The following is an 88449-nucleotide window of genomic DNA, read 5'->3' as shown; positions in this document are numbered from 1 at the left end:
GAATAGGGACGGGCATCCACCGACCCTATTCGCGCGCCCTCTACCTGGATTTTCACTGAGTGGAAGACGACGTGTTGTGTGCACCCCGCCGCCGGTATTGACTGGGGTGCATGCGAACCCAGGTCGCCATCGTCGGCGCGGGCCCGGCGGGTCTGCTGCTGTCCCACCTGCTCGCGGCCGATGGCGTGGAGTCGATCGTGGTCGAGACGCGCACCCGCGAGTACGTCGAGTCCCGCATCCGCGCGGGCATCCTGGAGCACTCGACGGTGGAGCTGCTCAGATCGGCCGGGCTCGGCGACCGGATCACGCTGGAGGGCGACGAGCACCGGGGGATCCACCTGCAGTGGCCCGGCGAGCGCCACCACCTCGACTTCCAGGACCTGGTCGGGCGCAGCGTGTGGGTGTACGGGCAGACCGAGGTGCAGAAGGACCTCGGCCGCGCCTGCGACGCGGCGGGCAGGCAGGTGGTCTACGACGTGCGGGACACCGAGGTGCACGACCCGGCCGACCCGTACGTCACCTTCACGGTCGACGGCGGGCCGGAGCGGGTGGACGCGGACGTGGTCGTCGGTTGCGACGGCTCGTTCGGCCCGACCCGCGACGCGGTGCCGGGGACCACGTGGCAACGCACGTACGACTACTCCTGGCTCGGGGTGCTCGCCGACGTTGCGCCGTCGACCGACGAGCTGATCTACGCATGGCACCCGGACGGTTTCGCACTCAACTCGATGCGCTCGCCCACGGTGACCCGGCTCTACCTGCAGGTTCCCGCCGACACCGACATCGGGGACTGGCCGGACGAGCGGATCTGGGACGCGTTGTCCGACCGGCTCGGGCACGGGCAGGACGGCTGGCGGCTCGAGCGCGGGCCGATCACCGAGAAGAGCGTGCTGCCGATGCGGAGCCTCGTGCAGGCCCCGATGCGCCGCGACAGGGTGTTCCTGGCAGGCGACGCCGCGCACATCGTGCCGCCGACCGGTGCGAAGGGGCTGAACCTGGCGGTCGCCGACGTGGCGCTGCTGGCTCCCGCGCTGGCGGCGTTGCTGCGGAACAGGGACTCCCGGCTCGCCGACGAGTACTCCGACACCGCGCTGCGCCGGGTGTGGCGCTGCACGCACTTCTCGTGGTGGATGACCACGATGCTGCACGCGACCGAGGACCCGTTCGACCGGCAGCTGCAGCTGTCACAGCTGCGGTGGGTGGCGTCGAGCGAGGCCGGTGCGCGGGGGCTGGCCGAGAACTACGCGGGCCTGCCGATCGGCTTCTGACCTCACACGAACGCGACCACGAGGAGGACGGCAACCACCAGCGCGGCAAGGACGAATCGCATAACCCCAGATATAACCCTCTTAGGGGTTACTGTGCAAGGGTCGTGCCCTTGCCGCCGCTACACTCCGCGCCGACAATTCCGGGAGGCGACGATGCCGGACAGTCCCGACGTGCCCGACGACGTCCTCGACCGGCTTCGCGTGGTGTGCATGGCTCTCCCCGATGTGTACGAGGAACAGGCCTGGGTCGGCACCCGGTGGATGGTCCGCAAGAAGACCTTCGCCCACGTCCTCGGCATCAGCGACGAGTACCCGCCCGCCTACGCCCGCGAGGCGCCCTACGTCGGCGACGCCACCGTACTGACCTTCCGCTCCTCCGGCGACGAGCTCGCCGCGCTGGTCGGCACCGGCCACCCGTTCTACAAACCGAGGTGGCACCCGCAGATCGTCGGCATGGTCGTCGAACCGGCCGCCGACTGGGACGAGGTCGCCGAGCTGCTCACCGAGAGCTACTGCCTGCGGGCGCCCCAGAAGCTGGTGACGCGGCTGCGCGTCGGCGGACCGCCCGAAATCGTGCCCGAAAAGACCGACTGAACCGAGCCACTGGGCGGTACGTGTATCCCTCGAGCGGGTTCTCGGCTCATTGTCGGCATACGTATTGGACAGGAGAAGGTCATGGCGCAGCGCGGTCCGCTGGTCACCGCCGTCGTCGTGGTGGCTGGTCTCGTCGGTCTCATGGCGGCCAACGCGTCGGGTGGTCTCGTCACCGCGGGCAACACGACGCCGGACCAGGAAAAGGTCGCGGCCACCGGTACCACGGAACCCACCACCACCGAGCCCGCGGCGCCACCGGTCACGACGACCGAGCCGCCGCCTCCGCCCGCGTCGTCGACCACCGAACCGCCGGCGCCACCGAACCCGGCCTTCCCGCCCGACGCGGTCTACGCGGGCCCGGCGGCCGAGGGTCCGCTGACGGTCGCGGTCGCGGTGCAGGGTGACGAGGCCGCCGCGTACCTGTGCGACGGCGCGAACGTCGAGTCGTGGCTGAAGGGCTCGGCCGTGGAGGGCACGGTCGACCTGAAGTCCAAGGACGGCGCCACGACGTTGACCGGCGAGCTGGTCGGCGAGACCCTCAACGGCACGATCACGATCGCCGGACAGCAGCAACAGTTCAGCGTCGCCGCCGCACCGGCACCGGCAGGGGTCTACCGCGGCAAGGGTGACGGCACCACGATCGGCTGGATCATCCTGCCGGACGGCACACAGGTCGGCGTCGCCCGTTCTGCGTCCGGCACCGCGCCCGCGCCGCCGCTCGACCCGGCGAAGGGCGCCGTCACGATCAACGGCAAGCGGGTCGGCGCCGAGAAGGTCTCCGGGGAGACCACGTTCGGCTGACCGGCCGGCTCCTGCCACCCGGTTCCGCGGGGGAACCGGGGATGCGAAAGAGGGTGCCGGGGCGTCGTGCTCCGGCAGCAACAAGGAGACTCCCATGACCATGCGACCGCCTGAGCCGCCGGACTTCGGGCCGATGGGTCCACCACTCGACTCCGACCTCACCCAGCCGGTGCCGCAGCACTGGCTCAACGAGACCACGACCAACGTCGCGCCGGTGGAGTTCGATGACGATGACTACCGGCGGGAGCCTGCCAACATCCGGGGTGTCGTGGCCGCGCTGGGGATCGGCGCGCTCGTCGCCGTCGCCATGGGGGTGTACGGCAGCGCGCACGAGCCCACCGGCGAGGCGCTGAACCTCGCGGGCTTCTCCGACGGCCTGCACGCCAAGGCGTGGCTGGGTTCCGTCGCGTTCGTGCTCGCCATCGTGCAGGTCCTGTCCGCCATGGCGATGTGGGGCAGGCTGCCCGGGTTCACCGCGGGCCACGGCACCGCGGTCCTGCACCGCTGGTCGGGCCGCGTCGCGGTGATCGTGTCGCTGCCGGTCGCCGCGCACTGCCTCTATGCCCTTGGCTTCCAGGCTTTCGACACCCGGGTGCTGCTGCACTCGTTGCTTGGCTGCTTCTTCTACGGCCTGTTCGTCTGCAAGATGGTCGTCCTCACCCGGTCCCGCACGCCCGGCTGGGCGGTGCCCGTCGTCGGCGCGGCCGTGTTCACCGCGCTCGTCGGCCTGTGGGTGACGTCCTCCCTCTGGTTCTTCTCCGAGTTCGGGGTGAGTCTCTGATGAGTCACGAGATCCCCCGCCGCGCCGCGGTGGGGTTCGCTGTCGTGGGCGCCGCCTGCGCGGCCTGCACCCGGTACGGCGCGCCTGCCGCGCAACCCGAGGCGAAGACGGCCCCCGACGCACCTCCCCAGGTGCTCGGCAAGGCCATCGACGTCCCCATCAACGGCGGGGTCGTGTACCGCGACAAGAAGATCGTGGTGACCCAGCCTGCCCAGGGTGAGTACAAGGGCTTCTCCGCCCTGTGCACGCACCAGGGCTGCGTCGTCAACGACGTCGCGGCGGGCACCATCAACTGTGACTGCCACGGCAGCAAGTTCGGGCTCGACGGCTCGGTCACCACCGGCCCCGCGACGCTCCCGTTGCCGCCGGTCGAGGTCAGCGTCAACGAGAGCGGTGACCTGGTGACCGGCGCGGCGGCCGCGCCGGAGACCACCGAACCGGCCACCACGGAGCCACCCGCGCCGCCGGAGAAGCCGGAGACCACCGCCGCGCCCAAGGGGATCGCGTCGACGGCCGACATCCCGGTCGGCGGTGGCGCGGTGCTCCAGGCCCAGCAGGTCGTGATCACCCAGCCGTCGCCGGGAGAGTTCCGCGCGTACTCGGCCGTGTGCACCCACCAGGGCTGCGTCGTCAACGACGTCGTCGGTGGCACCATCAACTGCAACTGCCACGGCAGCAAGTTCGGGCTCGACGGATCCGTGTCACAGGGACCCGCGTCCGCCCCCCTGCCATCGGTTGCCGTTAAGGTGACCGGAGATCAGATCTCGTTGGCATGAACCGAACTCGGTTCACAAACGTGTTCCAGTCGTGAGCGAAGTAGCATCCAGTACCCTGCTCATCGACCGGCCACTCGGGCAGGTGATGGCGGCCGTGGCAATGATCGGCAGACGTTCTCGGCGCACGCGCGCCTCGAACCCGGCCGAGGACCTCATCAAGTCCCTCTACGCCGAACACGGCCGAAGCCTGCTCGACTACGCGACCCGGCTGACCGGGGACCGCGCCGCGGCTGAGGACGTCGTGCAGGAGACGCTGCTGCGGGCATGGAAGCACGCCGACGCACTCCAGTCCGGGGTCGGCTCCGTGCGTGGCTGGCTCCTGACCGTGGCGCGCAACCTCGTCACCGACCGGGCCCGCGCTCGCGCCGCCCGGCCGACCGAGGTCAACCAGCCCATCGACGTGCCGGCCGCCCAGCGCGACCACGCCGACACCGTCGTCGACACGATGACCGTGATGGGTGCGCTGGAGGGTCTTTCGCCGGAGCACCGGGCGGTGCTCGTCGAGGTGTACTACCGCGGCCGGACGGTGAACGAGACCGCCGCCGTACTGGGGATCGCGCCGGGTACGGTGAAATCGAGGACATATCACGCGGTCCGCGCGCTGCGGGCGACGCTTGGGCATTCGGGGGAGGTGCGCCGGTGACGGGTCCCGTGCACGACCGGGCTCAGCTCGGCGCCTACGCACTCGGTGCGCTCGACCCCGTCGAGGCGCGCATGGTGCACGAGCACCTGGTGTCCTGCCAGGACTGCCAGCGCGAGGTCAACGAGCTGATGATGATCCGGCGCGCACTGGACCAGGTGCCCCCGGAGGCGTTCGTCGACGGCCCGCCAGAGGAGGGCGACCTCCTGCTGCGGCGCACCCTGCGCCAGGTCCGCACCGAGGCACCGGCACCACGCCGCATGTCGGCCGGGATCGCGGTCGCGGCCGCCGTCGCGGTGGCCGTCGCACTCGGCGGCGGCATCCTCGTCGGCCGCGAGACCGTGTCCACACCGGTCGCCGCCCCGCCGCCGACCACCCCCACTCTTCCCACGAACGCGCGCCTCGCGGAGGCCACCGACGCCGAGACCGGCACCTCGATGACCGTGGCGCTGGAGCCCAAGAAGGGCTGGGTCTGGGTCAACGCGACCGTGACGGGCCTGGCGTCGGGTCTGCGCTGCGAGATGTACGTGATCCCGAAGGACGGCGACGCGATCCTGGCAGGCGGCTGGCTCGTCTCCGACGAGGGCTCGGCGAAGGGCACCATCCTGGAGGGCACCGCCCTGCTGCCCCCGGACGAGGTGCGGGCCATCGAGATCCGGACCCAAGAGGGCGAGACGATGGTCTCGGTCCCGCTCTGACCCGAGACACTGTCAGCGGTCCCCACCCCTGATGATCATGGCGCGATCCGGCGCCCGGTCGTGCGCTGCTCCCGTCGGCGGGGGGCGCACACCCGTTTGGCGGCGGCCAGGTCGCGTACCGTCGCCGGCCTTCCCACGGCCGTCTGCCCCGCCGCGCCGCCCCAGCCCGATGGCCGCCTCGCTCGACCGCGCGGTCGTCCAGCGAGTATTCGCAGTTCACGCGCCTGCTTGACCGCGCTGACCGCCGCGTGTCCGGCAGCCGCAACGACGCAGGACCACCGCAGGGTTCGTCAATGTGACCCACGCCACACATCTCCATGTGGGTGAGCTGAACGTTGCCGCCGTTACCAAACGTATATACGGGTAGGACTTGCAACGAGGCGTGCCCGCAACAAAAACCTTGACGCGGCTTAATCGTTCTGATATCTACTGCAGAGGAGTTCATCCATGAGGATGCCGAGCTCTAGAGTTGCCGGACTAGCTGTACTGGCAACGATCTCCGCGCTCCTCCTCAGTGGCTGCCAACTGCGCGAAGGCGCGGGCAGCGAGTACGGCGACACCCAGGGTATGCCAAAAACAACCGGGCAACTCGAAATGGGAAATAACTGAGTCGCAGGTGAACAGAACCATGCGTCACAGAATTGTCCGTTGGTCCGTCGCCGCGTTCCTCGTGGTCATCGGTGCCGCCTGCCCAGCGGTGGGCGTCGCCATGGCGAGCGCGAGCCAGACTCAACCGGCAGCACAGCAGGCCCAGCAGGTGCTCGCACCCCTGGACCGCGAGTTCCTCACGGTGATCAACTTCGCGAACCTGTGGGAGGTCCCCATGGGCAAGCTCGCCGCCGAACGGGGCAACTCGCAGGCGGTCCGCGACACCGGCACCGTGCTGGCCCAGGACCACACCAAGCTCGACGTCGCCGTCAACAAGCTGGCGGACCAGTTCGGTGTGCGGCTGCCCGACAAGCCGTCGTCGTCCACACAGGGGTGGATGAACGAGATCTCGAGCAAGACCGGTGAGGAGTTCGACGACACCTTCGCCGACCGGCTCCGCGCCGCGCACGGCACGGTGTTCGGGCTGATCGCCGAGGTGCGGTCCGGTACCCGCAACCCGGTGATCCGCGACTTCGCCTCCCAGGCCAACGAGATCGTGATGAAGCACATGACCCTGCTCGAGGGCACCGGTCACGTCACCGTCGAGCACGGCATGTTCGCCGAGGCCGCGGCCCGCCAGACCACCTATCCGGAGAACACGTTGACACGTGGTGACCTACTGCTCGCCGGTCTCGTCGCCGTACTGATGGCGGCGGCCACGATCGGCATCGTGCGAACCTTCAGCGCACACGGGTCCGCCGAATGATCGCGATCGCACTGCCACAACACGACATCGGCATCCGCGAGGTCGCCGCCCTGTCGGCGAGGGCCTCCTACGTCTTCATGTGCCTGACCCTGTGCTGGGGCGTACTCACCGCGACCGGCTGGATCAAGAGGCTCACCGGGCATCAGGCCATCCGCTCCGCGCACATGATCCTCGCGATCTTCACGCTCGCGACGGGCATCACGCACGCGATCGTGTTCCTGCTGCTGCGGGAGCAGGGCCTGGACATCTTCGGTATCTCGGTGCCGTTCAGCGGCCGGTTCCGGCACGCGCTCGGCATCCTCGGCCTCGAGATCATGATCGCGATCACGATCACCACCGGCATGCGGCGGTTCATCCGCTACCGCAACTGGCTGCGGTTCCACCAGCTCGCGTACATCGCGCTCGGCCTGGTGGTCGTGCACTCGTGGTTCGGTGCCATCGCCAACGGCCACCTCGCACTGCTGTGGCTCGGCGGCATCACGGTGCTGACCCCGGCGGTGACACTGACAGCACTCCGGTTCCTCCCACCGAAGGTGCTGATCCGCGCCGGGCTGCTCGCGGCGGCGCCCGCCACCACCGGAACACAGCTGGCCGTCGTCGAACCTCCGCCACCCGGCCCGCGCGTCGGGCGGAAGGTGCAGGTCAGCGTCGACAACCAGCGCTGCAAGCGGTACGGCATCTGCCAGGCCGAGTCGCCGCAGCTGTTCCAGCTCATGGAGGACGGACGGCTGCGCTACGTCCGTGACCCCGACACCGACAGCCGTGCCCAAGCGCAGGCGGCGGCACGGTCCTGCCCCATGCAGGCCATCCAGTTGCAGGAGGTACGCACCCGATGAACCGGGACGAACGGATCGTCGTGGTCGGCGCCGGCCTGACCGGTCTGCGCACCGCGGAGCGGCTGCGCGAGCTCAAGTTCGAGGGCGAGATCATGCTCCTCGGCGACGAGAAACAGCCGCCGTATCACCGGCCCGCGCTGTCCAAGCAGCTGCTCATGGGTACGCTGCGGACGAGTGACCTCACGCTCCCCGCGTACGAGGACCTCAACGCGAAGTGGCGGTTCGGCACGCAGGTCCGGCAGCTGGTGCCGCACAACAAGGTCCTGCACCTGCCCGGCGGCGAGGAGCTGACCTACGACGGTCTCGTCATCGCGACCGGCGTGGAAGCCAAGCGCCCCAACGACCTGCCGTACTACGACCCGCGCGTGCTCGTGCTGCGCACCATGTCCGACGGCATGGACCTAGAACGCGTCATCGGCTCGACGAAGGGCCGCGTCGCGGTCGTCGGCGGCGGGTTCACCGGCTGCGAGCTCGCGGCGAGCCTGCGCCACCTTTCCCGCGAGGTGACGCTCATCGGCCGCCAGGACACCCTGCTCGGCAACGTCCTCGGCCCCGAGCTCGGCCAGTGGCTGACCAACCTCCACCGCGACCACGGCGTCGACCTGGCGCTGGGCAACTCCGTGCAGGAGTGGGCGCCGGGGCCGGAGGGCATCGGCCTGAAGCTGACCGACGGCACCACCCTGCTCGCGTCGTGCGTCCTGATCGCGGCTGGCACCGTGCCGCTGACCGGCTGGCTGCGTGGTTCCGGGTTGCCGCTGGACAACGGCGTGGTCTGCGAGCCGACCTGTCACGTCGTCGGCGCAGAGGACGTGGTCGCCGCCGGTGACGTGGCGCAGTGGCCCAACCTGCGGTTCGACAACGTGCCGAGGCGCGTCGAGCACTGGCTGAACGCGGTCGAGATGGGCCGGGCCGCTGCGGAGAGCCTGCTCGCCGGCCGCACCGCCGCGGAGCCGTTCACGCCGATGCCGCGGTTCTGGACCGAGCAGTACGGCATCCGCATCCAGGCCGCGGGCATGCCGAAGCTGGGCAAGGACATCATCACGCTCGGCACGCCGGACGAGGGCACCGGCACCGTGTACGGGTACTCCAACGAAGGCCGCCTGATGGGGGTGGTCGGCCTGGACTGCCCGTCGTCCGTGCTGGCATGGACCGACAGCGTGAGCAGGCAGAACCCCGCGCCACGGCCGCGTACGCCCGCCGAGCCGACACCCGCGGTGTCCGTTGGCGGCGCCGGTGCGGCGGCGAAGCGCGGCAAGGGCAGGCATCAGCTGCCCATCAAGGACAAGCAGCCGCAGCGCGAGGAGAAGCGCGACCACGAGATCGCGTACGTGGAGGAGCCACCGGGTCAGGTCGGCGTCGGTGCCGGTCAGGTGCCCGCCGGGCGGCCGAAGAACGTCGTGGACTCGTTCAGCCGCATGCTGCCGGTGAAGGTCCGTCCGCCACGCGGTGGCGCGGTCCCGCCGCCCGGTATGCCGATGAACGGTGTGCCTGTCCCGCCGCCACCGGGAATGCCGGTGCACGGCGCTCCCATCCTGCCGCCGCCGGGCATGCCGGTGAACAGTGCGCCCGTCCCGCCGCCACCGCCGGGCACGCCGGTGCACGGTGCGCCGGTCCTGCCGCCGCCAGGAACGCGGGCGAACGGCGCGCCGGTGCCGCCGCCGCCGGGAACGCCGCTGAATGGCCGTCCGGTGCCGCCCGTCGGAGCGCCGCAGAACGGCCGCCTCGCACTGGGGCCCGCGACGAGTGGCCGGTTCCCGGTGCCGTCGGAACCCGACCGGATCGCACCACCGCGGTTCCGCTCCGCCAATGGCGTCCCGGAGCCGCTGAGCGGCAGGCTGAACGCGCCAGACGACCTCGCGATCGACGTCACCGGTCAGATGGCGCTCCTCGACGCGAACGGGCACGTCCGGCCCCCGGAGTTCCACGACCCGCTGGCGGTCTCCGCCACGACCGTCGACGGCATCCCGCCGGTCAGCAACGGCCCGAGCAGTTCCTACAGCGCGATGCCGCCCGTCCGGCGCGGTCCGTCGGACTCGTTCGACTCCATGCCGCCGGTCCGGCGTGGCGCGTCGGACTCCTTCGGCGGGATGCCTCCCACCCGCCGCGGCGCGGAGGATTCGTTTGGTGGCATGCCGCCCGCGCGGCGTGGTTCTTCGGACTCGTTCGACTCCATGCCGCCGATCCGGCGACGTGCGGACGATGTGCGCCGTGCGCTGCCCCCGGCCCGGCGCGGCGCGGCGGACTCCTCCGGCGGGATGCCGCCGGTTCGTCGTGGTTCTTCGGACTCGTTCGACTCGATGCCGCCGGTTCGGCGTGGTGCGGACGATTCCTTCGGTGCGCTGCCGCCTGCCCGGCGTGGGGCCGATGCGCGGCCGTCCGCCGCGCGTGGTTCTTCGGACTCCTTCGGTGCCATGCCGCCTGTCCGCCGCGGTGCGGACTCCTCGCGTGGGCGGCGGCCTGCTCGTAGTGGCGACGGTGCCTTCGGACAGGCCACGGCACGCGGCTCAGAGGACCCGTTCGCGGCGATGGGTGGCGCCAGGGAGTCGCTCGACCCGGTGGCTCCGGTGCTGGGCAGCGCGGACGAGACCTCCATCGAGGGGATGCCACCGCGCCGGGCGGCCAGGCACAACACGGCCGGGCCGACCAACGGTGGCCGGGCCGCGCGGCGCCGGGCCGAGGAGCGGGTCTCCCAGAGCATGGATCCCGCGCTGAGCGGCATCCGGCTCACGCCGGCCCTGCCGAGCATGGACGACTCGTTCGACCGGCCTCCCAAGCACGGCAGGCCGGAGGACGACTACCTGGTCCGGCAGCGGTTCGGCCCAGAGGACTCCTATGACCAGATGCCCGCCGTGGAGCGGTCTGTCCGGGCTTCCGGAGGTCGGCGGCGCGCCTGACCTCCACCAACGCTGACCGACACAGTCCGCGTGCCGTCCCGTTTCGACGGGTGGCACGCGGACTGTCCTTTATAGACAATTATCCGCGAAAACGATCACTTGGTGTAGTCGGGCCGTCGTTGCGGGTAATTCTCGTCACCATTAAGGTGGTACCGCTCGGGTTATGACAGTGGCAAGGTTGTGCACCGCACACAACCTAAAGGGAGTCCGTGTTGATCTGTGACGAAATATCGGGGGGCCGTCCAGTGAGCATCGCGACCCGGACAACCAGCTATTTCACCACGCCGCAGCACGAAGAGCTGCGCGAACAGGTGCGGGAATTCGCCGAGGTGAAGGTCGCGCCGAGGGTCGGTGACATGGAGGCGGCGAAGTCCGTCCATGTCGAGATGTCCAGGCTGATCGCTCGACAGGGCTGGCTGGGCGTCACGATTGACCCCCGGTATGGGGGAATGGGCCTCGGTCACCTCGCGAAGACGATTGTCATCGAGGAGTTGTCGCGGGTCAGCGGCGCTATGGGCGCAATGGTCCAGGCCTCTCAGCTCGGTGTCGCGAAAATCGTCCACTTCGGCAATGAGCAGCAGAAACGGCGCTGGTTACCCCTGGTCGGCAACGGCCGTTGCATGCCGACGATCGCTGTGACGGAACCAGAATCCGGTGGGCACGTTCTCGGCATGTCCGCTACCGCCGAACGGGTGGGAAACGAATACGTCCTGAATGGCAGGAAGGTGTTCGTCGGCAACAGCCATGTCGGCGATCTGCACGGGGTGGTCGCCAGGACCGGACGGGGCTCCAGCGGGCTGTCCGCGTTCCTGGTGGAGTCGACGGCCCCGGGCCTGTCACTCGGCCAGCACCAGCCCACCATGGGGCTGCACGGGTTCAGCTTCGGTGAACTGATCTTCGAGAACTGTCGGGTACCGGCCGAAAACCTGCTCGGCTCCGAGGGGGACGGCCTCGCCGTCGCCTACTCGTCGAGCGTCCTCTACGGCCGTCCGAACCTGACCGCGGTGTCGCTCGGCATCCACCGCGCGATCGTGGAGCAGACCGTCGAGTTCGCGACGGCACAGCAGCGCTACGGCGCGCCCCTCGCCGAACTCCCCACCGTCAAACAGAAACTGGGGCAGATGCAGTCCCAGCTGATGACCGCGCGGCTTGCCGCGTACCACGCCGCGTACCTGCTCGACGAGGGCCTGCCCTGCGACGCGGAGCTGATCAGCGCCAAGCTGCTCAACGTCGAGTCCTCTTTGGACAGTGCACGCACCGCGATGGAGGTGCACGCGGCGTACGGACTGTACCCCGGCAGCAACATCGAGCGCTTCCTGCGCGATGCCAACCACATCTACGCACCCGCCGGCACGTCGGACGTGCAGCGGATCCGGCTGGCCGAGGTCGCGCTCGGCACCTACCGGGACCAGTGGTCGGCGCGGTTCTCCGACCAGCTCCGCGCGAGCAGCGGGCTGCTGAACAGGCCCCGCACCGCCGATGAACCCATGACCAACAATGACTCGCCCCGCTGGTGGCACCGGTAGGCGGCTCGTTGGTTCCCGCACGGCCCGGCGCCCGAGGACAGGCGTGATGCCCTGAGAGGCGCTTTTCGGGACGCTGAACGACCCGAAAGCGCCTCTCAGGGCATCGCACCGCGCCTGGCGGGCTAGCGCAGTCCCTGTTCGCGTCGGTGGATCAGGTCCATCACCTCGGCCGCCATGGACTTGATCATCTCCAGGCCCGGCCTGCCCCAGTTGCTCTCTTCCGTGTTCACCACGCAGATCGTGCCAAGTGCGGTGCCGGTGCGGTCGATCAGTGGCGCACCCATGTAGGCCCGCACGCCGATCGAGTTCACCACCGGGTTGACCGCGAACCTCGGGTACGCGCACACGTCGTCGAGCACCAAAGCCTTGCGGCGCACCACGACGTGCGGGCAGTAGCCGTGTTCGCGTGACATCGTGCGGCCCGGGGTCGCGCGGGACGCGGACGACGCCGCGTCCAGTGCGTCCGCCTTCGCGCTGTCCGGTCCGTACAGACCGGCGAAGTACTGCTCCTCGTCGCCCACGAAGTTGACCATCGCGTACGGCGCGTTCGCCGAGGTGGCCAGTCGTGCCGCGAACCTGTCGAACTCCGAGTCCGGCCGCTCACCGAGCCCGAGCTGTGCCAGCCGGGCCAGTCGCTGTGGGATGTCGGGGTCGTGCGGCGCCGTCAGCAGTCGAGGGTCGAGGATCTCGTAGTTCATGACTGGTGACTCCGAATCATCGTGGAATTGGCGGCACGGAACGTCGCCAGAACGGACTCGAGCAGGGTGATCAGCACCAGGTGCGCGGACTGGGCCTTGCGTGCGTCGCACCGGACGAGTGGCACGTGCGGTTTCAGCGCGAGCGCCCGCCGCACGTCCTCGTCCCGGTAGTGGTACCCGTCCTCGAACTCGTTGAGTGCCACCAGGAACTTGATGTCGCGCCGCTCGAAGAACTCGACCGCGCCGAAACAGTCGGCGAGCCTGCGGGTGTCCGCGAGCACCACCGCGCCGAGCGCACCCCGCGACAGCTCGTCCCACATGAACCAGAAGCGGTCCTGGCCGGGCGTGCCGAACAGGTACAGCACGAGGTTCTTGTCGGTGAAGGAAAGGCGGCCGAAGTCCATGGCGACCGTGGTGGTCGACTTGCTCTCGACCCCCGCGACGCTGTCGACCGCGACACTGGCCGCGGTCAGGGTCTCCTCTGTGGTCAGTGGCTCGATCTCGCTCACCGCGCCGACGAACGTCGTCTTGCCGACGCCGAAACCGCCCGCGACGAGGATCTTGACCTGAATGGGGAACAGCTGCTCAGACGAACCGTCGGAGGCCATCAATCACCGCCTCCAGAATGGCTGGGTCGTTGGAATAGGACTCGGTCGGTGCGAACTTCGCGATCACCACGCCGAGTTCGATGAGGTCGGACAGGACGACCTTGGTGACGGTCACCGGCCGGTGCAGCAGCGCCGCCACCTCGGCGACCGACGTCGGATACGCGCACAGCTCCAGTGCCTTGGAGTGCTCGACACCAAGCTGGCTCTTGCCGACCATGCCGTCGCCGGTCGCCCGCACCAGTGACATCAGGTCGAGCGGGGTGCTCGGCTGAGTCCTCCCGTTGGTCATGGCGTACGGGCGTACGCCGAACAAGCCGGGGTCCTCGGCAGCCGCCTCGTCCTGACCTCTCATCGTCAACGGGTTCCATTGCCCTGGTGCGCGACGTGGTGTCGCGACGGGGTCACGAGCACGGCGGGCACCTGCGTGCACAGCCGTTGCATCTCGTAGCTGAGGATGCCCGCGTCGACCTCGCGGGAGGCGAGCACCGCCAGCACACTGCCCGCGCTCGCCGCGGTCACGAACAGGATGATCTCGTTGAGCTCGGTGATCACCTGCCGGACGCCTGCGCCGGAAGGGTCGTCGCCGGAGAACTTCTTGCCGACCTGGTTGGCCAGCGAGCACATGCTGCTCGCGAGGGCCGCGAGCCGGTCCGCGCCGTCGGTGTCGAGGCCGTACCAGTACTTCGGGATGCCGTCGACCGAGAGCAACAGCGCGCTGTGCGTGTTGGGTACTGCCTCAACCAGCCGGCGGAGCAGCCAGTTCAGGTCGTCGGCCATGTTGTGGAGTCTCCCTTGTTCGTCGCGTCACGGTTCTGCTCGGAGAGCCAGTGATCCCGGCCCGCCTGGACGGTCTTCATGAGATTGGTGTTGTGGCCCGGCACCGGCTTGGTCGTCTGCGGCGGCTCGAGGAGCTCCTGCCGCAGATGGCTGCCCCTGCGCTGCGGCAGCGGCGGCGGCTGGTCGCCTGCGAGGGCGTTCGGATCGGTGAATGTGGCGGCGTCCTCGGGGGAGATCGCACCCATCCCACCGGCACGAAGGTCGTCGTAGGACCGGCCGGGTGCGCGCACGGGCAGCTTGGGCAGCCCTGGGTCGGCCGCCGCGGTGGCCTCTGCCGCCGTGTGACGGGCGGCCTGTGGTGGGCGGATGGGTCCCAGACCGGGGCTGGGGGCGCTCGCGACGGCCGCGGTGGGCACGGGCACCGGCGCGGGCACCGGGGTCGGCGGCACCGGCGGTTCGCTCCTCGGCGCGGGCGACGGCTTCTGGACCGGTGGCAGGGACGGCGACGAGGCGGTCGCCGAGGGGAGCTGCTCTGGCCTGCGCTTCTGCAGCACGGACTGCGACCGCGCGCGGTGCCGTGGGTCCTGTGCGGGCTCCGACTCGCTCAGCAGCTGTGGCGGGATCACCACGGCCGCCGCGATGCCGCCGAAGATGTTGGACTGCAGGCGGACACGGATCTCGTGGCGGCGCGCCAGCTCGCGGACCACCGCGAGGCCGATGCGGCCGTCCTCGAGCAGCTCGCTGATGTCGATGTGGGTCGAGCCGTCGAGCAGGTGGTTGATCCGCTCCAGGTCCTCGTAGCTCATGCCGAGACCGCGGTCCTGCACCTCGATCGCGAGACCGGCGGTCACCTTCTGCGCGCGGACCTCGACCTTCGGGCCGTCCGGCGAGGTGAAGCGGGTCGCGTTCTCGAGCAGCTCCGCGAGCAGGTGGATGATCTCGGCGACCGCGTGGCCGTGGATCTCCACGTCCTCGACCGGCACGATCGCGATCTGCCGGTAGTGCTCGGCCTCGGACACCGCGGCCAGCAGCACCGCGTACACACTGACCGGCTTGGTCGACCGCCGCTGCGGCGACTCGCCGCCCAGCACTGCCAGGTTCTCGCCCTGCCGCCGGGCCAGCGTGAACAGGTGGTCGATCTCGTAGAGGCCGTCGAGGAGCTCGGGGTCCTCGTTCTCCTGCTCCAGCTCGTCGATCCGCTTGATGGCGCGGTTGATGAGGGACTGCAGGCGCCGCGCCAGCTTGACGAACACCTCGCGCCGCTGGCCTGGGTCGTCGGTGAGCACGACCTGGCCATCGCCGGGCCGGGACCACAGCGGTGCAGGCTCCGGCGTGCGGGTGACCACCTCGACGGGGCGCTGCTCGTGGACGCGCTGCTCCGGCGCGAGTGGCTGCGGCTGCGGCTGCGGCGCGGGCATCGGGGCGCGTGGCAGCGCTGGTCTGCTCGCCGGCGGCGTGACCTGCCGCACCGAGGACATCGCCATGAGGAAAGCCACGAGCACCGCGACCACACAGCCCGCGACCACGCTGACCGACACGACCAGCGCGCTTGAGTCGTCGGTCGCGATCATCAGCACACCGGCCCCGCCGCCGAGCATGACGACGGTCAGCAGGAACAACCCGATATGCAGGAGTTTGGTCTGGAGGCGCTCGATGCCGTCCGCGTAGGTGTTTTGCATGTCGTTCTCCACGCGTAAACCCCAAGGTGGGGTAGGCGTCTCAGACATCGGGTCCTTCCTGTGCGGGGAGGAGGCAACACGAACCGACACGCGTCGAGCCGGAATGCGCAGCAGATGCTACCGCAAACGCTTTTGTGCACTTTGGCCCTGTGTATGGAATTGGTGTTACCACACCCCTTCGCACGCATGTGCGCAGTTCAGCCGGGTGGCACGCCCCTGCGCGGCGGCGTGGCGAAACATCTCGTGGTCCACAGTGGACAGACGGGTCACCGATTCGGCGGCCACGACACCGCCGACCAGCAAGAACATGATCATGAACCACGTCGGCGGGCCGAGGAGAGCCGTTGCGAACACAGGGGAAAGTGGTGGCCCGGCCGCCGCGAGCGTGACCGGCTGACCAGGACCGTTGCGTAATTTGAGCGCCCGCCGCGCCGCTCGGAATCGGCCGGTGTGTCGTGGGCCTCGCTCGGCGGCCGGCACGCGCCCGAGATACCGCCCCGTCCGGCGTCACCCTATCGGCGGAACCCGGGAACAACTCCGGTCCGCCGGGAATTGACAAGGAGGTAGGAATCGACGAAAGGCGACTCATGTCCCGTGAGATCAGAACCCCAGGCCCCGACCACCCGATCACCGTCGAGAAGAACCCGGCGCGCGTGACCGTGCGGGTCGGTGACCAGGTCGTGGCCGACTCGACGGCGGCGCTCGTGCTCCAGGAGTCGAACTACCCGCCCGCGCACTACATCCCGCTCGCCGACGTCGACCCCGCCCTCATCACGCCGACCGACACCAGCACGTACTGCCCGTACAAGGGCGACGCGTCGTACTACACGCTGGTCACCGAGGGTGGCGAGCTGAAAGACGCCATCTGGACCTACCGGACCCCGTACCCGGCGGTCGCCGAGATCGCCGGACACGTGGCGTTCTACCCGAACAAGGTGGAGATCACCCAGAGTTGAGCCGTCGTTCCGTCACCCGAATGGCTCAGTAGAGCGAAAGTTTCGACAACTCAGCGCGTCCGCGACCGCTTCGTCCGTCGATGGCGAGATGTCACGGTCCGGATGAGCCGTCGCTCCGCCATCTCGCGGACGACCCCTACGGCACCCGGCCCAATCCTGGTTCGAAGTGTGGTTCCGGGGTAGTCCGCGGTAGGAGTGCCGTGGTGCCAGGAGGGTGACGCCGGAACGGGAGGCCATCGTGACGGACAGTCCATTGTGGAAGGTCGGCCGGATGGTCGCGGCCGTGGTGGCGGTCGTGGCCGCGATCATGTGGCTGGTGGCACTGGTGCCGAACCTGAACCCGTTCACCACCGAGACCAAGGACCGCACCGGGCCCGCGATGCTCCAGTCGGTCCGCGACCTGAGCCAGTACCACGCGGCGGAAGGCGACTTCCAGGTGATCGTGGACCTGGAGCACGACGTCGCCTGGGTGCCCGACGTGATCGCGGGGAACCGGACGTTGTTCGTGGCACAGGGCTCGGTGAGCGCGTACATCGACCTCGGCACGTTGTCGGAGAAGGCGCTCACGGTCGACGATGAGAAGAAGACCGTGTCGGTCCTGCTGCCGGACCCCAAGCTCGCCAAGCCGAACATCGACCAGGAGCACACCTACCTGTACTCACAGGAACGCGGTGTGTTCGATCGGGTCAAGTCGCTGTTCGAGACGACTGACCAGCGGGAGTTCTACGTGCTCGCGGAGAAGCGGATCGGGGACGCGGCCAAGGAGGCCGGCCTGACCGCCCGCGCGGAACGCAACACCCGCCAGATGCTGTCCGGCATGTTCACGGCGCTGGGCTACAAGACGGAGTTCGCCAGTCCGCCTCCCCGGGACTGACGGTCCGCGCGACGCCTCCCCGAGTGTTCGCGTGCGCGCAACTTTTGTTGTTACGCGGTACAGGACGTCGGCGTGGTCGCCTGTGCGCACGCGACCACGCTGGGCCGCGCCCTGTTCACCGGGCTGGAGATCACGTGATGACGCCGAGGATTCAACGGTGGTGAAGTGGGTACTCCCCGTCACGATCACCGCGTGCGGACTGGCACCGGTGAGAGTCGGAAGGGGAGACGCGATGCGGCAGGCAGAGGTGACCGAGGACCAGGAGACGCCGATCTTCGACGAGCTGGCGGCCGAGGTCGGCTGGGAGCTGGTCGACGCGAACGCCGGCCCCGAGGCGCGCGACGGGTGACGCGTCAGCTCCCGGCCGTCGTCATCGGGGCTCCCCGTAGGTCGTGCGCAGCGCGCTCTTGAGCAGCTTTCCCGACGCCGTGCGCGGCAGGGTCTCCGCGAACGTGACCGACTTCGGGATCTTGTACCGGGCGATCCGGCCGGCGAGGAACGCGAGCAGTTCGGCGGGATCGACCGTGTTCCGCGCCACGACGATGGCGCGGCCGACCTCGCCCCATGTCTCGTCGGGCATCCCGATCACCGCGCAGTCCGCGACCGCGGGATGCCGGTGGAGCGCGTCCTCGACCTCGGCCGGGTAGATGTTCTCCCCGCCGGAGATGATCACGTCCTTGATCCGGTCCCGGATGTAGAGGTGACCGTCCTCATCGGATACCGCGATGTCACCGGTGCGCAGCCAGCCGTCCTGCGACAACACCGCAGCGGTCTCCTCCGGTTTGCCCCAGTAGCCCGTCATCACGTTCGGACCGTGCAGCACGACTTCGCCCGGCACACCCGGCGCCACGTCGGCGCCGTCCGCGTCGAGGACACGCACGTCGGTGAAGAAGCACGGTGTGCCTGCCGAACCGACCTTGCGTGTGCTCTCCGCCGCCCGCAGGAACAGCGCGCTCGGCGACGACTCGGTGAGCCCGTAGCCCTGCAGGAACAGCAGGCCGCGTTCCTGGTAGGTGGTGATCACCTGGGCGGGCACCGGCGCGCCGCCGCAGATCATCGTGCGCACCGAGGACAGGTCCGCGTCGGTCCACTCAGGAACACCCGCCACGGCCTGGAACATCGCGGGCACGCCGAACAGGTACGTGACCCGCCGCCGCGCGATCGTATCGAGCGCCCGCACCGGGTCGAACGAGTCCAGGACCACCGTGCCGCCCTTGACCAGCGTCGGCAGCACGGTCTGGTTGAGCGCGGCGACGTGGAACATGGGCGCGTTCACGAGCGTCACCTCGTCACCGGCGAGGTCGACGTCGATCAGCAGGTTGACGGTGTTCCAGTGGATGTTGGCGTGCGAGAGCGCCGCGCCCTTCGGCCGCCCGGTGGTGCCCGAGGTGTACATGATCATCGCGATGTCGTCCGGCTCGACGACCTCGTCGACCGGCGCCGAGGCCGCCGCAGCCACCCGTTCCTCGTACGCGGCCCGGTCGAGCACGTGCGGCACGTCGGCCGCGAGGTCGTGCGAGGGCGCGAGCACGAGCACCGACGCGCCGCTGTCCCGCAGGATGTAGTTCAGCTCGGGGGCGGCGAGCCGGGTGTTGAGCGGCACGAAGATCGCGTCGAGCATCCCGGCGCCGAACAGGGTCTCGAGGAACTCCGGTTCGTTCGGCCCGAGGTAGGCGACCCGGTCGCCGCTGCCGACCCCGAGCCCGGCCAGCACGTGCGCCACCCGCGTGGCACGTTCGTGCAGCTCGCGGTAGGTCAGCTCGCGGTCGCCGTGCACGATCGCGACCTGGTCCGGCGACATCCGCGCGCGGCGTGCCGGCCACGAGCCGATGCCCTGGTCACGCATCGCGGTCCCGCAGCCCCAGCAGGCGTACGGCGTTGTCCTTGAGGATCATGGGGCGCACCTCCGGTTTGATCTCGAGGGTGTCGAAGTCGGCGAGCCAGCGGTCCGGCGTGATGACCGGGAAGTCCGACCCGAACAGCACCTTATCCCGCAGCAGGGTGTTCGCGTACCGCACGAGCTGCGGTGGGAAGTACTTCGGTGACCACCCCGACAGGTCGATGTGGACGGTCGGTTTGTGGGTGGCGACGGCCAGTGCCTCGTCCTGCCAGGGAAACGACGGGTGCGCGAGGACGATCGGCAGGTCAGGGAAGTCGGCGGCCACGTCGTCGACGAGGAGCGGATTGGCGTACTTCAACCGGATCCCGCCGCCGCCAGGCAGCCCGGCACCGATCCCGGTCTGTCCACTGTGGAACAACGCGATGGCGCCGTGCTCGGCGAGCACCTCGTAGAGCGGGTACACCATCGGGTCGTTGGGGTGGAACGCCTGCACACTCGGGTGGAACTTGAACCCGCGCACCCCGTACCGCTCGATCATGGCCCGCGCCTGCCGCACGGCCGCGTTGCCGCGCCAGGGATCGACGCTGGCGAACGGGATCAGGATGTCCGCGTGCTCGGCACAGGCCTCGGCGATCTCCTCGCTCGAGATGGGCGGATGCCCGGTGGCGGACTCTGCGTCGACGGTGAACACGACGGCCGCCATCCTGCGTTCCCGGTAGTAGGCGGCGATCTCGGCGACGGTCTTGGTCCGCTCGGCCACCTTGAAGTAGGCGGCCGACCCGCTCATCAGGTACTCGGGCAGGGACAGTCGTCCATCGGCGCCGACCTCGACGTGCACGTGCATGTCGACGGCCACCAGCTCGTCGAGGTTCACGGAATGCTCACCGACCGAGGATACTCGGCAACGGCCCGCATCACGTCCGCTCCTTACCCCGAACGCCCCGGACTCCGCGCAGCGCGGGCACGATCCCGCGCGGCAACCACAGCACGACGACCACCAGCAGCAACCCGTACACCGCGTACGACAACACGCTCGGCGCGTAGCTCGGCATGCCGGGGCCTGTGCCCAGCTCGTTGAGCACCTGCACCAGCAGCACGATCACCACCGCGCCGACCACGCCGCCCGACAGCGTGCCGAGCCCGCCGACCACGGCCATCACCACGTACTCGATCGACAGCAGCACCGGGAACGAGCCCGGCCCCAGGTAGCCGAGGTAGAACGCGTAGATCCCGCCCGCCAGCCCCGCGAACGCCGCCGACAGGGTGAACACCGTCAGCCGGTACCGCCCGACCGGTACGCCGCTGGCCGCCGCCGCGACCTCCGACGTGGCGAGTGCCCGCAGCCCGCGCCCCGGCCGCGAGCGCACGAGGTTGTGCGCCACGAACAGCACGAGCGCGAGTCCCGCCCACGTCAGGTACGCGTACTGGATGTCCTCCTCCAGCTCGAAACCGCCGATCGACAACCGGGGAATCCCTTGCAGACCAATGGCACCACCGGCCCACGTGGACTGCGCGAGCACCGAAAGGAGGATGAGCTGCATGGCGAGCGTGGCGAACGCCAGGTAGTGGCCACGCAGCCGCAGCACCCCGACCCCGACGACCGCGGCGAAGGCCGCGGCGGTCACCGGCGCGGCGACGAGCCCGAGGACCGGCGGCGTGCCGTGCACGCTGAGCAGCCCGGCCGTGTACGCGCCGATCGCGTAGAACGACGCCTGGCCAAGGGAAATCTGCCCGGCCTGCCCCATGAGCAGCGACAACCCGACGGTCACCATGGCCGCCAGCCCGGCGAGGACGTAGATGCCGAGCTGTAAGCCATCAAGGAAGACGGGCAGCGCGAGCGTCACCGCGACGGCGATCAGCACCTTCATACCGGCTCCTCCACCGGGCCTCGGTTTCCTCGCGGGGCCGCGCGCCAGATCATCACGGCGATCATCAGCCCCAGCGCGATGTCCGTCTGGTGCGCGGCGTTCCCGTAGCCCGCGACCAGCGCCTGCGTCACCCCGAGCAGCAACCCGCCCGCGAGCGTCACCGCCGGGCGCGTGAGCCCGCCGAGGATCGCGGCCGCGAAGCCGTTCACGATCAGCGTCACGTCCGCGTCGAACGTGATCTGCTGCACCGGCGTCACCAGCACGCCCGCCAGCCCGCCGAGCGCGCCGCCGATCGTGAACGCCAGCAATCCCATGCGCCGCACGTCGATCCCGACCACCTTCGCGGCGTACGGGTTCGACGCGCACGCGGTCAGTGCCTTGCCGGTGCCGGTGCGGCCGAAGAACAGGGCCATGCAGGCGAACACCGGCAGCGTCACCCCGATGACCAGCAGGTAGTGGGTCTGCACGCGGGCGTCGCCGATCGTGACCGCGCCGGGCAGGCCCGCGAACGACCTCGGCTGGTCACCCCACACGAGTACCTCGACCGCGTAGGCGAACACCGACAGCCCCAGCGTGACGATCAGCGCCGACCGAGGATCCGTCGCCAGCGCGACCACCCCGGCCAGCAGGCCGACGAGCGCGGCGACCGCGACCGCCAGCGGCTCCGCGACACCGTGGGGGAGCGCGGTCAGGAACGACGCAGCACACATCGCGCCCACGACCGCGAACGCGCCCTGCGCGAAGTTCACCACGCGCGTCACCCGGTACACGGCGACGAGCCCGCTGCCGACGAGCGCGTAGCCGCACCCGGTGCCGAGCCCGGTGACGAGGTAGCCAGGAAGGTCATTCATGCATGCCACCCAGGTACGCGGCCGACACCCGGTCGTCCTGTGCCAGCTCGTCCGACGGTCCCTCCGCGACGATCCGGCCCGCCTCCAGCACGTACGCGCGGGAGCACAGGTCCAGCGCCAGCCGCGCGTTCTGCTCGATCAGCAGCACGGCGAGCCCGCGCGTCTCGTTCAGCTCACGCAGGTGCCGCACCAGGTCCGCCACCACGATCGGCGCAAGGCCAAGCGACAGCTCGTCGACCGCGAGCACGTCCGGGCGGCTCATCAACGCCCGCCCGACGGCGACCATCTGCTGTTCGCCACCGGACAGCGTGCCGGCGCGCCGGTGCCGGAGCTCGGCCAGCCGCGGCAGGATCGCGTGCACCGGGCCGGTGTCGCGTTGCTTGTACCGCCGCCCGCCGAGCCGCAGGTTGTCCTCGACGGTGAGGTCGCCGAACACCTGCCTGCCCTCCGGCACGTGCGCGAGCCGCCCGCGCACCGCGACCGTGCCCTCGGCCGGTTTCACGATGCCGGAGAGCGTGTCGACCAACGTGGACTTGCCCGCGCCGTTCGGACCGACCAGCGCGACCATCTCACCGGCGCCGACGGTGAGGCTCACCTGGTCCAGTGCGGTGGCCGGCCCGTACCGGACCACCAGGTCACGCACCTCGACGGTGCCCGCCCCGCTCACGCCGTCGCCCCTAGGTAGGCGGCGACGACCCGGTCGTCCGCGCGGATCTGCGCCGGGGTGCCCTCGGCGATCACCGCGCCGAGGTCGAGCACGGTGACCAGGTCGGCGAGCCGGGTCACGAACGCGACGTCGTGCTCGACCAGCAGCATCGTGATCCCCTCGGCGCGCAGCTGTCCCAGCAGGTCCGCGAGCCGCGCCCGCTCGGCCGCCCGCAGCCCGGACGCGGGTTCGTCGAGCAGCAGCAGCCTCGGCTGCCCGCACAGTGCCCGCGCCACCTGCACCACCCGCTGCTGGCCGAGTGGCAGCGCGCCTGCGTCGCGGTCCGCCCAGTCCGCGAGCCCGGCTCTGGCAAGGCATTCGTGCGCGCGCTCGCGGATCTCCCGTTCCTCCCGTCGGTGCCGGGGCAGCCGGGCGATCGCGGCGCCGAACCCGGTGCGGGTGCCCGCGTGCGCGCCGACCATCACGTTCTCCAGCACGGTCATCCCGGTGAACACGCGTGCACCCTGGAACACCACGGCGATCCCGGCGGCGGCCCGGCGGTGCGGCGGCAGCCGGTCGATGAGGGTCCCGTCGTAGGTGACGGTGCCCGCGTCGGCGCGGAGCTGCCCGCCGATGAGCCCGAACAGGGTGGACTTGCCCGCGCCGTTCGGCCCGATGACGGCCCGCAGCTCGCCGTGCGCGACCTCGAGGTCGACGTCACGCACGGCGAACACTCCGTCGAACGAGCGGCGGAGCCCGTTCGCCCGCAGGATCGGGGGCACTCCGCTACCCGGCCAGCCCGGCCAGCTGCGTGCCCGCCCACTCGGTTGGCCGGAACGCGCCCTGTGTGACGGTGTTGACGGAGATGAACTGCGGGCCGAGCCCGGCGTGGTCGTCCTTGGCGTATGCGTACTCGCCGTTCGGCGTGACCAGTCGCAGACCTTCGAGCGCGTCCCGGATCGCGGCCGGTTCGGTGCTGCCCGCCTTCTCGATGGCGGCCACCAGCAGTTGCACGGCGCTCCAGCCGTCCTGCGCGAACTGCGGCGGCGGGTAGCCGTGCTCGTCGCTGAACGCGGTGGTCAGCTCGTCGATCGACGCTTTCTGTTTGCCAGAGGGGAGCTCCGGGCCGACGACGCCGATCGAGCTGGCGACGATCACCCCCTCCGCCGCCGCGCCGACCGGCTCGAGGAACAGCTTGCTGGCCTGCGCGCCGGTGAGCACGAGCGGGATGTCGAGCCCTGCGCTCGCGTACTGCTTGGTGAGTGCGACGGCGGGGGCCCCGGTCGCCCATACGACCAGTGCCTGCGCCTTCGAGCCTCGGACGTGCCCGAACACGGAGCCGAACTCGGTGGCGTCGGTCTGGAACTCCTCGTCGGCGACGATGTCGATGCCGAACCGGGAGGCGTCGTCCCGCATGCCCTCGTACCCGGCGACCGCGTACGAGCTGCGCGTGTCGTGCGCGACGGCCACAGTGGACACCCCGGTCGCCTTGAGGTACTGGAGGATCCGCTCCGCGTAGGTGCCAGAGGTCGCGGGCACCACGAACACGTACGGGTGCACCGGTTCGACCTGCTCGTCGGCCGGCGTGAGCGACAGGTAGGGGATTTCTTCCCGGTCCACCAGGGGAATCGTGGCGAGCGCGGAGTTGGAGAACGGCGACCCGATGACGGCGGCCACGTCGTCGTCACCCAGCCCGTTGAACGCCAGCACGGACTGGTCGGGCTGGCTCTTGTCGTCCTTGACGACGACCTCGAGCTGCCGCCCGAGCACCCCGCCCTCGCGGTTGACCTTGTCGACGGCGAGCTCGACGGACTTCTTGTTCTCGCTGCCGAGCGGGGAGTAGTTGCCGGTGAGCGACACGATCTGGCCGACGCGGATGGGCCCGTCACCGCCCGCGCTGGAGTCGTCGCCACAAGCGGCGGAAAGGAGGAGAAAGGCTGACAGGACAGGAAGAAGTCGACGCACGGTACCTCCTCGTACACGATGCGAGCAGCTCCCAAAGTTAGGCGCCTGCGTTGCAGTCGTCAAGAAATTGCCTAACATTGATTCGTGCTCCTTCGCCCCCAGTCGCTGTTGCTCACGTTGCTGGGCGATTACCTCTACGGCCGGGAGCTGTGCGTCTTCTCGGGCAGCGTGATCGAGGTGCTCGGCGGGCTCGGCGTGTCGGAGCACGCGACCAGGTCCACGCTCACGCGCATGGTCAACCGAGGGCTGCTCCGCCGCCAGAAGGACGGCAGGCGGATGTACTTCGGCCTGACCCCGGCCGGGAACGGCGTACTGCGCGACGGTCACACCCGCATCTGGCGAACGGGTGCCGTCAACGAGGACTGGGACGGCACGTGGACACTGCTGGGGTTCTCGTTGCCGGAGTCGTGGCAAAGACAGCGCCACGACCTGCGCTCGAAACTCGCGTGGGCGGGTTTCGGCCCGCTACAGGGCGGCCTGTGGATCGCCCCTGGGCATGTGCGCGTGGACGACCTCGTCGCGTCACTTGGCCTCGCCGCGCACGTCCGGGTCTTCCGCGCCACGGTCGACTCGGACGTGGCCCAACTGGTCGCGGACGCCTACGACCTGGCCCCGATCGCGGAGAGCTACCGCGAGTTCCTGGCCCGCTGGTCGCACGCGCAGCCCTACCCGGACGACCCGCTGGCCGCCCACCTTTCGATCGTGACGGAGTGGTTGCGCATCATCCGCAAGGACCCCCGGCTCCCGGTCCGCCACCTCCCGGCGGACTGGCCTGCCATCGCGGCACAGAAGGCCTTCCGCGACATCGAAAGCACCCTGGCCACCCCGGCGGCGGAACTGGCCGCCGGACTGCTGGACACCCGCCCGGCGGCGGAATAAGCCGTGGATCTTGGCGGGCCGGGTGGAGATGGTCCCGCCCGGCCGCCTAGACGGGGTTGCTGGAGAGGACCGACGACGCGTCGATCAGCCAGGTGCCGTTCTGGTTGACCAGCGTGTAGCTGTGGCGCTCACGGACACGGCGGCCGTCCTTGAACGCGTACAGGATCGTGGCCTCGACGGTCGTCGGCCCGGTGGGGGCGACCTCCGAGGCGGACACCGAGTTGACGCCGGTCCAGTAGTTCTCGTAGCTCTGGCGGCCCTGGGCCCGGCTTTCCTGGTACCGCTTGCTGAGGCGGTTCCACGCATCGGCGCGGTTGCCGGGCATCATCGCGTAGTAGGCGCTGATCGCGGCGGCGGGATCAGCGGGCGGCGGCGGAGTGGCCGCCGTCGTGGTTGCCGAGGTGGTGGTTGTCGGCGCGGTCGTGGTGGTCTCGTCCGACGGTGACGGCTCGGTGGTGGGCGCCGCCTCCGACGTGGTCTGCGGCGTGGTCTCCGAGGTGGTGTCCGAGGACCCGGCGGAGGGTGACGTGTCGTCGCGGTTGATGAGGGTGGTCACCAGTGCGGCCGCCACCGCCACGACGACGAGGACGGCCGCGAAGAGGACGGCGCGACCACGTGTGCCGGTGTTCTCGGCGGACGGAGCCGCGGCAGGCAGCGGGCCGGTGGCGGCGGGCGTCGGCGCCGCGACGGGCGCGACCGGTGTGGTGGGCGCGGCGGCCGAGGGTTCCGGGGTTTCGTAGGTGACGCCGGCCAGCGCGTCGCGAGCCTGCGCCATCGTCGGCCGCTGCTCTGGGTCGGGGTTGAGCAGCCACAGGAGCACCTCGGTCAGCGGCCCGGCCTTGGCGGGCGGAGTGATCACGCCGGACGCGATCCGGTACAGCTGCGCCATCGGGTTGGCGTCGTTACCGGAGGGCGGTTCGCCCTCGACGGCGGTGTAGAGCGTGGCGCCGAGCGAGTACACGTCGGACGCGTAGGTGGCCGCGTTCCCCTTGGCGACCTCGGGCGCGAGGTAGGCGGGCGTACCGGCGAAGGTGCTGGTCAGAGTGCCTGCGATGTCCTCGCTGACCCGCGCGATCCCGAAGTCGGTGATCTTGACGGTGCCGTCCTCGCCGACGAGCACGTTCGCGGGCTTGACGTCCCGGTGCACGACCCCGGCCTCATGCGCGGCGGCGAGCCCGGAAGCGGCCTCCGCGCCGATCCGCGCGACCTCATCGGGCGGCAGCGTGCCGAGCCCGGACAGGCTGGTCGACGGCAGGTACTCCATGATCAGGTACGGCTGCCCACCGTCCTGGACCACGTCGAACACGGTGATCAACTGCGGGTGCTGCAACCGGGCCGCGATCCGCCCCTCCCGCATGGTGCGGCGGATCATCTCCTCGCTCTGTGAGGAGGACAGCTCGGCAGGCACCAGCACCTGCTTGACCGCGATCTTGCGGTGCAGCCGTTCGTCATAGGCCTGCCAGACGAGCCCCATGCCGCCACTGCCAAGCCGTTCGGTCAGCCGGTACCGGCCCGCGATGATTTGCTCGTCGTTCATTAACTCCCCGTCTCGCCCCATTCCCCCTATGGACAGCACGAGACCACAGGTCGGAAACGCCTACTGCGTGCGTGGGGCGGGTACGTCCGGGAACCCCTCGGCGGCTCTGAGTCCGAGCATGTCGAGCAACTCGGCACAGTCGCCGGCACCCCGAGCCGCCGACGCGACCGTGATCACGGCGCGTCTGCGTTGGTCCGCGGACAAATCGACAGCGGTGAGCTGATAGTCGATGACGTCTTTCGTAGGCATGCCAACCTGTACCCGCCTACGCCCCACTTCAAACAGTCCCACAACCGACTCCGGCCCGACGCGGCGGGTGCCCCTGCCCGGCCACTTCGGTTGGCGTGGTTGGTGGCTGTAGTGGTTGGGGTCGCTGATGTTCACGTGGCGGCACATGGCGGGTCGCACGCGGTCACCGCCGGGGATCACAGAACGATGACACTCGGAACCGACTATTGGGTGGGGTCGTCCACCGAACATGAACCGTCAAGTGAAGATGACCATCGCCGCCGTGGTTGTGTTGTTGCTGCCGTTCGTGATCTTCATGGGCACTTACCAGGAGCTTGTGATCAACGGCGAAGTTGTGCAGGAGCGGGACACCAACTTCTTCGCGCCGGTCGCGGCGCTGATCGCGTTGGCAATCGCGTGGCAGATCGCGTTCGTGTGGGAGACGGAGCAGGACCGGCAGCCCAAGTGGAAGGCTGTCGCCGGGCTGATCGCGGTCGGCGCTGTCGCGCAGGGGGTATTCGGCCTGATCTGAGTAACTGTCACAGGGTGTAGGTGCGGGCGACTGCTGTCAGGTCGCCGTCGTCTCTTGGGCTTGCCGTGGTCGTGGGTGGGCGCGGGGTGGTGCCGGGGAGGGGTGGGAGGCCCCGGGTTTCGTCTATTGCCGTGAGCGCGACGGTCGGGCCGGTGGTCCTGACGGTTATCGTGACTCCTTCTGGTGGGAGGTCCCGGAAGCGGATCTCCGATGGCCACGTGTCCTCGCGGGTGCCCGTGACGGTCGTCGTGACCTGGGTTGTGCCGTTGGTTTGTGCTGTCGCCTCCGTAATCGGGGTGTTCAGGCGCAGGGTGATCGACGTGGCCCTGCGTGGGGAGCGGACGTGGAACGTGATGCGGTCGCCCTTCTTCGTCACGTCGGTCACCTCTGGGCCGTCGGCTTCGATTGCCGGGGCTGGGCCGGTCCACAGTTCGCCTCGTTGGTAGCCCTTGGGCAGGGCGCCGGTTTCCGTGCTGTCGACGTAGGTCGCCGTCCACTCGCCGGGGGTTTGTTCCGCGCTCACCCACGTGGCCTTGCCGGTGTCGGCGTTCAGCACGTACGCCAGGTGTGTCGGTGCCGGGTTCGCCGCGTCCGGTTGATCGATGGCCAGGTTGGCCGCCACCAGCGCCGCGGCGGCCACCAGCGCCGCGGCCGGGATGGCCGTCGCCGTGCGGGGGCGCGGCTGGGGCTCCGGTAACAACAGCTCCACGGCCGGCAGCAGGAGTAGCCCGAACAGGACCGCGAACACCGCGCCCACCCCGGCCAGCGCCAGGCCGACCGCGCCGAACACCATGTAGCCGAAGTACGGCAGCAGCGCGCTTGCCGCGATCGATCCCACTGCCAGCGCGGCGACCGACCACCGCGGTTTGTTCACCAGCAGCGCCACCCCGGCGCCCAGCGTCGCCAGCAACGCTGGTGCCGTGAACAGGAACGCCGCGCCCGGTGCGTACGCGGCGCACACCACGCCGAGCAGCGCGTGCCACGTCAGGCCGCCGATCGTCAGCGCCACCGGACCGAGTCGGCGGCGCAGCAGCAGGTACCACGCCAGCAGCGCCGCCGTCGCCGCCACCATGACCGCCACGTTGAACAGCGCGGGCCGGTGCAGTAGCCCGCCTGCCGTGTCGTAGGACGGTCGCACCCACGTCAGCACCAGCCACACCAGTTGCCCGAGTCCGAACGCCACCACCAGCGGCACCACGGCCGACCCCGCGGCGAGCGCGACCCTGCCGACGGTCGTCAGCTCGCGGCGGCGGGCCAGCCACGTCAGCAGGGCCACGAGTAACAGCGCGAGCACCGCCAGCGGCCACACCAGCCCGTTGGGGTAGCTCACCTTCAGGCCCACGAGGTCGAAGTACGAGTTGTCGTGGCCGGTCGTCATGGTGCGCAGGTCGGTGCCGCCAAGAGCACGGGCCAGCGCCAGCATGTTCTCGCCGTGGTGTTGCACGCTGCCCCGGTCGAGGTTGGCGAGCGAGTCGCCCGCCGTGTGGTACCTGGCCGCGCCCTCGATGTAGGCGAAGTTGAGGCCGCTGAACCCGGCGTCCGCGAACACCGTGAAGTCGGTGTTGTTCGGCAGCGCCCGGTACACCTCGACCATCGATGAGTCGCCCCGAGGGTGCGGGGCCGTGTCGTTGAACAGGTCCACCAGCCGCGCGTTGTTCCGCGACGTCTCGAACATCAGCGACGGGCCACTGACCCCGCGTGCCTCGAAGTTCAGTACGACGCCGCCCCGGCTGCCCAGCGGGTGCTCCCGCACGAACGCCTCGGCACCGAGCAGACCGTCCTCCTCGCCGTCGGTGATCAGCAGCACGACGTCGTTGCGCATCCGGTCGCCGGTGCGCAGGGCCCGCACCGTTTCGAGCATGGCGGCCACCGCCGCGCCGTCGTCGGCGGCGCCGGGGCCCATCGCCGACGAGTCGTGGTGCGCGGCCAGCACGACCGTGCCGGACGGGTCGGTGCCCGGCATCGTGGCGACGATGTTGTCGACCCGGCCGAACGCGGCCATCCCGTCGGCGGAGCGGACGCCGACCGCGTGCTGCACCTCCACCGACAGGCCCGCCGCGCGCAGCTCGCCTGCCAGGTAGCGCTCGGTTCGCGCGTTGGCGGAGCTGCCAAGCGGACGCGGCTCGCGTGCGAACTCCGCCAGGTGCCGCTCCGCGCGCTCGGCACTGAATGCCGACGGCGACACCGACGCCGGGGCGGGCGACGCCGTCCGCTGGGAGAGCGCGGTGCCGGTGATCACCCCCGCCACCACCAGGAGGATCACCAACCCGGCCACGGCGCGGCGGGGGGTGTCGAGGAGGTTCGCGTTCACGGAGGCGACATTATGCGGCGCCGGTGGTGCGCGTAATGATGTTGGCCGCAAGGATTTGCTGTGGTGATCCTCAGTGGTGAGGGTGTGGAGGACCACAACCGGGAGGGATCACTCCTCGGCGGGGACCAGGCGCAGCGAGATCGAGTTGATGCAGTAGCGCTGGTCGGTGGGGGTGTCGTAGCCCTCGCCCTCGAAGAGGTGGCCGAGGTGGGAGTGGCAGTTCGCGCACAGAACCTCGACGCGGGTCATGCCGAGCGACCGGTCCTCGCGCTCGATGATCGCCTCACCCGCCAGCGGCCCGAAGAACGAGGGCCACCCACAGTGCGACTCGAACTTCGTGTCGCTGCGGAACAGCTCCGCTCCGCAGGCACGGCATTCGTACACGCCGGTCGTCTTCGTGTCGGTGTACTCGCCGACCCACGGTCGTTCGGTGCCCGCCTCGCGCAGCACCGCGTACTCCTCCGGCGTCAGCTGCTGACGCCACTCCTGCTCGGACTTCACCACAGGCGGCTGCTGCTCGGTCTCCATGTCGTCCAAAATACGCGTCAGTGGGTGAACGTGTTGAACACGAACACCAGGGCGTCCCATGCGGTGATGGTCACGCCGAGCAGGATGAGCAGCACGAGGATGGCGGCCATGAGCTTGTAGTGGCCGCCAAGCCGGTTGGCCGAGTCGGCGAAGTCACCGACGTCGGACAGGTAGCCCTCGACGGTGTAGCCGGACCGCACCTGCTGCTGGCGTTCCAGATGCTGGGCGAACGCCTTCGTCTCCGGGTCCTCCGGGTCGAGTCCGATCAGCTCGTCGTCGATCCGGCGCGACCCGTTCTCCGGTTCCTCGGGGTAAGCGGTGGCCGCCATGTTTCCACCGTAACCTCTCTACCTCGCCTTGTCGCCGAGGTCGCGTTCCTCGCCCGTCGCGTCCGGTTTGACGTGCACGAACGAGGTGAATCCCCACTCTTCCAAGCGGGTGAGCTGGGCGCCGAACTTGCCGGACCGGCGCACCGGCGACACCGCGCGGCCGCCTTCCCGCAGCTCACGGGCGATCGCCAGCACAGCGGGGATCGGGGTGTCCGCCTCGTACAGCACCGCGACCGCCTCGCGCGCAGGCGCGGTGGCCAGCAGGTCCACGATCCGTTCGAAGCCGATGGAGAAGCCGCACGCGGGCACGTCCGTGCCGAGGAACCGGCCGACGAGCCGGTCGTAGCGGCCGCCGCCTGCCACCGAGCCGCCCGACGCGGGGTGCGTGACCTCGAAGATCTGGCCGGTGTAGTACCCCATGCCGCGAACCAGCGTCGGATCGAACTCCCAGGTCAGGTCGGGTAGCGCGGCCAGTCCGTCGACCGTGGTGGTCAGGTCGGTCAGCACGTCGTCGCCGAGGCCGGGCAGCACCGAGGTCAGCCGGTCGGTCAGCTTGGCCGCGTTCAGGCCCTGCAGGCCCGTGATGGTCTCCTGGAGCCGGTCGACGGTCGCCTCGTCGATGCCGAGGCGGTCGGCCAGTTCGGTGCGGACACCGCTCCAGCCGATCTTGTCGAGCTTGTCCAGCGTGATGAACAGGCGGTCCCAGCCCTCGGCGGGTACCCCGGACTGTTCGGCCAGCGCGGACAGGAACCGCCGGTCGGAGACCCGCACGGTCGTACCGGCCAGCCCCGCCGCGGCCAGCGCCGCCGACGTCGCCTCGATCAGCTCCACCTCGGCCAGCACGCTCGGCTCGCCGAGCACGTCGATGTCGCACTGGTAGAACTGCCGGTAGCGGCCCTTCGCGGGCCGCTCCGCCCGCCACACCGGCCCGAACTGGAACGAGCGGAACGGCTGCGGGAGCGTCGCGCGGTTGGCGCCGTAGAACCGGGTCAGCGGCACGGTCAGGTCGAAGCGCAGGCCGAGGTCGACGAGGTCGGACAGCGGTGTCCCGGCGGCGACCGACTGGTCGAGGCCTCGGCGCAGCACCTGGTAGATCAGCTTCTGGTTCTCGCCGCCCTGGCCGCCCTGGAGACGCTCGATGTTCTCCAGGGCCGGGGTCTCGATGCGCTGGTAGCCGTAGCGGCTGTAGACCTCCGTGATCCGCGCCAGGACATGGTCACGCACGGCGACGGTCGAGGGCAGCAGATCGCGGGTTCCCCTCGCGGGGGTCAGGTCCATCTTCACCGTCATTACGCTACTTGACCAGGCGAAGGGCTTTTCGCACGACGTAGGCTGGCGCGATGGCCGAGGCGATGGAGTTCGAGGTGGACGGGCACGCCGTGCGCGTGTCGAGTCCGGACAAGCCCTACTTCGCCGAGCTGGGGATCACGAAGTCCGACGTGGTGAGGTACTTCCTGTCGGTGGGCGACGGTATCCTCGGCGCGCTGCGTGACCGGCCCACCACGCTGGAGCGCTGGCCGGGCGGGGTGTTCGATGGCGCGAAGCTGTCCACCCGCGCCGACAACCGGGGCGACGCGTTCTACCAGAAGCGGGTGCCCAAGGGCGCGCCGCCGTTCGTGGAGACGGCGCGGATCACGTTCCCCAGCGGCAGGCCCGCCGACGAGGTGTGCCCGACGACGCTCGCGGTGGTCGTGTGGGCGGTCAACCTCGGCACGCTGACGTTCCACCCGTGGCCGGTGCGGCAGCCCGAGGTCGACCACCCCGACCAGCTGCGGATCGACCTCGACCCGCAGCCGGGCACGGACTTCCGCGACGCCGCGCGGGTCGCGGGGGTGCTGCGCGAACTGCTGGCGTCGCTCGGGATGGAGGGGTTCCCGAAGACGTCCGGCGGCCGAGGGCTGCACGTGTACGTGCCGATCGAGCCGAGGTGGACCTTCGTCGAGGCGCGGCGCGCGGTGATCGCCCTTGGCCGGGAGCTGGCGCGTCGCATGCCCGACGACGTGACGATGAGCTGGTGGAAGGAGGAGCGCGGCGAGCGGATCTTCATCGACTTCAACCAGATGGCGAGGGACCGGACCATCGCGTGCGCCTACTCGGTCCGGCCGACGCCGAAGGCGCAGGTGTCGGCGCCGGTGACGTGGGAGGAACTGCCCGACGTCATGCCCGAGGACTTCACGGTGCTCACGATGCCGGATCGGTTCGCGCGGGTGGGCGACCTGCACGCCGGGGTGGCGGCCAAGGCGTTCTCACTGGAGCCGCTGATGGAGCTGGTGGCCCGCGACGAGGCCGATGGCGATGGCGACCTGCCGTACCCGCCGGAGTACCCGAAGATGGCGGGCGAGCCCAAGCGGGTGCAGCCCAGCCGCGCAAGAAAGTAGCCCCGGGCAGGTCTCTAGCCGACCTTCTGCCATGGCTGGCAGCCCGCGGTTTCCACCAGCTCGTTGAGGTTGACCGTGAGGGTGCCCGGGCCGATGATCACGCCGTTCTCGATGATGCCGCCCCCACTGTCGGACCTCGTCCAGTAGCAGCCGCCCTCGTTCGTGCCGCTCGGGCCGGTGGTCTGGTAGATGCCCGGCTGCACATCCCTGCCCACGGTGTGGAGGCCGTCCAGCAGCGCCGTCGCCGGGACCTCCGGGGGAGGCGCGACGGTGACGGTGACCCGTTCCGGGACCTTCCGGTCCTGGGACGCGGTGACGGTGACCGTGCCGGGTGGGGTGTCCTCGGCCTCGTTTGTGCTGGCCGCGGTGCCGACGATCGCGGCAACAACGGTCACGGCGATGCCCGCGACGGTGAGCACCAGCCACGGCCACACCGGCCAGCGGCGGTCCGGCGTCGTCATGACGGTGGCTCCTCACCTGGTGCTGCTGCTTTGGCGTCGCCATCTTTGTCGAAACCGTTACGACACCGCGACATCCAATGCGGTGAACATGTGCTTGAACCCATGAGTTCTCCCAGCGCGCACAGCTCCTGGTTGCTTTCGGCCCGATCGCAAGGAAACATCGAGGTGACGGAAGCCGGAGGGAGGTCATCGTGACGAAGTCGTACGTCGTGCGCTACGTGGGTGGGCCGCTCGACGGGCGAGTCGACACGCTCCCCGAGCTGCCAGAACAACCACGGGATACCGTCACCCACGTGCACCTGCACGAGGGTCCGAAGATTGTGCACCATTACGATCTCTGCTATGCGGTCGAGTACGGCTGCGAATACCGGGTACGCGAAGAAATTGAAGACGGCGACTAACGCCGCAAGGACAGTTCCGCCAGTACCGGGCGGTGGTCGGAGGCGAGGGTTTCCGGGACGGTCGCGGATCGCACCGCCACCTTCTCCGACACGGTCACGAAGTCGATCAGCTTCGTAGGCGCCTCCGCTGGGTACGTGTAGTCGTCCGGCGCCGCGTCGGTCAGAACTGTCCACAGTGGAGCGAGTTCGGGTGCCTCGTGCGATGCGTTGAAGTCGCCGAGCAGCAACCGAGGGCCGCGGTCGCGGGACATGATCCGCAGCGTGTCCGCCACCTGCATCTCGCGTACGGCCGGGTCGGCGCGGTAGTCCAGGTGTGTCGAGTAGACGTGGACCGGGATGCCGCGGACCAGCACGACCGCTTCCGCGAAGCCCGGCGCGGGTGCGGGCACGGGGTTGGGGTCCTGCGTGGACAGTCGGGTGATCTCGTGGTTCTCGGTGTGCAGCACGGGGAAGCGGCTCAGTATGGCCACGCCGTACTGGCGGCGGGGCGCGCCGGGGGTCAGCGGGTCCAGGTCGTAGATCGGGGCGAAGAACACCCGCATCGCCAGCATGCCCGCCAGCTCACGCGCCTGATCGCGGAAGTCGCTGCGCACGTCCCAGTGCACGTCGACCTCCTGCAGCGCGACGATGTCCGCGCCCGTCCCCCGGATCGCGGCGGCCGTGCGGGCCAGGTCGAGCGCGCCGTCCGTGCCGATGCCGGTGTGGATGTTGAAGCTCAGCACCCGGAGCGCGACCGGCCGGGAGGCCTGGGACGCCGCTGCCGGTGTCGCGAGCAGGAAGGACAGCATGACCAGCAGCAGCACCCCGACGCGTCGCATGGGGACACTCTAACGGGTGATCACGGTGGACAGACGGTTCCGTTTCGAGGAATCGCGCCGTCGGTGAGGAAACCGATCGCCGCGGTCGTGGCGCACGGGGAGAAGCCCAGCGCGCCGTGACCCGCGCCTTGCCAGGAGACGAAAACGCCGGAGTCGAGCTGCTGGGCGGCGCGCTGGGTGCCGTCCAGCGGGGTGACGGCATCGCTCGCGGTGCCGATCACCAGGATCGGTGGCGCGCCCCGGCCGGTCGGCGTCGGCACCGGGTGGTCGGGCACGGTCCACGGGCCGCAGAACGCGAGGCGCTGCGCGGCGACCGGGCCGAACAGGGGAAACCGCTTCTGCCAGTCCGTCCCCGCGGTCTTCACTTGTTCAGGTGACAGGCGGGTCTTCATGTCGTTGCACTGGGTGACCAGCGCACCGTCGAGGGACGCCGCCTGGACCTCGCTGCCCAGCACGGTCGGGGTCAGGATGGTGAGCAGGCCGGTGCCGTCGCCGCCGTTGGCCGCCGCCAGCGCGGTGGCCAACGCGGGCCAGTTCCCGCGGTCGGACAGGCCGATCATGACCGCGTGCATTGCCGCGCCCGCGGTGATGTCCAGACCACCGTTACCCGGGAGGGGACTCGTGCGCAGCTTGCCCATCAGTTCCAGGAACGTGCGCTCGGGGTCGCCGCCCAGCTCGCACTGGCGCTGCGCGCAGTCGGTGACGAACCCGTCCCATGCCGCTTCGCCGCCCTTCGCAACGCCCTCGAGGGCCAGCTGTGCGTCCGCGGTCGGATCGGGGAGGCCGTCGAGGACGAGCCTGCCCACCCGATCGGGGAACCGGTCGGCGAACATGCTCACCACGCGTGAGCCCTCGCCGTGGCCGATCGCGTTCAGCCGGGAGACGCCGAGCATGGTACGCAGCGAGTCCAGGTCGGCGGCGGTGCGCCAGGTGTCGATGGCGGGGAGCTGGCGTTCCAGCGTGATCGAGCACTGCTGACCCGCGGTCTGCGCGGCCTCGAACCAGGCGCCGACGTCCAGCGCGGCCGGGTCCGGCTCGATCAGGTCGCGACGGACCCGCTGGGGCAGGCAGTTCGCGGCGGCGGAGTTACCGGTCCCGCGCCGGTCCATGCCGATGAGCTGGAACTTCTCGAAGAACGCCTGCGGGAGCGCGGTGGCGAGCCGGGCGGCGTAGATCGTGCCGGGGATGCCGTCGACGTCGTTGACGACCGCGATCGGGATGGGGCCCTCACCCGCCTTGAGCAGCTGGATGTGAGTCGTGTCGCGGCCCGGGGCGTAGGGGGAGTCGAGAACGCCCTTCACCTGACCGCAGTTGATTTTCAGCCAGCCGGGGAGTTGCTGTGCTGACAGAGCGTCACGGATCTCGCCGGAGCAGGTGCGCCACTCGACGTCGTTGTCGGGTTCCTCGAGCGGCGGGACCTCACTGGGCGGGACCGACGGGGTCGTGGACGCGTCCGAGCCACTGTTGGTGACGATCTCCGGGCGGATCGAAGGGCCCGCCGTGCAGGCGGTCAGCGTCGCCGCGGCGACCAGCATGGCCACGCCTACTCGCCAGGCCGTCACCTTGTCTTGTCCTCCCCATTGCGTGGTCCGTTGCAGGGTTGCACGGGGGAGGTGAGAACCGGGTGAACGGTGGCTGGTGTGTGGTTGGTCAGGCGAGTACGTCTGCCAGGTCGAACCTGACCGGTTCTTCCAGCTGTTCGTACGTGCAGGTTTTCGGGTCCCGGTCCGGGCGCCAGCGGGAGAACTGCGCGGTGTGGCGGAAGCGGACGCCTTCCATGTGGTCGTACCGCACCTCCACCACGCGTTCCGGCCGGAGCGGCACGAACGACAGGTCCTTGCCCGCCTGCCAGCGGCTGCCCTCCGCGTTGCGCGGGGTGCGGGTGCCCTCCTCCTGCTTCGCCCACGCCCACGGGTGGTTGTCGAAGTCCGTGACCAGTTCCTGCATCTGTTCGAACAGCTCTTCCCTCCGCGCCAGCGGGAACGCGCCGATCACGCCAACGCTCGCCAGTACACCGTCGTCGTTGTAGAGACCCAGCAGCAGCGAGCCGATGCGGTTCGGGGCGGTCTTGTGGACGCGGTAGCCGGCGACCACACAGTCAGCCGTGCGTTCGTGTTTGATCTTGAACATCACGCGCTTGTCCGGTTCGTACGGGCCGTCAAGGGGCTTGGCTATCACGCCGTCCAGGCCCGCGCCCTCGAACTGTTCGAACCACTCCTGCGCCACCGCCGGGTCCGTGGTCGTCCTCGTCAGGTGGATCGGGGCCCGCGCCGGCGCCAGTGCCTCCGCCAGGGCCGCTCGACGTTCGCCGAAGGGACGCTCCGTGTAGTCCGTGTCGCCCAGTGCCAGCAGGTCGAAGGCGATGAACTTGGCCGGGGTCGTCTCCGACAGCATCTTCACGCGGCTTGCCGCCGGGTGGATGCGCTGGGCCAGCACCTCGAACTCAAGGCGGTCGCCCGTCGGACCCACCACGATGATCTCTCCGTCGATCACGCAGCGGGTGGGGAGGTTGGCCTTCACCGCCTCGACCAGTTCGGGAAAGTACCTGGTCATCGGGCGCTCGTTGCGGCTGCCGATCTCCACGTCATCACCGTCGCGGAAGATGATGGACCTGAAGCCGTCCCACTTGGGCTCGTAGCTCATCTCGCCCGTCGGGATCTTCTTGACCGGTTTGGCCAGCATCGGCTTGACCGGCGGCATGATCGGGAGCTGCATGGGCGTCATTCTCGCCCGGATGCCGCCGTCTTGCGATAGCGCAGCATCAGAAAACCCTCGTCAGACAGCACGGACTCGAGTGAGAGGGACATCGGCTCGGCCGAGGGGAGGCCATCGGCCACGCGGACCGCGCCCGCGCCCGTGAGCAGCGGGGCGACGGTGAGGCACAGCTGGTCCACCAGCCCGGCCGCGATCAGGTCCGCGAACAGGGTCGGGCCGCCTTCACAGCACACCTTCAGCAGGCCCCGGTCCGCCAGCGACGCCAGCGCTGTCGCCGGGTCGACGCGGTCCTCGCCCGCCACCACCACGTCGGCGCCCACGTCCGCCACCGCCTTGCGCCACTCGGCGGGCGCGGCCGCCGACGTCAGGATGATCGGCGGGACGGTCGTGTCCGTGAGCAGTGGGGACGTCGGGTCGACCGAGCCGCGGCCGGTGACCACCGCGATCGGCGGGATGTCCGACAGGCCCAGCCGTTCGCGGCGGGACGCACGCAGTTCCGTGTGCCTGACGCCCCGGTAGCCCTCCGTCAGCGCGGTGCCCGCACCCACCAGGACCACGTCGGCCAGGTCGCGGCCCAGTGCGAACACCTTCTTGTCCGCGGGGCTGGACAGGCCGCGGGAACGTCCGGACATCGTCGCCGCGCCGTCCGCGCTCGAGACGAAGTTGACCTGCACATAGGGCCGGGTCAGCTCGGTGGGGTACGCGTAGAGATCCTCGAGTGCGCGGTCGTCGACAGCGGGGCCGGGGCTGAGCAGGTACATGACCCCAATCCCAGCACGGGTCAGCGGTGCTTGCCGTGCCGGTGCTGGTTCACCAGGGCCCACACGGAAACGGCCTGGTTGTCCTCGTCGCCAGAGCGTGATCTCCGCGTCAGCGGGTCGGCGCGACCGGCGCCTGCCTCGAGTTCCTGTCGGATCTGGTCGTAGATCGGGGTGTCGGACAAGTGCATCCCTCCCGTTCGCAGCCAAACCCTCGCAGGCTACGGAGGGTACCGCCTCGGATCCGTAGCGGCGGCAAGGGGGTTGCTTATGAAAATCAGTCGCCTGAAACGCCCCGATACCGGACGATCTGCGCTATGGGCGCGGGATTTCTGGAGGCCAACGGGCTTGGCCATCGACTCGACGACGGTCGGCAACTGTTCACCGACGCGTCGTTCCGGGTCAGCACCGGGCAGGTCGTCGCGCTCGTCGGCGCGAACGGGGCGGGCAAGACGACGTTGCTGCGGCTGCTGTCCGGTGACCTGCCGCCCAAGCAGGGTGGGGTGACCATCCAGGGTGGGCTGGGGGTAATGCCACAGTTCATTGGTTCGGTGCGTGACGAGCGGACCGTGCGGGACCTGCTGCTGGCCGTGGCGCCGCCCGCGTTGCTGGCCGCCGCGACGGCACTGGACGAGGCCGAGTTGGCCATGATGGACACCGACGACGAGCCGACTCAGTTGCGTTATGCGACTGCACTGACCGGGTGGGGCGAGGCGGGTGGCTACGACGCCGAGGTCCTGTGGGACACGGCGACGGTCGCCGCGCTCGGCGTGCCCTACGACCGCGCGCAGTTCCGGTCCGTGTCCACGCTGTCCGGTGGTGAGCAGAAACGGCTGGTCCTGGAGGCGTTGCTGCTGGGCCGGGAACAGGTGCTGCTGCTCGACGAGCCGGACAACTACCTCGACGTGCCCGGCAAGCGGTGGCTGGAGGAGCGGCTCGCCGCGTGCGGCAAGGCCGTGCTGCTCGTGAGCCACGACCGGGAGCTGCTCGCGAGCGTCGCCACCCACATCGTCACCCTCGAGGGTGGCACGACCTGGGTGCACGGCGGCGGGTTCGCCACCTGGCACGCGGCCCGCGAGGCCCGCTGGGACCGCATGGCCGAGCTGCGCAGGCGCTGGGACGAGGAGCACCAGAAGCTCAAGGACCTGGTCCGCAACCTGCAGCAGGCCGCCATGATCAGCGACAGCCTGGCGGCCAAGTACAAGGCCGCGCAGACCCGCCTCCGCAAGTTCGAGGAGGCAGGGACGCCGCCGCTGCCACCGAAACAGGAACGGGTGCAGCCCCGCCTGCGTGGCGGCCGGACCGGGCTGCGGGCCATCCAGTGCCACGGCCTGGAGCTGACCGGGCTGATGAAGCCGTTCGACCTCGAGGTGTTCTTCGGCGACCGGATCGCCGTGCTCGGGTCCAACGGGTCCGGCAAGAGCCACTTCCTGCGGCTGCTCGCTGGGGACACGGTCAGGCACGAGGGTGCGTGGAAGCTCGGCGCGCGGGTGGTGCCCGGGTTGTTCGCGCAGACCCACCAGCATCCCGAGTGGGTGGGGCGGACGCTGCTCGACGTGCTGTGGCGTGGCGAGGGCGACCGCGAGGGGCTCGACGAGGGCGCGGCGTCGTCGAAACTGTCCCGGTACGGTCTGGCCGGCGCGCGGTCGCAGCGGTTCGAGACGCTCTCGGGTGGGCAGCAGGCCCGGTTCCAGATCCTGCTGCTCGAACTGTCGGGCGCGACGCTGCTGTTGCTGGACGAGCCGACGGACAACCTGGACCTGACGTCGGCGGAGGCGTTGCAGGACGCCCTGGAGGCGTTCGAGGGGACGGTGTTGTCGGTGACGCACGACCGCTGGTTCGCCAAGTCGTTCGACCGGTTCCTGGTGTTCCGGTCGGACGGTCAGGTGGCCGAGACGGACGGGCCGGTGTGGGACGAGGTCCGCGTCAGGAGGGCCCGGTGAGCGTCGCGGTCGTGACGGGCGGCGCCAGTGCGCCGCTGGGCTGACGCCGTGGTGGGACCGGCGGTGGTGGTGATCACCGGGATCATGGCGGCAGGCAAGTCGACGGTCGCGCAGCTGCTCGCCGAGCGGCTGGACCGGGCCGCGCACGTCCGGGGTGACCTGTTCCGGCGCATGATCGTGTCCGGCCGGGCCGACATGACGCCCGGCGCCGACGACGAAGCGGTCGCCCAGCTGCGGTTGCGGCACCGGCTGACCGCGTCCGTCGCGGACGGGTACGCCGACGCCGGGTTCACCGCGGTCGTGCAGGACGTCCTGCTCGGCGAGCACGTCGACGAGCTGCTCGACGCGGTGCGGACCCGGCCGAGGTACCTCGTGGTGCTGGCGCCCGAGCCCGCCGCGGTGGCCGAGCGCGAGGCGAAGCGGGCCAAGACCGGGTACGGCGCGTGGACGGTCGAGGACCTCGACCGGGGGTTGCGCGCGATGCCAAGGCGCGGACTGTGGCTCGACAGCACGCATCTGACGCCCGAGGCCACAGTGGACGCTCTGCTCGCCGGGCTGGCCGAGGCGGCGGTGTAAAGGGGTGGTCCCGCACCCGGCCGGACGGGTGCGGGACCACGTCTGTCACCGCACCCGGTGGTTGGCGAGCGGCACCAGGCTGACCGGGCCCAGCTCGCTGTCCGCCAGCGCGATCACCGCGAGGGCAAGGGTGTTCCTGCCCTGTGTACGCAGCACGCCCGAGGGCAGGACGAACTCGCGTTGCGGGCCGAGGTCGGCCGTGAACTGACCCATCTGCCAGCCGTTCACGTACATCAGCACGCGGTAGGTGCCCGTGCCGTCGAACCGCAGCGCGACCGGGACGTCCTGGTCACGCGGCAGGTCGAGGCCGAACTCCGTGCGGTACCAGGTGACCCCGGGTGCCAGCGTCTCCGGCGCCGGTCGCCAGTCACCTGACTGGTGACCCGGCAGGTGCCAGCCAGCCCGTTCGCCCCGCAGTCCGCCGTTGTTGAGCGGGCCGCGGACGGGGTCCGGTTCGTTGCCCCGCAACCGCCAGGCCACCGGCGTGTCCGCACCGACGAGCGACGCGCCGACCAGGCCGCGTGGCTGCTTGAACCGGGTGTCGTCGGCGGTCCAGTCGTCGTTGTGGCCCATGTTCCCGACCAGGACCGACAGCACCGCCGGTGTTCCGGGTGCCAGCTTCGGCAGCGTGAACGTGCCAGGTCCGGGGTCCGGGTTGACGGGTGCGTCGGAGTCGGCCTGTGTGCCGCCCTTGGCCCAGCCGAGGTAGGTGTCGTTCAACCACACCTGGTAGACGCCGTTCTTGCCGGTGATCGCGTTCAGCTTCACGGCCGTCTCCTCGCCGGTCGCGGTGAAGTGGCCGCGGTACCAGACGTGCCCGTGGTCGTAGCCGTAGGTGCCCGCTGGCAGCCCGCGATCGGCCACCGTCCAGCCCGAGTCGTCCACGACGGACTCCCGCTGGGTGCGCCAGCCGGACAGGACGGGCAGGTGCACCGGGTCCGGGCCACGCAGCGTGCCGTGAAGCGACCCGCTCGACGTCGTGCGGGTCGGTATCACCGTTGAACCCACCACCAGCCGTCGCGCGGGGGTGAACACCTCCACCTCGGTCCGCGCCGAGGTGTCGGCCCGCAGCGTCACCGTCGAGCCGTGCACCGTCGCGTCGCGGATCAGCGACGGGCTTCGCACCAGCGTGGCGCCGTACTGCCAGAACTCGGCCGCCGTCTCGTTCGTGCCGAGCAGCAACAGCATCGGCGGCCTGCCGCCACCCGTCACCCGCACCCGGGACAGGCCCTCGTGCCGGTAGTCCAGTTTCAGGTCGCCACCGGAGAACGAGGACCGGACCGACCCGGCGAGGACTTTCACCGTGGGACGCGACGAGTAGCGCAGGACGGTCGATCCGTCTGTGCCGGTACGCCCGTACAGCAACGCCACATCGCGGGTGTGGGTCATCAGCTCCGACGACGACCACACGAGCCGCTGCCCGCCCATGTCGTAGCCAGCGACCAGCACCTGCGCGTCCCGCGCGCCGACCGTGACCGGCACGCGGTACCGGCCGTCCGGCGTCGTCCAGTCCAGCGTGGACGAACCGCCGGTCAGCGAGCGGGCGAGCACGAACTGCGTGCCGGTGTCCGGGTTCGCGCGCGCCGCCGTTTCCACCTCGGCGTTCGACGACCCCGGCGCGGTCGAGGAATCCGTGTGCCGCAACGGTTTCACCGCCCGCACGAAATGGCCCTGCCGCTTGAACTCCGCGTACTTGTCCGTCAGCTGCCGCGACTCGGTGATCGCCGCGCCGTAGTCGTAGGACGTGTACACGTCGTTCGGCTGCCCGAGCCAGCCCCAGTTCGTGCCGCCGAACGCCATGTAGTAGCCGAACATGGTGGCACCGCTGGTGATCAGGTTCGACTTGTAGAAGTACCGCATGTACCCGGGGCCGGTCAGCTCGCGGCAGCGGTCGTACCCGGCGCGGTTGAGGTCGATCGCCCCGGCCTGGTACTCGGCCGCGTACACGGGTGCGTTCTCCGACAACCGTTCCGTGGTCCCCGGACCCCATGGACCCCACACGTCCGGTGTCTGGCACTCGAAGGACTGCGGGTAGTCGTCGACCCCGGGGATCTGCACGGCACCCAGTCCGGACGCCCATGTCGGGGTCCATGACGCGTCGCAGCACTGGTTGTGCGTGATCGGCACGTCGATCCCGGCCGCTCGCGCGGTGTCCTGAAGGTCCTGCATGTACCGCGCGTCGGTGTTGGCCGCGTACTCGTTCTCCACGTTGTAGGCGATCACCGATCCGCCCCGGGTGATCTGGTGCCGCGCGAGGATCGGGTTGATGTGCGACAGCCATTCGCGGTACGCCTCGGTGTAGCCGGGGTCGCTCGACCGCGCCCGCCCGTCGACCTGCTTGAGCCACGCGGGAAAGCCGCCGCCGCTGACCTCGGCATTGATGTAGGGCCCCGGCCGCGCGACCACGTACAGGCCAAGCTCCTCGGTGATCCGCAGCAGCCGGTCAACGTCCCGCACACCGCTGAAGTCGTACTCGCCTGGCGCGGGTGAGTGGTAGGCCCAGTTGAAGTACAGGGAGACGCCGTTGAACCCGGCGGCCCGGATCTTCTCCAGGACGTCCCGCCACAGCTCCGGGCTCGGCAGGCGGAAGTAGTGGAACTCGCCGCTCCACAGGAACACCCGCTCCCCGTCCACGGACAGCGAGTACCGGTCGTAGGTCACGGTGTGCGCCGGGGCCGCCGCTGCCACGGGCGTGGCAGCCCCCGTGACCAGCAGCAACACCAGCAGCAGTGCCGTGCGCCTCATGAGATCGTGAACGTGTCGACGCGCAGCTCACCCGTGACCACCAGGTACACGTCGTGCCTGCCGTCCGCGCCGCTCAGCGCGGCGGTGATCGACGTGTAGGTGTACCTGTCGGCGGTGCCAGGAGAAGTGGCCTTCCCGGCGACCCGCCCGGTCGGGCCGTCGAGCCGGACCTCGATCGCGCCGGCGCCCGCGACGCGGGCCGCAAACGTTCGCGCCCGCCGCAGTTCGCTGTCGTGGAAGGAGATCCAGCCGGGTCCGCCGACCGAGTCACCCCGTTCCTTCGACGTGTCCACCAGCGACACACCGGTGTAGTCGTCGAAGTCGACCGCGCGGGTGGTGCGGGACAGGTCGCGCGGCGGGATCGCCTCGCCCTTCACCCGCACGGAACCACGCTGCCGGATGTCCGTCGAGGACGCGCCGACCAGCACGTCGTACGTGCCGCCCTCGACGACCCAGCGGCCGCGGGTGACATCCCAGTGTGCGAGGTCGTTCACCGGCACGGAGAACCGGACCGTCTTCGTCTGCCCCGGGTTCAGGCGCACCCGTTGGAACGCCCGCAAGGTCAGGGTCGGTTGCGGGTCACGTGACTCGCGCTGGTGCGTGTAGAGCTGGACTACTTCATCGCCCGCCCGGTCGGACGTGTTGGTGACCGGCACGCTCACCTTCAGCGGTGACTCGATCGCAAGTCGCCCGTACCGGAACGTGCTGTAGGACAGGCCGTGCCCGAACGGATAGAGCGGCGTGCCGTCGAAGTACTGGTAGGTGCGGCGGGCCTTGATGATGTCGTACTCGAGGATGTCGGGCAGGTCGGCGTCGGAGGCGTACCACGTCTGCGTGAGCCGCCCGGCCGGGTTGACGTCGCCGAACAGGACGTCCGCGATCGCGTGCCCGGTCTCCTGCCCCGCGTGCGTGGTCCACAGGATCGCCGGGACGTTGGCCTGCTCCCACGTGAGCGTGGTCGGGTAGCTGTTCTCCACCACCACGACCGTGTTCGGGTTCGCCGCGTGCACCGCCCTGATCAGCGCGGACTGGCCTTCCGCGAGTGCGGTCGTGGTGCGGTCGTGGTCCTCGCGGCCGTTGATGAACGGCATGCTGCCGACCACCACGACCGCCGCGTCGGCACCCCTTGCCGCCGCGACCGCGTCGTCGATGCCGCTGTGCACCGTCTCTTTGATGAACTGAGTCGCACCCGCCGCGTCCGGGGAGCCAAGGACAACCCGGCCGTCCTCGGCGATGGTCAGGTAGTTGTTCGGGCCCTCCCAGTCGTTCACGGTCTCGAAGCCGACGTACCTGACGACGATCGTGCCCTCACCCGTGTCCTCGAAGGTGAACTGCTGATGCACGAACCAGTCGCGTGGCTGCGGCGCCCGGTTCACGAACGCGCTGGTCTGGCCGAAGTCGGCCCGCTCGACGTACTTGCCGTTCGCGACGCTGCGCAGCGTCAGCACGCCCTGGCCCCAGTCGAACGCGTCGAACTGACGCTCGGTCCCGGCCGCGATGCCGGACGTGACCAGCTCCGCACCGTCCGCGCCCGCCCCCGCTGTGACATAGCGGCCGTCGGTGGTGCGCAGGGCGATCCGGTCCACCGCCTCGCTGCCGGTGACGCCGACCCGTTCCGCGATGCCCGCGCGTGGCGTGACCTCGTAGGGCAGCTTGCCGGAGTACCAGTCGGTGTACAGGGTGTCCATGAGCGGCCCGACCACGGCGACCGTGCCCGTGGCCCGGAGCGGCAGGGCACCGTCGTTCTTGAGCAGCACCACGGCCTTCCCCGCGGTCTCCCTGGCCAGCCGCCGGTGGGCCGGGCTGTCCACCACGTCCATGGTGATGCCGGCGTGCGGGCCGCCGCCCGGGTCGAACTCGCCGAGCCGGCACCGGACCGTGAGGATGTGCCGCACCGCGGTGTCCACATCGGACTCGGCGAGCAGGCCATGTGCCAGCGCGGCGTTGATCGCGTCGACCGTGGGCTTCGCGTTCGTGTTGTCGACGGTGAAGCTGTCCAGCCCGGCCTTCAGCGTGGCCGCGTCCGCTTCCGCCAGCGTCGCGAAGTAGGCCTGCGAGCCGATGAGGTTGTTGGGGTTGCCCGCGTCGGTGACGTTCATCAGCACCTGGTCGGTCCAGGTTCGCACCACGTCGTCGAAGTCCGGGCTCACCGTCATCGGCCGCCCGTTGGCCAGGTTGTACGCGGCCATCACGCCGGTCGCCGCGTCGGCCGCGATCGCGGGCTTGAACGCGGCCTCGTCGTACTCGTGCTTGACTCTGGGCCGCAGGTTCGACGACGTCCGGTCGCGGCGGATCTCGTTGTTGTTGGCCAGGTAGTGCTTCAGCGTCGGCGCGGTCTTGAGGTGGCGGGGATCGTCACCGGCCAAGCCACCCGCGTACGCCGTGGAGATCACGCCGGTCAGGTACGGGTCCTCCGAGTAGCCCTCCTCGTTGCGGCCCCACCTCGGGTCGCGCAGCAGGTTCACCACGGGCGCCCACGCGTTCAGGCCCCACACGACCGGGTTGTCCGAGTGGTACCCGCGGATCTCGTCACCGACCACCGAGCCGACCCGCTTGATCAGCGCGGGATCCCAGGTCGAGGCGAGCCCGACGGCCTGCGGGAACACGGTGGCGACCGCGGTGCGCACCGCGCCGGGTTCTGGGGTGGACGTGATGTCGGTGGACCACGCGATGCCGTGCAGCGCCTCGGTGCCGGTCTTGAACATCGCCAGGCCGAGGCGGGGGATGGCGGGCTGGTATTGGTGCAGCAACGAGACCTTCTCCGGCAGTGTCAGCCGGGCGAGGAGGTCGTCGACGCGGGAGCGCAGGGGGACGCGGGGGTTGCGGAACGGGTAGCCGGTGCTCGCGGTCGCCTGGACCGGGGCCACGACCGCGGCGGTCACCGCACCGGCGACAGCCAGGAACGTACGTCTTCTCATGACCACTCCATTGGGTTCAGAGGCGGACGGAGAGCGAGGAACCTTCTTCTGCGTCAACGGGTTCGGCACCCGCGACGTGCACGCGCCAGCGGTCGGGCGGCTGATCGGCGGACACCTCGACGGTGTCGCCGTGCCGCGTGGTGGTGAAGGTGGCCGCGACGTCGCCCGTGACCGTGGGGACGACCGTCGTCACGGACGCGCCGTCGGCGAGGCCGTACACCCGCAGGGTGACGCCGTCGGCGTAGTCGTAGTCAGGGCGGTCGTCGACCGCGCCGACCGGGAGCACCGCACCGGGCCGGACCAGCAGCGGCACGCTGCCGACGCCGTGCGTCTCCCGTACCCACCGTGGCCCGGTGACGGTCTCGCCGGTCAGGTAGTGCGTCCACTCGCCGTCGGGAACGTAGTACTCGACGACCCCGTCCTCCCGGAACACGGGCGCCACCAACAGGTCCGGGCCGAGCATGTACTGACGGTCGAGATGGGTGCATGCCGGGTCGTCGGGGAACTCCACGACCATCGCCCGCATCATCGGCACACCCTCCAGGTGCGCGGTGCGTGCCGCCTGGTACAGGTACGGCATCAGCGTCGCCTTGAGCTTCGTGAAGAGCCGCAACACGTCCACGGCCTCCTCGTCGAAGGCCCACGGCACACGGTAGGAGTAGTTGGCGTGCAGGCGGCTGTGTGACGACAGCAGCCCGAACGCGATCCACCGCTTGAACAGCCACGCCTCCGGGGTGCCCTCGAAGCCGCCGATGTCGTGGCTCCAGTAGCCGAACCCCGACATGGTCAGCGACAACCCGCCCCGCAGCGACTCCGCCATCGACTGCGGCGTCGACAGGTTGTCCCCGCCCCAGTGCACCGGGAACTGCTGGGTGCCCACGGTCGCAGACCGGGCGAACACGACAGCGTCCCGCTCGCCCCGCCGCTTGCGCAGCAGGTCGAACACGGTCTTGTTGTAGAGGTAGGTGTAGTAGTTGTGCATGTCGTCCGGGTCGGACCCGTCGAAGTACACGACGTCGGTGGGGATCCGCTCGCCGAAGTCGGACTTGAAGCAGTCGACCCCCATGTCCAGCAGGGCGTCCAGCTTCGACGCGTACCACTCGCGGGCCTCCGGGTTGCTGAAGTCCACGATCGCCTGGCCCGGCTGCCACAGGTCCCACTGCCACACGTCGCCGCCGGGCCGCTTCAGGAAGTAGCCGCGTGCCCTGCCCTCCTCGAACAACGCGGACCGTTGCGCGACATAGGGATTGATCCACACGCACACCTTCAGGCCGCGTGCCTTCAGCCGGGACAGCATGCCGCGCGGGTCGGGGAAGGTCTTCGGGTCCCACTCGAAGTCGCACCACGACAGCTCCCGCATCCAGAAGCAGTCGAAGTGGAACACCGACAGCGGCAGGTCCCGTTCCGCCATGCCCTCGATGAAGGAGGTCACGGTGGCCTCGTCGTAGTCGGTGTTGAACGAGGTCGACAGCCACAACCCGAACGACCACGCCGGCGGCAGCGCTGGCCTGCCGGTCAGCGCGGTGTACCTCGCGAGGATCTCCTTCGGGGTGGGCCCGTGGATCACGAAGTACTGCATGGACTGCGCCTCGATGCTGAACTGCACCTTCGACACGTCCTCGGAACCCACCTCGAACGACACCAGCCCGGGGTGGTTGACGAACACGCCGTAGCCCGCGTTGGTGAGGAAGAACGGCACGTTCTTGTACGCCTGCTCGCTGCTGGTGCCGCCGTCGGCGTTCCAGATGTCCACGACCTGGCCGTTCTTGGCCAGCGGCCCGAACCGCTCGCCCATCCCGTACACCTGGTCGCCGACGCCGAGGTTCAGCCGCTCCCGCACGTGGTGGGAGTCCGGTGTGGACATCAGGCCCAGGTCATTCTCTCCGCTGGAGGTGAGCACCCGCCCGTCCGCAACGAACTCGAGCCGCCACGGGTTCCTGGTCACCCGTACCGACAACGTCCCCGAGGTCAGCGTGGCGTCATCCACGTCGACCGTCGCCGCCGGGCCGGCGGGGAACAGCTCGAACCGGGGTGATTTCGTGGTGCTGCCCGCGTGATGGGTGACGCGCACCCCGATCACGCCGGGCATCGGGGAGGTGAGGTCGACGGTCAGCACCGCGCCGCTCTGGAGATCGCGCCTGCTGTGCACCGGGTAGGTGGATGCGAGGATTCGCAGCCCCTCCGCGGTCTCCGCGACGTCGAGCACCTCGACCGGGTAGGCGGGCGTGACACCCTCGCGCATCAGCCAGTGCCCGTCCGAAAACTTCATGCCGCCGCCCCCTCGCAGGCTCCGTGACGGCACCGTGCTCGGCGCTCTGCTTGACGGTTCGCTCCGCAAGCTCCGCTCACGGCTCCGCATGCTCCGCTCATTTGACCGCTCCCACCGCGATGCCCCGTGTCAGTGTCCGTTGGAAGATCAGGAAGAACACCACCGCCGGGATGATCCCCAGCAGTGCCGACGCGCTCTGCGCGGTGGCGTCCATGAGCCGCTGTCCCTGCAGCACACCGAGTGCGACCGGGACCGTCTGGTTGTCGTTGGAGACCAGCATGATCATCGGAAGGAAGAACTCGTTCCACGTCCAGATGAAGAAGAACACCAGCAGCACCGACAGCGTCGGCCAACTGATCGGCACCACCACCCGCCACAGCACCTGCCAGCGGTTCGCGCCGTCGATCCGCGCCGCCTCGACGATCTCGCGCGGGAACGTCGACAGCACCGAGGACAGCAGGTAGGTGCCGAACGCGGCCTGGATCGCGGTGAAGATGATGATCACCGCGAGCTTCGTGTCGTAGAGGTCGGCCTCCTTCGCGAGGAAGTACAGGGGGTAGACCAGCACCTCCTGCGGCATCAGGTTCGCCAGCAGGAAGATCGCGACGATCCACAGCCGGCCCTTGATCCGGCCGATGCCGAGCGCGTACGCGGCGAGGATCGACACCACCACCGCCGCCACCGCGACCGAACCGGCGATCACCGTGCTGTTGAACAGCTTCGTGCCGAAGTCGACGCGGACCCAGAAGTCCACGATGCCCCTGAAGTACAGCGCGTCCGGCAGCGACAGCGGGCCGCCCGCGGTGTAGTCCCGCGGCGACTTGAAGGCGTTCAGCAGCACCAGCAGGAACGGGAACAACGTCACCACGGCGAGCACGACCAGCACACCCACCACGAGCCTTCTCATCCCTCCTCCCGGTTCTGCGCGCGCAGGAACAGGAGGGCGAGTACGCCGATGATCGCGGTCAGGACCGTCGCGATCGCGGCGCCGTAGCCGACGTTCGCCTTCTCGAAGAAGTTCTGGAACGAGAAGTACGCCGGCGTGTTCGTCGAGCCACCCGGACCGCCCCGGGTGAGCACGAAGATCTTGTCGAACGACTTGAGCGCGGCGATCGTGCAGGTCAGCATCACGACGAAGATCTCATGGCGGATCTGCGGCACGGTCACCGACCACAGCCGCTGCCACCAGTTCGCCCCGTCGAGCGCCGCGGCCTCGTAGAGCTGCGGGTCGACGCGCTGCAACCCGGCCATGAAGATCACCAGCGGGTAGCCGATCTGGATCCACACGAGCACGGCCATGACCGACAGCAGCGCGGTCTTCTCGTCGCCGAGCCAGTTCTGCGTCCACGAGTCAAGGCCGAGGAGGCGGAGCAGCTCGTTCACGGAACCGTGTTCGGGATGCAGGATCCAGCTCCACACCACGCCCGCCACGACCGCGGGCAGCACCTGGGGCAGGTAGAACGCGGCCCGCAACGTCGTGGTGGTGCGCGGGTTGCGCTTCGAAACGACGTCGAACAGCGCGGTGGCGAGCAGCAGCCCGAGGAACGTCGGGACGACCGCCATGGCGAGGATCAGCGCCGCGTTGTTGCGGAAGGAGATCCAGAACGTCTCGTCGGTGAACAGCTTCTCGTACTGGTCGAACCCGACCCAGTCCGGCTCGCCGACACCCTGCCACTTGGTGAAGCTGATGCCGATGTTCATCACCAGCGGCACCGCGATCACCGCGATGAACAGCAACGCCCCCGGCACGAGGTAGGGCAGGTACCCGCGCCCCTCACGCCGTCGCCCGGTGCCGTGAGGGGTCCCTTCGCGAAGGGGCCCCTCACGGCGTTTCTCAGCCACCGACATTGGCCAGGTTTTCCTCGTACGGACCGGCCAGCTCGTCCAGCACCTCGTCAGGGGACGCGCTGCCGTTGATCAGCTTCTGCGTCGCGGACACCAGGACGTCGTAGTAGCCGGGTGCCGGCCAGTCCGGGTAGTAGGCGAGCCCGTCGCGGTCCACCAGCGTCTGGTAGTCCTCGATGAGGTGCTTGCTCTTCTCGTCGGTGATCGCCGCCGGGTCGGCCGCCACCGGGATGCCGCCGGAGTTGCCGAGCAGCTCCTGGTTCGCCTTCTTCATGGTGATGTCGATGAAGTCGTAGGCCAGGTCCTTGTTCTTCGAACCCTCCGGCACGACCCAGATGTTGCCGCTGGAGCCGAGTGCGAGGTCACTGCCGGGGAACAGCGCGGTGTCCCAGTCGAACTTCACCGTCGACTGGACGCGGCCGTACCACCATGACCCGGACATCATGATCGGGAACTCGCCGCCCATGAACGAGACGCCCATGCTCTCCGCGTCGATGCCCGCCGAGTCCTTGCCGACGTAGCCCTTCTTCACCCAGTCGGCGAAGGTCTCCGCGCCGTAGGTCCATGCCTCGTCATGGAAGTCGACCTCGCCCTTGTACTGCTGGAGGTTGTCCACCCATTCGGTGTCCGCCTTGGACAGTGCGAGCTGGTAGAGCAGCTGCTGCGCGGGGTATTCCTTGCCACCCAAGGACAACGGCGTCACCCCGGCGGCCACGAACTTGTCCATCGCCGCGACCAGGTCGTCGAAGGTCTCCGGCACCGCGACGCCGTGCCGCGCGAACAGGTCCTTGTTGTAGTACACCATCGTGTACTCGGCGTAGTTCGGGACGCCGAACCACTTGTCGCCGCCCATCACGCCGCGCTCGTCGTACTTGCACGTGGTCTGCAGGCTGTCGGACAGCAGCTTGTCCCAGCCGCGTTCGGTGACCTCGGAGGAGAGGTCGGTCAGCAGCCCCTGCTTGGACAGCAGGCCCGCGGTCGCGTTGCCCTTGTTGTACTCCATGAGATCCGGCGCCTCGTCGGAGTTCAGCACCATCTGGGCGTTCTTCTGGATCTGCTCGAAGCCCTTCTCCTCGAACTTCACCGTCACGCCGGGGTGGGTGTCCTCGAACTCCTTGATCGCGGCATCCCATGCCTTGCCCATCGCGCTGTCCGGGCCCTCGTAGTGCCACAGGCGCAGCTCGTTCGGGTTGCCGCCCGCGTCGTCGCCGCACCCGGCGAGCAAGGGCGCGGCCAGCGCGAGTACCGCGAGCAAGGCCTTTCCTGGTTTGAACATCGTTGTTCCTCCGGCGGGGGTCGGTGGTCGCGCCACGATCGTCGAATCGCTTCGACGATCGGCGTGCCGGGACAGGGTGGGGAGTGGGGGACTACTGGGGCGGGGTGGTGCTGGCTCGGACGGTGAGGTGCGGGGAGAGCAGTGTCGCGCCGGGTGCCTTCCGGCCGTTGAGCTTGGCCATCAGCAGCCCGACCGCCTGGCGGCCGACCTCCTCGGCGGGGATGGCCACGGAGGTCAGCGCGGGCAATGTGTACTCGGCGAGCTCGTCGGGGCAGATCGCCACCACCGACAGGTCGTCCGGCACCGACCGGCCCGCCTCGCGGAACGCGGCGAGCAGCGGTGCGACGACGGGTTCGTTGTGGACGACGACGGCGGTGAGATCGGGATGTTCGGACAGCAGCTCGGCGGCGACCTTCTGGGCGCCCGCCTGTGTGGCCTCGCACGCGTGCACGCTGGCGGCGATGCCGTGCCGCGCCGCCGCCTCGGTGAACCCGTTCGTGGTGCGGGAGGCGAACCCGGTCTCCCGCTCGTACACCTCCGGCGGCGACCCGACCAGGGCGACCCTGCGGTGGCCCAGCTCGGCGAGGTGGTCCACGCACGCCGCGCCCGCCGCGGTGAAGTCCAGGTCGATGCAGGTCAGGCCATCGGTGTCGGCGGGGAAGCCGATCAGCACGGCGGGGCGGTCCAGGTCCTTCAGCACCGGGATCCTGCTGTCGCGCAGCTCGACGTCCATGACGATGATCGCGTCGACCATCGAGGCGCCCGCCACGCGCCGCAGGCCCGCCTCGCCCTCGTTCTGGGTCAGCAGCAGGACGTCGTGGTCGTGCTCGCGGGCCGCGAGGACGACCGAGGTCGCGAACTGCATGATCACCGGCACGTGGATGCCGGTGCGCAGCGGCACGACCAGCGCGACGACGTTGCTGCGGTTGGACGCGAGTGCCCTGGCGCCGGCATGCGGCTGGTAGCCGAGGGTCTTGATGCTGGCGAGCACCCGTGCGCGGGTCTCCTGGGTGATGGACCGCTTCCCGGACAGCACGTACGACACCGTGCTGGGGGCGACCCCCGCGTGCCGCGCGACGTCCTCGATCTTGGCCACAATGCCTCACCCGGCAGTGTCGATGCTGCTGTCGAATCGCTTCGACGATAAATGCTAGGTAGCGGTCCGTCCGCTGGCAATGGCTCAGGCTTGCTGAAAGTCGATGCAAGGTCTTACATGTCAGCATGACTCAGGAGTGGTGGCGAGACGCCGTCATCTATCAGGTGTACGTCCGCAGCTTCGCCGACGCGGACGGGGACGGCGTCGGCGACCTGCCCGGGGTGCGCTCGCGGTTACCGTACCTGGCGGAACTGGGGGTCGACGCCGTCTGGCTGACGCCGTTCTACGCCTCGCCGATGGCCGACGGTGGCTACGACGTCGCCGACTACCGCGAGGTGGACCCGCTGTTCGGCACCCTCGCCGACGCGAGGGCACTCGTCGCGGACGCGCACGCCCTTGGCCTGCGGGTGATCGTCGACGTGGTCCCGAACCACACCAGCGACCGGCACGAGTGGTTCCAGGCCGGGCTCAAGGACCGCTACATCTTCCGGGAGGGGCTTGGCGACGCGCCGCCAAACGACTGGGAGTCGATCTTCGGCGGCCCCGCCTGGACCAGGACCGCCGACGGCGACTGGTACCTGCACCTGTTCGCGCCCGAGCAGCCGGACCTGAACTGGGACCACGCGGCGGTCCGCGCGGAGTTCCTCGACATCCTGCGGTTCTGGCTGGACCTCGGCGTCGACGGGTTCCGCGTCGACGTGGCGCACGGCATGGTGAAGGCCGAGGGGCTGCCGGACGTCGGCCACGCCGGCCAGAGCGCACTGCTCGGCTCGGCGCCGCTCCCGTACTTCGACCAGGACGGCGTGCACGACATCTACCGCGAGTGGCGCACGGTCCTCGACTCCTACCCCGGCGACCGGATGGCGGTGGCCGAGGCGTGGGCCCCGAGTCCCGAGCGGACCGCCCGGTACGTTCGTGCCGACGAGTTGCACCAGGCGTTCAACTTCCACTTCCTGCAGACCGACTGGGCAGCGGGCCCCATGCGTGCCGTGATCGACGCGTCGCTCGCGACGGAGGCGCCCGCGACGTGGGTGCTGTCCAACCACGACGTCGTGCGGCACGTGACGCGCTACGGCGGCGGCGAGGTCGGCAGGCGCCGGGCACGGGCGGCGGCCCTGCTGATGCTGGCGCTGCCGGGTTCCGCGTACGTCTACCAGGGCGAGGAGCTGGGGCTCCCCGAGGTACAGGACCTGCCGGACGAGGTGCTGGCCGACCCGATGTGGGAGCGGTCCGGGCACACCGACCGCGGCCGCGACGGCTGCCGCGTGCCGATCCCGTGGACGAGCACCGGCCCGTCGCTGGGGTTCGGTCCCGGCAGGCCGTGGCTGCCGCAGCCGGAGTCGTGGGCCAAGCTCGCGGTGGCCGAGCAGGAGACGTCCCCGGAGTCGATGCTGTCGCTGTACCGCGCGGCCCTGCGGGCCCGCAGGAGGCTGGCGTTCGGCTCGTTCGAGTGGGTGGCGGCACCCGAGGACGTGCTGCACTTCCGCCGAGGCGGTTTCCACTGCCTGGCCAACCTGAGCGAGTCGGTGGTGCGGCTGCCGGACCCGGGTCCGGTTCTGCTGGCGTCGTCGTACTACGGCCTCGACGGGGAGATCATGCTTCCCCCGGACACCGTGTTGTGGTGGGAGGAATGAGGTGGCTCGCCTAGAGTCGTCAGGTGTGACCGCCCGCCTCAGTGACATCGCCACCCAGGCTGGTGTCAGTGAGGCGACGGTCAGCCGGGTGCTGAACGGCAAGGCAGGCGTGTCCTCGGCGACGCGGCAGGCCGTGGTCGCCGCCATGGACGTCCTCGGCTACGAACGCCCACCCAAGCTGCGGGAACGCAGCGCGGGGCTGATCGGGCTGATCACACCGGAGCTGTCGAACCCGATCTTCCCTGCGCTGGCGCAGGTGATCGAGCAGGTGCTGACGTCCCGCGGGTACACGCCGGTGCTGTGCACGCAGACGCCAGGAGGGTCGACCGAGGACCAGCTGACCGAACTGCTCGTCGAACGCGGCGTCACCGGGATCATCTTCGTGTCCGGCCTGCACGCCGACTCGACGGCCGACATGGACCGGTACGTGAAGCTCGAGGGCCGGGGCGTCCCGTTCGTGATGATCAACGGCTACACGGAGAAGGTGTCCGCGCCGTTCGTGTCGACCGACGACCGCGCGGCGATGCGGCTGGCCGTGTCGCACCTGGTGGAACTGGGCCACGAACGGATCGGCCTGGCGATCGGGCCGAGACGGTTCGTGCCGGTGCTGCGCAAGATCGAGGGGTTCGTGCAGCACATGCGCACCGCGCTGCCCTACACCGCGGAGGAGGCAGAGGCCTTCGTGCAGCACTCACTGTTCACTGTGGAGGGTGGGCAGGCCGCTGCCGCCGCCCTGCTGGACAAGGACTGCACGGCGATCGTGTGCGGCAGCGACCTGATGGCGTTCGGCGCGATCCGCGCCGCGCGGCAACGGGGGCTGTCGGTGCCATCGGACGTGTCGGTGGTGGGGTTCGACGACTCACCGCTGATCGTGTTCGCCGACCCGCCGCTGACCACGTTGCGCCAGCCGGTCGAGGCGATGGGCCAGGCCGCGGTCAACGCACTGCTCGAGGAGATCGGCGGGACACCGGCACCACACGCGGAGTTCGTGTTCCTACCGGAACTGGTCGTTCGCGGCTCCACGGCGGCCAGGGTCCGCGGCTGATCAGCAACAGACTTCGACCGTCAGGTGCTCGCAGGACGCCACCTGGCGCGAACGCCGCCGGATCGCGGCGGATTCGCGCCAGGTGGGCCACGTCTGTCACCGGCGGAAGGTGCCGCCGTCGATGGTCACCACCCCGGTGCCGCCGGTGCGGTAGGTCCGGTTCGCACCCGTCTCCCAGATCACCGGCTGCCCGTCCTGCTTGATCACGAACTTGTACTCGAGGTCCGTGTTCGGCGGGAGCGTGCCAGAGCCGTGCCAGCGCGGGTACGTCGACGAGTTCGTGGTCAGCGGCACCGCGTTCGCCGGGTTCCACGAACCCAGCTGCGGGAGGTTGCCCACCACGAACACGTTCTGCCCGAACGCCGTCTCGGCCTGGACCGTGTACGACACGCTCACCTGGTCCGGGTTCTGCGTGCCGCCGCCGGTGTGGAACGCGACCGCCGACTTCGCGGGCACGGTCACCGCCGCCTGCCCGCCGGACACCGTCACCTGGTTCGCGCACGCGGTGATCACGTTGCAGTACGAGCCATCCGGCAGGCCCGTGGTGAACGTGCCCGTGTACGCGCCGCCGCTGTTGTTGATCGCCACGAACCCGGCCGAGCCGCGGCCGAAGCCGATCACGTTCGACGTCGGCGACTGCCAGTTCGCGACCGAGGCGCCGCCGACCGCGTTGTGGAACGCCACCATGCCGGTCACCGCCTGGTTGCGGTTCAGGCAGTGCCATCCGCTCGCGCAGTTGGTGTCCGTGACGAAGCCACCCGAGTTCGGCGGCGCCGCCTCGGAGTTGGAGAACTCGAAGCCCGCGTACACCGTCGGCGTCGTGTGCTTGTACGCCAGCTGGAACACGTTCGCGAGCACCGCGGCCGCGCCGTCCTTGTACGTCAGGTGCCTGCCTGCGCGCTCGGTGTCGTGGTTGGTCACGAACGACACCGAGTTGGCCGCCGGCAACAGGCCGTTCCCGAACGACGACAGCGACGCGATGTCGCCCTGGAACGCGGACTTCAGCTTGTCGCCGAAGGTGAAGTCGAGCACGTCGCCGCTGCCGAAGTAGTCACCGGGCGACGGTGGCTCGCCGGGGAACACCTCGTGGAACACGTACGGGCGCGTGCCGGAGGTCGTGTTGTTCAGCCGTGCCACCACATCGGCCAGTTCCGAGGCGGGGATGTGCTTCGCCGCGTCGACGCGGAAGCCGTCGACGCCCAGCGCCAGCTGGGAGTTCAGGTAGCCGGCGAGCTTGCCGCGCACCCCGGCGTCGCTCGTGTCGAGGTCCGGCAGGTCGAGCAGCTCGCAGTGCTGCACCTCCCACACATCGCCCCAGTTGGCGATGTCGTGGTCGCAGACATCCACGTTGTACTCGCCACGGTCGTACATCGGCGGGTCGTACTTGTCGCCGAGCACCGTGCCGTCGTAGCCGGTGCCGGTCTGCGCGGCCGTGTGGTTGACGACCGCGTCCGTGTAGACCTTGATGCCCGCCGCGTGGCAGGTGCTGATCATCGACGCGAACTCGGCCTGGGTGCCGAACCGGCTGTTCAGCTTGTAGGAGATGGGCTGGTAGACGTCCCACCACACGCCGCTCGGGTGCTTGAGCGACTCGGCGGGAGGGGCGACCCACACCGCGCCGTACCCGGCGGGGTCGAGATTGTTGGTGCACTCCGCGGCCACGGAGTCCCAGTTCCATGACCACAGGTTCGCGATCACGTCACCATTGGGGACTCCGGTGTCCGCCACCGCCGTCTGGGCCGTGGAAGTGGCGAGGCCGGTCGCGCACAGGACCGCAACGGCCGACAAAGCGGCCGAGCGCAGGAGCGGTCGTCGTTCCATTTTCGGGTCTCCTCGTCGAGCCGGTCATGGACCCGGCGAGCGGGCGGTTCACCGCTCTCACCCGCTCGCCGGGAGACATTGCGCAAACTGCTGAAAGTTCTTGCAGAGTAGACCGGCAGGCCGCCGCCTGTAAACAGACTCATGGCGGTATCGGGCGTCGAGGATGCGTGCGTGGCCGACCGCCTGCCGACGCGCGTTCGCGATGGCAGGCGGTCGCGGGTCAGCGGGTCAGTACCTCGGCGATCGTGTCGACGCCGTGGTCAAGGTCCTCCTGCGAGATCATCAGTGGCGGCGCCACCCGCAGCGTCGTGTCGTGCGTTTCCTTGCACAGCACGCCGCGGGCCATCAGCTCCTCGCTCGCCTCCCGCGCGGTGCGGCCGCCGGGCGCGATCTCGATGCCCGCCCACAGGCCCCGCCCCCGCACGTCGGCGACGCCGTGGCCGATCAGCTCGGACAGCCGCGCGTGCAGGTGGGTGCCCAGTGTCACCGACCGGGACAGGAAGTCGTCGTCGCGCAGCAGCCGGATCACGGCCCGGCCGACCGCGCACGCGAGCGGGTTGCCGCCGAAGGTCGATCCGTGCTCGCCGGGACGGAGGACACCCAGCACGTCGCGCCTGCCGACCACCGCCGACACCGGAAGGAGCCCGCCGCCGAGGGCCTTGCCCAGCGTGTACAGGTCGGCGGTGACGCCTTCGTGCTCGCACGCGAACAGCGTCCCGGTCCGGCCGAGGCCGGACTGGATCTCGTCGGCGATGAGCAGCACGTTGTTGTCGGTGCACAGCTGGCGCACCTCACGCAGGAAGCCCGACGGGGGCATCAGCACCCCGGCCTCGCCCTGCACCGGCTCGATCAGCACCGCAGCCGTGCGCGGGGTGATGGCCGCCTCGAGCGCCTGCGCGTCGCCGTACTTGACGACCACGAACCCCGGCGTGAACGGGCCGAAGTCGTTGCGAGCGGTGTCGTCGGTGGAGAAGGAGACGATCGTGGTGGTGCGGCCGTGGAAGTTCGACCCGGCGACGATGATCTCCGCCGCGCCGTCCGGCACGCCCTTGACCTGGTAGGCCCACTTGCGGGCGACCTTCAGCGCCGACTCGACGGCCTCCGCGCCGGAGTTCATCGGCAGCACCAGCTCGGTGCCGGTCAGCTCCGCCAGCTCCTGGCAGAACAGGCCGAGCTGGTCGTGGTGGAAGGCCCGGCTGGTCAGCGTGACCCGGCCGAGCTGCTCGACCGCGGCGGCCACCAGGCCGGGATGGCGGTGACCGAAGTTCAACGCCGAGTAACCCGCGAGGAAGTCCAGGTATCTCTTGCCGTGCACGTCGGTGACCCACGCGCCCTCCGCCTCGGCGATCACCACAGGCAGCGGGTGGTAGTTGTGCGTGCTCCACTGTTCGTCGAGCGCGATGAAATCGGCAGCAGTCATCGACATATGAACAGGTTAAGTCGATTCTGCGATTGTTTCATCCGCAGACTGTTGCGTTCAGCGCCGCTTCGTTGCGTGCATGGGTCAAACGTCAGCCGTTCGTTGTGAACGCGGCGCGGTAGGCGTGCGGGCTGGTGCCGACCACGCGGCGGAAGCGTTCGCGGAACGCCGTGGGGGAGCCGAAGCCGACCTCGCCCGCGATCCGGTCGACCGGGTGGGTGGTGTGCTCCAGCAGGTACTGGGCCCGCCGGACCCGCGCCCTGTGCAGCCACTGGAGCGGCGTCGTGCCGGTCTGTTCGCGGAAGCGGCGGTTGAGGGTGCGGGTGCTCATACCGGCGTGCGCCGCGATGGCGGCGAGCGTCAGGTCGCGGCCCGCGTTGGCGTCCAGCCAGGTCAGCACCGGCTCCAGCGCCGCACCCCTCGGCACCGGCGGCTGGTCGTGGACGATGAACTGCGCCTGCCCGCCCTCCCGTTCGAGCGGCATGACCGACAGGCGTGCCGCGTCGGCGGCGACGGCGGAGCCGTGGTCGCGGCGGATCATGTGCAGGCACAGGTCCAGCCCGGCGGCCGCGCCCGCCGACGTCAGGAACTGGCCGTTGTCGACGTAGAGGACGTTCGGGTCGACGTCGATCGCCGGGTGCAGGTCCGCGAGGTCCGTCGCGCCGAGCCAGTGGGTGGTGGCACGCAGGCCGTCGAGCAGGCCGGTCGCGGCGAGCACGAACGCGCCGACGCAGATCGACGCGATGCGGGTGCCCTTCGCCGCCGCGGTCCTGAGCGCGTCGAGGATCTCGGCGGGCACCCGCGCGTCCGGCTCGACACGGCCCGGCACGACGATCGTGTCCGCGCGGCCCAGCGCGTCGAGGCCCCAGTCCGGACTGAGGCTGAACACGTCGGTCCTGACCGTGCCCATGCCGCAGACCAGCACCCGGTAGGCGGGGCTCCCGTCGGGCAGGCGGGCGAACCCGAAGGCCTGCACGGGCGTGGCAAGGTCGAAGGTGATCACGTCGTCGAGCGCGAGCACGGCCACGGTGTGCATGGGTCTCCCGAGTAGTCATGGCGAGAATCCGTTGGTGGTTGTCATTCTTGCCGATTCCCGGCGCGGTCCGCCGTGGCTACCGTCGTTTTCGTGACCAAGGTCCTGCTGTCCCTGCACGTTCTCGCGGCGATCATCGCCGTCGGCCCGGTGACCGTCGCGGCGAGCATGTTCCCGCCTGCCGTACGCCGGGAACAGACGACGAATCTGGTGGTGCTGCACCGGATCTGCCGGGTCTACGCGGCGCTCGGCATCGCGGTCCCGCTGTTCGGGCTCGCCACCGCGAGCGCACTCGGTGTCCTGCGCGACGCGTGGCTGATCACGTCGATCGTGCTGACCGCGGCGGCGGCCGCGGTGCTCGTGTTCCTGGTGCTGCCGGGTCAGGAGAAGCTGCTGGCCGCGACCGACGGCCCGGTCGCGACCCGCACGCGGCTGGCCATGCACACGGGGGTCTTCAACCTGCTGTGGGCGACGGTCACGGTACTGATGATCGTCCGTCCCGGCTCCACGACGGGGGTGTGAGGCGTGTTCCGCTGACCACCTTCACCTGACACGACCGAACTGTCTATCCGCAGGTCAAGATCGTGCTCACGGGCTATGACCAGCGGGAGTCAGGACCCACTCGATACCGCTGACCTAACCTGTCCAGGCCACGTCGTAGTGCGCCGCCAGGCCAGCGAAGTTCCGGCCTCGGCGGCGCGCTGCCCGGCCCACCAACCGACGCATCGTGGTCGTACCGAGCGGCTGCTGCTGCACCCAGGTGTCCGGGCAGACCGGTGGCTTCTCCTGGACCTACCCGTTGCCGGTGCCCTCGGCGCCGGGTGGGCTCAACCCCAACCTCGCACTGTCGTACTCCTCCGGCGCGGTCGACGGGCTGACCAGCGCGACGAACAACCAGGCGTCCTGGATCGGGGACGGCTGGAACCTGTGGCCGGGGTTCGTCGAACGCGGGTACCGCAGCTGTGCTGACGACATCGACGGCACCGGGGAGAAGCCTGCGGACCTGTGCTGGCACAGCGACAACGCCACCCTGTCGCTCAACGGTTCCGGCTCCCAGCTGATCCGCGACGACGACAGCGAACCTGGCAACGAGGTGTGGAAGGCCAAGGACGACGACGGCTCCCGGATCGAGCGGATCACCGCCGCCGGCAACGGCGACGACAACAATGAGGCGTGGAAGATCACGACCGTCGACGGCACCCAGTACTTCTTCGGTACCAGCGTGGCCGCGAAGTCGACCTGGACGGTCCCGGTGTTCGGCGACGACGCCGACGAGCCGTGCCACAAGGCGACGTTCGCCGAGTCGTGGTGCACCCAGGGGTACCGGTGGAACCTCGACAAGGTCGTCGACCGGCACGGCAACATGATCCAGTACTTCTACGCCACTGAGACCAACTCTTACGGCCGCAACAAGAACACCGCCGTCAGCTCCTACACCCGCGGTGGGTGGCTCGACCACATCGACTACGGCATGCACACCGGCAACAGCACCGCTTCCGGCCGGGTCGAGTTCACCGTCGCCGACCGGTGCGTCAAGAACTCCAACTGCGCGTTGCCCGCGAACCAGCCTGACGTCCCGCTGAACCTCAAATGCGACGGCACCACCTGCGCGGACAAGTTCTCGCCGTCGTTCTGGACCACCAAGAAACTCACCACGGTCACCACCAAGTCCCTCGCGGACGGCCAGTACAAGCCGGTGGACAGTTGGGTGTTGAGCCACGAACTGCCCGACCCGGCGACGGGGGAGAAACCGGCGCTGTGGCTGAAGAGCATCAAACACACCGGCCACACCGGCCCGACCGCCGCACCGACGATCACGCTGCCCGAGGTCAGTTTCGACGGGGTCCGCAAGGAGAACCGGGTCCACGGCGTCGACGGGTACGCCCCGCTCGTGCGGTTCCGCATGAACGCGATCGTGTCCGAGACCGGTGGCATCACCTCCATCCGCTACGCCGAACCGGACTGCGTGTTCGGCACCCGGATGCCGGAGCACGCGCACACCAACACCCTGCGGTGCTTCCCGTCGAAGTGGACACCGCCGTTCGCGCCGGAACGCACCGACTACTTCCACAAGTACGTGGTCGAGGCCGTGTCCACACACGACGGGGTGGCGGGCACGCTGGCCGACGAGACGAGCTACGAGTACCTCGGTGACGCAGCCTGGCACTGGGACACCTCCGAGTTCGTCAAAGAGGACAAGAAGACGTGGAACGAGTTCCGCGGCTACTCCCGTGTCCGCGTCCGGCACGGCACCACCGACGACGGCCCGCGCACGATGTCCGAGCAACGCTTCTACCGCGGCATGTACGGCGACAAGCAACCGTCCGGCACCCGGACCGACAAAGTCACCGACAGCGAGGGCGTTGAGCGCGACGACTTCGAATGGCTGCAGGGGTTCTCGTTCGAGACTGCCATGTTCGAACGCGAGGCCGCGTCCAACGCGACTGATCCGCGGCGCATCAGCAAGACGATCACCCACCCGGTCTGGCATGGCCCGACCGCGACCCGGGGCAGCCTGAACGCTTACATCGTCCGCGCCAAGACCGAACGGGAGTACACCGCGGTCGGCGCCAGCGGCGAGCGGGTGACCCAGACCGACACCACCTACGACGACAGGTGGGGCCTGCCGACGTCCACCAGTGACCTCGGTGACACCAGCACCGACACCGACGACCTGTGCACGACCACCACCTACCGGCCCAACGAGACCCGCTGGCTCATCGACTTCCCGTCCCGCGTGGAAACCGTCTCCGTCCGCTGCGGGCAGGCGCCGGTGTTCCCACAGGACGCGATCAGCGACACCCTCACCTACTACGACGGCCAGACCGAGGAGCTCCCGCCGTCTCTGGACGGCAACGCGACCGAGGTCCGCGTCGCCTCCGACCGTCCCGCCACCGGCCCGGTATACGTGCTGACCGCGAAGTCCACCTACGACGCTCGCGGCCGCGTCCTGACCGCGACCGACGCGCTTGGCAACACCACCACGACCACCTACACCCCAGCGGTGGCCGGGCCGGTCACCCAGGTCGCCACCACCACCCCCGGCCCGACCGACGGCACCGCGGGGTTCACCACCACGACCGCCTATGAGAAGTGGCGTGGCCAGCCGACGAAGATCGTCGACGAGAACGACAGCGTGACCGAGGTCGCCTACGACGCGCTCGGCCGCTCCACCGAGGTGTGGCAGCCCAACCGGCCACGCGCGCAGAACGCCAACGGTAACTACAAGTTCGCCTACCTGATACGCAAGAACGGGCCCATCGTCGTCACCACCAGAAAACTGGGCCCGAGCGGCAACTCCTACATCACGTCCAACGAGGTCTACGACGGCCAGCTCCGGCCACGGCAGCTGCAAACGCAGGCGCCGGGCGGTGGCCGGTTGCTGACCGACACCCGTTACGACTCGCAGGGCCGGGTGTCCAAGACCTCACGTCCGTACTACAACACTGCCGCCGTGGACACCGAGCTGTGGTTCCCGACCGACAACGTCGTGCCGAACATGACCGAGTACGTCTACGACACTGCCGGCCGCCCCACGGTGCAGAAGTTCCTCAGCAACGGCAACGAGAAGTGGCGCTCCACCACCGCCTACGGCGGTGACCGCGTCACCGTCACCCCACCTGAGGGCGGCACTCCGGTCACCACGATCACCGACGCCCGCGGCCGCAAGACCGAACTGCACGAGCACGGCCCGGGCGGCGCGGACATCATCCGCTACCAGTACACCCCCGCCGGGCAGCTGTCGAAGGTCACCGACCCCACCGGGAACGAGTGGACCTACACCTACGACCTGCGCGGCCGCAAGATCGCCGAAACCGACCCGGACCGCGGCGACTCCAGCTACACCTACGACGACGCCGGGCAGCTGGTGTCCAGCACCGACGCCCGCGACACCACGCTGGTCTACGAGTACGACAACCTCGGCCGCAAAACCGTCCTGCACCGCGACTCGGTCACCGGCCCACGGCTGGCCGACTGGACCTACGACACCGTCCCGTACAGCAAGGGCCTCCCCGCCGCCACCACCCGCTACATCGGCGCCAGCGCCTACACCACCCGCGTCCTGAGCTACACCGCCGAGTACCAGCCGGTCCAGACCGAGATCGAGATCCCGGCCAGTGAAGGACCGGAACTGGACGGCAAGTACACCAGCACGCTCCAGTACAAGGCGGACGGATCACTCGCGTCCGAGACTTATCCCGCCGCCGGCGCACTGCCCGCCGAAGGCGTCGGCCACTCCTACAGCGACCTCGGACTGCCATTGCGCACCTGGGGTGGGTTCGGCGGCAACACCTACGAATATGTCCTCAACACCGACTACACCCGCTACGGCGAACCCCAGACGATCACGCTCGGGCAGGACACCAAACGAGCGTGGCTGTCCTACTACTACCAGGCCGACACCCGCCGACTGGACCGCACCGTCGTCGACGCCGAAGTCCCCAACCCGATGCAGGCCGACTACCACTACACCTACGACGACATCGGCAACATCACCTCCGTCGCCGACACCCCCGCCGGCCAGCCCAGCGACATCCAGTGCTACCGCTACGACCACCTGCGCCGCCTGACCGAAGCCTGGACCACCGCCACCGGGTGGGACTCCGCGGACGGTTGTACCGGCGACCCGGCCACCAACGCACTCGGCGGCCCCGCCCCGTACTGGCAGTCCTACGGCTACGACAAGTCCGGCAACCGCGTCCAGCAAACCGACCACGACACCGCAGGTGACACCACCAGCGCCTACATCTACCAGGGCCACCGCCTCGACAGCGCCACCACCACGACCGGCGGCGTCACCACCCTCGACGAGTACGACTACGACTCGACCGGCAATACCACCAGCCGCGTCCTCGCAGGCGAGGACCAGACCCTCGAATGGGACGCCGAAGGCCACCTCGCGAAGGTCACCGAGGACGGCAAGGAAACCACCTACGTCTACACCGCCGACGGCGCCCGCCTCATCCGCCGCGATCCCCAGGCGGTGACCCTCTACCTGGGTAACCAGGAGATCCGGCTCGACCGCAACACCCACACCACTACCGGCACCCGGTACTACAACCACGGCGGGAAGAACATCGCCACCCGCACCGAGGCCAGCCTGAACTGGGTCGCCACCGACCACAACGGCACCGGCGAGGTGTCGATCAACAACAACACCCAGCAGGTCAACCGCCGCCGCCATCTGCCCTTCGGCGAACCCCGCGGCCAAGCACCGTTGAGCTGGCCGAGTGACCTCGGGTTCGTCGGCGGCACGATGGACGCCACTGGCCTTACCCACCTCGGTGCCCGCGAGTACGACCCCACGCTGGGCAGGTTCGTCTCGGTCGACCCGGTCCTGGACCTCACCGACGCCCAGCAGATGAACGGCTACACCTACAGCAACAACAGTCCGGTCACCTTCTCCGACCCCACCGGCTTGTTCAGCTGGGAAGGCGACAGTGCCCCGCGTTTCGACACCGGAACCTGCCAGCACATGAAGTGCGACAAACCGAAGGTCCCGCCGGCGGTCAACGAACCGTCGGACGCGTACACGCAGATGCACTACAACAGCCCGGTGTTCGGCAAGAGCCTGAGTAACGCGGCTCTGGACGCGTTGAAGGCTCGTGGTTACACGGGGTCGGCGCTGTTCACGCGACGGGAAGCGCTGTTGTTCGCCACGCAAAGCGCGGAAGCCGCGGCGGCTGTGTGTCAGGCGTTCGCGGATGGGGGTGGTACCGCGCCGTCCGCGTGCAAGTACGACGTGTGGAACTGGGAAGGGGTGCTGACCGGTCTCAAAGCGGTCGCCGAGTTCGCCTACCAGCTCACGCCCATCCCTGACGCCATCGGTTGCGCCGGCGGTGATGGTGAGGCGTGTGCCTGGCTGGCCGCGGGAGCCATACCAGGCGGGCGGGTCATCCGGGCCGCCGACAACATGGCTGATGCCGCCAACGCGGCACGCAAAGCTCAACGCGCCTGCGGGCCCAACAGCTTCATCCCCGGCACCAAAGTCCTGATGGCCGACGGCACCACCAAACCAATCGAAGACATCAACGTCGGCGACCAGGTCCTGGCCACCGACCCCATCAGCGGAAAAACCGCCGCCAAGACCGTGGTCGGCACCATCACAACACAAGGTCAGAAAGACCTTGTGAAGCTGACCGTCGACACCGACGGCGCCACCGGAGACAACACCGGCACCATCACCGCCACCGCAGCCCACCCCATCTGGGGCCCCGAGAAGGGGCAGTGGCTCGCGGCCTCGGCCATACAAGCAGGGGAGCGCCTGCTTGACGCCAGAGGAACGACAGTCGATGTTACGACCGTAAGCGTGTACAACCGACACCAGCGGGTTCACAACCTCACGATCGCTGGCGTCCACACGTACTATGTGCTCGCAGGCGAGACGCCCGTGCTGGTTCACAATTCGAGTCCAATTTGCGGAGCAGATGCTCTGGAGAATGGCGACTGGCAGCATATCAAGGACCGTCACCGGCCGGGTGGGGAGTTAATCGACGAGGCTTCAGGCATCTTCGTCGGTAAGGAGAAGAAAGTTCGTCAGAGGATTGTTGACACTATCAACCGCGGCACGCCAAGGGCGAACACGCCAGATCCAGTCACCGGCGCTCCGCGACCCGGTCAGGTGTACGAATGGGACTTCGGGACTGTGGTCGGCAAGGGTGGTTCAGCACAGGGAGGTGGCGACTTGACCAGTATCCGCGTGGTCGTGAATGACGGTAAAGTAGTGACTGCCTTTCCGTTCTGATCAGACTGAGTGAGGAGGAACCATGATTAGCATCTCATTTTCTCTTCCGGAGGCGAATTCGCCTTGGCGAAAGACATGGGAGGATGCCAAGCAAGGTGATGCTGCGCGTATCGCGGAGATCGATCTCCGATACAAGTATTTTGGTGTCAATGTCGAGATGATCGTAGGCGACGTGGAGGTGATCTCGAAGAAAAGGGTCATCACGCTGGTAGACGTAGCTTTGTCGCTCATGCATGTGGAGAAGCGGATCCTGTCGGGGGAGGATGCGGCATTTGGCTTCACGGAGAGTGAGGAGGTTGTCCAGCTGCGGCGTGACGGCGACCGAATTGTCGTGACGTCCTCGACGCGAGCATTTCGAACTACTGTCGAACGCGGGGAGTTGGCGAATGCTTGCTCAAGGTTCTGTCGAAATGCATACTCTTGCCTGGTGGATGAGTTGCCTGCGCTGGTTGACAATTCGACAGTTCAATTAATGCTGCCAAAATAGTCTGGATCTGCTCTCGTCGTGTGAGCCACGGTGTCGATGTCGCGAGTTGCCCCGTACCTTGGCGGAAGGTAACTGGTCAGGTTGCCGTCTGGTGATTATGCGTTTGCGGGCAGTCAGCGTCGGCCTTCGGCGAGCATGACGAGGGATTCGAAGAAGTGTGTGCCATGTTTGGCGGCGGTGGATAGGTAGCTGCGGATCGCGCAGAACTGCCGGGCGCCGGTGAGGGTGCGGAGGCAGCCGGACACTTTCTGCCGGAGTTTGATCATGCAAATGTCGCGTTCGGATCCGTTGTTGTCTGGTGGTATTCGCCAGTCCTGGGTGAAGCGGAGGTAGTCGTCTTGCCGGTCGAGCAGTCGGTGGGCGAGCGCGTTGTGTGTCTTCTCCTGTTTGGTGGCGCGGCCGGCGGTCTGGGTGTAGCCGATCTGCGCGGCCGAGTGGTAGAGCCCGGCCTGGGTGCCGAGGATGTCGGGGTCGATGGTGTCGGCGTCGGCTTCGATCGCGTCGTTGACGAGTTTCTGCATCGCGACGAGCGCGTCTGCGGCTTGGGTGGCCCAGCACCAGTCCGCCTCCGGATCGGCGGCGTCGGAGACGGCCTGGAGTTCCCGCAGGACGTGCGCGCAACACAACTGGTGGTCGGCGTCGGTGTAGGTGTCGTAGGGTGCCCACGCGTCGTGGACCGCCACCCGCGGAAGCGGGTGAGGACACCGGCATCGTCGATACCGTCCTGGCCGCGTCCACGGTGGCAGGTGATCAGGGTGTATTTGTTGGTGCGGGCGCAATGCACCCAGTGCAGTTTGTCGGCCACGCGCAGACCGGTCTCGTCGAACCCGGCCTCCTCCGATCCGGCGATCCGATCACCCACGATATCGAGGAACTCGCCCAACCCGGAGGCCGCCCGCTTCGTCATGGTCGCCACGGTGCCTTCAGAGACCGGGATGCCGAACAACTCGGCCAAGGCCTGTGCGGTGCGTTTTTTGGACAGGAACTGCCCGACATACAGGTAGAGGATGATCGCGGTGATCCGCGGCCCATACTGCACCGGCGCTGTCACACCTTTCGGCGGCACACCACAGGTCGTGGTTCCGCACCGGCAGCGGCGCGCGATGAGCTGATGTTCGGTCACCCGCACCGTGATCGGCGGCAGGTCGAACACCTGGCGGCGCTCAATCCCGACCTCGGGCGCGTCCGCGAGGTCCGCACCACAACCCCCACACGGGCCGGGCTCATGTCGCTTCCACTCGTTCGGGTTATCAACCAGCGCCAACGTCGATCCTGGATGGCCAGGCTGCCCGCCTGGCCTCTTCCCGCTCTTGCCACGCAACGACTTCAGCCTTCGCGACGCGCACGGAACGAAAGTCGATGTTGTAGCGGTCGACAAGTACAGTCGGCAACAGCAAGTTCACAACCTTACGATTGCTGACATCCACACCTACTATGTTTTGGTAGGCGGCGCCACTGTTCTGGTTCACAACTGTAACGGGCCAGTTGCGATCGCCGAAGTTAGACTGGACACGCATATTTTGCCGCTTCACGGTTATGGCTCACCTGCGAAGGGGACGAAGTTTCGTGACGGAATTGAACCGGAGGAACTTGAAGGTATTGCCAACGAAGTTGTGAGAGGATCGCCAGTTCCGAGCGAAATCGACACTGTTACGGGAAATCATGCACACGATTACGACTTTGGGCCCGGAAGGGTCATGGGTGACAAAGGGTCGACGCGGGTTCGAGTGTGGGTGACGCCTGAGGGTATGGTATCGACAATGCATCCACTATAAACGGAGGTTATGATTTGGTTTCAATAGCCTACCGCCTCGAGAGCGGGCCGAACCCTGTCGGGTGGGAGTACATTCGTGATCCGCGTGAGGCGAGTCGTGGTGACCTCCTCTGGTACTTCTTTTTGGGTGACGTACAGATGAGAGTGGGGCAGGTAAAGTTCGTCACGGAATTTGCCTGGGTGCCTGTTGTGCACTTCGCGCTCTCGATCGTAACGATTGTCGATGAGCTGCCTGACAACGTACCACGCGGTTCGCGCTACAATTTTACGGAGTCCGGTGACTCAATGCTCTTTGTCCGGAATGAACAGAGTGTAGATATCAGTTGGACCGTAGGGCCGCAGGTTGCGACCTGTCGAATCGACCAGTTCGCTCAGGCGGCCGGCGAGTTTGCAACGAGGGTGATCGCTGATCTCGATAGAGATTACCCTGGGTTTCGAAGTCATCCGGTGGCGATCGAGGTGCTGGACAAGGCTACTGGTCCCTAGTTTGTGCAGATGTCTCAGAGTTATTTTATCGTTATAAAGTCGATCAGATGTTCGGTCGGGTATAGAGTCGCCTGACGCGATGTGACTTCGGTGCTGCAAGCACTCTACGAATTCGCGGGGTGAAGCGGTCATGGTTTCGTTTGTGTGAGCGAGCCGCGAGGGCCTTGGTGATTTTCGGGCCGGAAGGGTTTCCTGACCATTTGGACGCAACTACGGCATCAAAGTCCTGATGGCCGACGGCACCACCAAACCGATCGAAGACATCAACGTCGGCGACCAGGTCCTGGCCACCGAGCCCGTCAGCGGAGAATCCGCCGCGAAGACCGTGGTCGGCACCATCACAACACAAGGCCAGAAAGACCTTGTGAGCTCACCATCGACACCGACGGCCCAGCCGGAGACAAGACCAGCACGATCGTCGCCACCGCGACGCACCCATTCTGGGCGGCGGAGAAGAAGCAGTGGCTAGCAGCCTCGGCCGTGCACACAGGTGAGGGTCTGGCTGACACTCGGGGGGCAACGGTCGACGTCGTGGCCGTTGGCCGTGTACAGCCAGACGCGAAGGGTTCACAACCTCACGGTCGCCGACATCCACACGTACTATGTGCTGGCGAGGGCCACTCCGGTACTCGTTCACAATTCTAATTGCTGGCGGACCTACGACGCTGCCGATATCGCTCGGGGCCATGCGGACAGAAAGCATGCATCGGAATTCCCGGGAATGTCTGCCAGTGATCTTGAGGAGCACGTCAAGGGTGTGATAAGAAACCCCCTTCGCGCGAAGGACCTCAACAACAATCGGAAGGCATATCTAGGCCAGGATGGCGAGACTATCGTGATCCATGACCCTATGCATGGCGACGGTGGAACCGTCTTTTGGCGCGGGGCAGATACGGTGGATGAATATTGGAACAACGAGCTGAACTGAGAGGCCCAAGCAATGACTAAGAAGTCAGCGGAGCAGTTGCTGCTCACGGACGAAGAGGTTCGACTGCTTCGTAAGGGCTTGATGGAATGGAGCGGCCCCGCTCGCTGCACTGAGGAGTTCGCCATCGCAATGGGGTTCGTCAGTGCGACAGACTTGCCCAAACAATGCGTTAAGATCCGATCCGCTCTCGTTGCAGGGGAGCCACTTGAACCGATGGACTGGGCGCGGACACTCCTTGCGACAGAGATTGCCTTTGCCAGTGACGTGGTCGGTTCAGGATATGAGTGGTCGACCACGACAGGTTGGTCTGACGAAGTGACAGTCAAGACACTGCGAGCCATTCAGCGGAAGTTGGTGCGAGTGGTGGCCCCGCTTGTCGGAAATGGCCTGGGGGTGCGACCCTCGGAGTTCTGAGAAGAGTCCTCGGCAGTAGCCACCACGCTACAGTCGAAAGAGCGTTGTAGGTAACTTCTCGAATTGCCGATCACGTCCAATGTGCTGACGGGGCAGACTCCGGTACTGGTCCATAATGCAAACTGTATTGCAGGAACCGGCAGTTCAACCATGCTTGGGACCAGCATTCACATGGAGGGGTCTACGATAACGCTGGGAAGGTGGAGAATGTATTTGCCGTTGGCATCGACCGGGCCCGATTCCGGGGGATGGTGGATGAGGCGATCAAGAATGGGACGCAGGTTCCTAGGTCTAAGTCCGACCCGCGCGGCGGGTGTTATGTCGACTACGATTTCGGTGATATGGAAATCGGTGCGATGGGCCAGAATGGCATGAGAATCATCGTCGATGATGGAGGGAACTTCGTCACCGCAATGCCGAGATTCATGTACTAGGAGTCGAAATGATCTCGTTTACATTCATGCCTCGCATCGACGACCCATCCTGGGATGCCAAGGGCCTGTCGGGGCTGTCCTTCCGCCTGCTAACGGCCGATGACTTGACTTTTCATTACTTCAGTTCCGACGTGGTGATCGGTGATGGGTGTAACGAGGTGCCATTGAGGACGCCTGGCCTCCCCGTCGTGGACTTTGTCCTGATGGTTGTTCAACTGTGCCGCGAAGTCGTATCGTCCGGTGAATCGGTTGTGGAGTCTTCGCAAACTCAAGACTCAATTATGGCTACGAGAGTCGGGGACGTGGTGGAGCTCTCCTATAGCTTTTCTAGTTCGGTTTCATCGGTCTCTCTGTACGACTTGAAGGAAGCTCCAAGCATGGCAGTTCGGTCAGCTCTTGACGTGCTTTTTTCCGCTCATGCCGACTTGAGGTTTAATAGGTTTCTCGTCGAACTTGCCGATCTCGTCCGATGCGGATGATCGGATTTATTGTATTGTAGAAGAATGGGAAAGAAGCGCGTGATCTCTGAGCTTGTTGTTTAAGTGCGCCACGAGCGCGGAAGGTGAGGTCGGATAGGTAGGTGACCTTGCTGGATGTGGTGCTGTGCAGGAGATGAAGGTTTGTGGCCCTTCGGAGCCGTCCTGCGGGGGAGGCTTCAAACCACCTCAAGCTGCGTTGGCTGAAGACCGTCGTGGTGAGCGTTGAGGAGAAGGCACGCCGTGGAGCGTGTCGGGTGGGGACCGGGAAGGCGAGCGCGAGCGAACCGCTGTTGACGTGTCGAAACAAGCAGCTGACATCAGAACCGGGGCGGTTAAATGGCGCCGGGATGAGCCTGGCGGGTGCCCGTTGATTGGCCAGGCGGTGTCCGGCATGGAGGCGGCGCGATTCCGGTCTGCGGCTTCTGCATGGAACGTGGGAAGGCGGATGTCGACACGGCTGCCAGCCCTCAAGAGGGCTGGTGGCGAGAGGGACCGGCCAGCACCTCCTGGGACATATCCCGGGCGATGCGTAGCCGCACCAGGTTCTCCGGTAGTGCCGACCGCGACATCAGACCTCCTGGCCTCGCTCGCACATCGCCGTGACGCCGGCTTCGGCGGCCTTGATCGCCGCGCCGAGGCGCGCAGCGAGGATCGGTTTCACCCGCTCCAGCATCGTCCGCAGGTCGCACAGCTCGGCGGCGGCGATCTCCGCGCTGAGCACCAGGCGCCCAACATCAGAGGGATCGATCGATCCACCGTCGAAGATGAACGCGAGTCTTTCGGGCAACGTGTCATTGTCGGCCGGCACGTGGTCGATCAGGAGCAGCCGGCCCCGCGGGCGCACCAGTCCGATCTCCTCGTGCACTTCGCGGACGGCGGTGGTCCAGGGCGCTTCGCCGTCTTCGACCACGCCTCCGGGGATTTCCCATCCGGCCTTGTACGAGGGCTCGACCAGCAGGACCCGTCCGTGGTCGTCCCGGATCAACACTCCGGCCGACACGCTCTTGCGCGGTAGCTGGGCCACGTACTCGTCGTAGGGCAACAGGTGCAGTTCGGCCACAGTTCGTGACTTTCTGTTGGGGGCCCTGGGCATTCCGAGGCTACCTCGACGCGCCTCCACCAGCGTGTACTCGTCAGGCCGCGATCGTCTGCAGTCGCTCGACTAGCTGGGACAGGCGGTCGTGCTCGCCTTGCAGCGCGCTCACCCGCTGTCGCACCCGTGCCGCGGCGTCGTGCCTGCCGTTCGCCTCGTAGCACTCGGCGAGGTCGATGCCGTAGCCGATGGCGAACGCCATGGCGGACAGCAGCGCGAGGGTCGACCCCAGCAGGGTCGCGGCCGCCGCCGGGGTCAGCGCGCCGACCGAGCCGACCTCCATGATCCCGGACGCCGCGATGCCGACCCCGCCCGCGGCACCCGCGAGCGTGCACCCGGTCAGGTTCACCCACTGCTTGAAACAGGCCATGTCACTCGCCCCTCACGCCACCGGCTCGTCGTTCTCGGTCGGCACGTCCTCCTGGCTGATCCCCACGACGTTGATCAGCCAGTCCTCCATGTCGTTGGCGTTGGCGAGTGCCATCAGCTCGGGGTAGTACTCCCCGAAGTTGGCCATCTCCGCGCGTAGGTCGTCCGGCAGCGCCACCGGCGCGTCCGGGTCCCCCGCGTCGCCCGCGGGCTGCCACTGGGTGCCGTCCCACCGCCACTGGCCGTCGTCGGACAGCTGCCCGACCTCGGTCGTGCCGGGGTCGTAGCTGGCCTGCGGCCCCGACTCGACCGGCTGCCAGTCGGCGCCGTCCCACCACCACTGCCCGTCGTCGGACAGCGGCGCGTCGGCTGGTTGCTCGGCCATCGCCACCTCCTGCTGGTCCGGCGTCCACATTGCCGGGTCGGCAGGAGGTGGCACATGGCCTAGCGTGCGTGCGGACGGACCTGCCGGGCCGCCCCAAAAGGGCTACGCGGTCAGCTTCGGAATGATCTCCGATCCGTATGCGGCCAGGGTCTGCTCCTTCTGGTCGTGCATGAGGTACAGCGAGAACTGGTCCACGCCCAGTTCCGCCAGCTCGTTCAGGCGGTCCACGTGTGCCGACGGGGGCCCCACGAGGCAGAAGCGGTCGACGATCGAGTCGGGGACGAAGTCCGTCGACGGGTTGCCCGCCTTGCCGTGGTGCGCGTAGTCGTAGCCTTCGCGGCCCTTGATGTAGTCGGTCAGCTCATGCGGCACCGGTCCCGACTCGCCGTAGCGGGCCACCAGGTCCGCGACGTGGTTGCCGACCATGCCGCCGAACCACCGCAACTGGTCGCGCTGGTGCGCCACGTCATCGCCGACGTACGCGGGCGCCGCCACGCACATCGTGATGCCGCCGGGATCCCGCCCCGCGGCCCTGGCCGCGGCGCGAACGGAGTCGATCGTCCACCGCGTGATCGCGGGGTCGGCCGTCTGCAGGATGAAACCGTCCGCGTGCTCGCCGACCAGCTGGAGTGCCTTCGGCCCGTACGCGGCCATCCAGACTTCCAGCCGACCGTCCCGTACCCACGGAATCCGTACCGGTGCGCCATGAAGTGAAACCTCCCGTCCTTCCGCGAGATCGCGGATCGCGTGGATGGAATCACGCAGCACCGACAACGACGCCGGCTTCTGCCCGATGACCCGTCGCGCGGAGTCACCACGGCCGATGCCGCACACCGTTCGGTTGCCGTACATGTCGTTCAAGGTTGCGAACAGTGACGCGGTGACCGACCAGTCGCGAGTGGACGGGTTGGTCACCATCGGCCCTACGACCAGGCGTTCGGTCGCAGCGAGAATCTGTGAGTAGATGACGAACGGTTCCTGCCACAACACGACCGAGTCAAATGTCCACCCGTACGTGAAACCTTGCTGCTCGGCCGAAACCATCAGGTCCACGACCGCCGACGCTGGCGGGTCCGTCTGCAGCACCACACCGAAGTCCATGCCGAACCCCAATCAGACTAGATACTGCGACAGCTCGCGCGACAGGAACTTCCCGTGGCCCTCCGACCCGTGGAACTCCCCGCCGTCGATCACCACCGAGCCCCGCGACAGCACGGTCGACACACCACCGGTGATCGACATGCCCTCGTAGGCCGAGTAGTCCACCGCCATGTGATGGGTGTCCACGCCGAGCGTGTGCTGCTTGACCGGGTCGTACACCACGATGTCCGCGTCCGCGCCCGCCGCGATCACGCCCTTGCGCGGGTACAGCCCGAACATCCGCGCCGGCGTCGCCGACGACACCTCGACCCACCGCCGCAGCGACAGCTCACCGGCCACGACACCCTGGTGCAGCAGGTCCATCCGGTGCTCGACGCCGGGAATCCCGTTGGGGATCTTGGAGAAGTCCCCGCGGCCCAGCTCCTTCTGGTCCTTGAAGCAGAACGGGCAGTGGTCGGTCGACACCACCGACAGGTCGTTGGTCCGCAGGCCGCGCCACAGGTCGGCCTGGTGCTCCTTGGGCCGCAGCGGCGGCGACGCCACGTACTTCGACCCCTCGAAGTCCGGCTTGGCCAGGTCCTCGATGGACAGGTACAGGTACTGCGGGCACGTCTCCGCGAACACGTTCTGGCCGGTGTTCCTCGCCTCCGCCACCGCCGCGAGGGCCTGCGACGCCGACAGGTGCACGATGTAGAGCGGCGCGCCGGTGACCTTCGCGAGCTGGATGGCCCGCGACGTCGCCTCGCCCTCCAGCTCCGGCGGCCTGGTCAGGCCGTGCTCCACCGGGTCCGTCCGGCCGGACGCGATGGCCTGCGCCACCAGCTCGTCGATCGCGATGCCGTTCTCCGCGTGCATCATGATCATCGACCCGGTCTCGGTCGCCTTCTGCATCGCACGCAGGATCTCGCCGTCGGTCGCGTAGAACACGCCAGGGTAGGCCATGAACATCTTGAAGCTGTTCACGCCAGCGTCGATGCAGCTCTCCATCTCCTTCAACGACTGGTCGTTGACGTCGGAGACGATCATGTGGAAGCCGTAGTCGATGGCGCAGTGCCCGTCGGCCTTCTCGTGCCACTTGTCCAGCGTCGACAGCAGCGAGGTGCCCTTGGCCTGCACGGCGAAGTCGATGATCGTCGTCGTGCCGCCCCACGCGGCCGCCCGGGTGCCGGTGAAGAACGTGTCCGCCGAGAACGTCCCGCCGAACGGCATCTCCATGTGCGTGTGCGCGTCGATCCCGCCCGGCAGCACGTACTTCCCGTCGGCCTCGATGATCGAGTCGGCCTCGGTGAACACACCCGGTGCGGTGACGGCGACGATCTTCTCGCCGTCCACCAGCACGTCCGCCGAGAGCACGCCGTCCGCGTTGACGACCGTCCCGTTCCTGATCAGGGTCCGCGTCATCGTCACGCCCCGGTCAGCGAGTCGTACGTGTCCGGGCGGCGGTCGCGATAGAACTGCCACAGGTCGCGCACCTCGGTCAGCTTGCCCATGTCGAGGTCACGCACGATGACCTCTTCCTCGCTGTCCGACGCCGCGCCGTCCACGAGCTGGCCACGCGGGTCCGCGAAGTACGACTGTCCGTAGAAGTCGTTGTCGCCCAGCGGTTCCACGCCCACCCGGTTGATGGCACCAACGTAGTACTCGTTCGCCACCGCCGCGGCGGGCTGCTCCAGCCGCCACAGGTACTCCGACAGCCCGCGCGAGGTCGCCGACGGGTTGAACACGATCCGCGCGCCACCGAGGCCGAGCGCGCGCCAGCCCTCCGGGAAGTGCCGCTCGTAGCAGATGTACACGCCGATCTTGCCGACCGCGGTGTCGAAGACCGGGTAGCCGAGGTTGCCCGGCCGGAAGTAGAACTTCTCCCAGAACCCCTTGACCTGCGGAATGTGGTTCTTGCGATGCTTGCCGAGGTAGGTCCCGTCGGCGTCGATCACGGCCGCGGTGTTGTAGTAGACACCCGGCTGCTCCTGCTCGTACATCGGCACGACCAGCACGACGTTGTGCTGGTCGGCCAGCTCGCACATGAGCTGTGTGGTCGGCCCGTCCGGGATCTGCTCGGTGTAGGAGTAGTAGTCGGCGTCCTGCACCTGGCAGAAGTACGGCCCGTAGAACAGCTCCTGCAGGCACACCACCTGCGCGCCCTGCGACGCGGCGGTACCGATGTGGGTGACCGCGTTCGCGATCATCGACTCCTTGTCACCGGTCCAGCGCTGCTGAACCAGTGCCGCCCTGACGATCTCAGACAACTGCCTCTCCTTCCGTCACCGGCTCGGGTGCCGGTGAACTATCCCGCGACTGTTGCGATGCCGACCGAGCGGTCAGCAGCAGGTACACGACCGATGCTGCCACCAATCCGACGACCCAGCTGTAGTTGTACAAATCCTTCAAGAACGGGATCAGGCCGTCCACCGGGAACGGGTTGCCCGACGCGCTGTGCGCGCCGCCGACCGCCAGCAGCGCGCCGACCAGCGTCGCGACCAGGGCGGGGATGTTCCACCCGCCGGTGAACCAGTACCGGCCGCGCTTGGTGTAGAGGTCCTCCAACGCGAGGTTGGTGCGGGCCCGCAGCCAGTACCCGGAGACCAGGACGCCCGCGACCGCGCCGAGCACGCCGCCGTAGAACCCGAGCCATCCGTTGATGTAGACGTCCGCGTTGGCGAGCAGCCGCCACGGCTGGATGACGATGCCGATGACACCGGTGATCAGCCCGCCGAGCGCGAAGGTGATCTTCTTCGGGAACGCGTTCGAGAAGTCGTACGACGGACTCACGACGTTCGCCGCCAGGTTCGCCGAGATCGTCGCGAGCACCAGCGCGACCAGCGCCACCACCACGACCACCGGGGAGGAGAAGCGGGCCGCGAGTGTCGCAGGGTCCCAGATCACCTCGCCGAACAGCACCGCGCCGCCCGAGGTGGTCAGGATCGCGACGATCGCGATGAAGGTCATCGTGGTCGGCAGGCCGAGGATCTGCCCGCGGACCTGCTTGCGCTGGGAGCCACCGAACCGGGTGAAGTCCGGCATGTTCAGCGACAGCGTCGCCCAGAACGCGATCATGCCCATCAGCGACGGCGCGAACACCTGCCAGAAGTCGGCGCCCCAGCCAAGCCGCGATGGCTGCGACAGGATCGGCCCGAGGCCACCCGCCTTGACCAGCACGTACGCCAGCAGGATCAGGAAACCGACGGTCACCAGGGGCGCCGTCCAGTTCTCGAACCTGCGTACCGCCTCCATGCCCCGCCAGATGATCAGCATCTGGATCACCCAGAACACGGCGAAGGAGATCCACAGCGTGATCGGCTGCCCGCCGACCACCGACGCGCCTGTCCAGCCGTCCCCGGTGAGCTTGCCGACGATCACGTAGATCGCCTGACCACCCACCCAGGTCTGGATGCCGAACCACCCGCAGGCGATGAACGCCCGGAGCAGGGCCGCCAGGTTGGCCCCGCGCACGCCGTAGAACGCCCGCGCGAACACCGGGAACGGGATGCCGTAGCGGGTGCCAGCGTGGCTGTTCAGCAGCATCGGGACGAGCACGATGATGTTGCCGAGCGTGATGGTGAGCAGCGCCTGCGCCCAGTCCATGCCGAGCGCGATGAGCCCGGAGGCCAGCAGGTAGCTGGGGATGTTGTGGGCCATGCCCATCCACAGCGCGAAGTAGTTGTACGTGGTCCAGTTGCGCTCCGCCACCGGCACTGGGGCGAGTTCGGGGTTGTAGAAGGGACTGTCCGCGATGGCCGAGTGGTCCGCCAGGTCGACCCGGCCGTCAGGGCTGGTGGTCGTGAGTGCCATCTTGGGATCGTGGGGCGCGACGATCTCCCGAGGCAGTGTCACTGTGTACACCGTTGGCGCGGTCGGTGCGCACTTTGACAGTTGCGGCGCGCGGAGACTGCCCCAAAGGCCGCACCGATGCTCGGTTCACGCGCCCGGGTCAGGCCCCACTCTGGTGGGCATGGGCAGTCAGCGGGAACTTCTCGATCTCCCCGAGTACGCCGAGCTCGCCAACAAGCTCGGCATCGGGCTGACGGACCTGCTCGACGCCAGGAACTCCACCGCCGTCACCGTCGTCAACCGGACGCGGCACGCGCTGTTGTTCATCGAGGAGGTGCGCGAGGGCCCTGGGGACTGGACCCGGCCAGGCAAGGACGGCAGCGGCTCGCTGAAGATCCTGCCGCCGAACCGGATCGAGCCGGGTGCGACCGGCACGTTCCTGTCAGGAGAGACGCCCAACTCGATCCTCACCGGTGACGAGGGCTGGTGCCGCTTCGCCATCGGCGCGCCCGAGCAGGCACACGTCCTCCTGTACTGGAACAACCCGGCCGTCGGCGACAACACCGGCGACGTGCGGATCGCGTTCCCGTCCGGACGGGCCCGGCCCGACGGCCCGGTCGTCGGCTTCAGGGCCACCGTGGCGTTCGCACACACCGGGTCGGTCATGTCGCCGTACGAGTTCGTGGTGCTGGAGGAGGACTTCCCGTCGTGGCGCCCGGTGCCCGTGCGGAAGCACCGCCCGTGATCGACGAGCCCAGCACCCACGTCGAGGAGGGCGCGGGGGCCCGGTGGGTCACCGAGGTCGAGAACGCGATGTACCTGGAGGAACAGGACTTCCTGTCGCTCGCCGCGTACAACGCCGGCAGTGTCCCGATCGGTGACGGCGAGTTCCAGGCGACCGCCGACCTCACCCCGGTCGTTGGCGGGCCAGGAGTCCGGTTGCACCTGGTGAGCTACTCGCAGGCGGGCGGACCCGTCCCGGTGCACACGTTGTTCGGGTTCGGCGTCGCGAACCTGCGCCGGTATCTGAGTCCCGGCGAGTACACGATCCACGCGTGGCTGCCCGCCGAGCTGGGCGGCGGCGACGTCCACACGCGGGTGACTATCTGAGCGAGGCCGTGTAGCGGACGAGCCCCTCGAGGTCGGGCTCGTCCGCCGTCGGCTGCAGGATCACCGAGTTCGCCCCGGCTTGCGCGAGCCGTTCGACCATCACGGGGATGTCGTCGTTCGCGACGCCGAACTCGGTCGTCTTCTCGCGGTCGATGCGCTCCCGCGCGCCGTCCCCGATGGCGGCCCGGACGTAGGCGGTGATCGGGGTGTCCCCGACCAGCTCCCGCGCCCTGCGCACCCCGTCCACCCCGGCGCGGGCCTCGATCACCACGCCGTCGGCAAGCTCCCCGCACAGCGCGACCGACTTCGGGCCGATCGCGCCCGCCCAGATCGGCGCGGGTGCGGGCCACTCCAGCTGGACGTCCTTCAGCGTCACGTACCGGCCGTCGAGCGTGACCTTCTCACCGTCGAGCAGCCGCCGCAGCGCGGTCAGGTACTCGCGCAGCAACGTCAGCGGCGACTCGGCCCGCGCCCCGGCCCGCCCCATCCAGTCCTGCGCGCCGTGTCCCCACGCGATCATCGACCGGCCGGGGAACAGCCGCTCGATGGTCGCGACCTCCATCGCGGACAGTGCGACGTTGCGGAGCGGTACCGGCAGCAGGCCGATGCCGATCCGTACGTTCTCAGTCCACGCGAGCGCGGCCGCTGCGGGGGCGATGCCGCTCTCGAAGAAGCAGTCCTCCCAGAGCCACAGCTCGTCGAGCCCTGCCTCGTCCGCGGTCCTGATCACCGACTCGAACCGTTCGGGTGGGAACTGCGGCCGCAACACGAACCCGAGAGTGGTCATGGTGATGTCATACCAGGAACGGGAGTCACAGCTGGTTGAGCAGCCACTTCGGACCGAGGGTCTGTGCGCCTTCGGCAGCACAACGTCCTTTCAGCTCCCGGTCGGCGGTCACCACGTAGATCTCGACGTCCGGTGCGGCGAGCCGCCGCACGGTCTCGACGATCGTGTCGTCGCCGTCGTGCTCGGCGCGGACGGTCCGCACGCGCTCGGTGCCGCCGACCTCCTTCGCCTTGCCCTCCACGATCATGACGAGTTCGGGGAACGCAACGTCGAACGGTGCGAGCGGCACGCCGTCGAGGTTGCCGACCTGGTCGCGCAGGCGGGTCGCCGCGCCGTGCCGGTCACGCCACCAGCCGTCGTTGCGTGAGCCCATGACGTTCGCGGTGTCGACGATGAGGACGGTCCTGCGCATCGCCTTGCGCGTCGTCGGCCATGAGGCGGCGAACGGGGGGAAGAGGTCCATGGTCTCGACCTCGTCGGCGGGCACCCAGCGGGCGTCCTTGGACTCCCAGTCACCCGGTGCGACCGCGGGCCGCTCCGCGACGTCGCCGACGACCGTGTCGTAGTGCCAGCCGCCGTGGTCCTCGCGCACGACGCCGTGGACAGCCACCATGCCGACGTCCAGAGTGGACTCCTCGGCGGTCTCGCGGAGCGCGGCGGCGACCGACGCCTCGTCGCGGTCCCGCGCGCCGCCGAACAGGCCCCAGGTCTCCGGGCCGAGCGACAGCGCGGACCGCTGCTGGAGCAGCACCGCGCCGTCGTGGTGGACGAGCAGCCCGGCGGCGCCGAACCTGCCCCAGTGCCGGTGGCCGAGTCCACAGTGGATGAAGGCGTCGCCGTCCCGCAACATACTGTTCATGGTACGTAGGCCACCTCTGGTCAGAAATATATAGACTGGTCTATTCTAGCGCGATGGCAGACACCAAGGGGGCCCGGACCAGTGCACGGCTGGTCGAGTCGATGCTGGAGCTGATCCAGACCCACGGCTACAGCGGCACCGGGCTCAACACCGTGGTGGGGCACGCGAACGCTCCCAAGGGGTCGCTCTACTTCCACTTCCCCGGCGGCAAGGAGGCGCTGGGGGAGAAGGCCATCGAGCTGGCCGCCGACCGGTTCCGCACGATGGTCCCGGCCGAGGGGTCGCCCGCCGAGGTGGTCGGCCGCGTGCTGACCGCGCTGGCACGGCTGATCGAGGAACACGACTACCAGCTGGGCTGCCCGGTCTCGGTGGTCACGCTCGAGATGGGCGGGCAGAGCGACCGGTTGCGCACCGCTTGCGCGAACGCGTTCGAGTCGTGGGTCGCGCCACTGGCCGCGCACCTCGTCGCGTACGGCCGCGAGCCCTCGGCCGCCCGCTCGCTCGCGACCGCCACGGTCAGCATGGTCGAGGGCGCGGTGATCATGGCACGCGCCCAGCGGTCGGTGACCCCGCTGCGCTGCGCGGCCGACACCCTGAGGCCGCTGCTTGGTTAGTTAGTCCGCCTCCCCGGAGTTAACCAATCTCGTGTACCAGTAGTGCGACGTGCAGGGACAGCACCGAGTCGGGGTCGTCGAGGGAGACACCCAGCACCTGCTCCACCCGCGCCAGCTGCTGGTAGTACGCGGTGCGGGACATGTGCGCCGCCGAAGCGGCGGCCGACTTGTTGCCGCCGTGCGCACAGAAGTGCCGCAACGCCTCCACCAGGCGGCTGCTGTGGGTGGCGTCGCGGCTCAGCAGCGGGCCCAGCTCGCGGGCGGCGAAGGCGGTGACCCGGTCGTCGTCGGCGAGCAGGTGCAGCAGGCCGCGCAGCCGCACGTCGTCCAGCCGGTGGTACTGCCGGTCGTCCGGGGTGCGCAGCGATGCCTTCGCGACGTGGGCCGCCTCGATGAGGGTGCGGCGGGCGTCCGCGGTCTCCTCGACCGTGGTGCCGACCGCGACGATCACCGGCAGCGCCTTGGGCGCACTGGCCGCCGCCTGGTGGATCTCCTTGGACAGTCTGTGCAGCACGGCCTCCGCGTCGGCCTGTGGAGTCAGCGACAGCAGCGCCCGCACGCTGATGTCGTCCACCACCCCCACCAGCGCGGACACCCTGGCCCGCCGCGCGGCGAGCGCCGTCGCCTCCGCCAGGTCGCGCAGCACCTCCTGCGTCGCCATCGAGGGGCGGGCGGCGGCCCCGGTCATCGCGGACGGGCGCACCGACACCCCCAGCAGCTGGCGGCGGTGCAGCGGCACACCGAGCGCGCTCGCCCGTGCCGCGATGTCCGCGGCGGACGTCGTCGAACCCAGCAGCTCGGTCAGCAGCGTCCGGTGCGCGTGCCGTTCCAGGCTCTCCCGGTCCCTGGCCACCAGCCGGTGCACGGCCAGCGCCGACGCCGCCCGCTCGGCGATGACCACCTGCCGGTGCGCTGGCTCCGCCGGGCACACCAGCACGAGCCTGCCCCAGTCGTTGCCGCGCGCGCCGACCACGGTGACCAGCCAGCCCGCCGCAGCCTGGTAGCTGGTGCGGGAGTCGACGGTGACCGCCGTCGAGCGGGCCGCCCAGTCCGCGACCAGCTCACGCGGGTCGGTGCCCGCCGCGTCGTAGGCCAGCACGTCGTGGCCCAGCGTCTCCAGCACCACCGGCAGCCCCGACGCCCTCGCCACCTCCCGCAGCACCTCGGCGGGCTCGGCGCCGGCCACGGTCAGCGCCGTGAACGTCTCGTGCACGCGTTCCGCCGCCCGCAGCTCCGCCACCTGAGCGGCCACGATCAGCCCAACGACCGCCTCCGTCACCGCGACGAACCGCGTCTCGCGGGACAGCGTGATCAGCGGCAGCTCGTGCGCGTCGGCCGCCTCGACCAGCGCGGCGGGCAGCTCGCGGTGCCAGTGCCGGACCAGCTCCACCACCACGCCGACCACGCCGGCCGCGGCCAGCTCGTCGACGTACTTCGTCAGCGCGTCCGGGTCGTCGGGGAGGGCGATGCCGGTGGTGAGCACCAGCTCACCGCCGCCGAGCAGGGGTGCGATGTCCGCGATCTCGGCGATGTGCACCCAGCGGACCTTCCGGTCGAGCCCGTCGGCGCCCGCGACCACCGTCGCCATGCCCTGCCGGATCACCGGGAGGGCCAGCACGTCCGCGACGGTCGGGTACATGCACGCACACTGTACGGGTGGGCAGCGGTCCGCGATACACACTGTCCATGGCGTGGCGTGGGGTCGCATCGGCACACTCGACGACATGGACAGTCTGATCGACCGCCATCGCGCCGTGCTCCCGAACTGGCTCGCGCTGTACTACTCCGACCCGTTGGAGATCGTGCACGCCCACGGGCGGCGGGTGACCGACTCGAACGGCAAGACCTACCTCGACTTCTTCGCGGGCATCCTCACCAACGCGCTCGGCTACGACGTGGCCGAGGTCAGCGACGCGGTCCGCAAACAGCTCGACACCGGCATCCTGCACACGTCGACGCTGTACCTCATCCGCAGCCAGGTCGAGCTGGCCGAGGAGATCGCGCGCCTGTCCGGCATCCCCGACGCCAAGGTGTTCTTCACCAACTCCGGCACCGAGGCCAACGAGACCGCGCTGATGCTCGCCACGCAGTACCGGCGAAGCAACCAGGTACTGGCGATGCGGAACTCCTACCACGGGCGTGCCTTCGCGACCGTGGGCATCACGGGCAACCGCGGCTGGTCGGCTTCTTCACTTTCACCGGTCCGGGTGTCCTATGTGCACGGAGGGTATCCGTACCGGAGCCCGTTCCGAGGGCTGTCGGAAGCCGACTACATCAAGGCGTGTGTCGAGGACCTGTGTGACGTGCTCCAGACCGCGACCTCCGGCGACGTCGCGTGCCTGATCGCCGAGCCGATCCAGGGCGTCGGCGGGTTCGCCACCCCGCCGGACGGGCTGTTCGGCGCGTTCGCGGAGGTCCTCGCCGAGCACGGGATCCTGTTCATCTCCGACGAGGTGCAGACCGGCTGGGGGCGGACAGGAGAGCACTTCTGGGGCATCGAGGCGCATGGCGTGACGCCCGACATCATCACCTTCGCCAAGGGGCTCGGCAACGGGCTCGCCATCGGCGGCCTCGTCGCGCGCGGCGAGGTCATGGACTGCCTCGGCGCCAACTCGATCTCCACGTTCGGGGGTAACCCGGTCGCGACGGTTGGTGCACGGGCTGTGCTCGACTACGTCCGCGACCATGACCTCCAGGCCAATGCCGCCGCCCTCGGTGACCGGTTGTTGTCGGGGCTGCGCGATATAGCTGTGGCGAACCCGGTCGTCGGGGACGTGCGAGGCAAGGGGCTGATGGTGGGCGTGGAGTTCGTCGAGCCGGGCGGCATGACGCCCGCGCCAGCCGTGGCCACGAGCGTGCTCGAGGAGACCAGGGCGCGCGGGCTGCTCGTCGGCAAGGGCGGTCTGCACAACAACGTCATCCGGCTGGCACCGCCGATGACGCTGACGGGTGACGAACTGGACGAGGCGCTGGCGATCCTGCGGGACGCGATCGCCGCATCGGGAGGAGACCGCTGATGGTTGCGACGATCACGCACTGGATCGACGGCAAACCGTGGTCCGGTGTGGCCGCGCGCCGGGGCGAGGTGTGGAACCCGGCGACCGGCGAGGTCACCGGGCACGTCGACTACGCGTCGCAGGCGGAGGTCGACGCCGCGGTCGCGGCGGCGGCGCGTGCGCTGCCCAAGTGGCGGGACACCTCACTCGCCGCGCGGTCGAAGGTGCTGTTCGCGTTCCGCGAGCTGCTGAACGAGCACAAGGACGAGCTGGCCGCCATCGTCACCGCCGAGCACGGCAAGGTGCTCGACGACGCGGCGGGCGAGGTGGGCCGCGCGCTGGAGAACGTCGAGTTCGCGTGCGGTGTGCCAGCCCTGCTCAAGGGCGGGTTCAGCGAGAACGCGTCCACGCGGGTCGACGTGTACTCGATGCGGCAGCCGCTGGGTGTGGTCGGCGTGATCTCGCCGTTCAACTTCCCGGCGATGGTGCCGCTGTGGTTCGTGCCCAACGCGATCGCGTGCGGCAACACGGTGGTGCTCAAACCGTCGGAGAAGGACCCCTCGGCGGCCAACTTCATCGCCGGGCTGTGGACACGGGCCGGGCTGCCCGACGGCGTGCTCAACGTGCTGCACGGCGACAAGCCCGCGGTCGACGGGCTGCTGACCCACCCGGACGTGCGGGGCATCTCGTTCGTGGGTTCCACGCCGATCGCGCGGTACGTGTACGAGACGGGCACGAGCCACGGCAAGCGCGTGCAGGCGCTCGGCGGCGCGAAGAACCACATGGTCGTGCTGCCGGACGCGGACCTGGACCTTGCCGCCGACGCGGCGGTGTCCGCGGGCTTCGGGTCGGCGGGCGAGCGGTGCATGGCCGTGTCCGTCGTGGTCGCGGTCGACCCGGTCGGCGACGAGCTGATCGACCGCATCGTGTCCCGGATGGCCGCGCTGCAGGTCGGCGACGGCAGCAAACCGGGCTCCCAGATGGGCCCGCTGGTCACGGCCGCGCACCGCGACAAGGTCACCTCCTACCTGGACGCCGGCGTCGGCGAGGGTGCCGAGCTGGTGGTCGACGGGCGCGCCCACGCGATCGACGGCGGTTCGGCAGGCTTCTGGCTGGGCCCGACCCTGTTCGACCACGTGCGCAGGGACATGTCGCTGTATCGCGACGAGATCTTCGGGCCGGTGCTGTCGGTCGTCCGCGCCGACACCTACGAGTCGGCGGTCGAGCTGATCAACGGCAACCGGTACGGCAACGGCACGGCGATCTTCACCAACGACGGTGGCGCGGCCCGGCGGTTCCAGAACGAGGTCGAGGTGGGGATGGTGGGCGTGAACGTCCCGATCCCGGTTCCTGTCGGCTACTACTCGTTCGGCGGCTGGAAGGACTCGCTGTTCGGCGACACCCACGCCTACGGCCCCGATGGCCTGCACTTCTACACGAGGTCGAAGGTCGTCACGTCCCGCTGGCTCGACCCCTCCCACGGGGGTGTGAACCTGGGCTTCCCCCGCAACGACTGACCAAGTTGATCGAAGCGGAACCACAGCGCCGCGTCCACCGTCATAATGCCCGGGAGTACGGCCTGGTCACAGGCGGTAAACTCAGGCCAACCAAGGTGAGCATGGACGAGGGGCGTGGTGGGCGTGCCTGACGGTGCGAACACGGACAACACAGAGAACACGGAACCGGAACAGGACCCGGGCACGGCTGCCGAGCAGGTGAACCAGGAGATCGCCTCCACAGAGGTGCTGACCTGGTGGCGATCACTGTTCGGGTTCGGTGGCCCCCCGCAGCCGCACGAGTCGGGCGGCGGCGGGGCCGGCGGACAGTTCATGTTCGCGAACCTCGAGGAGCTTGACGCCGTCATCGCCAAGTGGGAAGAGGAACGCGACGGCATCCTGGCCGACCGTCAGGCGATCCACGAGGCCTTGGACGGCATCGCGGAGCCCGCCGGGGACACGATGAGCCAGTTCCAGGCGAACGCGTCGCGGGACTCACTGTCCAACATGTTCCAGCACAACAACGCGATGCTCCGGTACGCCGAGAACTACATCGAGAAGCTGTACGAGAGCCGTGAGCAGATCGCGGTCATGGAGGACGGTGCGCGCGACCAGATGCGCAGCGTTCGCGGCAGCGAGGCCTGACGAGGGGAGGGGATTCGGGCATGGGCTTTTGGGACAACCTCAACCTGTTCGGTATGAACGGCTCGGAGATCTACCACAACTTCCGTGGTGGTACCGGCGACAACGGTGCCGGCCTGTACGGCGCGGCGTTCCGCGTGGAACTGCTCATCAAGAACTACAACGAGCGGACCAAGTCGATCACCGCGTTGACCACGCAGATGGAAGGCGCCTGGGAGGGCGACGCCGGTGGCGCCGCCCGGCGCGGCGCGGGTCCGCTCGCGGTCGAGCACGGCCTCGCGCAGGACGGCATGATGACCGCGCACAACACGCTGAACAGCCAGTTCGACGCGTTCCGGAACGCGCAGCGCACCGTCACCGAGGTCCCGCCGACGCCGGACAAGCCGAGCGCGTGGGACAACCTGACGAGTCTCGGCGGCGCGAACCGCAACTACGAGAACCAGATGACGCAGGTCAACTCGGCCAACGACCACAACGTCCAGATCATGGAGGCGTACGAGGGCGAGTCCGAGTCCAACGCCTCGGCGATGCCGACCACCTACGGCCGGATCACCGACGACTACTCGGCCGTCGGCGTCGAGCGCCCGGTCCCGCCAACCCCGCCGGTGCCGTACGAGCCACCGCCCGGTTCGGGCCGTGACCCCGGCGGCAGCAACACGCCAGGCAGCGGCAACTACCACGTGCCTGGCTCGAACGACTCGAACGGTTCGAACAACAACAACTCGAACAACAACCACAACTCGACCACCCCGAACCAGACGAACCCGAGCGACTTCCGGCCCCCGCCGACGCTGGATCCGCCCCGTGGACTGCCGCCGGGCCAGAACCCCGGCCAGAACCCGAACCACCCCAACTTCCCCGGCATGATGCCGCCCGCGGCGACCTTCGGCCCGAACGGTGGCGGCGGTGGCGGTACTGGTGGCGGCCGTGGCTTCGGTCCCGGTGGCGGCCGCGGCTTCGGCCCTGGCGGCAGCGGTGGCATGGGCGGTCCGGGGTCGGGCGGCGGTGCCGGTTCCGGCGGTCCCGGCTCCGGTGCACGTGGCCTCGGTTCCGGCT

Annotated in this window: 81 protein-coding genes and 1 pseudogene; 34 read left to right on the top strand and 48 right to left on the bottom strand. The window is 68.8% G+C overall.

Features of this window, described 5'->3' with window-relative positions:
* Window positions 1-110 precede the first annotated feature (110 nt).
* From WBA97_RS35630 to WBA97_RS35580, 11 genes are all read left to right on the top strand, one after another.
* The gene (locus WBA97_RS35630) at window positions 111-1268 is read left to right on the top strand and encodes a 4-hydroxybenzoate 3-monooxygenase (protein ID WP_424235412.1); all 1158 of its coding nucleotides are present in this window, start codon (window positions 111-113) and stop codon (window positions 1266-1268) included.
* Between the two features lie 153 nt (window positions 1269-1421).
* Complete coding sequence (locus tag WBA97_RS35625; RefSeq protein WP_424235411.1) at window positions 1422-1862, top strand: MmcQ/YjbR family DNA-binding protein; 441 nt, start codon at window positions 1422-1424, stop codon at window positions 1860-1862.
* A gap of 81 nt (window positions 1863-1943) precedes the next feature.
* On the top strand, window positions 1944-2663 hold the full coding sequence (locus tag WBA97_RS35620) for a hypothetical protein (RefSeq protein WP_424235410.1): 720 nt from the start codon (window positions 1944-1946) through the stop codon (window positions 2661-2663).
* Window positions 2664-2757: 94 nt separating this feature from the next.
* Window positions 2758-3444, top strand: coding sequence for a DUF6529 family protein (locus tag WBA97_RS35615; protein WP_424235409.1), 687 nt, complete (start codon window positions 2758-2760; stop codon window positions 3442-3444).
* Entirely contained in the window at window positions 3444-4220 is a 777-nt protein-coding gene (locus WBA97_RS35610) for a ubiquinol-cytochrome c reductase iron-sulfur subunit (protein WP_424235408.1), read from the top strand. The genes WBA97_RS35615 and WBA97_RS35610 overlap by 1 nt, the downstream gene beginning before the upstream one ends.
* Window positions 4221-4314: 94 nt before the next feature.
* Window positions 4315-4863, top strand: coding sequence for a sigma-70 family RNA polymerase sigma factor (locus tag WBA97_RS35605; RefSeq protein ID WP_424235415.1), 549 nt, complete (start codon window positions 4315-4317; stop codon window positions 4861-4863).
* A complete protein-coding gene (locus WBA97_RS35600; protein ID WP_424235407.1) occupies window positions 4860-5558 on the top strand; it encodes an anti-sigma factor family protein in 699 nt (232 codons plus the stop codon). The genes WBA97_RS35605 and WBA97_RS35600 overlap by 4 nt, the downstream gene beginning before the upstream one ends.
* A gap of 628 nt (window positions 5559-6186) precedes the next feature.
* Window positions 6187-6912 (top strand): DUF4142 domain-containing protein, encoded by a 726-nt coding sequence (locus tag WBA97_RS35595; RefSeq protein ID WP_424235406.1) that lies wholly within the window; start codon window positions 6187-6189, stop codon window positions 6910-6912.
* On the top strand, window positions 6909-7748 hold the full coding sequence (locus tag WBA97_RS35590) for a ferredoxin (RefSeq protein WP_424235405.1): 840 nt from the start codon (window positions 6909-6911) through the stop codon (window positions 7746-7748). The genes WBA97_RS35595 and WBA97_RS35590 overlap by 4 nt, the downstream gene beginning before the upstream one ends.
* A complete protein-coding gene (locus WBA97_RS35585) occupies window positions 7745-10642 on the top strand; it encodes an FAD-dependent oxidoreductase (RefSeq protein ID WP_424235404.1) in 2898 nt (965 codons plus the stop codon). Before WBA97_RS35590 ends, WBA97_RS35585 begins: the two co-directional genes overlap by 4 nt.
* 245 nt (window positions 10643-10887) lie before the next feature.
* On the top strand, window positions 10888-12168 hold the full coding sequence (locus WBA97_RS35580; RefSeq protein ID WP_424235403.1) for an acyl-CoA dehydrogenase family protein: 1281 nt from the start codon (window positions 10888-10890) through the stop codon (window positions 12166-12168).
* A gap of 122 nt (window positions 12169-12290) precedes the next feature.
* Here WBA97_RS35580 and WBA97_RS35575 read toward each other — a convergent pair whose 3' ends face one another.
* From WBA97_RS35575 to WBA97_RS35550, 6 genes are all read right to left on the bottom strand, one after another.
* Complete coding sequence (locus tag WBA97_RS35575) at window positions 12291-12866, bottom strand: GAF domain-containing protein (RefSeq protein WP_424235402.1); 576 nt, start codon at window positions 12864-12866, stop codon at window positions 12291-12293.
* A complete protein-coding gene (locus WBA97_RS35570) occupies window positions 12863-13474 on the bottom strand; it encodes a GTP-binding protein (RefSeq protein ID WP_424235401.1) in 612 nt (203 codons plus the stop codon). The genes WBA97_RS35575 and WBA97_RS35570 overlap by 4 nt, the downstream gene beginning before the upstream one ends.
* Window positions 13452-13826: a DUF742 domain-containing protein gene (locus WBA97_RS35565; RefSeq protein WP_424235400.1), complete on the bottom strand. Its 375-nt coding sequence runs from the start codon at window positions 13824-13826 to the stop codon at window positions 13452-13454. The genes WBA97_RS35570 and WBA97_RS35565 overlap by 23 nt, the downstream gene beginning before the upstream one ends.
* A 2-nt stretch (window positions 13827-13828) precedes the next feature.
* The gene (locus WBA97_RS35560; RefSeq protein WP_424235399.1) at window positions 13829-14251 is read right to left on the bottom strand and encodes a roadblock/LC7 domain-containing protein; all 423 of its coding nucleotides are present in this window, start codon (window positions 14249-14251) and stop codon (window positions 13829-13831) included.
* Window positions 14236-15930 (bottom strand): sensor histidine kinase, encoded by a 1695-nt coding sequence (locus tag WBA97_RS35555; RefSeq protein ID WP_424235398.1) that lies wholly within the window; start codon window positions 15928-15930, stop codon window positions 14236-14238. Before WBA97_RS35555 ends, WBA97_RS35560 begins: the two co-directional genes overlap by 16 nt.
* 165 nt (window positions 15931-16095) lie before the next feature.
* Complete coding sequence (locus tag WBA97_RS35550) at window positions 16096-16245, bottom strand: hypothetical protein (protein ID WP_424235397.1); 150 nt, start codon at window positions 16243-16245, stop codon at window positions 16096-16098.
* 272 nt (window positions 16246-16517) lie between these two features.
* Here WBA97_RS35550 and WBA97_RS35545 point away from each other — a divergent pair, with 272 nt between their 5' ends.
* Both WBA97_RS35545 and WBA97_RS35540 read left to right on the top strand, forming a co-directional pair.
* A complete protein-coding gene (locus WBA97_RS35545) occupies window positions 16518-16886 on the top strand; it encodes a DUF427 domain-containing protein (protein WP_424235396.1) in 369 nt (122 codons plus the stop codon).
* 238 nt (window positions 16887-17124) lie between these two features.
* Window positions 17125-17760, top strand: coding sequence for a DUF4230 domain-containing protein (locus WBA97_RS35540; protein ID WP_424235395.1), 636 nt, complete (start codon window positions 17125-17127; stop codon window positions 17758-17760).
* A 370-nt stretch (window positions 17761-18130) separates the two neighbouring features.
* On the opposite strand, the gene WBA97_RS35535 is transcribed toward WBA97_RS35540, so the two are convergent.
* From WBA97_RS35535 to WBA97_RS35505, 7 genes are all read right to left on the bottom strand, one after another.
* Entirely contained in the window at window positions 18131-19606 is a 1476-nt protein-coding gene (locus WBA97_RS35535) for an acyl-CoA synthetase (RefSeq protein WP_424235394.1), read from the bottom strand.
* On the bottom strand, window positions 19599-20444 hold the full coding sequence (locus WBA97_RS35530; protein WP_424235414.1) for an amidohydrolase family protein: 846 nt from the start codon (window positions 20442-20444) through the stop codon (window positions 19599-19601). Before WBA97_RS35530 ends, WBA97_RS35535 begins: the two co-directional genes overlap by 8 nt.
* A 70-nt stretch (window positions 20445-20514) precedes the next feature.
* Window positions 20515-21468, bottom strand: a complete 954-nt coding sequence (locus WBA97_RS35525; protein WP_424235393.1) for a branched-chain amino acid ABC transporter permease — start codon at window positions 21466-21468, stop codon at window positions 20515-20517.
* The gene (locus WBA97_RS35520; RefSeq protein WP_424235392.1) at window positions 21465-22319 is read right to left on the bottom strand and encodes a branched-chain amino acid ABC transporter permease; all 855 of its coding nucleotides are present in this window, start codon (window positions 22317-22319) and stop codon (window positions 21465-21467) included. Before WBA97_RS35520 ends, WBA97_RS35525 begins: the two co-directional genes overlap by 4 nt.
* Window positions 22312-22986 carry an ABC transporter ATP-binding protein gene (locus WBA97_RS35515; protein WP_424235391.1) on the bottom strand — a complete coding sequence of 225 codons (675 nt, stop codon included), beginning with the start codon at window positions 22984-22986 and terminating at the stop codon, window positions 22312-22314. The genes WBA97_RS35520 and WBA97_RS35515 overlap by 8 nt, the downstream gene beginning before the upstream one ends.
* Window positions 22983-23747 carry an ABC transporter ATP-binding protein gene (locus WBA97_RS35510; RefSeq protein ID WP_424235390.1) on the bottom strand — a complete coding sequence of 255 codons (765 nt, stop codon included), beginning with the start codon at window positions 23745-23747 and terminating at the stop codon, window positions 22983-22985. Before WBA97_RS35510 ends, WBA97_RS35515 begins: the two co-directional genes overlap by 4 nt.
* 4 nt (window positions 23748-23751) lie before the next feature.
* The gene (locus WBA97_RS35505; RefSeq protein WP_424235389.1) at window positions 23752-24930 is read right to left on the bottom strand and encodes an ABC transporter substrate-binding protein; all 1179 of its coding nucleotides are present in this window, start codon (window positions 24928-24930) and stop codon (window positions 23752-23754) included.
* 84 nt (window positions 24931-25014) lie between these two features.
* On the opposite strand from WBA97_RS35505, the gene WBA97_RS35500 reads away from it, so the two are divergent.
* Window positions 25015-25809, top strand: a complete 795-nt coding sequence (locus WBA97_RS35500; protein WP_424235388.1) for a PaaX family transcriptional regulator C-terminal domain-containing protein — start codon at window positions 25015-25017, stop codon at window positions 25807-25809.
* A 46-nt stretch (window positions 25810-25855) separates the two neighbouring features.
* Here the strand turns inward: WBA97_RS35500 and WBA97_RS35495 are convergent, their stop codons facing one another.
* Together WBA97_RS35495 and WBA97_RS35490 are read right to left on the bottom strand one after the other, a co-directional pair.
* Entirely contained in the window at window positions 25856-27346 is a 1491-nt protein-coding gene (locus WBA97_RS35495) for a serine/threonine-protein kinase (RefSeq protein ID WP_424235387.1), read from the bottom strand.
* Between the two features lie 60 nt (window positions 27347-27406).
* Window positions 27407-27595 carry a hypothetical protein gene (locus WBA97_RS35490; RefSeq protein ID WP_424235386.1) on the bottom strand — a complete coding sequence of 63 codons (189 nt, stop codon included), beginning with the start codon at window positions 27593-27595 and terminating at the stop codon, window positions 27407-27409.
* Window positions 27596-27836: 241 nt separating this feature from the next.
* Between WBA97_RS35490 and WBA97_RS35485 the strand changes: the two genes are divergently transcribed.
* Window positions 27837-28106: a hypothetical protein gene (locus tag WBA97_RS35485; protein ID WP_424235385.1), complete on the top strand. Its 270-nt coding sequence runs from the start codon at window positions 27837-27839 to the stop codon at window positions 28104-28106.
* Window positions 28107-28113: 7 nt separating this feature from the next.
* Here WBA97_RS35485 and WBA97_RS35480 read toward each other — a convergent pair whose 3' ends face one another.
* From WBA97_RS35480 to hisS, 4 genes are all read right to left on the bottom strand, one after another.
* A complete protein-coding gene (locus WBA97_RS35480) occupies window positions 28114-30417 on the bottom strand; it encodes a M20/M25/M40 family metallo-hydrolase (RefSeq protein WP_424235384.1) in 2304 nt (767 codons plus the stop codon).
* A 108-nt stretch (window positions 30418-30525) separates the two neighbouring features.
* Window positions 30526-30945: a peptide-methionine (R)-S-oxide reductase MsrB gene (gene msrB / locus WBA97_RS35475; RefSeq protein WP_424235383.1), complete on the bottom strand. Its 420-nt coding sequence runs from the start codon at window positions 30943-30945 to the stop codon at window positions 30526-30528.
* Window positions 30946-30962: 17 nt separating this feature from the next.
* Window positions 30963-31274 (bottom strand): hypothetical protein, encoded by a 312-nt coding sequence (locus WBA97_RS35470; RefSeq protein WP_424235382.1) that lies wholly within the window; start codon window positions 31272-31274, stop codon window positions 30963-30965.
* Window positions 31275-31292: 18 nt separating this feature from the next.
* A complete protein-coding gene (gene hisS, locus WBA97_RS35465) occupies window positions 31293-32552 on the bottom strand; it encodes a histidine--tRNA ligase (protein ID WP_424235413.1) in 1260 nt (419 codons plus the stop codon).
* A 62-nt stretch (window positions 32553-32614) separates the two neighbouring features.
* On the opposite strand from hisS, the gene ligD reads away from it, so the two are divergent.
* Window positions 32615-33652 carry a non-homologous end-joining DNA ligase gene (ligD, locus tag WBA97_RS35460; protein WP_424235381.1) on the top strand — a complete coding sequence of 346 codons (1038 nt, stop codon included), beginning with the start codon at window positions 32615-32617 and terminating at the stop codon, window positions 33650-33652.
* A gap of 14 nt (window positions 33653-33666) precedes the next feature.
* On the opposite strand, the gene WBA97_RS35455 is transcribed toward ligD, so the two are convergent.
* Window positions 33667-34113 carry a hypothetical protein gene (locus WBA97_RS35455; protein WP_424235380.1) on the bottom strand — a complete coding sequence of 149 codons (447 nt, stop codon included), beginning with the start codon at window positions 34111-34113 and terminating at the stop codon, window positions 33667-33669.
* A gap of 191 nt (window positions 34114-34304) precedes the next feature.
* On the opposite strand from WBA97_RS35455, the gene WBA97_RS35450 reads away from it, so the two are divergent.
* Window positions 34305-34514 carry a hypothetical protein gene (locus WBA97_RS35450; protein ID WP_424235379.1) on the top strand — a complete coding sequence of 70 codons (210 nt, stop codon included), beginning with the start codon at window positions 34305-34307 and terminating at the stop codon, window positions 34512-34514.
* Here WBA97_RS35450 and WBA97_RS35445 read toward each other — a convergent pair.
* From WBA97_RS35445 to WBA97_RS35425, 5 genes are all read right to left on the bottom strand, one after another.
* On the bottom strand, window positions 34511-35332 hold the full coding sequence (locus WBA97_RS35445) for an endonuclease/exonuclease/phosphatase family protein (RefSeq protein WP_424235378.1): 822 nt from the start codon (window positions 35330-35332) through the stop codon (window positions 34511-34513). The two genes, WBA97_RS35450 and WBA97_RS35445, sit on opposite strands and share 4 nt — an antisense overlap.
* A gap of 20 nt (window positions 35333-35352) precedes the next feature.
* On the bottom strand, window positions 35353-36894 hold the full coding sequence (locus WBA97_RS35440) for an alpha/beta hydrolase (protein WP_424235377.1): 1542 nt from the start codon (window positions 36892-36894) through the stop codon (window positions 35353-35355).
* 88 nt (window positions 36895-36982) lie between these two features.
* Window positions 36983-38047 (bottom strand): ATP-dependent DNA ligase, encoded by a 1065-nt coding sequence (locus WBA97_RS35435; protein ID WP_424235376.1) that lies wholly within the window; start codon window positions 38045-38047, stop codon window positions 36983-36985.
* Window positions 38048-38052: 5 nt separating this feature from the next.
* Complete coding sequence (locus tag WBA97_RS35430) at window positions 38053-38808, bottom strand: pyrimidine reductase family protein (protein ID WP_424235375.1); 756 nt, start codon at window positions 38806-38808, stop codon at window positions 38053-38055.
* 20 nt (window positions 38809-38828) lie between these two features.
* Window positions 38829-38996: a hypothetical protein gene (locus WBA97_RS35425; RefSeq protein ID WP_424235374.1), complete on the bottom strand. Its 168-nt coding sequence runs from the start codon at window positions 38994-38996 to the stop codon at window positions 38829-38831.
* 126 nt (window positions 38997-39122) lie between these two features.
* Here WBA97_RS35425 and WBA97_RS35420 point away from each other — a divergent pair, with 126 nt between their 5' ends.
* Together WBA97_RS35420 and WBA97_RS35415 are read left to right on the top strand one after the other, a co-directional pair.
* On the top strand, window positions 39123-40748 hold the full coding sequence (locus tag WBA97_RS35420) for an ABC-F family ATP-binding cassette domain-containing protein (RefSeq protein ID WP_424235373.1): 1626 nt from the start codon (window positions 39123-39125) through the stop codon (window positions 40746-40748).
* Window positions 40749-40796: 48 nt separating this feature from the next.
* Window positions 40797-41324 carry an AAA family ATPase gene (locus WBA97_RS35415; protein ID WP_424235372.1) on the top strand — a complete coding sequence of 176 codons (528 nt, stop codon included), beginning with the start codon at window positions 40797-40799 and terminating at the stop codon, window positions 41322-41324.
* 45 nt (window positions 41325-41369) lie between these two features.
* Here the strand turns inward: WBA97_RS35415 and WBA97_RS35410 are convergent, their stop codons facing one another.
* The 7 genes from WBA97_RS35410 to WBA97_RS35380 form a co-directional block, all read right to left on the bottom strand.
* Complete coding sequence (locus WBA97_RS35410) at window positions 41370-44069, bottom strand: beta-galactosidase (RefSeq protein ID WP_424235371.1); 2700 nt, start codon at window positions 44067-44069, stop codon at window positions 41370-41372.
* Window positions 44066-46987, bottom strand: coding sequence for a glycoside hydrolase family 3 C-terminal domain-containing protein (locus tag WBA97_RS35405; RefSeq protein ID WP_424235370.1), 2922 nt, complete (start codon window positions 46985-46987; stop codon window positions 44066-44068). The genes WBA97_RS35410 and WBA97_RS35405 overlap by 4 nt, the downstream gene beginning before the upstream one ends.
* 16 nt (window positions 46988-47003) lie before the next feature.
* Window positions 47004-49256 (bottom strand): alpha-xylosidase, encoded by a 2253-nt coding sequence (gene yicI, locus WBA97_RS35400; RefSeq protein WP_424235369.1) that lies wholly within the window; start codon window positions 49254-49256, stop codon window positions 47004-47006.
* Between the two features lie 97 nt (window positions 49257-49353).
* Window positions 49354-50163 (bottom strand): carbohydrate ABC transporter permease, encoded by an 810-nt coding sequence (locus tag WBA97_RS35395; protein WP_424235368.1) that lies wholly within the window; start codon window positions 50161-50163, stop codon window positions 49354-49356.
* Window positions 50160-51104: a carbohydrate ABC transporter permease gene (locus tag WBA97_RS35390; protein WP_424235367.1), complete on the bottom strand. Its 945-nt coding sequence runs from the start codon at window positions 51102-51104 to the stop codon at window positions 50160-50162. The genes WBA97_RS35395 and WBA97_RS35390 overlap by 4 nt, the downstream gene beginning before the upstream one ends.
* Window positions 51091-52377, bottom strand: a complete 1287-nt coding sequence (locus tag WBA97_RS35385; protein WP_424235366.1) for an extracellular solute-binding protein — start codon at window positions 52375-52377, stop codon at window positions 51091-51093. Before WBA97_RS35385 ends, WBA97_RS35390 begins: the two co-directional genes overlap by 14 nt.
* Window positions 52378-52468: 91 nt before the next feature.
* On the bottom strand, window positions 52469-53473 hold the full coding sequence (locus tag WBA97_RS35380) for a LacI family DNA-binding transcriptional regulator (protein WP_424235365.1): 1005 nt from the start codon (window positions 53471-53473) through the stop codon (window positions 52469-52471).
* 125 nt (window positions 53474-53598) lie between these two features.
* Between WBA97_RS35380 and WBA97_RS35375 the strand changes: the two genes are divergently transcribed.
* Together WBA97_RS35375 and WBA97_RS35370 are read left to right on the top strand one after the other, a co-directional pair.
* On the top strand, window positions 53599-55107 hold the full coding sequence (locus tag WBA97_RS35375; protein WP_424235364.1) for a glycoside hydrolase family 13 protein: 1509 nt from the start codon (window positions 53599-53601) through the stop codon (window positions 55105-55107).
* Window positions 55108-55132: 25 nt separating this feature from the next.
* Complete coding sequence (locus tag WBA97_RS35370) at window positions 55133-56152, top strand: LacI family DNA-binding transcriptional regulator (RefSeq protein ID WP_424235363.1); 1020 nt, start codon at window positions 55133-55135, stop codon at window positions 56150-56152.
* 96 nt (window positions 56153-56248) lie between these two features.
* On the opposite strand, the gene WBA97_RS35365 is transcribed toward WBA97_RS35370, so the two are convergent.
* From WBA97_RS35365 to WBA97_RS35355, 3 genes are all read right to left on the bottom strand, one after another.
* Window positions 56249-57973 carry a carbohydrate-binding module family 20 domain-containing protein gene (locus WBA97_RS35365; protein WP_424235362.1) on the bottom strand — a complete coding sequence of 575 codons (1725 nt, stop codon included), beginning with the start codon at window positions 57971-57973 and terminating at the stop codon, window positions 56249-56251.
* 220 nt (window positions 57974-58193) lie between these two features.
* Window positions 58194-59393: an ornithine--oxo-acid transaminase gene (gene rocD / locus WBA97_RS35360; protein WP_424235361.1), complete on the bottom strand. Its 1200-nt coding sequence runs from the start codon at window positions 59391-59393 to the stop codon at window positions 58194-58196.
* A 91-nt stretch (window positions 59394-59484) separates the two neighbouring features.
* On the bottom strand, window positions 59485-60429 hold the full coding sequence (locus tag WBA97_RS35355) for a GlxA family transcriptional regulator (RefSeq protein WP_424235360.1): 945 nt from the start codon (window positions 60427-60429) through the stop codon (window positions 59485-59487).
* Between the two features lie 90 nt (window positions 60430-60519).
* Here WBA97_RS35355 and WBA97_RS35350 point away from each other — a divergent pair, with 90 nt between their 5' ends.
* The 3 genes from WBA97_RS35350 to WBA97_RS35340 all read left to right on the top strand — a co-directional run bounded on the left by WBA97_RS35350 (window position 60520) and on the right by WBA97_RS35340 (window position 67658).
* A complete protein-coding gene (locus WBA97_RS35350) occupies window positions 60520-60948 on the top strand; it encodes a hypothetical protein (RefSeq protein ID WP_424235359.1) in 429 nt (142 codons plus the stop codon).
* A gap of 205 nt (window positions 60949-61153) precedes the next feature.
* Window positions 61154-67171 (top strand): polymorphic toxin-type HINT domain-containing protein, encoded by a 6018-nt coding sequence (locus WBA97_RS35345; RefSeq protein ID WP_424235358.1) that lies wholly within the window; start codon window positions 61154-61156, stop codon window positions 67169-67171.
* 22 nt (window positions 67172-67193) lie between these two features.
* Window positions 67194-67658 (top strand): hypothetical protein, encoded by a 465-nt coding sequence (locus WBA97_RS35340; RefSeq protein WP_424235357.1) that lies wholly within the window; start codon window positions 67194-67196, stop codon window positions 67656-67658.
* A 113-nt stretch (window positions 67659-67771) separates the two neighbouring features.
* On the opposite strand, the gene WBA97_RS35335 is transcribed toward WBA97_RS35340, so the two are convergent.
* From WBA97_RS35335 to WBA97_RS35325, 3 genes and pseudogenes are all read right to left on the bottom strand, one after another.
* Complete coding sequence (locus WBA97_RS35335) at window positions 67772-68341, bottom strand: IS66 family transposase (RefSeq protein ID WP_424235356.1); 570 nt, start codon at window positions 68339-68341, stop codon at window positions 67772-67774.
* A gap of 35 nt (window positions 68342-68376) precedes the next feature.
* Window positions 68377-68922: pseudogene (locus WBA97_RS35330) on the bottom strand (IS66 family transposase); the annotation flags it as partial.
* Complete coding sequence (locus WBA97_RS35325) at window positions 68909-69190, bottom strand: hypothetical protein (RefSeq protein ID WP_424235355.1); 282 nt, start codon at window positions 69188-69190, stop codon at window positions 68909-68911. The gene WBA97_RS35325 and the pseudogene WBA97_RS35330, both read right to left, overlap by 14 nt.
* Before the next feature lie 380 nt (window positions 69191-69570).
* Here WBA97_RS35325 and WBA97_RS35320 point away from each other — a divergent pair, with 380 nt between their 5' ends.
* The 3 genes from WBA97_RS35320 to WBA97_RS35310 all read left to right on the top strand — a co-directional run bounded on the left by WBA97_RS35320 (window position 69571) and on the right by WBA97_RS35310 (window position 72173).
* Window positions 69571-69918, top strand: coding sequence for a hypothetical protein (locus WBA97_RS35320; RefSeq protein WP_424235354.1), 348 nt, complete (start codon window positions 69571-69573; stop codon window positions 69916-69918).
* Window positions 69919-71460: 1542 nt separating this feature from the next.
* Window positions 71461-71694, top strand: coding sequence for a hypothetical protein (locus WBA97_RS35315; protein WP_424235353.1), 234 nt, complete (start codon window positions 71461-71463; stop codon window positions 71692-71694).
* 8 nt (window positions 71695-71702) lie between these two features.
* On the top strand, window positions 71703-72173 hold the full coding sequence (locus WBA97_RS35310) for a hypothetical protein (protein WP_424235352.1): 471 nt from the start codon (window positions 71703-71705) through the stop codon (window positions 72171-72173).
* A gap of 568 nt (window positions 72174-72741) precedes the next feature.
* Here WBA97_RS35310 and WBA97_RS35305 read toward each other — a convergent pair.
* The 7 genes from WBA97_RS35305 to WBA97_RS35275 form a co-directional block, all read right to left on the bottom strand.
* Window positions 72742-73233 carry an NUDIX domain-containing protein gene (locus WBA97_RS35305; RefSeq protein WP_424235351.1) on the bottom strand — a complete coding sequence of 164 codons (492 nt, stop codon included), beginning with the start codon at window positions 73231-73233 and terminating at the stop codon, window positions 72742-72744.
* A gap of 73 nt (window positions 73234-73306) precedes the next feature.
* A complete protein-coding gene (locus tag WBA97_RS35300) occupies window positions 73307-73636 on the bottom strand; it encodes a hypothetical protein (protein WP_424235350.1) in 330 nt (109 codons plus the stop codon).
* A gap of 12 nt (window positions 73637-73648) precedes the next feature.
* A complete protein-coding gene (locus tag WBA97_RS35295; RefSeq protein WP_424235349.1) occupies window positions 73649-74020 on the bottom strand; it encodes a hypothetical protein in 372 nt (123 codons plus the stop codon).
* Between the two features lie 102 nt (window positions 74021-74122).
* Window positions 74123-75121 (bottom strand): TIGR03842 family LLM class F420-dependent oxidoreductase, encoded by a 999-nt coding sequence (locus tag WBA97_RS35290; RefSeq protein ID WP_424235348.1) that lies wholly within the window; start codon window positions 75119-75121, stop codon window positions 74123-74125.
* Window positions 75122-75133: 12 nt separating this feature from the next.
* Window positions 75134-76522, bottom strand: coding sequence for a dihydropyrimidinase (gene hydA / locus WBA97_RS35285; RefSeq protein ID WP_424235347.1), 1389 nt, complete (start codon window positions 76520-76522; stop codon window positions 75134-75136).
* A gap of 2 nt (window positions 76523-76524) precedes the next feature.
* A complete protein-coding gene (locus WBA97_RS35280; protein ID WP_424235346.1) occupies window positions 76525-77367 on the bottom strand; it encodes a nitrilase-related carbon-nitrogen hydrolase in 843 nt (280 codons plus the stop codon).
* On the bottom strand, window positions 77360-78910 hold the full coding sequence (locus WBA97_RS35275; protein WP_424235345.1) for an NCS1 family nucleobase:cation symporter-1: 1551 nt from the start codon (window positions 78908-78910) through the stop codon (window positions 77360-77362). The genes WBA97_RS35280 and WBA97_RS35275 overlap by 8 nt, the downstream gene beginning before the upstream one ends.
* A gap of 160 nt (window positions 78911-79070) precedes the next feature.
* Here WBA97_RS35275 and WBA97_RS35270 point away from each other — a divergent pair, with 160 nt between their 5' ends.
* On the top strand, window positions 79071-79634 hold the full coding sequence (locus WBA97_RS35270) for a hypothetical protein (RefSeq protein WP_424235344.1): 564 nt from the start codon (window positions 79071-79073) through the stop codon (window positions 79632-79634).
* Window positions 79631-79999, top strand: coding sequence for a hypothetical protein (locus WBA97_RS35265; RefSeq protein ID WP_424235343.1), 369 nt, complete (start codon window positions 79631-79633; stop codon window positions 79997-79999). The genes WBA97_RS35270 and WBA97_RS35265 overlap by 4 nt, the downstream gene beginning before the upstream one ends.
* Here WBA97_RS35265 and WBA97_RS35260 read toward each other — a convergent pair.
* Window positions 79992-80786, bottom strand: coding sequence for an LLM class flavin-dependent oxidoreductase (locus WBA97_RS35260; RefSeq protein WP_424235342.1), 795 nt, complete (start codon window positions 80784-80786; stop codon window positions 79992-79994). The two genes, WBA97_RS35265 and WBA97_RS35260, sit on opposite strands and share 8 nt — an antisense overlap.
* A gap of 25 nt (window positions 80787-80811) precedes the next feature.
* Complete coding sequence (locus tag WBA97_RS35255; protein WP_424235341.1) at window positions 80812-81645, bottom strand: NUDIX domain-containing protein; 834 nt, start codon at window positions 81643-81645, stop codon at window positions 80812-80814.
* A gap of 53 nt (window positions 81646-81698) precedes the next feature.
* Here WBA97_RS35255 and WBA97_RS35250 point away from each other — a divergent pair, with 53 nt between their 5' ends.
* Window positions 81699-82259: a TetR/AcrR family transcriptional regulator gene (locus WBA97_RS35250; RefSeq protein ID WP_424235340.1), complete on the top strand. Its 561-nt coding sequence runs from the start codon at window positions 81699-81701 to the stop codon at window positions 82257-82259.
* Window positions 82260-82278: 19 nt separating this feature from the next.
* Here the strand turns inward: WBA97_RS35250 and WBA97_RS35245 are convergent, their stop codons facing one another.
* Window positions 82279-83898 carry a PucR family transcriptional regulator gene (locus WBA97_RS35245; protein ID WP_424235339.1) on the bottom strand — a complete coding sequence of 540 codons (1620 nt, stop codon included), beginning with the start codon at window positions 83896-83898 and terminating at the stop codon, window positions 82279-82281.
* 85 nt (window positions 83899-83983) lie between these two features.
* On the opposite strand from WBA97_RS35245, the gene WBA97_RS35240 reads away from it, so the two are divergent.
* The 4 genes from WBA97_RS35240 to WBA97_RS35225 form a co-directional block, all read left to right on the top strand.
* Window positions 83984-85276 carry an aspartate aminotransferase family protein gene (locus WBA97_RS35240; protein WP_424235338.1) on the top strand — a complete coding sequence of 431 codons (1293 nt, stop codon included), beginning with the start codon at window positions 83984-83986 and terminating at the stop codon, window positions 85274-85276.
* The gene (locus WBA97_RS35235) at window positions 85276-86772 is read left to right on the top strand and encodes a CoA-acylating methylmalonate-semialdehyde dehydrogenase (RefSeq protein ID WP_424235337.1); all 1497 of its coding nucleotides are present in this window, start codon (window positions 85276-85278) and stop codon (window positions 86770-86772) included. The genes WBA97_RS35240 and WBA97_RS35235 overlap by 1 nt, the downstream gene beginning before the upstream one ends.
* 123 nt (window positions 86773-86895) lie before the next feature.
* Window positions 86896-87396: a hypothetical protein gene (locus WBA97_RS35230; RefSeq protein ID WP_424235336.1), complete on the top strand. Its 501-nt coding sequence runs from the start codon at window positions 86896-86898 to the stop codon at window positions 87394-87396.
* Window positions 87397-87416: 20 nt separating this feature from the next.
* On the top strand, window positions 87417-88449 hold a 1033-nt coding region (locus WBA97_RS35225), incomplete at its 3' end, for a hypothetical protein (RefSeq protein WP_424235335.1).

The organism is Actinophytocola sp., assembly GCF_049647105.1.
Taxonomy (GTDB): Bacteria; Actinomycetota; Actinomycetes; order Mycobacteriales; family Pseudonocardiaceae; genus Actinophytocola.
This window is presented reverse-complemented; position numbering and strand designations above follow the sequence as displayed.

Excerpts from the sequence above, each read along its gene's own strand:
- WBA97_RS35630 (WP_424235412.1), top strand. The coding sequence starts at position 111 with ATGCGAACCCAGGTCGCCATCGTCGGCGCGGGCCCGGCGGGTCTGCTG.
- WBA97_RS35625 (WP_424235411.1), top strand. The coding sequence starts at position 1,422 with ATGCCGGACAGTCCCGACGTGCCCGACGACGTCCTCGACCGGCTTCGC.
- WBA97_RS35620 (WP_424235410.1), top strand. The coding sequence starts at position 1,944 with ATGGCGCAGCGCGGTCCGCTGGTCACCGCCGTCGTCGTGGTGGCTGGT.
- WBA97_RS35615 (WP_424235409.1), top strand. The coding sequence starts at position 2,758 with ATGACCATGCGACCGCCTGAGCCGCCGGACTTCGGGCCGATGGGTCCA.
- WBA97_RS35610 (WP_424235408.1), top strand. The coding sequence starts at position 3,444 with ATGAGTCACGAGATCCCCCGCCGCGCCGCGGTGGGGTTCGCTGTCGTG.
- WBA97_RS35595 (WP_424235406.1), top strand. The coding sequence starts at position 6,187 with ATGCGTCACAGAATTGTCCGTTGGTCCGTCGCCGCGTTCCTCGTGGTC.
- WBA97_RS35590 (WP_424235405.1), top strand. The coding sequence starts at position 6,909 with ATGATCGCGATCGCACTGCCACAACACGACATCGGCATCCGCGAGGTC.
- WBA97_RS35585 (WP_424235404.1), top strand. The coding sequence starts at position 7,745 with ATGAACCGGGACGAACGGATCGTCGTGGTCGGCGCCGGCCTGACCGGT.
- WBA97_RS35575 (WP_424235402.1), bottom strand. The coding sequence starts at position 12,866 with ATGAACTACGAGATCCTCGACCCTCGACTGCTGACGGCGCCGCACGAC.
- WBA97_RS35570 (WP_424235401.1), bottom strand. The coding sequence starts at position 13,474 with ATGGCCTCCGACGGTTCGTCTGAGCAGCTGTTCCCCATTCAGGTCAAG.
- WBA97_RS35565 (WP_424235400.1), bottom strand. The coding sequence starts at position 13,826 with ATGAGAGGTCAGGACGAGGCGGCTGCCGAGGACCCCGGCTTGTTCGGC.
- WBA97_RS35560 (WP_424235399.1), bottom strand. The coding sequence starts at position 14,251 with ATGGCCGACGACCTGAACTGGCTGCTCCGCCGGCTGGTTGAGGCAGTA.
- WBA97_RS35555 (WP_424235398.1), bottom strand. The coding sequence starts at position 15,930 with ATGCAAAACACCTACGCGGACGGCATCGAGCGCCTCCAGACCAAACTC.
- WBA97_RS35550 (WP_424235397.1), bottom strand. The coding sequence starts at position 16,245 with ATGATCATGTTCTTGCTGGTCGGCGGTGTCGTGGCCGCCGAATCGGTG.
- WBA97_RS35545 (WP_424235396.1), top strand. The coding sequence starts at position 16,518 with ATGTCCCGTGAGATCAGAACCCCAGGCCCCGACCACCCGATCACCGTC.
- WBA97_RS35535 (WP_424235394.1), bottom strand. The coding sequence starts at position 19,606 with ATGCGTGACCAGGGCATCGGCTCGTGGCCGGCACGCCGCGCGCGGATG.
- WBA97_RS35530 (WP_424235414.1), bottom strand. The coding sequence starts at position 20,444 with ATGCACGTGCACGTCGAGGTCGGCGCCGATGGACGACTGTCCCTGCCC.
- WBA97_RS35525 (WP_424235393.1), bottom strand. The coding sequence starts at position 21,468 with ATGAAGGTGCTGATCGCCGTCGCGGTGACGCTCGCGCTGCCCGTCTTC.
- WBA97_RS35520 (WP_424235392.1), bottom strand. The coding sequence starts at position 22,319 with ATGAATGACCTTCCTGGCTACCTCGTCACCGGGCTCGGCACCGGGTGC.
- WBA97_RS35495 (WP_424235387.1), bottom strand. The coding sequence starts at position 27,346 with ATGAACGACGAGCAAATCATCGCGGGCCGGTACCGGCTGACCGAACGG.
- WBA97_RS35490 (WP_424235386.1), bottom strand. The coding sequence starts at position 27,595 with ATGCCTACGAAAGACGTCATCGACTATCAGCTCACCGCTGTCGATTTG.
- msrB (WP_424235383.1), bottom strand. The coding sequence starts at position 30,945 with ATGGAGACCGAGCAGCAGCCGCCTGTGGTGAAGTCCGAGCAGGAGTGG.
- WBA97_RS35470 (WP_424235382.1), bottom strand. The coding sequence starts at position 31,274 with ATGGCGGCCACCGCTTACCCCGAGGAACCGGAGAACGGGTCGCGCCGG.
- hisS (WP_424235413.1), bottom strand. The coding sequence starts at position 32,552 with ATGGACCTGACCCCCGCGAGGGGAACCCGCGATCTGCTGCCCTCGACC.
- ligD (WP_424235381.1), top strand. The coding sequence starts at position 32,615 with ATGGCCGAGGCGATGGAGTTCGAGGTGGACGGGCACGCCGTGCGCGTG.
- WBA97_RS35455 (WP_424235380.1), bottom strand. The coding sequence starts at position 34,113 with ATGACGACGCCGGACCGCCGCTGGCCGGTGTGGCCGTGGCTGGTGCTC.
- WBA97_RS35445 (WP_424235378.1), bottom strand. The coding sequence starts at position 35,332 with ATGCGACGCGTCGGGGTGCTGCTGCTGGTCATGCTGTCCTTCCTGCTC.
- WBA97_RS35435 (WP_424235376.1), bottom strand. The coding sequence starts at position 38,047 with ATGCAGCTCCCGATCATGCCGCCGGTCAAGCCGATGCTGGCCAAACCG.
- WBA97_RS35430 (WP_424235375.1), bottom strand. The coding sequence starts at position 38,808 with ATGTACCTGCTCAGCCCCGGCCCCGCTGTCGACGACCGCGCACTCGAG.
- WBA97_RS35425 (WP_424235374.1), bottom strand. The coding sequence starts at position 38,996 with ATGCACTTGTCCGACACCCCGATCTACGACCAGATCCGACAGGAACTC.
- WBA97_RS35420 (WP_424235373.1), top strand. The coding sequence starts at position 39,123 with ATGGGCGCGGGATTTCTGGAGGCCAACGGGCTTGGCCATCGACTCGAC.
- WBA97_RS35410 (WP_424235371.1), bottom strand. The coding sequence starts at position 44,069 with ATGAGGCGCACGGCACTGCTGCTGGTGTTGCTGCTGGTCACGGGGGCT.
- WBA97_RS35405 (WP_424235370.1), bottom strand. The coding sequence starts at position 46,987 with ATGAGAAGACGTACGTTCCTGGCTGTCGCCGGTGCGGTGACCGCCGCG.
- yicI (WP_424235369.1), bottom strand. The coding sequence starts at position 49,256 with ATGAAGTTTTCGGACGGGCACTGGCTGATGCGCGAGGGTGTCACGCCC.
- WBA97_RS35395 (WP_424235368.1), bottom strand. The coding sequence starts at position 50,163 with ATGAGAAGGCTCGTGGTGGGTGTGCTGGTCGTGCTCGCCGTGGTGACG.
- WBA97_RS35390 (WP_424235367.1), bottom strand. The coding sequence starts at position 51,104 with ATGTCGGTGGCTGAGAAACGCCGTGAGGGGCCCCTTCGCGAAGGGACC.
- WBA97_RS35385 (WP_424235366.1), bottom strand. The coding sequence starts at position 52,377 with ATGTTCAAACCAGGAAAGGCCTTGCTCGCGGTACTCGCGCTGGCCGCG.
- WBA97_RS35375 (WP_424235364.1), top strand. The coding sequence starts at position 53,599 with ATGACTCAGGAGTGGTGGCGAGACGCCGTCATCTATCAGGTGTACGTC.
- WBA97_RS35365 (WP_424235362.1), bottom strand. The coding sequence starts at position 57,973 with ATGGAACGACGACCGCTCCTGCGCTCGGCCGCTTTGTCGGCCGTTGCG.
- rocD (WP_424235361.1), bottom strand. The coding sequence starts at position 59,393 with ATGACTGCTGCCGATTTCATCGCGCTCGACGAACAGTGGAGCACGCAC.
- WBA97_RS35355 (WP_424235360.1), bottom strand. The coding sequence starts at position 60,429 with ATGCACACCGTGGCCGTGCTCGCGCTCGACGACGTGATCACCTTCGAC.
- WBA97_RS35340 (WP_424235357.1), top strand. The coding sequence starts at position 67,194 with ATGATTAGCATCTCATTTTCTCTTCCGGAGGCGAATTCGCCTTGGCGA.
- WBA97_RS35320 (WP_424235354.1), top strand. The coding sequence starts at position 69,571 with ATGAGAGTGGGGCAGGTAAAGTTCGTCACGGAATTTGCCTGGGTGCCT.
- WBA97_RS35310 (WP_424235352.1), top strand. The coding sequence starts at position 71,703 with ATGATCTCGTTTACATTCATGCCTCGCATCGACGACCCATCCTGGGAT.
- WBA97_RS35300 (WP_424235350.1), bottom strand. The coding sequence starts at position 73,636 with ATGGCCTGTTTCAAGCAGTGGGTGAACCTGACCGGGTGCACGCTCGCG.
- WBA97_RS35295 (WP_424235349.1), bottom strand. The coding sequence starts at position 74,020 with ATGGCCGAGCAACCAGCCGACGCGCCGCTGTCCGACGACGGGCAGTGG.
- WBA97_RS35290 (WP_424235348.1), bottom strand. The coding sequence starts at position 75,121 with ATGGACTTCGGTGTGGTGCTGCAGACGGACCCGCCAGCGTCGGCGGTC.
- hydA (WP_424235347.1), bottom strand. The coding sequence starts at position 76,522 with ATGACGCGGACCCTGATCAGGAACGGGACGGTCGTCAACGCGGACGGC.
- WBA97_RS35275 (WP_424235345.1), bottom strand. The coding sequence starts at position 78,910 with ATGGCACTCACGACCACCAGCCCTGACGGCCGGGTCGACCTGGCGGAC.
- WBA97_RS35270 (WP_424235344.1), top strand. The coding sequence starts at position 79,071 with ATGGGCAGTCAGCGGGAACTTCTCGATCTCCCCGAGTACGCCGAGCTC.
- WBA97_RS35260 (WP_424235342.1), bottom strand. The coding sequence starts at position 80,786 with ATGACCACTCTCGGGTTCGTGTTGCGGCCGCAGTTCCCACCCGAACGG.
- WBA97_RS35255 (WP_424235341.1), bottom strand. The coding sequence starts at position 81,645 with ATGAACAGTATGTTGCGGGACGGCGACGCCTTCATCCACTGTGGACTC.
- WBA97_RS35250 (WP_424235340.1), top strand. The coding sequence starts at position 81,699 with ATGGCAGACACCAAGGGGGCCCGGACCAGTGCACGGCTGGTCGAGTCG.
- WBA97_RS35245 (WP_424235339.1), bottom strand. The coding sequence starts at position 83,898 with ATGTACCCGACCGTCGCGGACGTGCTGGCCCTCCCGGTGATCCGGCAG.
- WBA97_RS35240 (WP_424235338.1), top strand. The coding sequence starts at position 83,984 with ATGGACAGTCTGATCGACCGCCATCGCGCCGTGCTCCCGAACTGGCTC.
- WBA97_RS35235 (WP_424235337.1), top strand. The coding sequence starts at position 85,276 with ATGGTTGCGACGATCACGCACTGGATCGACGGCAAACCGTGGTCCGGT.